At 46.4% G+C, this 115,343-nt stretch carries 102 protein-coding genes and 1 pseudogene; 62 read left to right on the forward strand and 41 right to left on the reverse strand.

The features are described from left to right. A partial coding sequence (locus BLV62_RS28945; protein WP_139169944.1) for a DUF4372 domain-containing protein occupies positions 1-150 on the reverse strand: 150 nt, incomplete at its 3' end. Between the two features lie 123 nt (positions 151-273). Next, a complete protein-coding gene (locus tag BLV62_RS05235; RefSeq protein ID WP_089759429.1) occupies positions 274-1,542 on the reverse strand; it encodes an aspartate kinase in 1,269 nt (422 codons plus the stop codon). Between the two features lie 139 nt (positions 1,543-1,681). On the opposite strand from BLV62_RS05235, the gene fbp reads away from it, so the two are divergent. The 5 genes from fbp to BLV62_RS05260 all read left to right on the forward strand — a co-directional run bounded on the left by fbp (position 1,682) and on the right by BLV62_RS05260 (position 5,358). Continuing rightward, complete coding sequence (fbp, locus tag BLV62_RS05240; protein WP_089759431.1) at positions 1,682-2,692, forward strand: class 1 fructose-bisphosphatase; 1,011 nt, start codon at positions 1,682-1,684, stop codon at positions 2,690-2,692. Between the two features lie 194 nt (positions 2,693-2,886). Further along, on the forward strand, positions 2,887-3,339 hold the full coding sequence (locus tag BLV62_RS05245; protein ID WP_089759875.1) for a CAP domain-containing protein: 453 nt from the start codon (positions 2,887-2,889) through the stop codon (positions 3,337-3,339). Positions 3,340-3,477: 138 nt separating this feature from the next. Continuing rightward, positions 3,478-4,242 carry an ABC transporter ATP-binding protein gene (locus BLV62_RS05250; protein WP_089759433.1) on the forward strand — a complete coding sequence of 255 codons (765 nt, stop codon included), beginning with the start codon at positions 3,478-3,480 and terminating at the stop codon, positions 4,240-4,242. An 11-nt stretch (positions 4,243-4,253) separates the two neighbouring features. Beyond that, complete coding sequence (locus BLV62_RS05255; RefSeq protein ID WP_089759434.1) at positions 4,254-4,781, forward strand: YfiT family bacillithiol transferase; 528 nt, start codon at positions 4,254-4,256, stop codon at positions 4,779-4,781. A gap of 25 nt (positions 4,782-4,806) precedes the next feature. Further along, positions 4,807-5,358, forward strand: coding sequence for an NUDIX hydrolase (locus tag BLV62_RS05260; RefSeq protein WP_225889512.1), 552 nt, complete (start codon positions 4,807-4,809; stop codon positions 5,356-5,358). A 2-nt stretch (positions 5,359-5,360) separates the two neighbouring features. On the opposite strand, the gene BLV62_RS05265 is transcribed toward BLV62_RS05260, so the two are convergent. From BLV62_RS05265 to BLV62_RS05275, 3 genes are all read right to left on the reverse strand, one after another. Continuing rightward, positions 5,361-6,650 carry a bifunctional folylpolyglutamate synthase/dihydrofolate synthase gene (locus BLV62_RS05265; RefSeq protein WP_225889513.1) on the reverse strand — a complete coding sequence of 430 codons (1,290 nt, stop codon included), beginning with the start codon at positions 6,648-6,650 and terminating at the stop codon, positions 5,361-5,363. A 21-nt stretch (positions 6,651-6,671) separates the two neighbouring features. Then, entirely contained in the window at positions 6,672-8,144 is a 1,473-nt protein-coding gene (locus BLV62_RS05270) for a DUF5723 family protein (RefSeq protein WP_089759438.1), read from the reverse strand. Positions 8,145-8,314: 170 nt separating this feature from the next. Beyond that, entirely contained in the window at positions 8,315-9,220 is a 906-nt protein-coding gene (locus tag BLV62_RS05275) for a hypothetical protein (protein WP_139169946.1), read from the reverse strand. Between the two features lie 126 nt (positions 9,221-9,346). Between BLV62_RS05275 and BLV62_RS05280 the strand changes: the two genes are divergently transcribed. Together BLV62_RS05280 and BLV62_RS05285 are read left to right on the forward strand one after the other, a co-directional pair. After that, complete coding sequence (locus BLV62_RS05280) at positions 9,347-10,582, forward strand: MFS transporter (RefSeq protein ID WP_089759442.1); 1,236 nt, start codon at positions 9,347-9,349, stop codon at positions 10,580-10,582. A 57-nt stretch (positions 10,583-10,639) separates the two neighbouring features. Continuing rightward, positions 10,640-11,539, forward strand: a complete 900-nt coding sequence (locus tag BLV62_RS05285) for an AraC family transcriptional regulator (protein ID WP_089759444.1) — start codon at positions 10,640-10,642, stop codon at positions 11,537-11,539. 65 nt (positions 11,540-11,604) lie between these two features. On the opposite strand, the gene BLV62_RS05290 is transcribed toward BLV62_RS05285, so the two are convergent. From BLV62_RS05290 to BLV62_RS05300, 3 genes are read right to left on the reverse strand one after another with little or no spacing between them, the layout of a single operon-like run. Then, positions 11,605-12,900, reverse strand: a complete 1,296-nt coding sequence (locus BLV62_RS05290) for a radical SAM protein (protein ID WP_089759446.1) — start codon at positions 12,898-12,900, stop codon at positions 11,605-11,607. A gap of 14 nt (positions 12,901-12,914) precedes the next feature. Further along, the gene (locus tag BLV62_RS05295; RefSeq protein WP_089759448.1) at positions 12,915-13,505 is read right to left on the reverse strand and encodes a hypothetical protein; all 591 of its coding nucleotides are present in this window, start codon (positions 13,503-13,505) and stop codon (positions 12,915-12,917) included. Continuing rightward, positions 13,498-14,553, reverse strand: coding sequence for an agmatinase family protein (locus BLV62_RS05300; protein ID WP_089759449.1), 1,056 nt, complete (start codon positions 14,551-14,553; stop codon positions 13,498-13,500). Before BLV62_RS05300 ends, BLV62_RS05295 begins: the two co-directional genes overlap by 8 nt. A gap of 239 nt (positions 14,554-14,792) precedes the next feature. Here BLV62_RS05300 and BLV62_RS05305 point away from each other — a divergent pair, with 239 nt between their 5' ends. From BLV62_RS05305 to BLV62_RS05390, 18 genes are all read left to right on the forward strand, one after another. Further along, positions 14,793-15,191: a cytochrome c maturation protein CcmE domain-containing protein gene (locus BLV62_RS05305; RefSeq protein WP_089759451.1), complete on the forward strand. Its 399-nt coding sequence runs from the start codon at positions 14,793-14,795 to the stop codon at positions 15,189-15,191. Between the two features lie 81 nt (positions 15,192-15,272). After that, complete coding sequence (gene ccsA, locus BLV62_RS05310; RefSeq protein ID WP_089759453.1) at positions 15,273-17,756, forward strand: cytochrome c biogenesis protein CcsA; 2,484 nt, start codon at positions 15,273-15,275, stop codon at positions 17,754-17,756. 176 nt (positions 17,757-17,932) lie between these two features. Then, positions 17,933-18,934, forward strand: a complete 1,002-nt coding sequence (locus tag BLV62_RS05315; protein WP_089759455.1) for an alpha/beta hydrolase — start codon at positions 17,933-17,935, stop codon at positions 18,932-18,934. 79 nt (positions 18,935-19,013) lie between these two features. Next, a complete protein-coding gene (locus tag BLV62_RS05320; protein ID WP_089759457.1) occupies positions 19,014-19,637 on the forward strand; it encodes a DUF4294 domain-containing protein in 624 nt (207 codons plus the stop codon). Positions 19,638-19,659: 22 nt separating this feature from the next. Next, positions 19,660-20,163: a hypothetical protein gene (locus BLV62_RS05325; protein WP_139169948.1), complete on the forward strand. Its 504-nt coding sequence runs from the start codon at positions 19,660-19,662 to the stop codon at positions 20,161-20,163. Between the two features lie 40 nt (positions 20,164-20,203). Continuing rightward, positions 20,204-20,932: a bacillithiol biosynthesis deacetylase BshB1 gene (bshB1, locus tag BLV62_RS05330; protein ID WP_089759461.1), complete on the forward strand. Its 729-nt coding sequence runs from the start codon at positions 20,204-20,206 to the stop codon at positions 20,930-20,932. 532 nt (positions 20,933-21,464) lie between these two features. Beyond that, positions 21,465-22,019, forward strand: coding sequence for a peroxiredoxin (locus BLV62_RS05335; RefSeq protein ID WP_089759879.1), 555 nt, complete (start codon positions 21,465-21,467; stop codon positions 22,017-22,019). Positions 22,020-22,101: 82 nt separating this feature from the next. Beyond that, a complete protein-coding gene (locus BLV62_RS05340) occupies positions 22,102-22,689 on the forward strand; it encodes a carboxymuconolactone decarboxylase family protein (protein ID WP_089759463.1) in 588 nt (195 codons plus the stop codon). Between the two features lie 177 nt (positions 22,690-22,866). Then, positions 22,867-23,103 (forward strand): 50S ribosomal protein L28, encoded by a 237-nt coding sequence (rpmB, locus tag BLV62_RS05345; RefSeq protein ID WP_089759466.1) that lies wholly within the window; start codon positions 22,867-22,869, stop codon positions 23,101-23,103. Positions 23,104-23,132: 29 nt separating this feature from the next. Continuing rightward, complete coding sequence (rpmG, locus tag BLV62_RS05350; RefSeq protein ID WP_089759467.1) at positions 23,133-23,315, forward strand: 50S ribosomal protein L33; 183 nt, start codon at positions 23,133-23,135, stop codon at positions 23,313-23,315. Positions 23,316-23,388: 73 nt separating this feature from the next. Next, positions 23,389-23,562 carry a DUF4295 family protein gene (locus BLV62_RS05355; protein WP_089759469.1) on the forward strand — a complete coding sequence of 58 codons (174 nt, stop codon included), beginning with the start codon at positions 23,389-23,391 and terminating at the stop codon, positions 23,560-23,562. 325 nt (positions 23,563-23,887) lie between these two features. Then, positions 23,888-24,850, forward strand: coding sequence for a signal recognition particle-docking protein FtsY (gene ftsY / locus BLV62_RS05360; protein ID WP_089759471.1), 963 nt, complete (start codon positions 23,888-23,890; stop codon positions 24,848-24,850). Between the two features lie 225 nt (positions 24,851-25,075). Beyond that, positions 25,076-25,957 (forward strand): cupin-like domain-containing protein, encoded by an 882-nt coding sequence (locus tag BLV62_RS05365; RefSeq protein ID WP_089759473.1) that lies wholly within the window; start codon positions 25,076-25,078, stop codon positions 25,955-25,957. Between the two features lie 209 nt (positions 25,958-26,166). Then, a complete protein-coding gene (gene rimO, locus BLV62_RS05370; protein ID WP_089759881.1) occupies positions 26,167-27,474 on the forward strand; it encodes a 30S ribosomal protein S12 methylthiotransferase RimO in 1,308 nt (435 codons plus the stop codon). Positions 27,475-27,611: 137 nt separating this feature from the next. Then, on the forward strand, positions 27,612-29,381 hold the full coding sequence (locus BLV62_RS05375; RefSeq protein ID WP_089759475.1) for a DEAD/DEAH box helicase: 1,770 nt from the start codon (positions 27,612-27,614) through the stop codon (positions 29,379-29,381). A 200-nt stretch (positions 29,382-29,581) separates the two neighbouring features. Further along, on the forward strand, positions 29,582-31,519 hold the full coding sequence (gene glgB, locus BLV62_RS05380; protein WP_089759477.1) for a 1,4-alpha-glucan branching protein GlgB: 1,938 nt from the start codon (positions 29,582-29,584) through the stop codon (positions 31,517-31,519). A 159-nt stretch (positions 31,520-31,678) separates the two neighbouring features. After that, positions 31,679-32,578: a DUF4382 domain-containing protein gene (locus tag BLV62_RS05385; RefSeq protein ID WP_089759479.1), complete on the forward strand. Its 900-nt coding sequence runs from the start codon at positions 31,679-31,681 to the stop codon at positions 32,576-32,578. A gap of 80 nt (positions 32,579-32,658) precedes the next feature. After that, positions 32,659-33,279 (forward strand): toxin-antitoxin system YwqK family antitoxin, encoded by a 621-nt coding sequence (locus tag BLV62_RS05390; RefSeq protein ID WP_139169950.1) that lies wholly within the window; start codon positions 32,659-32,661, stop codon positions 33,277-33,279. Between the two features lie 1,531 nt (positions 33,280-34,810). Here BLV62_RS05390 and BLV62_RS05395 read toward each other — a convergent pair. Then, on the reverse strand, positions 34,811-37,207 hold the full coding sequence (locus BLV62_RS05395) for a glycoside hydrolase family 31 protein (protein WP_089759483.1): 2,397 nt from the start codon (positions 37,205-37,207) through the stop codon (positions 34,811-34,813). 232 nt (positions 37,208-37,439) lie between these two features. Next, entirely contained in the window at positions 37,440-38,525 is a 1,086-nt protein-coding gene (locus BLV62_RS05400) for a WD40/YVTN/BNR-like repeat-containing protein (protein ID WP_089759485.1), read from the reverse strand. A 109-nt stretch (positions 38,526-38,634) separates the two neighbouring features. On the opposite strand from BLV62_RS05400, the gene BLV62_RS05405 reads away from it, so the two are divergent. Then, positions 38,635-41,760: a ligand-binding sensor domain-containing protein gene (locus BLV62_RS05405; RefSeq protein ID WP_258522410.1), complete on the forward strand. Its 3,126-nt coding sequence runs from the start codon at positions 38,635-38,637 to the stop codon at positions 41,758-41,760. 85 nt (positions 41,761-41,845) lie between these two features. Then, positions 41,846-42,478 (forward strand): response regulator transcription factor, encoded by a 633-nt coding sequence (locus tag BLV62_RS05410; RefSeq protein WP_225889514.1) that lies wholly within the window; start codon positions 41,846-41,848, stop codon positions 42,476-42,478. 279 nt (positions 42,479-42,757) lie between these two features. On the opposite strand, the gene BLV62_RS28265 is transcribed toward BLV62_RS05410, so the two are convergent. From BLV62_RS28265 to BLV62_RS28950, 7 genes are all read right to left on the reverse strand, one after another. Then, complete coding sequence (locus BLV62_RS28265) at positions 42,758-42,907, reverse strand: hypothetical protein (RefSeq protein WP_168927742.1); 150 nt, start codon at positions 42,905-42,907, stop codon at positions 42,758-42,760. 194 nt (positions 42,908-43,101) lie between these two features. Continuing rightward, a complete protein-coding gene (locus BLV62_RS05420; RefSeq protein WP_089759492.1) occupies positions 43,102-43,965 on the reverse strand; it encodes a hypothetical protein in 864 nt (287 codons plus the stop codon). 11 nt (positions 43,966-43,976) lie between these two features. Beyond that, positions 43,977-44,885, reverse strand: a complete 909-nt coding sequence (locus tag BLV62_RS05425; protein WP_139169951.1) for a DUF5777 family beta-barrel protein — start codon at positions 44,883-44,885, stop codon at positions 43,977-43,979. Between the two features lie 8 nt (positions 44,886-44,893). Beyond that, a complete protein-coding gene (locus BLV62_RS05430; RefSeq protein ID WP_089759495.1) occupies positions 44,894-45,439 on the reverse strand; it encodes a YceI family protein in 546 nt (181 codons plus the stop codon). Between the two features lie 27 nt (positions 45,440-45,466). Next, entirely contained in the window at positions 45,467-45,880 is a 414-nt protein-coding gene (locus BLV62_RS05435) for a hypothetical protein (protein ID WP_139169953.1), read from the reverse strand. 5 nt (positions 45,881-45,885) lie between these two features. Next, the gene (locus tag BLV62_RS05440) at positions 45,886-46,320 is read right to left on the reverse strand and encodes an OB-fold protein (RefSeq protein ID WP_089759498.1); all 435 of its coding nucleotides are present in this window, start codon (positions 46,318-46,320) and stop codon (positions 45,886-45,888) included. Positions 46,321-46,401: 81 nt separating this feature from the next. Continuing rightward, on the reverse strand, positions 46,402-47,172 hold the full coding sequence (locus tag BLV62_RS28950) for an outer membrane beta-barrel protein (RefSeq protein ID WP_225889522.1): 771 nt from the start codon (positions 47,170-47,172) through the stop codon (positions 46,402-46,404). Positions 47,173-47,664: 492 nt separating this feature from the next. Between BLV62_RS28950 and BLV62_RS28955 the strand changes: the two are divergent. After that, positions 47,665-47,838: pseudogene (locus BLV62_RS28955) on the forward strand (hypothetical protein); the annotation flags it as partial. Here BLV62_RS28955 and BLV62_RS05450 read toward each other — a convergent pair. Continuing rightward, positions 47,765-48,346 (reverse strand): RNA polymerase sigma factor, encoded by a 582-nt coding sequence (locus BLV62_RS05450; protein WP_089759503.1) that lies wholly within the window; start codon positions 48,344-48,346, stop codon positions 47,765-47,767. The pseudogene BLV62_RS28955 and the gene BLV62_RS05450 overlap by 74 nt on opposite strands. A gap of 348 nt (positions 48,347-48,694) precedes the next feature. On the opposite strand from BLV62_RS05450, the gene BLV62_RS05455 reads away from it, so the two are divergent. The 4 genes from BLV62_RS05455 to BLV62_RS05470 are packed head-to-tail and all read left to right on the forward strand — an operon-like array spanning position 48,695 to position 54,497. After that, positions 48,695-50,605: a DNA topoisomerase IV subunit B gene (locus BLV62_RS05455; protein WP_089759505.1), complete on the forward strand. Its 1,911-nt coding sequence runs from the start codon at positions 48,695-48,697 to the stop codon at positions 50,603-50,605. 16 nt (positions 50,606-50,621) lie between these two features. Next, positions 50,622-51,503 carry a DUF1835 domain-containing protein gene (locus BLV62_RS05460; protein WP_089759507.1) on the forward strand — a complete coding sequence of 294 codons (882 nt, stop codon included), beginning with the start codon at positions 50,622-50,624 and terminating at the stop codon, positions 51,501-51,503. A gap of 30 nt (positions 51,504-51,533) precedes the next feature. After that, on the forward strand, positions 51,534-51,938 hold the full coding sequence (locus BLV62_RS05465; protein ID WP_089759509.1) for a hypothetical protein: 405 nt from the start codon (positions 51,534-51,536) through the stop codon (positions 51,936-51,938). A gap of 18 nt (positions 51,939-51,956) precedes the next feature. Then, the gene (locus BLV62_RS05470) at positions 51,957-54,497 is read left to right on the forward strand and encodes a DNA gyrase/topoisomerase IV subunit A (protein WP_225889515.1); all 2,541 of its coding nucleotides are present in this window, start codon (positions 51,957-51,959) and stop codon (positions 54,495-54,497) included. A 68-nt stretch (positions 54,498-54,565) separates the two neighbouring features. On the opposite strand, the gene BLV62_RS05475 is transcribed toward BLV62_RS05470, so the two are convergent. The 11 genes from BLV62_RS05475 to BLV62_RS05525 all read right to left on the reverse strand — a co-directional run bounded on the left by BLV62_RS05475 (position 54,566) and on the right by BLV62_RS05525 (position 64,216). After that, the gene (locus tag BLV62_RS05475; protein ID WP_089759512.1) at positions 54,566-54,991 is read right to left on the reverse strand and encodes a hypothetical protein; all 426 of its coding nucleotides are present in this window, start codon (positions 54,989-54,991) and stop codon (positions 54,566-54,568) included. A gap of 245 nt (positions 54,992-55,236) precedes the next feature. After that, positions 55,237-56,301: an ankyrin repeat domain-containing protein gene (locus tag BLV62_RS05480; protein WP_089759514.1), complete on the reverse strand. Its 1,065-nt coding sequence runs from the start codon at positions 56,299-56,301 to the stop codon at positions 55,237-55,239. Between the two features lie 91 nt (positions 56,302-56,392). Next, positions 56,393-57,376, reverse strand: a complete 984-nt coding sequence (locus tag BLV62_RS05485; protein ID WP_089759517.1) for a hypothetical protein — start codon at positions 57,374-57,376, stop codon at positions 56,393-56,395. A 26-nt stretch (positions 57,377-57,402) separates the two neighbouring features. Next, the gene (locus tag BLV62_RS05490) at positions 57,403-57,924 is read right to left on the reverse strand and encodes a D-glycero-alpha-D-manno-heptose-1,7-bisphosphate 7-phosphatase (RefSeq protein ID WP_089759519.1); all 522 of its coding nucleotides are present in this window, start codon (positions 57,922-57,924) and stop codon (positions 57,403-57,405) included. Next, positions 57,921-58,616 (reverse strand): nucleotidyltransferase family protein, encoded by a 696-nt coding sequence (locus BLV62_RS05495; protein WP_089759521.1) that lies wholly within the window; start codon positions 58,614-58,616, stop codon positions 57,921-57,923. The genes BLV62_RS05490 and BLV62_RS05495 overlap by 4 nt, the downstream gene beginning before the upstream one ends. After that, positions 58,613-59,191, reverse strand: a complete 579-nt coding sequence (locus BLV62_RS05500; RefSeq protein ID WP_089759523.1) for a D-sedoheptulose-7-phosphate isomerase — start codon at positions 59,189-59,191, stop codon at positions 58,613-58,615. The genes BLV62_RS05495 and BLV62_RS05500 overlap by 4 nt, the downstream gene beginning before the upstream one ends. A 28-nt stretch (positions 59,192-59,219) precedes the next feature. After that, positions 59,220-60,245 (reverse strand): GHMP family kinase ATP-binding protein, encoded by a 1,026-nt coding sequence (locus BLV62_RS05505; RefSeq protein ID WP_089759524.1) that lies wholly within the window; start codon positions 60,243-60,245, stop codon positions 59,220-59,222. A gap of 1 nt (position 60,246) precedes the next feature. Then, a complete protein-coding gene (locus tag BLV62_RS05510; RefSeq protein ID WP_089759882.1) occupies positions 60,247-61,389 on the reverse strand; it encodes a glycosyltransferase in 1,143 nt (380 codons plus the stop codon). Positions 61,390-61,418: 29 nt separating this feature from the next. Next, positions 61,419-62,396 carry a glycosyltransferase family 2 protein gene (locus tag BLV62_RS05515; RefSeq protein ID WP_089759526.1) on the reverse strand — a complete coding sequence of 326 codons (978 nt, stop codon included), beginning with the start codon at positions 62,394-62,396 and terminating at the stop codon, positions 61,419-61,421. A gap of 21 nt (positions 62,397-62,417) precedes the next feature. Next, on the reverse strand, positions 62,418-62,948 hold the full coding sequence (locus BLV62_RS05520) for a DUF4199 domain-containing protein (RefSeq protein WP_089759528.1): 531 nt from the start codon (positions 62,946-62,948) through the stop codon (positions 62,418-62,420). Between the two features lie 2 nt (positions 62,949-62,950). Then, positions 62,951-64,216, reverse strand: a complete 1,266-nt coding sequence (locus BLV62_RS05525) for a dihydroorotase (protein ID WP_089759530.1) — start codon at positions 64,214-64,216, stop codon at positions 62,951-62,953. A gap of 145 nt (positions 64,217-64,361) precedes the next feature. On the opposite strand from BLV62_RS05525, the gene BLV62_RS05530 reads away from it, so the two are divergent. Both BLV62_RS05530 and BLV62_RS05535 read left to right on the forward strand, forming a co-directional pair. After that, positions 64,362-65,312, forward strand: coding sequence for a hypothetical protein (locus BLV62_RS05530; protein ID WP_089759532.1), 951 nt, complete (start codon positions 64,362-64,364; stop codon positions 65,310-65,312). A 22-nt stretch (positions 65,313-65,334) separates the two neighbouring features. Continuing rightward, a complete protein-coding gene (locus BLV62_RS05535; protein ID WP_089759534.1) occupies positions 65,335-67,503 on the forward strand; it encodes a S9 family peptidase in 2,169 nt (722 codons plus the stop codon). 243 nt (positions 67,504-67,746) lie between these two features. On the opposite strand, the gene BLV62_RS05540 is transcribed toward BLV62_RS05535, so the two are convergent. Further along, positions 67,747-68,778 (reverse strand): LacI family DNA-binding transcriptional regulator, encoded by a 1,032-nt coding sequence (locus BLV62_RS05540; protein WP_089759536.1) that lies wholly within the window; start codon positions 68,776-68,778, stop codon positions 67,747-67,749. A 267-nt stretch (positions 68,779-69,045) separates the two neighbouring features. Here BLV62_RS05540 and BLV62_RS05545 point away from each other — a divergent pair, with 267 nt between their 5' ends. After that, positions 69,046-69,912, forward strand: a complete 867-nt coding sequence (locus tag BLV62_RS05545; protein ID WP_089759538.1) for an OmpA/MotB family protein — start codon at positions 69,046-69,048, stop codon at positions 69,910-69,912. Positions 69,913-69,969: 57 nt separating this feature from the next. Here BLV62_RS05545 and BLV62_RS05550 read toward each other — a convergent pair whose 3' ends face one another. After that, complete coding sequence (locus BLV62_RS05550) at positions 69,970-72,648, reverse strand: TonB-dependent receptor (RefSeq protein ID WP_168927743.1); 2,679 nt, start codon at positions 72,646-72,648, stop codon at positions 69,970-69,972. Between the two features lie 227 nt (positions 72,649-72,875). Between BLV62_RS05550 and BLV62_RS05555 the strand changes: the two genes are divergently transcribed. Next, positions 72,876-73,352, forward strand: a complete 477-nt coding sequence (locus tag BLV62_RS05555; protein ID WP_089759541.1) for a DinB family protein — start codon at positions 72,876-72,878, stop codon at positions 73,350-73,352. Here the strand turns inward: BLV62_RS05555 and BLV62_RS05560 are convergent. Genes BLV62_RS05560 through BLV62_RS05580 form a run of 5 tightly spaced genes read right to left on the reverse strand, consistent with a single transcriptional unit; the run spans position 73,349 to position 79,508 of the window. Continuing rightward, a complete protein-coding gene (locus tag BLV62_RS05560) occupies positions 73,349-74,338 on the reverse strand; it encodes an L-histidine N(alpha)-methyltransferase (RefSeq protein ID WP_089759542.1) in 990 nt (329 codons plus the stop codon). The genes BLV62_RS05555 and BLV62_RS05560 overlap by 4 nt on opposite strands. A 33-nt stretch (positions 74,339-74,371) precedes the next feature. Beyond that, entirely contained in the window at positions 74,372-75,523 is a 1,152-nt protein-coding gene (gene egtB / locus BLV62_RS05565) for an ergothioneine biosynthesis protein EgtB (protein WP_089759544.1), read from the reverse strand. Between the two features lie 37 nt (positions 75,524-75,560). After that, positions 75,561-77,129 carry an ABC transporter permease/substrate-binding protein gene (locus BLV62_RS05570; protein WP_089759546.1) on the reverse strand — a complete coding sequence of 523 codons (1,569 nt, stop codon included), beginning with the start codon at positions 77,127-77,129 and terminating at the stop codon, positions 75,561-75,563. A 3-nt stretch (positions 77,130-77,132) separates the two neighbouring features. Then, positions 77,133-78,077, reverse strand: coding sequence for an ATP-binding cassette domain-containing protein (locus tag BLV62_RS05575; protein WP_089759547.1), 945 nt, complete (start codon positions 78,075-78,077; stop codon positions 77,133-77,135). Between the two features lie 45 nt (positions 78,078-78,122). Next, entirely contained in the window at positions 78,123-79,508 is a 1,386-nt protein-coding gene (locus BLV62_RS05580; protein ID WP_089759549.1) for a mercuric reductase, read from the reverse strand. Between the two features lie 133 nt (positions 79,509-79,641). Here BLV62_RS05580 and dusB point away from each other — a divergent pair, with 133 nt between their 5' ends. From dusB to BLV62_RS05595, 3 genes are all read left to right on the forward strand, one after another. Beyond that, positions 79,642-80,679, forward strand: a complete 1,038-nt coding sequence (gene dusB / locus BLV62_RS05585) for a tRNA dihydrouridine synthase DusB (protein ID WP_089759550.1) — start codon at positions 79,642-79,644, stop codon at positions 80,677-80,679. Between the two features lie 70 nt (positions 80,680-80,749). After that, on the forward strand, positions 80,750-81,331 hold the full coding sequence (locus BLV62_RS05590; RefSeq protein WP_089759552.1) for a nuclear transport factor 2 family protein: 582 nt from the start codon (positions 80,750-80,752) through the stop codon (positions 81,329-81,331). 103 nt (positions 81,332-81,434) lie between these two features. After that, complete coding sequence (locus BLV62_RS05595) at positions 81,435-82,268, forward strand: aldo/keto reductase (RefSeq protein ID WP_089759554.1); 834 nt, start codon at positions 81,435-81,437, stop codon at positions 82,266-82,268. Between the two features lie 96 nt (positions 82,269-82,364). Here BLV62_RS05595 and BLV62_RS05600 read toward each other — a convergent pair whose 3' ends face one another. Continuing rightward, positions 82,365-83,597, reverse strand: a complete 1,233-nt coding sequence (locus BLV62_RS05600) for a cation:proton antiporter (RefSeq protein ID WP_089759556.1) — start codon at positions 83,595-83,597, stop codon at positions 82,365-82,367. A gap of 337 nt (positions 83,598-83,934) precedes the next feature. Between BLV62_RS05600 and BLV62_RS05605 the strand changes: the two genes are divergently transcribed. Then, positions 83,935-85,668 carry a cellulase family glycosylhydrolase gene (locus tag BLV62_RS05605; RefSeq protein ID WP_089759558.1) on the forward strand — a complete coding sequence of 578 codons (1,734 nt, stop codon included), beginning with the start codon at positions 83,935-83,937 and terminating at the stop codon, positions 85,666-85,668. A gap of 37 nt (positions 85,669-85,705) precedes the next feature. Then, positions 85,706-86,611, forward strand: coding sequence for an alpha/beta hydrolase family protein (locus tag BLV62_RS05610; protein WP_089759560.1), 906 nt, complete (start codon positions 85,706-85,708; stop codon positions 86,609-86,611). A gap of 54 nt (positions 86,612-86,665) precedes the next feature. Here the strand turns inward: BLV62_RS05610 and BLV62_RS05615 are convergent, their stop codons facing one another. Further along, positions 86,666-87,463, reverse strand: coding sequence for an SDR family oxidoreductase (locus BLV62_RS05615; RefSeq protein ID WP_089759562.1), 798 nt, complete (start codon positions 87,461-87,463; stop codon positions 86,666-86,668). A 210-nt stretch (positions 87,464-87,673) separates the two neighbouring features. Here BLV62_RS05615 and BLV62_RS05620 point away from each other — a divergent pair, with 210 nt between their 5' ends. The 3 genes from BLV62_RS05620 to BLV62_RS05630 all read left to right on the forward strand — a co-directional run bounded on the left by BLV62_RS05620 (position 87,674) and on the right by BLV62_RS05630 (position 91,253). Beyond that, positions 87,674-87,988 (forward strand): winged helix-turn-helix transcriptional regulator, encoded by a 315-nt coding sequence (locus BLV62_RS05620; protein ID WP_225889517.1) that lies wholly within the window; start codon positions 87,674-87,676, stop codon positions 87,986-87,988. A gap of 543 nt (positions 87,989-88,531) precedes the next feature. Next, positions 88,532-90,037 carry a DNA/RNA non-specific endonuclease gene (locus BLV62_RS05625; protein WP_089759566.1) on the forward strand — a complete coding sequence of 502 codons (1,506 nt, stop codon included), beginning with the start codon at positions 88,532-88,534 and terminating at the stop codon, positions 90,035-90,037. A gap of 412 nt (positions 90,038-90,449) precedes the next feature. Beyond that, on the forward strand, positions 90,450-91,253 hold the full coding sequence (locus BLV62_RS05630; RefSeq protein WP_089759568.1) for a glycosyltransferase family 2 protein: 804 nt from the start codon (positions 90,450-90,452) through the stop codon (positions 91,251-91,253). A 207-nt stretch (positions 91,254-91,460) separates the two neighbouring features. Here BLV62_RS05630 and BLV62_RS05635 read toward each other — a convergent pair whose 3' ends face one another. Next, positions 91,461-93,281: an ABC transporter ATP-binding protein gene (locus BLV62_RS05635; RefSeq protein WP_089759570.1), complete on the reverse strand. Its 1,821-nt coding sequence runs from the start codon at positions 93,279-93,281 to the stop codon at positions 91,461-91,463. Between the two features lie 295 nt (positions 93,282-93,576). Then, positions 93,577-95,112: a sulfatase family protein gene (locus tag BLV62_RS05640; protein ID WP_089759572.1), complete on the reverse strand. Its 1,536-nt coding sequence runs from the start codon at positions 95,110-95,112 to the stop codon at positions 93,577-93,579. Positions 95,113-95,382: 270 nt separating this feature from the next. Between BLV62_RS05640 and BLV62_RS05645 the strand changes: the two genes are divergently transcribed. The 6 genes from BLV62_RS05645 (at position 95,383) to BLV62_RS05670 (ending at position 100,487) form a co-directional block, all read left to right on the forward strand. Further along, a complete protein-coding gene (locus BLV62_RS05645; RefSeq protein WP_089759575.1) occupies positions 95,383-96,039 on the forward strand; it encodes a PIG-L family deacetylase in 657 nt (218 codons plus the stop codon). Further along, on the forward strand, positions 96,036-97,178 hold the full coding sequence (locus tag BLV62_RS05650; protein WP_089759577.1) for a glycosyltransferase family 4 protein: 1,143 nt from the start codon (positions 96,036-96,038) through the stop codon (positions 97,176-97,178). The genes BLV62_RS05645 and BLV62_RS05650 overlap by 4 nt, the downstream gene beginning before the upstream one ends. A 1-nt stretch (position 97,179) precedes the next feature. Further along, on the forward strand, positions 97,180-98,355 hold the full coding sequence (locus tag BLV62_RS05655; RefSeq protein ID WP_089759579.1) for a glycoside hydrolase 100 family protein: 1,176 nt from the start codon (positions 97,180-97,182) through the stop codon (positions 98,353-98,355). 93 nt (positions 98,356-98,448) lie between these two features. Continuing rightward, on the forward strand, positions 98,449-99,261 hold the full coding sequence (locus BLV62_RS05660) for a helix-turn-helix transcriptional regulator (RefSeq protein WP_089759581.1): 813 nt from the start codon (positions 98,449-98,451) through the stop codon (positions 99,259-99,261). An 81-nt stretch (positions 99,262-99,342) separates the two neighbouring features. Continuing rightward, the gene (locus BLV62_RS05665) at positions 99,343-99,984 is read left to right on the forward strand and encodes an NAD(P)-dependent oxidoreductase (protein ID WP_089759583.1); all 642 of its coding nucleotides are present in this window, start codon (positions 99,343-99,345) and stop codon (positions 99,982-99,984) included. Positions 99,985-99,995: 11 nt separating this feature from the next. After that, a complete protein-coding gene (locus BLV62_RS05670) occupies positions 99,996-100,487 on the forward strand; it encodes an anthrone oxygenase family protein (RefSeq protein WP_089759584.1) in 492 nt (163 codons plus the stop codon). A gap of 21 nt (positions 100,488-100,508) precedes the next feature. Here BLV62_RS05670 and BLV62_RS05675 read toward each other — a convergent pair whose 3' ends face one another. Beyond that, positions 100,509-101,762: a hypothetical protein gene (locus BLV62_RS05675; RefSeq protein ID WP_211117670.1), complete on the reverse strand. Its 1,254-nt coding sequence runs from the start codon at positions 101,760-101,762 to the stop codon at positions 100,509-100,511. Between the two features lie 130 nt (positions 101,763-101,892). On the opposite strand from BLV62_RS05675, the gene BLV62_RS05680 reads away from it, so the two are divergent. From BLV62_RS05680 to BLV62_RS05735, 12 genes are all read left to right on the forward strand, one after another. Next, the gene (locus tag BLV62_RS05680; protein ID WP_089759586.1) at positions 101,893-103,020 is read left to right on the forward strand and encodes an NAD(P)/FAD-dependent oxidoreductase; all 1,128 of its coding nucleotides are present in this window, start codon (positions 101,893-101,895) and stop codon (positions 103,018-103,020) included. After that, positions 103,011-103,724: a methyltransferase domain-containing protein gene (locus BLV62_RS05685; protein ID WP_089759588.1), complete on the forward strand. Its 714-nt coding sequence runs from the start codon at positions 103,011-103,013 to the stop codon at positions 103,722-103,724. The genes BLV62_RS05680 and BLV62_RS05685 overlap by 10 nt, the downstream gene beginning before the upstream one ends. After that, the gene (locus BLV62_RS05690; RefSeq protein ID WP_089759886.1) at positions 103,721-104,773 is read left to right on the forward strand and encodes a type III polyketide synthase; all 1,053 of its coding nucleotides are present in this window, start codon (positions 103,721-103,723) and stop codon (positions 104,771-104,773) included. The genes BLV62_RS05685 and BLV62_RS05690 overlap by 4 nt, the downstream gene beginning before the upstream one ends. Continuing rightward, positions 104,767-105,540, forward strand: coding sequence for an SDR family oxidoreductase (locus BLV62_RS05695; RefSeq protein WP_089759590.1), 774 nt, complete (start codon positions 104,767-104,769; stop codon positions 105,538-105,540). The genes BLV62_RS05690 and BLV62_RS05695 overlap by 7 nt, the downstream gene beginning before the upstream one ends. A 6-nt stretch (positions 105,541-105,546) precedes the next feature. Continuing rightward, positions 105,547-105,987, forward strand: a complete 441-nt coding sequence (locus BLV62_RS05700) for a 3-hydroxyacyl-ACP dehydratase FabZ family protein (protein WP_089759592.1) — start codon at positions 105,547-105,549, stop codon at positions 105,985-105,987. Next, positions 105,984-107,264 (forward strand): beta-ketoacyl-[acyl-carrier-protein] synthase family protein, encoded by a 1,281-nt coding sequence (locus BLV62_RS05705; RefSeq protein ID WP_089759594.1) that lies wholly within the window; start codon positions 105,984-105,986, stop codon positions 107,262-107,264. The genes BLV62_RS05700 and BLV62_RS05705 overlap by 4 nt, the downstream gene beginning before the upstream one ends. 11 nt (positions 107,265-107,275) lie before the next feature. Next, positions 107,276-107,530 carry an acyl carrier protein gene (locus BLV62_RS05710; RefSeq protein WP_089759596.1) on the forward strand — a complete coding sequence of 85 codons (255 nt, stop codon included), beginning with the start codon at positions 107,276-107,278 and terminating at the stop codon, positions 107,528-107,530. Beyond that, positions 107,527-108,093 (forward strand): 4'-phosphopantetheinyl transferase family protein, encoded by a 567-nt coding sequence (locus BLV62_RS05715; protein ID WP_089759598.1) that lies wholly within the window; start codon positions 107,527-107,529, stop codon positions 108,091-108,093. The genes BLV62_RS05710 and BLV62_RS05715 overlap by 4 nt, the downstream gene beginning before the upstream one ends. 169 nt (positions 108,094-108,262) lie before the next feature. Beyond that, positions 108,263-110,584: a PSD1 and planctomycete cytochrome C domain-containing protein gene (locus BLV62_RS05720; RefSeq protein ID WP_089759600.1), complete on the forward strand. Its 2,322-nt coding sequence runs from the start codon at positions 108,263-108,265 to the stop codon at positions 110,582-110,584. 2 nt (positions 110,585-110,586) lie between these two features. Continuing rightward, a complete protein-coding gene (locus BLV62_RS05725; RefSeq protein ID WP_089759601.1) occupies positions 110,587-112,038 on the forward strand; it encodes a DUF1501 domain-containing protein in 1,452 nt (483 codons plus the stop codon). 18 nt (positions 112,039-112,056) lie between these two features. Then, positions 112,057-113,082 carry an NHL repeat-containing protein gene (locus BLV62_RS05730; protein WP_089759603.1) on the forward strand — a complete coding sequence of 342 codons (1,026 nt, stop codon included), beginning with the start codon at positions 112,057-112,059 and terminating at the stop codon, positions 113,080-113,082. Beyond that, on the forward strand, positions 113,082-115,244 hold the full coding sequence (locus BLV62_RS05735; protein ID WP_089759605.1) for a c-type cytochrome domain-containing protein: 2,163 nt from the start codon (positions 113,082-113,084) through the stop codon (positions 115,242-115,244). The genes BLV62_RS05730 and BLV62_RS05735 overlap by 1 nt, the downstream gene beginning before the upstream one ends. Positions 115,245-115,343 lie beyond the last annotated feature (99 nt).

Consider the following 115,343-nt stretch of genomic DNA (forward strand, 5'->3'; position numbering starts at 1 on the left):
AAGGCTTACCAAATGAACCCGCAAGGGTAAGCGCTTATAATAACGGTTTGATTGATGCTTTCTGTTTGCCGCATTGATTATAGCACTGGGTATTACATCTAATATTTGAGATAATACCGGCTGTCCGGAAAAACTTTTATTTTCGCCCATGGTAATTTTAAGTGTGGTAACTCAAACTTACCAAATTGGGCGGTTCTTCGGAACTGCCTTTTTTCATCCTAAAACATTATTTTAGTCGGACAATAGTGAAAAAAAATATGAAACTGGATAAATTTATTTTTTCCAGAGGCGTTGGATCGTGGATCCGGAACGTTGTTCGAGCATCACCTGGTGGCCGTTACTGAGTTCTTCCAGCATAGCCGGCTGGTAATAACGTACAGTGAGCAGTTCCAGCCCTTCATTATAAGAGATCTTGAATTGCTGGTGCAACGTCTTAATAAGGAGTTCGATCTTTTCGGGGTTATTGTCTATACAGCAGGAAAAGTTAATGGCTCCGTTCTGCATAAGGTTGATCTTGATCTTCAGGCCATGGAAGATCTCGTATATGTCACTGATCTTATCTTCCGTGATAAACGAATAATCTTTAGAGGTAATGGTCAATAATACCTGGTTCTTTTTCAGTACAATGATAGGAGGCAGTTTCCGGGTATCGGCTTCTTCCCTGATCACGGTGCCTGGAAGGTTTTTGTCGAGAAAACATTTGACCAGCAGAGGGATCTGCTTGTTCTGTAAAGGTTTGATGGTTTTAGGGTGGATCACCTGCGCGCCATAGTAAGCCATTTCTATCACTTCAGCATAACTGATCTCGGGGATATTGACCGTGTTAGGAAACAACTTCGGATCAGCATTTTTTAATCCTTCTACATCTTTCCAGATGGTCTGGCTTTCGGCATCCAGCATATTGGCAAAAACTGCAGCTGAGTAGTCGCTGCCTTCACGACCCAATGTCACGCTCTCGTTCTGGTCAGTACTGCCTATAAAGCCCTGTGTAATAACGATATTGGTTTTATTAAACAGCGGAACAACTTTCTCCGTTACCTGTTTCTGGGTATATACCCAGTCGATGTTTGCATCACGGAAGTTGTCGTCGGTTCTGAAAACATCTCTTACATCCAGCCATTCGTTGTTCAGTCCTATCGTGTTGAAATAGGCGCTCACGATGGCGGTACTTAAAAGCTCGCCTAAACTTACCAGCTGATCGTAGTAATAGTCGTAGGTCCGCATCGGCTTTTCGCCAAGGGTCCATTCAGCTTCTGTAAAGAACTGCTGCAGTTGCTGGAATACAGGATGTTCGGTTGTACCTAACAAGCCTTCCGCTACACGGAGATGACCCTGTTCAATATTAAATAACAACTGTGCGGCGATTTCCTTTTTCCTTAAATAAAAATTCTCGGCTACCTTTTCCAACTCATTGGTTGTTTTAGCCATGGCTGATATAACGATCAGCAGTTTTTCATCGGGAAACGACTGTACGATCTGACCTACCTGCCGGATACGTTCAATGCTTTCTAAACTTGCACCACCAAACTTGAAAACCTTCATATGATAGTTTGTCTTCTATAAAAAAATATTCGGCAAAGTACGGCAAGTTTAGAATTGTTTTAAAATCTGTTTACGGATAAATGACAGTTTTATTAAAGTAAGCCCTTTTGGCTTAATTTCGTCCGCACAAGCTAACGTTATGAATCTTAAGCAAAAAGTAATGACCCTGGACGAGTTCACCATCCAGGAGCTACGCAATTATCCCGGCGCTACCGGTCAATTGTCAGGTCTGCTGCGCGACATAGGTCTTGCTGCCAAACGTGTGAATGTAGAAGTAAATAAAGCAGGTATTGCCGATATTCTCGGTGAAGCAGGAAAAACCAACGTACAGGGCGAATCTGTAAAGAAATTAGATGAATTTGCCAACCAGCAATTTATTAACTCACTGGAAACCAGTATTTACTGTTGCGGCGTTGCCTCCGAAGAAGAAGAAAACTTCATCGCTTTCACTGATGAGCATTCCATGAAATCAAAATACGTAGTGTTGATGGACCCACTGGATGGTTCCAGCAATATCGACGTAAACGTATCCATAGGTACTATTTTCTCTGTATATCGCCGCCTTTCACCGGAAGGCTCACCATGCGAACTGGAAGATTTCCTCCAGCCAGGCACCCAGCAGATCGCTGCAGGCTATATCATCTATGGTTCTTCAACCATGATGGTATATGCCACCAGGAGAAGCGTTCAGGGCTTCACCCTCGACCCGTCGATCGGTGAGTTCTGCCTCTCGCACCCTAACCTGAAATGCCCGGTGGAAAGCGATATCTTCTCCGTCAACGTAGGGTATTACCATCTTTACGATGCCAAAACCCGTAAATCAATAGATCATTTCATGGCCAGGAACGAGAACGACAGGGTATACCGCCATCGCTTCGTCGGCTGCATGGTAGCCGAAATACACCGTACCCTTATCCAGGGCGGTATATTCATGTACCCTGCCTTCGGCAAATATGTAGCCGGCCGGTTAAGGCTTTGCTACGAATGCAACCCTATGTCGTTCATTATGGAAAAGGCAGGGGGAGTAGCCATGGCTAACGGTAAACAAAGATTACTGGAATTAAAGCCAGCCCAGTTGCATCAGCGTGTACCTATTTTTATAGGCTCCCGCAAAATGATGGAAACGTGGCAGCATATAGTGAATGAATAATGTTCTCTTTCAGGGATAAAAAAAGACGCAGGAAAAGATTTTTTCCGCGTCTTTTTCGTTTATAGTAAAAGTGGTACAACACTTGATAAACCTGGCCCGATTTTATACGTCTCTATACTAAACGCTTTTTATTTCAATTATTAACCAGTTATTCTATGTTCATTTTGAGGAACCGCAGGATTTTAGTTTTGTTTATGGCAATTTTTACAGTATTCCAGGCCAGCGCCTGCTCCCGTGCCACAACGCCCCGCGACAGCAGCAATTCAGCCCGGGGAAGCCTGGAAGAACAGATCCTTTATTATACCAACAAGTTCCGTCAGTCGAAAGGCCTGAAGCCCCTGCAACTGGATGCTGCCATCAGCGCCCAGGCCCGCAATCATAGTAAAGACATGGCCAGCGGCCGCACAGGATTCGGTCACGAAGGGTTCGAGGAAAGAGTGGCTACCATCTCCAAAACCAAAGGACGCGTAGCCGGTGCAGCGGAAAATGTGGCCTATGGCACCTTAGACGCCGAAGCAGTGGTAAACGGATGGATCAAAAGCCCGGGACACCGCAAAAACATGCTGGGAGATTATAACCTGATCGGCATCGGGGCGGCAGATAAAGGGAGGATCACCTTTTTTACACAGGTATTTATCAAGCAATAACTGTTATCGTAAATATTGAGAAGAGGGATGTTTCAGGAACTTTGAAGCATCCCTTTTTCGTGCCCCGCCAGGCAACAGTCGCAGATTTTCTGTATCTGCCCGCTATTTACTAACCGCATAATTATGTAACTTGGCCCCATGGAAAAGAAAAAGATCATAGAGGTAGAGAATCTGGTTAAAAAGTATGGCGATTTCACCGCTGTAAAAGGAATCAGCTTTGACGTGTTCGAAGGCGAAATATTCGGGCTTCTCGGGCCTAACGGAGCCGGAAAATCAACAACCCTGGAGATTATAGAAACCCTTAGGGAAAAAACCTCGGGAAAAGTAGTGGTAGGAGGTTATGATCTGGATAAATCACCGAACGATATCAAAAAGATCATTGGCGTACAGTTGCAAAGTTCAGGCTATTACCCGGGCCTCAACCTGATAGAACTCATCGAAATGTTCGGAGGCCTGTACAACCAACCCGTAAAGCCATTGCAGCTGCTGGGGATGTTCAACCTGGAAGATAAGGCCAAAGCCCAGTATAAAGAACTTTCGGGAGGTCAGAAACAGCGGTTTTCCATCGCTACCACCCTGATCAACAAACCTCAGATCATATTCTTGGATGAACCAACCACAGGTCTGGACCCCCAGGCCCGCCGCAATCTGTGGGACCTGATACAGGAAGTCCGTAACCAGGGAACTACTGTGGTGATCACCACGCACTATATGGACGAAGCAGAATTCCTGTGCAACCGTTGCGCCATCGTCGATAGCGGCCGTATCATCGCCATCGATTCTCCCGACGCCCTGATAGACAAACTGGTTTCTTCAGGTTTTGAAAGAAAGAAAGAAGTGAAGAAGGCAAACCTGGAAGATGTATTCATTCACCTCACCGGTAAAGAGCTGCGGGAAGAATAAACTCCGCTTTTATGGAAGAATTGCAATACCCGATAGGCAGGTTCAATCCTCCCGCTACGATCACAGACGCCCAGTTAAGAAAGTATATTGATGACATCCGTTACCTTCCTCAACTGGTTGAATTAGCCGTGCAGAACATGGACGAATACCAGCTGCAAACCCCTTACAGGCCGGGTGGCTGGACAGTAGCGCAGGTAATACATCATTTAGCCGATAGTCATATGAATGCGGTAGTGAGGATGAAACTGGCCTTAACAGAAAACAATCCTGTTATCAAACCGTACGACGAACAGGCCTGGGCTACATTGCCTGATGTCGCCAACACGCCCGTCAATGTTTCCATTACACTGCTTTATGCTTTGCATAACCGCTGGGTGAAATTACTGGAACACCTGGAGGCCGACGACTGGAATAAAACCTTCTATCATCCCGGCAGCGGCATCACCTACGATATGCGGCTGCTTGCCGCTACCTATTCCTGGCACGGGCTTCATCACCTGGAACATATTTTACGTTTAAAAGAAAGAATGGGGTGGTAACACTCCGGGAACTATTATGAGCAATATGGATTGGAAGACGCTCTCGTCAGAGTATCTGTTTAAAGACGATTGGTTAACTGCCAGGGTCGATACCTGCGAAACGCCGGCAGGAAAAATTGTATCTCCCTATTATGTCCTGGAATATCGTAACTGGGTAAACGGAGTCGCTATCCGTGAAGATGGGATGGTGATCATGATCAGGCAGTTCCGCCAGGGAATCGGCAAAACGTTATTAGAGATCCCCGGCGGTACCATGGATGAATCAGATCCTTCTCCTTTGTTTGCGATGCAACGCGAAATGCTGGAAGAAACCGGGTACGAGTTCAGGAACTGGATATCTTTAGGGAAGATAGCTCCTAATCCCGCATCCAGCAATAATTACACGCACATGTTCCTTGCAACGGGCGGCGTAAAGGTGAGGGAACAGCAGTTAGATCATAATGAAGATATCGAAGTTGTATTGATGTCGATAGACGAATTGCAACAACTGGTACTCGAAAATAAGCTGGAGCAAAGCCTGCATGTTACCTGCATATTTTATGCGCTGATGCATTTAGGCAGGCTGAAGATGCAATAATCTTACATCACTTCCGCTACCACGAAAAAGCTGCCGCATACCAGTATCATATCATCTTTTTGTGCATGTTGCCTGGCGCTGTGCAGGGCCGCCTGTACGGAAGGATAGGCATGACCGTTCAAGCCTTGTGCTGCACCCATTTCGGCCAGCGCCACTTCATCCAGCGCCCTTGGGATCTGCGCTTTGCAAAAGTAATAATGCGCTGTTTTAGGGAACAACGGCAATACCTGTTCTACCTCCTTATCTTTCACAAACCCTACTACAATATGCAACTGCTGGAAGTTCTGATGCCTCAGCTGTTCCATAATTTCACGGATGCCTGCTTCGTTATGCCCCACATCCAGTACGGTTAAAGGATGTTGGTCTATGATTTCCCAACGGCCCCTGAGCCCGGTAAGTTTCCTGACGTGCGAAAGCGCTGCAGCCACATCTTCCCAACTTAATTTCCAGCCTTTGCGTTGCATTACTTTTACCGCTGCCAGTACTCCCATCAGGTTCTTTTCCTGGTATTGCCCGCTGAGGTCAAGTTTAAAGGTACGCATCTGCTGTTCCGCCCGGTCGAGTATCTGAACATCGAGATGGGTATTATGAATGGCGCTTTGCGCCTCCATCCATTCCTGGTCTGCAAACTGTATATCAGCCTGCATTTCAGAAGCCTTCTGTATAAATACATCGGCAACTTCCGACTGCGTTTCACTGATCACAACAGGAACGCCTGGTTTGATGATGCCTGCTTTTTCCGCAGCGATCAAAGGCAGGGTATCGCCCAGGATATGTTTATGATCATAACTGATATTCGTGATGAGAGAGAGTTCAGGGGTGATCACGTTGGTGCTGTCGAGCCGTCCTCCAAGCCCCACCTCAACGATAGCAATATCTACCTGCTCCTGCTGGAAATAGGTGAAAGCCATTGCCACGGTCAGTTCAAAGAAAGAAGGTTTTATCTCTTCAATCGCTCCCTTCATTTCTTCTGTAAACCGGATCACAAAATCTTCAGGTACCATTTCACCATTTACCCTGATCCTTTCCCGGAAATCGAGCAGGTGAGGGGAAGTATATAAACCGGTTTTATAGCCTGCCTGCTGGAAAATAGCTGCCAGCATGTTGCTGGAAGAGCCTTTGCCATTGGTGCCTGCTATATGGATTGATTTAAAGCTTTTATGCGGTTGGTTTAACCGATCCAGCAGGTTGAGGGTATTGTGAAGATCGGTTTTATAGGCGCTGGCGCCTACTTTGGTGAACATTGGTAACTGAGCGAACAGGTAGTCGATCGTTTCTTTGTAAGAAGCCATATAGGAAAATTACAACTGTACTTAGTAATTGTTCACAGGGCAGCCGACTTGTCGTTTTCGCATTCTGAAAATACCACCTCCGTTAGCATCGCCCCGGTCGAACATATTTGAATTCAATCGCAAAGCTACGAAAGCCGCACCATGATCGATATGTTTTTCAAATAAGTTGGTAAAAAGAGAAGAAGCACCGAAAACAACCGGCCCTATACGAACGGCGGCGCCCACATCTGCCTGCCCGTTGCGGTTGATGGTGAACGGAAGGTAAGCGCCTATAAGACTGGTTTCATAACGGGGAGTAATGTTGAACTGGGTAAGGGCATGCGATTTGGTGATGTCGCGCTGGCCCCCGGTTAATGCTATAACGGCATTTACGCCAACAAAGAAGGTGTTGTTAATATTGTAATCGCCCATCAGGTTCATGGCTGCCGGCAACGTCATATCAAAAGTTTTTTCGCTGGCCATGGGAGTGAAATAACTATTCAGGCGGGTAGAGTATTGTTTCAGGCTTTCGTTTTTCTTATAGGTAAGTTCTTTCGGGTCTATGTCGGCCCTTTGCAGGTTCAGGTCTGCATTGAATTCTCCCTTTGTATAACGTATCCTGCCCAGGTCAGTAAACGAAACGCCTAAACGAAATTGATAATCGTCGGCGTCTGAGCTTTCATATGCGCCGAAACCGCCGTTATCAGGCCTGTATTCATATACCAGGCCTATATCTGCACCCAGCCCGTTGTTTTGGAACAGGCGTATGTTGCTGAGGGTATTGTTCTGCCAGTGGTCAAGTTCTTCGCTGTAACCGTAATAAAGCGTTCCGCTGGTGATGGAAGCGTTCCTTGAGTTGGTGGCTTCAAAGTTGGCGTTTTTTACGGTAGCATATCCTGCTGCCACGCCGCTCAGCAACTTGAGAGTGATACCGGCTTTCCAGCGGCTGTTATATCCCTGTTTGATCACCCGTGCATAGCTGAGGCCCATTTCATGCCAGACATGCGCACCTACGCCAACCTGGGGGATAGAGAGGCTGGTGCCATTGAAACTTGGATTAGGAAAATTAACTCCAAAGAAATTGGCCAGCTGGGTAGAGAGGTTGCCTCCGCTGCTGCTGCTTCTCATCCGCCACACAAAAGAAACGGATTGTTTATCATCGATGGCATATAAAAAAGAAGGCAATACTATTTCAGCCATTTCCCATGCGTTTTGCCTCCTGTTGGCGCCCTGGTCAAGGAAGTAATCCCTGTTCAGCCGCATGGTGTCGGGCGGGTTAAACAATACAGATTTAGGAACGCTGACGTAGGTATTGCCCGCGTTAACATCCACTCCAATAATATTCAGATCCCATTTATAGCGATAACCTGCTGCGGTTGCCGGGTTGGAAAAGACGCCATAGATACCTGCATAATTGCTGGTGTTATAGCCGGTGAAGCTTTGAGCCAGTGAAACATTGGCCAACAGTAGCAGCACTGCTGCGTAGGAAAAGATACGGTTAAGTTTTACAGTCATCGTTGGCGATAAAAAACAGGTTTCTCGTAAATGCACGCGAAGTTGATACCCGATCATGCTCGAACTCATAGGTATGTAGGATCTAGGATAAAAAAAGTATTGGCATTAGCTCAGGTAGCACAATGTTCGACACTCTCCATTCCCGGAATACCCGGATGCTGCTGCTAGTTTTATTCTGCTTTAAAGTAAAAACGAATGGTACCAAACTGCTCTTCCGGAGCATCTGGGTTGGCATTGTATTTCAGCTGACCGCTTCTTGCTGCTCTCCTTGCGATTTCGATCAGTTGCGGGTTGCTGATGGTAGAACCTTTCATGCTGAAGGTGGCGGATGTGACGTTACCTTGCCGGTCTACTTTGATGTTGATGGCTACATACCCGGTTTCTGTTCCGTCGTAGGTAACCTGTGGTCTGCCTATGAGGCTGCGGCCATTTAAGTGGAAATCGGAGCGTCCGCCGCCCAGGCCGCCGCCGGTATAACCGCCGCCGTTAGGGTTGCCGCCCAGTTGCCCGCGATCGCCGGGTTTGCCAGTATTACCTTCGCCGGTTGCATTGTTGGAGCCATTGGCGTTGTTGCCGCTGTGCGCATTATTGCTGGTACCGCCTGCAAATACGGCCTTAGGCTTTGGAGCAGGAGCGGGAGCGGGAGGCGTTGGTTTGGGAGGATCTTCTACCGGTTTTTTCCTGGTTTCTTTTACCGGTTTCGGTTCAACTATTTTCTTTGGAATTTCTTTTGGCTTAACAACAGGTTTTTCAGGCTTCTTGATTTCCGGCGCATCTTCTTCGTCCTGGGTCGCTACATCCTGCGGTTGTTCTTCGGCGGCTTTCGGAGCTTCGGGAACATTTTCTGCAGGCGCCGGTTCAGAAGCAGCGGCGCTTGGCGGGTTAGGGTTCAACGGTTGTTCGTCTCCCATTCCATCGTCGGTTGTTCCTAAATTAACTTCCATACCCAGGTCCTGGTTGGGAAGAGGCGGAGGGGCCGAAAAGCCGGTAAAGGCAAGGGCCAGTAACAGCAACGCATGCACGGCGATGGTAACGCCTGCAGCCTGAAAATTCTTTTTACCGTTGTTTTCCTCCATATTTAATTTAGCTTGATGAGCGCCTGGTAAGGCCAAAGTTAATTTTTTTGACTATAAAAATTACTACTTTCAAAGTTGGATGGCAAAACTTTACAAAAACTATGCTACTTTCGGCCATCCTCTTTTATGAAGTTTTTACAACTACCCATTCGTTTATACAAAGACGCATATACGGGCCTAACCCCCGCCATCTGGTGGCTTTCCCTGGTTTTACTGATCAATCGCGCCGGTACTATGGTGATCCCGTTCATGACGGTTTATCTCACCCAGCAATTGCACTTTCCTATAGCCCAGGCAGGTATTGTAATGGCCTGTTTTGGTTCCGGCGCTATTGCCGGCGCCTTGCTGGGCGGATGGCTTTCGGATAAGATCGGGTTTTACCAGGTTCAGTTCTGGAGCCTATTCTTAAACGGTTTGTTCTTCTTTTTATTGGGGCAGTTACAAACATTCCCGCAGTTTTGTGCAGTTGCTTTTATACAGGGTACGGTGGCAGACGCTTTCAGGCCTGCCAACAGTATTGCCATCACTGCTTACAGCACAGGACAGAACCGAACGCGTTCCTACGCCCTGAACAGGTTGGCGGTAAACCTGGGTTGGTCTGTAGGACCGGCGTTAGGAGGGATGCTGGCCAGCATCAGTTATCATTTTTTGTTTTGGGTAGATGGATTTACCTGCATAACTGCTGCAATATTGATGAGAATGTTGTTGCCGCCGGTTCCCGCTCCTCCAAAGGCAAAACATAATGAAGCCGCCAGGAAAACGGATGGCGTCATAAAAGACCGTTTATTCCTCTGGTTTATTCTCTTTGCAACGATCACGGCTATATGTCTTTTCCAGTTCTCCAATATGATCCCGCTCTATTTCAAGCAGGAACTGAAAATGAAAGAATGGCTGATAGGATTGAATATGTCGCTCAATGGTATCCTGATCGTTTTTGTTGAAATGGTGCTGGTACATCGCCTGAACGGGAAGAAACCTGATCTGCTGTACGTGGTTTTCGGCATCCTGCTGATTGCAGTGGCCTATTTGCTGATCAATCTTTCCATGTGGTATCATATCTTCTCCGTATTATTTATCATGGTGCTTACATTCGGGGAGATCTTCTGCCTGCCGTTTATGAACAACTTCTGGTTCAGCAGGAGCAAGGAGCATAACAGGGGGCAGTATGCAGCGCTGTATACCATCTCTTATTCATTTGCCAATATTGCCACGCCAACGGCAGGTACTTTTATTGTACAGCAACTGGGATTTTCGGCCTGGTGGCTGATCACCATCGGTTTATGCCTGTTGGCGGCCGGGGGAACTTACTGGGTGCATAAAAAGGCAGCAGGCGCGGCATTTTTTACAAAAATTGTTAACTGATTATCAATTATTGCTTTTGAATTATAGAAATTATAAAAAATGCAGTAATATTGGTAAATGAAAGTAGTACAATTTACTGTTCCTGTTGCAGCAGACGGTGCGGTAGTAGTGCAGGAAGACATTTTGCCTTATTTCTATAATTACCTGCATAGACATAAGGAGGCACAGGTTACATTGATCATTAAGGGAGAGGGAACTCTCATTGCAGGCAACTATACCCAACCTTTCAAAGCGGGTGATATTTATGTGATTGGCGCCAACCAACCGCATATGTTTAAAGGGGATGCCAAATACTTTGAAAATCTCCAGGAAAAGAACATCCATGCCATTCACATTTTCTTTGATCATGAACAGGCGTTAAAAGGGTTATTCAATCTTCCCGAAATGGAAGTAGTGAGGAAGTTTTTATTGCTGACCACTAACAGTTTGCAATTACCTGCCGCTCATACAGAGAAAATAGGAGAGGAAGTGCAGAAGATCGCCGGACTTACAGGGGCTGAACGATTGCTGGCATTCATTAACATGCTGTTGTATTTCTCCAAACAGGTGAAGGACTGGAAGTCATTGTCTACCGGCTTTTCAAAGCATACCTACAGCGAGTCTGAAGGTTTGCGCATGAACGACATCTATCAATATACCTTAGAACATTACAGCGAAAATATTACGCTGGGAAAGATAGCTTCCGTAGCCCATCTTACCACTTATGCTTTCTGCAAGTATTTCAAAAAGCATACGCGCAAAACCTATCTCGAATTCCTGAACGAAGTACGCATCAACGCCGCCTGTAAGAAGATCATTGCCGGCAATTTTGATAGCATTGCCGCCGTAGCTTATGCTACAGGGTATAATAACCCGATCACGTTTAACCGTGTATTCAGGAAAGTAACGGGAATGTCGCCAACGAATTATGCACGGCAGTACAGGTACGAGGAAGAGAGTTTAATGCAGAAAAATTAGGAAGGATATTATTGGAGAATATTGAAAAAGGGGTGCACAACACCCCTTTTTTTGTATGATTATTTTTAATGCGCAAAGTCCTTCATATAATCCCCTTTGATACGTTCCATCGGCGGATTGAAATACCCGAATTTAACGTTAGGGAATTCGTCATGGATCAATTCCATCATTTGCTTGATTCCTAAACATGGACCTACTTCTGTAATTCCCATGCGGCCCAGGTACCAGTCAGGATCAATGTTGAAATTACGCCATTGGATCATGCTCAGGTCAGTGTCTTTGATCAGCTTTCTCAACGCTTCATATTCCTCTTCGCTGTCTGTCATTCCAGGGAATACGAAATAGTTGATAGACGCCCATCCGCCAAATGATCTTACTACTTTCAGGCTCTCTACAATATCCTCGAACTTATAGTTATTAGGACGGTAATAAGGCGTGTAATACTTCTCCAGTGCAGAGTTCATACTTACCCTGATACTGTCTAACCCCGCTTCGCAGAGCGCTCTCACAGCGTCCGGTTTGCTGCCGTTGGTATTGATATTAATACTTCCCTTAGGCGTATGCTTGCGGATCTCGATAATGGATTCGCGAATGGTTTCCCACATCAGCAACGGTTCGCCTTCGCAACCCTGCCCAAAGCTCACGATTGGAAAAGGAGCGGTTTCCAGATGCGGTACTGTGTATTCAACGATCTCTTCTGCTGTTGGTTTGAAACGCAGACGGTCCTGTGTAGAAACGATCGATTCTTCTTCCGGCTGGAAGGAGATGCAACCTACGCAATTGGCGTTACATGCAGGAGAAGAAGGAATAGGACATTCCCATCTGCCCATGAAGTAGTTTCTTGCGGCCGGGCACTCATACGTCAGCGCACAGTTTTCTGCCAGGTGCTGAACCAACCTGTTATGCGGGTAGGCCTCCAGGAGGGTTTTAACTCCCTGCTTTACTTTCTTTGCATCAAATCCTGCACATTCCTGCCTGATATCTGCTTCGATCCTGGTAGCCGGAACATAGAATTTCCCATCCAGCCAACCTACTGCAGTGTAACAGAAAAGCGGGAGGGTAGGAGCGTCTGGCATGGTTTCATAAGCAGCCAGGTAAAACCCTGTATGCGCCGGCGGGATAAAGGCAGCTACTGCCCAGCCCTTGTCGCATAACTCCATATCTCCTGTTTCAGCGTTGATACCAATGCCGCGTCTGCCAGGCAACTCATACAAATTACCTCCTTCAGGCAATTCGATCCATTCATCCGGTTCTATAGGCAACGCGTCCCAGCCGCTACGGCCGGTCACTAACATGCTGGTATCTTCAAAGATATTCCCGTTACCGTCGGAATATAATATGTAAGGTGTCTGTTTTAACATTGGTAATAATTAAATCAATCTTTAACGCGCTTCTGGAAGAAAGCGTTCAATTCTTCCCGCTGGGCCGGCGTTGGTTCGTCCAGTACTTCGAGCTGTAATATCCTGTTATTCCTGTAATCTATTGTCAGCAGGTCGTTGCGCAAAATTACGTTATTCAACTCGTTCCAGCCAACCAGTTTGGTACTGAAGGTGGTTGGAAGAGTGATCCCCGTGATATCGAACCGCACAAACGAGGGTTGAAATATCTTATATTCCATCCAGCCCACGTAGGCAAGCCCTATACCTACCAACAGCAGCAACAGGCCGGTTAACGGCAGTTTATGCGATAAAAAATACAGGCAGCTGGTGAAGCAGATGAATGCTTCTATCACCCTGGCTATGCTGTTAACCTCGTTGAACTTTTTAAACCGTTTCATGATAAACGGAAAAATGATGCAGGCAAGCCCCATCACAAAAAACAACGCTGCCAGGAACCAGTTAGGTTGCCCGCTCCTGTAAACGCCAATGGTGTTGAACAGGAATAAGATCCCTGTTAACCCGTGCATCACAGGCAATAAGCGTATCCTGCTGCTGGTATTCGGATGCAGAATTCTCAGTTTATCCATTGTCAGCAGGATTAGAAGACACCAACAGGTTGCATAATTTGAACAGCACGCGGGCGCCTACATTGGCGTCCCATTCATCGTGCGAGGTGCTTACTTCATTCAGGTCAAATCCTATCAGTTTACGACCGCTGGCCAATACCTGCCTGAACAGGTAATTCACCTGTTCTACTTCAAAACCGCCGGCAACCGGGGTGCCGGTATGCGGACATAATTTCGGGTCCAGCCCATCAATATCAAAACTGATATATACCTGTTCAGGCAATGTGGCTACGATACTGTCGCAGATCGATTTCCAGGTTTCCCCTTCAAACTGTCTTTCCTTGATCTGTTTGTCAAAGAACGTTACCACTTTGCCTTCACTGTTATTGATATAGTCTACTTCTTCTTCGCAATAATCCCTGATACCTACCTGCACCAGTTTGGTCAGCTGCGGTACTTCCGCCAGGGCGTTGTACATGATGGAGGCATGCGAATACTGGAAACCTTCATAGGCGTCTCTAAGGTCGCAATGCGCATCGATCTGGAGGATGCCGAATTCGCCTTTATGCTCGCCGATCGCCTTAAAGAAACCTAAAGGAGTACTGTGATCGCCTCCTACCAGTCCTACCAGTTTACCTTTTTCCAGCAAACCTTTAGTCTGGTTGTATACCCACTCATTCATGGCTTTGGTACCATTGCTCACATCTACCAGGGTCTTTGTAAGGAACTCGTTTTCAGATATATCTCCGCCCTCAGTCAGGAATTTCAGGTATAATTCTGCCTCTTTACGCAGGTAATCGCTGCGTAACAGTAAATGCCTGTCGGGCTCCCTCATGTAAAAGCCCTGTTTCCAACCATCTTTTACATCAGCATCGTACAGGTCTACCTGGAAAGAGGCCTTAAAGATATGTTCCGGACCACGGGCCGTACCATTATTATAAGAAACGGTCACTTCCCAGGGAACAGGTAACAATACCAGTCTGGCTTCCTCTTCTGTAAATGGTAAGCCAAAAACGTTGTTGGATAACAGACCAACTGCATTAGGGTCAAATTGAGATAAATCTGCCATGATTGAGTCGTACTTTTCAAAAATTTCGCCCGCAAAGATACTATTATGTTTACTAACGCCCGTCTTCTTCCAAAAAGAATTGCCTTTTATATAAAATTTGTCCGAACAACGTCATTTTGACTTAATTTTGCCGATTAATCGGAAAGAAATAAATAACGGCAAAAGACCGGAAAAGTTAAAGTCGCACTGGTAGGGGTTTTTGCAGTCAGAAGGTAAATCAATAGGAAGATAATTTTCATATGAAAAAAACAAATATAATTCTGCTGGTAGTTATTGCGATAGCAATCGGAGTAATCGTTACAATGGTAGGAGATTTCAGCACCTATGAAACTTTCGCCACCGCACGCGAAAAAGAAGGCAAGGAGTTTCATGTGATCGGCACGCTCGATACCTTGCAAACTATGCACTATGATCCGGTGAAAGATGCCAACCTGTTCAGCTTTTATGTACATGATAAAACCGGGGAAACCAGGAAAGTGGTTTTTTACGGGGCCAAACCTACCGACTTTGAAAAAGCAGAATCTTTAGTACTTACAGGCAAAATGGAAGGCGATGAATTCCACTGTAACAAGATTTTGATGAAATGTCCTTCCAAATACAAGGACGACCAGGTTGCAATGGGCAACAAACAACTTTAAGATGTTTTGGGATGGCCTGTTGCAGAACAGTCCAGTTTACATGAGTATCCCGGATTAATTTTTATCTCTCAGAGGAATTTTATGAAGTTTGTAGGGGAACATTTACTGCCTGGTCAACTTGGCCATTTCTTTGCCATATTGGCTTTCGTGGCTTCTATGGTTGCTACTGTAGCTTATTATAATGCCGTTAAGATCAAGGAACCACTGATCAAAGAGTCCTGGAAACGACTGGCCCGCTGGTCGTTCATCCTTCAATCCGTGGCTATACTTGCTACTTTCGGTTGCCTGTATTATATCTTACATAACCATTATTTTGAATATAAATACGCCTGGAGAAATACCTCCAGGGATCTGCCTGCTCAGTACATATTGTCCAGCCTCTGGTCAGACCAGGAAGGAAGCTTCATGCTATGGAGCATCTGGAACAGTATTCTGGGCCTGGTATTAATGCGTACTTCCGGCAATCTCGAATCGCCGGTTATGACCGTTTTCTCTTTATCACAGTTGATTATGGCCAGCATGCTGCTGGGCATCTATGTGCTGGATTATAAAGTAGGAAGTAATCCTTTCCTGTTGCTGAGAGAAGCGCCTGAAAACATGGCTGCTCCGATTTTCAGGGAAACCAATTATATGGAGCATATCCACGATGGTAACGGGCTCAATGTAACCCTCCAGAACTACTGGATGGTGATACACCCGCCTATCCTGTTCCTGGGCTTTGCTTCCATGATCATCCCGTTTGCATTCGCTTTCGCCGGTTTATGGACCCGCGATTATACCGGGTGGGTAAAGCCTGTATTGCCATGGTCCCTTTTTGCAGTGATGCTGCTGGGTACCGGTATTATGATGGGCGCCGCCTGGGCGTATGAATCGCTGAACTTCGGCGGTTACTGGGCCTGGGACCCTGTAGAAAATGCTTCCCTCGTGCCATGGCTAACCATGGTGGCCGGTGTGCATACGCTTCTTGCCTATAAGGCAACAGGCCACTCCCTGAAGATCACCGTTTTCTTCTTCTTTATTTCTTATATCCTCATCCTGTATTCTTCTTTCTTAACAAAAAGCGGAATACTGGGAGATACTTCCGTTCACTCATTCACTGATATGGGGATGACGGCCCAGTTGCTCTTCTCAATGCTGGTATTTACCATACCTTCCATCGTATTGCTGATCAACCGCCGCAAAGATATTCCCGGCATCAGGAACGAAGAAAGCAGCTACTCCCGCGAATTCTGGTTATTCGTTGGCTCCCTCATCCTGTTGATCGCAGCCATCCAGGTGACTTTCACCACTTCCATCCCTGTATGGAATAAATTGTTGAGCCTCACCGGCCTGAAAACCTTGTTCAAGATGGACGATATTGCACCTCCATCCGATGTGATCTTCCACTACAACAAGATCCAGATCTGGATTGCTGTGGTAGTAGGCGTATTGACAGCTGTGGTGCAGTTCATGAAATATAAAGACACGCCAAAGGGCCAACTGACCCGCAAACTGGCCGTGCCTACCCTGATTGCGTTACTGCTTACAGGTTTGATCGCCTGGAAAGGAAATATTACCTACGATACATATGGCGCCGGTTTCCTTGTCGCTATCTACCTGATGCTGTTTGCCAGCATTTACGCGATAGTAGGCAACTTCGTGTATATCTTCGTTGGCCTGAAAGGCAAGCTGAATAGCGCAGGCGCTTCCGTGGCGCATATCGGTTTCGGGATGGTATTGCTGGGAGTGCTGATCTCTTCCGCCAAAAAAGAAGTGATCTCTATCGACCGCATGAAGATGCTGAACGACGGCTTCTTCAGCAAAGAAAGCAAGCAAAACCCCCGCGAGAACATTATGCTGCCTAAGAATGTTCCGGTATCCATGGGCGATTACCATGTGACCTATACAGGAGATTCTATCGCGGCAGGAGATCCTAAAACCTACTATGTAGTTAATTACGAGAAAAAAGACCGCGAAACAGGAAAGGTGCTGGAGAAATTCACCCTTTACCCGGATGCCTTCGTCAATAAAAAGGAGAATGCCATTTCCTCTAATCCTGCATCCAGGCACTATTGGACTAAAGACGTATTTACCTATGTTTCTGCAGCTCCCAACAGGGAAGAACAGGCAAAGGCGGATACAACTCCATATACCACTCACGTGATCCAACAGGGCGATTCAGTATTCTTCTCCAAAGGCTTTATGGTATTGAAAGGACTGAACACCGCTCCCAAGAGCAAAAACTACCTGTCGGAACCCGGCGACCTGGCTGTTGGCGCAGAACTGGAAGTTTACACCCAGACAGACGATCATTTCAAACTGCAGCCGATCTACTTCATCCGCGACAGCAGCTACCAATACAGCGTGGAAGATACGCTGGCGCCTTTGGGGCTGAATGTTCGCTTCTCGAAGATCTTACCGGCTGAAAACAAAATTGAGCTGAAAGTAAAAGAATCCGCAGAGGCCAGCGATTTCATCGTAATGAAAGCGTTGATATTCCCTTATATCAATGTGCTTTGGATAGGCATCATAGTGATGGTGATAGGTACTGGTATGAGTATTTATCAACGTGTAAAAAGAAGATAGGAAATAAGAATTGCTGTATAAAAAGATCCTCCAGGGGCGGCCCGCCACTGGAGGATCTTTATTTTATCCCTGGATGATTCAACGGAGCACAACGGGAATATTTATTAAATTCATCATAAAAATATAAAATATAAACTCGGTAATCTTCTCTACATTCACAGTAATATTATAGTACAATGCCCCGTTGGTTACGTATATTCCTGATAGTTATAGCCACTTTATCGGTGGTTTACTTTGTAGGGCCCAAGCCCCCTGTACCTGTCTATGATCACCAGTTGCCCGCCGTACCACCCGCCGGCCCGGGTTTAGACAGCTTTGTACACCGCCGCGAAGCGATGCATAAACTGAAACCTGATAACCAGGCAAGGATCGTATGGTATGACACCGCATTTCGTAAAACGCCTTATTCGGTAGTTTACCTGCATGGTTTTTCTGCCAGCCAGGAAGAAGGGAACCCGGTGCATCGCAACTTCGCCAAACGATACGGGTGCAATTTGTACCTCTCCCGCCTGGATGGCCATGGCATTGATACCAGCGCCCCCTTGCTGACCATGACGGCCGAACAGCTTTGGAAAGACGCGGAAGAAGCCCTGAGCATAGGATTGGCGATAGGAGAAAAGGTAATTATAATCGGTACTTCTACGGGCGGTACGCTGGCCTTGCGACTGGCAGCCAAATATCCTGACAAGGTGTTTGCGCTGATCAATATGTCGCCCAACATCGAGATCAACGACGACCTGGCCTTCCTGGCCAACAATCCCTGGGGGCTGCAACTGGCCAGGCTGGTGAGCGGAGGGGATTTCAGGCAGGGAAAGGATGCCAACCCGGAGGAAGCAAAATACTGGTATAACAGTTATCGCCTGGAAGCAGTGGTTCAGCTGCAAAACCTGCTGGAAACTACCATGACGCCTGAAACGTTTGCAGCAGTGCGGCAACCTGTTCTGACCCTTTACTACTACAAAGATGAAGAACACCAGGACCAAACGGTGAGGGTATCGGCCATCCTGCGGATGAATAGCGGGTTAGGCACGCCGCCCGGCCTGAAAGACGCCCTGCCGATGCCGGAAGTAGGAGCGCATGTGATGGGCTGCTCGCTGACCTCTCACGACCTGCCGTCGGTAGAAAAGGCTATCTACGCTTTTGCGCAGGATAAGTTGCACCTGACGCCTGTTCAATAGCACGATTTAGTTAAGCAAGAAATCTGAAATCTTTTATAACTTGTGGTAACATTGTTTTATTCGCAACGTTAAATAATATATGCGCTTCTCTTCACACATCATTTCAGGGCTTACCTTGCTGGCCGGGGTACTCTTTTGCCAGTTGGCCGCCAAGGCCCAGCAGGCGCAGGGAGGGAGCCAGGTGGCATTGCATGCCATCGTTACGGGAAGCGATACCATTCCTACCATCACCTTGCCGATGGTGGAAGTGATAGAAAAGTTGCCTAAAGCATTGAGGAAAGAAAGGGAAAGATGGACCCGGCTACGGAACGCAGTTTATGTAACCTATCCTTACGCCCGCTCAGCGGCGAGGATACTGAAGGATGTTAACGGGAAGCTGGCGTCCATGAATAATAAAAGAGATAGGAAAGCCTACCTGGCAGGCAAGGAGAAAGAGCTGAAAGCGCAATTCGGCGACAAGCTGGAGAACCTTTCCGTTTACCAGGGAAAAGTGCTGATGAAGTTGATAGACAGGGAAACAGGACAGAATTGTTACGAGATAATAAAAGAACTTAAAGGCGGTTTTAATGCCAGGGTATGGCAAACTGTAGCCTTCTTTTTCGGGGGCAACCTTAAGAGTGATTATGACAAACAGGAAGACAGGGATATTGAGGCCATTGTACAAGAAATAGAATTGTATAATTACTACCGCGCATATAATTGACCTGCTTCAAAACACCCATACAATGATGAGAGCAGGCAGCATATTGATTTTCAGCTTATTTTTTTGTGTTAACCAGGTCGTTGCCCAGCAGGAGGAAGACGATGAACCGGTGTATGTGATCGACAGCGTACTTTCCAGTCAAGGCGCCATGTCGAAGATCTCGCCTGACCAGATTGGCATGATGACCATAGCAAAAGGCAGCAAGGCGGTGGAAAAATACGGCCCGCAGGCCGCCAATGGCGTGATTTATATAGAAACAAAGCCATTTGCCAGGAAAAGGGTGAGTACCCTCCTGAGAAGCGCTTCTAAAGAATACGACAGCGTTTACAGGAAATACGGTTCAGACAGTACTTTTTTCTTCCTCGTCAATACCCAGCCGGTGAACCGCAACAACGAAGGAATTTTGCTGGCCCTGGACGCCAGGAACTTCGTTTCCCTGAAAGTGATCTACGCCCGGGAGCTGGAAGATAAATACAAGGTGGATGGCCATCCTGTAGGGGTAGTGATCACCAGTTCAGGTGATTAAATATTTTCTTCCCATCTTTGCATCTCAATTTACAGGCTTTATGAAATTAGATATTCTGGCAATAGCCGTGCACCCGGACGATGTTGAGTTGGGGTGTTCGGGCACATTGATGGTACATGCACAACAGGGATTAAAAGTAGGAATTGTAGATTTAACAAGAGGAGAGCTGGGAACGAGAGGAACGCCGGAGTTGCGGCTGCAGGAAGCCCAGCAGGCCGCCAGGATCATGGGCGTAGAAGTACGGGAAAACCTCGGGCTGGCGGATGGTTTCTTCAGGAACGACACAAAAGAGCAGATGGCTATCATCACCGCTGTCAGGAAGTATCGCCCGGAAATAGTTTTAGCCAATGCCATGGACGACCGGCATCCGGATCACGGACGGGCTGGAAAACTGATAGAAGACAGCTGTTTTTTGGCGGGATTGAGAAAGATCGCAACCAGCGTAGACGGAGTAGAGCAGGAGGCCTGGAGGCCAAAGCAGGTCTACCATTTCCTGCAGGACAGGTATCACGAACCTGATTTTGTTATAGATATAACGCCGGTAATGGAAAAGAAGCTGGAAGCCATTAAGGCATTCAGTTCCCAATTCCTGGCCGCCAAGGATAATGAGCCGCAGACCTATATTTCAGGCAGCAATTTCTTTGAAAGTGTGATCTACAGGGCAAAAATGCTGGGTAAGATGGTGGGAGTGGAGTATGCAGAAGGATATACTTCAGCGAAGATGATCGGAGTTAGAAGTATGATGGATCTGATCAATGTAACAACCTGATTTATCTGGCAACAAATCATAAAAAAAGTGGCTGCAATAATCAGCCACTTTTTTAATATCTGCTAAGCATGCAAACATCCTGCCCCATTGGGGTAATTCCCGAAACGGTTTGCAGGACCCGCTAAACACTAAATGAATAGATCTTTTGTAGCGTCGAATTCATCGTGTTTGATGATGCTGTTTTTAATAAACGGAATCAAAGCAAGTCCAATCGTGATAACAACAAGAAATAAGTACTTTTTTTTCATAGCCATGCGATTTTAAGTTAAATACCACTCCTATATAACTAAATAGTGTGCCAAAATGTTACGGAAATGGCATAAAAATGTTAAGCAGGGATTATATTTTTTTTCTTGCTATCCCAGCACTGCGGGGTTTCCGCGGTTTCCTGTCCGAAGCCAGGCAGATATATAGACAATCTCAATGCCGTATTTTTAAAATCTATTTGATTACTAATGAATGTAATGTGATCTTTGCGCCGTCAAAAGCAACAAATAGATTGTCTGTAAATCAAAAAAGAGAAATATTTATTATGAAAAATGTTATTTTATCCGTAGGATCTGAGTTTCCTGAGTTTAAGAAAACTGCTGTAGTATCAATCGAAAAAGGTAAAGAATTTTATGAACTGTCTTCAGAAGAACTGAAAGCTTCAGGAAAATGGATGGTAATGTTCTGGTGGCCTAAAGATTTTACTTTTGTTTGCCCTACTGAGATCGCTGAGTTCAACAAGCATGCACAGGATTTTGCTGACCGCGATGCGATATTGATCGGTGCATCAACTGACAGCGAATTCGTTCATGCTGCATGGAGAAGAGATCACGAAGATCTGCGCAACCTGCAGTTCCCTATGCTGGCTGATACTTCCAAATCATTAGCTACTGAATTAGGTATCCTGGAAGCTAACGAAAAAGTGGCTTACCGTGCTACTTACATCGTAGATCCACAAGGTATCGTTCGTTGGGTGTCATTGTATGACCTGTCTGTAGGTCGTAGCGTGAAAGAAGTACTGCGCGTACTGGATGCGTTGCAGACAGATGAACTGTGTCCTTGCAACTGGAACAAAGGTGAAGCTACTTTATCAGCTTAATTGATTAATTCATTATTGGTACAGGGGTGCTGCTGAATTTAATTCCGGCATCCCTGTATTTTAAATACAATTTTAGTTTTATATGTTTGCAACAACAAATCAGGATACGGCGGTACAATTGCTGGAAGCAGTGGGACTGACGGCTGCCGAAATTTCCGGGAAGCTGCAGGCGTTGGTAAACGTGGATGCCCGTTATCTGAAAGATCTGAAGATCAACGTTACCAATTCGCTGGCTGCAGCAACATTGACAAAGAAAGAGGCTTATTTGATAGGGCTGTCTGTTGCCGTAAATGAAAAGAATGTTACTTTGCAGCAGTCATTTGAGAAACTGGCTTTGCAGGAAGGAGCGAATGAGAAGGAAGTAGCGGAAGTTATCAGCTGTACTTCTTTGATGAATGCCAACAACGTTTATTACCGTTTCCGTCACTTCGTTAATAAAGAGTTCTATACCAGTACGCCGGCAGGTATCCGTATGAGTATTATGGCGAACCCGGTGGTAGGCAAGGAATTCTTTGAGCTGTTGAGTTTGGTGGTTTCTGCGCTGAATGGCTGTGAAATGTGCGTGACTTCGCATGAAGATGCTTTATTAAAGCATGGAACGGAGCAACAAAGGGTATTGGATGCGGTGAGATTAGGTGCGGTGTTGCGTAGCCTGGTAGTTTTATTATAAAAATAGAGAGAGTGGACAGATGCAAAATTTGTCCGATAATCATTTGATTATCAATAATTTGCCTTGTTCACTTGCCTGGTAGGGTCTGTATTTCTCCTACTTGTGGATAAATTCATTTAATAATATTTGCAAATTCAACAAAAAAGTTGGACTTTTGCATTCCTAAATTTTTAGATCATGGCAAGAGTATGTCAGGTGACAGGAAAGAAGCCGATTACAGGTCACCATGTTTCCTTCTCCAACATTAAGACTAACAGAAGGTTTCTTCCTAATCTGCAAAAGAAACGTTTTTTCCTGGCAGAAGAAGACAAATGGATTTCATTGAAAGTATCTGCTGATGGATTAAGAACTATCAACAAGAGAGGTTTGTACGCAGTTGTGAAGGAATTGCGTGCTGCTGGTCAGGAAATTTAATTCACAGACTCACTTAATTTGTATACACAATGGCAAAAAAAGGTAATAGAGTACAGGTGATTCTGGAATGCACAGAGCACAAAGGCACTGGCCTTGCTGGTACTTCCCGCTACATCACAACTAAGAACAAAAAGAACACTCCTGAGCGTCTGGAGCTGAAAAAGTACAATCCTATCATGAGGAAAGTAACTGTTCATAAAGAAATTAAATAATAATTGTTGATGGTTAATGGCTGTTTTGCATACCAGCCATATAGCCATTTGACCATAAAGACAATATACTACAATGGCAAAAGCAACTTCAAAGAACGCGAAAGTAAAAGATGCTAAAGCAGCAGCTGAATCTAAAGTATGGACCAAAGTTATCAGAGCCGTACGCTCTCCTAAAACTGGCGCCTACACTTTTAAAGAAGCTATCGTGCACAAAGACAAAGTTCTGGAGCACGTAAACCAGAAGTAATTCGGCTTTACTAAATTATACATGAAAGCTGTCCCTTACCGGACAGCTTTTTTTTTCACGCAGAGCTTTTCACGCAGAGAGGCATAAGAAGCAAAGAAGCATAAGATATTTTTTTAAGAAAATAAGAAAGCAAAGAAGTAAGATTACAACACAATCTTCTTTCTTTGCTTTCTTAATATTCCCTCTGGTCAAAAATTCTTATGCTTCTTTGCTTCTTATGCCTCTCTGCGTGAAAAGCTCTGCGTGAAAAACAGCCCCCTGCGTGAAATTGCTACTTTGCGTGAAAGGACGTATTTTAGCGGCTTATTAAGTGCAAAATTCAATTATGAGCTTTTTCAACAAACTATTTTCCAGGGAAAAGAAAGAAAATCTGGACCAGGGCTTACAAAAGACAAAAGAAAGTTTCCTGAGCAAAATAGGCCGAGCTATCGCCGGTAAGTCGACCGTCGATACAGAAGTGCTCGATAACCTCGAAGAAGCTTTGATTTCGGCAGATGTAGGAGTAGATACTACCGTAAAGATCATAGACCGTATCGAGAAACGAGTTGCTAAGGATAAATATTTGGGGACCAGCGAGTTAAACAAGTTGTTGCAAGAAGAAATTGCCGCCTTGCTGGTGGAAGCCCCCGATAGCGGATACCGCGATTTTGATGTACCCGCAGGTAAAAAACCTTACGTCATCATGGTAGTAGGCGTTAACGGCGTAGGTAAAACCACCACCATCGGGAAACTGGCCTATAACTTTAAAAAAGCAGGAAAATCGGTTATGCTGGGCGCTGCCGATACTTTCCGCGCCGCCGCAGTAGACCAGCTGACCATCTGGAGCGAAAGAGCAGGAGTGCCCATCGTTAAACAACAAATGGGCTCCGATCCCGGCGCCGTAGCTTTCGATACCGTTCAAAGCGGAGCAGCCAAAGATGTGGATGTAATTATTATTGATACCGCCGGACGTTTGCATAACAAACTGCACCTGATGGACGAATTGGGCAAGATCAAAAGAGTAATGAAAAAGGTGATCCCCGACGCTCCGCATGAAGTATTGCTGGTGCTGGACGGATCAACCGGTCAGAACGCCGTGGAACAGGCTAAACAGTTTACTGCTACTACCGAGGTGACCGCTCTTGCCATCACCAAATTAGACGGTACCGCCAAAGGCGGGGTAGTGCTGGCCATCGCCAACCAGTTCCAGATCCCTGTAAAATATATCGGGATAGGAGAGAAAATGGAAGATTTACAAGTGTTTAATAAAGAAGCTTTCGTAGAATCTTTGTTTAGTGTAAATTCCTGATTATTATTTATTTACAGTAGTCCGTTTGAAATTTAAATTGAAGTGTATTTAAAGTTTTACTTTAAATAATATACTGGATACCGGGTTCCTCCATTGGAACCCGGATCTTTCTGTCAACATTCACCACGTTTCTTTGTTCCTTATAAATTATTATAATCACTGCATTATTTTTTACATTTGAATAATTGTACCCTTTTTGTATCCTTTTAACCAATTCGTTAATTTATGATAGTACAGCATATAGACCGAGTTGAAGAGATTACACCAGAAGAGTTTAAAAAGAAGTATTACATCCCCAGAAAACCGGTAATTATTTCAGCAAAAGGCCTCAGCAAAAATTGGCCGGCTTACGAAAAGTGGACATGGGACTATTTCAAATCAATTGTAGGTGATAAAACCGTAGGGGTTTACAACAACGAACGGGCCGGCGCTAAAACGCTGGTGAACGGGGCAGATGATTATATTACATTTGGAGAGTACCTGGATATGGTACAGGCCGGACCTGTAGCCCTCCGTATCTTCCTGTTTAACATCTTCCAGCATGCTCCTCAACTGGTCAATGATTTTACCTGGCCGGACGCCTATGCAAAAGGATTACTGAAAAAGTATCCGATGCTGTTTGTGGGAGGCGCAGGATCGGTAGCGCATATGCACTACGACATTGATATGAGCCACATCTTTCACACCCAGTTCATAGGCCGAAAACGGGTGTTGCTGTTAGAAAACAACCAGTCGCCCTACATCTACCGCATGCCATTTACAGTAGAGAGCGCTGCTAACTTCGTAAACTGGAGCGAGCACCTGGATACCCAGCAATTTCCCGCCCTGGAACATGCAAAAGCCTATACTGCCATCCTCGAACACGGCGATACCATGTTTATGCCCGGCGGTTACTGGCATCATATGGAATACATGGACGGAGGTTTCGCTATGAGCCTGAGAGCCCTGGACCCTTCCCTGGCAGGAAAACTGAACGGATTGTACCATATTGTAGGTCTTCGGGGTATGAATAACCTGATGATCAAAATGGCGCCTGAATGGTGGTATCACTATAAGAGAAAAGTGGCCCGGCAAAGAGCAGAGAAAGCGCTGGCCCGCCTTAAATAAATTTTATGCTAAGTGGCTGCAACTTAGTCACTTAGCATAAATTTCTAATTATCAATTCTTTTCGCTACCTTTGCACCTTCCTTATTTCAACCCCCACTAAGACTCAAGTCACATACAGTAAGTCTGCTGTAAAAATTTACAATCAGTGTCTGGGTGTCTTCGTGGCGGTAGCAGTTCAGGAGGTTGAACTGCCGTTAAAAACATTACGCTTGAAGACAAAAACTTTAAAGAAAGACAAGGTTAATATTATTACGCTTGGTTGTTCCAAAAACATGGTAGATTCAGAAGTATTAAGCGGCCAGCTTAAAGCTAATGAAATCGACGTCGTACACGAAAGTACCAAACGCGACCATAACATCGTGGTAGTGAACACCTGCGGATTTATTGACAAGGCCAAAGAAGAATCGATCAACACAATTTTAGAACAGGTAGAATTAAAGCAACGCGGCAAACTGGATAAAGTTTATGTAACAGGGTGTTTGAGCGAAAGGTACCGGGGAGACCTGGAATCTGAGATAGCAGGAGTGGACGCATGGTTTGGAACCATGGAGTTACCCCTGATATTAAAGAAATTCGACGCTGATTATAAAGCAGAACTGGTAGGTGAAAGACTTTTGAGCACTCCTTCCCATTATGCTTATTTAAAGATCGCTGAAGGTTGTAACAGGACCTGTTCTTTCTGCGCTATCCCCCTGATGAGGGGTGGCCACGTTTCCAAACCAATAGAAGAACTGGTGAAGGAAGCAGAAAAACTGGTAAAATTCGGTGTGAAAGAGATTATGCTCATCGCACAGGAACTAACCTATTACGGCCTGGATCTCTATAAAAAACGCCGCCTGGGCGACCTGATGAGCGCACTCGCCAAAGTTGAAGGATTAGAATGGATTCGTTTACATTACGCTTACCCAACCAAGTTCCCTATGGAAATCCTGGATGTAATGAACGAACACCAGAACATCTGCAAATACATCGATATGCCTTTACAACATGCCTCCAATGCCATGTTGAAAGCTATGAAACGTCAGATCACCCGCGAAGAGATCGAAGATCTCGTACATGCTATCCGCGAAAAAGTTCCGGGTATCTGCTTGCGTACTACCCTTATTGCCGGCTTCCCTGGCGAAACAGAAGACGATGTAGAAGAGTTGAAAGGCTTCCTCGAAAGAATGCGTTTCGATCGTGTTGGCGTATTTACCTACAGCCATGAAGAAGGAACCAGCGCCTACGAACTGGAAGATAACATCCCTGCAGAAGAGAAGGAAAGAAGAGCCCAGGAAATAATGGAAGTACAGCAGGAAATATCCCTGGAAAAAAACCAGGAAAAAGTAGGTAAGATCTTTAAAGTAATTGTCGATAAAAAAGAAGCAGGACGATACCTTGCCCGCACAGAATTCGATTCCGTGGAGGTAGACAATGAAGTGATCATCAATACCAGCAAACGCCTTAAACCCGGCGATTTCGTACAGGTAAAGATCACCAAAGCATTCGACTACGACCTCGAAGGCGAATTGGTATAATCATAATCGCAAACAACGATTATCGGCCAGGGTATATGTATGCCGGCCTCTTGTCAAACAAACAAATTTCTAACAGCCGATAGCAAAATGCTAAAAGCTTTTTACGGCTCCCGACGGAGCCTGATCAATGCAAATCAATGACAACATTTGAATCTTTAGGCTTACAAGAGCCTATTTTGAAGGGGATCACAGACCTTGGCTTCGTTTCCCCAACTCCCATCCAGGAGCAAGCTATACCGGTATTATTAGGTGGAGACCGCGACTTCGTTGGTCTGGCCCAGACGGGCACCGGTAAAACTGCTGCATTTGGCCTGCCTTTATTGCAACAACTTGACCTGAAACTGAACAAAGTACAGGGATTGGTGCTTTGCCCAACCCGCGAACTGTGCTTACAGATCACGAACGATCTTAAAAACTTCAGCAAACACCTTGGCGACGTTGGAATCGTAGCCGTTTACGGCGGATCCAGCATCGTTCAACAGCTCAGAGAGTTGAAAAGAGGTACTCATATCGTAGTAGCTACCCCTGGTCGATTACTCGATATCATCGACCGCGGTGCTATCAATTTTGAAAACGTACGTTACGTAGTGCTGGATGAAGCAGACGAAATGCTGAACATGGGATTCCAGGAAGATATCAACAATATCCTCTCCAACACCCCCGACACTAAAACTACCTGGTTGTTCTCCGCTACCATGCCGCAGGAAGTTCGCCGGATCGCCAAAAAATACATGGAAGATCCGTTTGAACTAACCGTTGGTACTAAAAACAGCGGAAACGTTAATATAGAACACGAATACTATGTAGTGCGCCCGCGCGATAAATACGCCGCACTTAAAAGGATCGTGGATTATAACCCGGAAATATTCGGTATCATCTTTACCCGTACCAAGATCGAATCCCAGGAAATCGCTGAATCCCTGATCAAAGACGGTTATAATGCCGATGCATTACACGGCGACCTTACCCAGCAACAACGCGATAAAGTAATGAAACGCTTCCGCGAAAGAGCGTTGCAGGTACTCGTGGCTACAGACGTTGCCGCAAGAGGTATCGACGTAGACAACGTTACGCACGTTATCAACTACGACTTGCCCGATGACGTAGAAAACTACACTCACCGTAGCGGCCGTACCGGTAGGGCCGGTAAATCCGGTATCTCCATCGCTATCATCAGCAGCAGGGATATAGGAAAGATCCGCCAGATCGAAAGAGTGATACAGAAGAAATTCGTAAAGGCAGAAGTGCCGGACGGATTCGCAGTATGCGAAAAACAACTTTTCGGACTCGTACACAAAGTGCATAACGTAGCCGTAAACGAAGAACAGATCGCCCCATACATGGAACGTATCAACGAAGAATTTGCAGAAATGTCAAAAGAAGAGTTGATCAAACGTTTCGCTTCCCTGGAATTCAACCAGTTCCTGGAATACTACCAGGATGCGCCGGATCTGAATATGAAGGAAGACAGGAAGTTCGGTGAAGACCGTGGCCTCCGCCGGAACGATGGCAGGTTTACCCGCCTCTTCATCAACCTGGGTTCTGTAGATGATTTCAACCGTGGCGATATGCTTCGCTACCTGTGCGACAACACCGGCATCCGCGGCAATAAGATCGGACGTATAGACCTGAAAGGCGTATACTCTTTCTTCGAAGTAGAGAACGACGAAGTATCGAAAGTGACAGAAGCGTTCAAGAAAGTGGAATACAACGGCCGCAGCGTAAGGATAGAAATGTCCCAGGACAGCGACAGAAGACCACGTACCGGTGGCGACAGAGGTCCACGTTCCGGTGATGGCGGTCCTCGTAAAAGAAGCTGGAGCAGCGAAGGTGGCAGCCGTCCGGGCGCCAGCCGCGAAAGATCCTTTGGTGGCGGAAGCAAACCTCCATACAAGAAGAAATACTAATAACGCCCCTGGAAGCCAGGGCTTTCCCAAGGGACATAAATAACCTGAAAGCGAAGATTATTCATTTAATCTTCGCTTTTTTATTACTACTCTATCTCTGGCACCGTTAATGCTACTGGTATCTCTAAAAAAACTTGTGATTTTGCAAGAAATTTAAACTATATTGTTTTATCCGACACCCTAATTCACACACGTTATTTATGACAGCAGCTACCAATAATGCCTCACAGTATGTAGAGTCCTATACGCTATTCTCGCCTACTGATATTACCCTGTTCCAGGCCGGTTCACATTATCGCCTGTACGAAAAGTTCGGGGCCCATCCGCTGGAGGTAGAAGGGGCAAAAGGAACCTATTTCGCAGTATGGGCGCCTGATGCAGCTTTCGTATCGGTGATCGGGGATTTTAACGGTTGGGACCATTACAGTCATACCCTGTACCCGCGCTGGGACCACTCAGGTATTTGGGAAGGATTTGTACCCGGCGTACATGCAGGACAGTTATACAAATATTTTATACGCTCCAACAGCGGGGAAGAACTGATCAAAGGAGATCCTTACGCCAATTACTGGGAAGTAAGGCCCAAGACGGCTTCCATCGTCAGCTCCCTGGATTACGAATGGGACGATGAAAAATGGATGCAGGGCCGCAAAGAACATAACGGCCTTGATCGCCCGTTCAGCGTCTATGAAGTACACCTGGGTTCCTGGCGCAAGCCGAACCCGGAGAACCCGGAGAGCGTTTACACCTACCAGGAGATGGCGGAAATGCTGGTGCCTTACGTAAAAGAAATGGGCTTCACCCACGTAGAGCTGATGCCGGTGATGGAGCATCCTTTCGATGGCTCCTGGGGATACCAGATCACGGGCTATTTTGCGCCCACTTCCAGGTACGGCACCCCGCAGGATTTCATGGAAATGGTGGAAGCATTCCATCTTGCAGGCATCGGCGTGATACTCGACTGGGTGCCTTCGCACTTCCCGTACGACGGGCATGGGCTTTATCGTTTCGATGGGTCGCATGTTTATGAATATGCGGATATGCGCAAAGGATTTCATCCCGACTGGAACAGCTATATTTTCAACTATGCGCGGAATGAGGTTCGCTCGTTCCTGCTCAGCAACGCCGTTTTCTGGCTGGATAAATTTCATGCGGATGGATTGAGGGTAGATGCCATCGCCTCTATGATCCACCTGAACTACTCCCGGCAGAAAGGCGCCTGGGAGCCCAATGAACACGGGGGAATCGAAAACCTGGAAGCCATCAGTTTCCTGAAGAAGCTGAATGAAACGGTGTATGCCCTTTACCCGGATGTTCAGACAATCGCCGAAGATTCGACCAGTCATTACGGTGTTTCCCGTCCCACTTTCCTGGGAGGATTAGGGTTTGGGATGAAGTGGATGATGGGATGGATGAATGACACGCTGGATTATTTCAAAAAAGATCCCATCCACAGGAAATGGTACCAGAACGATATTACTTTCAGCCTGGTGTATGCGTTCAGCGAAAACTATATGCTGCCGTTGAGCCATGATGAGGTAGTGCACGGGAAATCGCCGCTGCTCTATAAAATGCCGGGCGACGACTGGCAGAAGTTTGCCAACCTGCGGTTGTTATATGCCTATATGTTCACCCATCCGGGAACGAAGTTGTTGTTTATGGGAGATGAATTCGGGCAGACTTCCGAATGGAATTTCAGATCGCAGCTCGACTGGCATTTGCTGCAGCACAGCACCCATAAGGGTTTGAAGCTGCTGGTACAGGACCTGAACGCCATGTACCGCAATAATACTGCGTTGTACGACCTGCAGTTTGACCCTGCGGGTTTTGAGTGGATAACCGTCAACGATTACGACAATTGCGTATTAGCCTATACCCGTAAAGGGAAGCAACCCAACGATACATTATTGGTAGTATTGAATATGACGCCTGTTGCCAGGGAAAATTACCTGATAGGATTGCCTATAGCGGGTACCTGGGAAGAAGTTTTAAATACCGACGCCCCTCAGTATTACGGCAGCGGGGTCATAAATACCGGGCCGCAGAAAACCTACCCTCAAACCTATAACGGCCGGGAAAATACATTGGCACTGCGTTTGCCGCCTTTAGGAGCAACAATTCTGAGATGGATTGAATAATGGGATTTTTCAGACACATCAATTAAACTATTTTGACATCAGCCAGTCTATGAACAGACGCTAGCGCGATTGCAATATTCGACAGGAGAACAGCGTTTTTTACCAATAATCTATTTTTCAACCAGACCAGATATCATAAAATTTTAAAACCATTTTTTTATGAAAAACGTTCTCCGTAAATCGGCGACTGTTATTGCTATGTCAGTAGTCGCCGTGCTGTTGATGATGGAGGCCTGTAAGAAAGACGGTTCTGCATCTCCGGAACCCCTCCCCGCAAACAAACAAAAAGTAAACATCTACCTTTCTGACGATCCTGGCTATTTCGACAAAGTACTTCTTGACATCCGCAAAGTGGAGGTACTGGTGGATACCTGCGGAGGAAAAGATGATGAAAACTGGCAGGACAGGGATCGTTGCTGGTGGGACGAAGACCATGCCCGCGAGCAAAAAGACACCTGCGAGCTTTGGGATTCGCTTGGCATTAAAGCCGGGGTGTACGACCTGCTGACATTGAGGAATGGCGCAGATACCCTGCTGGCTGGCGGCACGGTTGCCAAAGGTACAATGAAGCGTATCCGCATTACGATTGGTACGCAAAACTCCCTTGTAAAAGATGGCGTTACCTATCCGTTGAAATCGATAGCCGGTCAATCCAGGATCGTGATACGGGTACGCCATACAGAATGGGACCAGCTGGATGCTGATAACCTGCAACTGTGGCTGGATTTTGATGTACAACGGTCTATCATCCGTGTTTGGAACAACCAGTTTATCCTGAAACCATATATCAATGTGTTCACTATCCTGAAGATGGGTAGCATTTCAGGAAAGGTGACCCCTGCAGAAGCATTCCCTATTCTTTCCGTTTACAATAACAGTAATGATACAGCTTATGCAATGCCATGGAGAAGTGGCGAGTATAAGGTACGTGGCCTGAAAGTGGGCGACTGGAGCGTGTTTGTGAACGCGTCTAACGGGTATAAGGATACGACCATTAATGGCATTAAAGTTGAAAGAGGAAAAGATACCAAGATACCAGATATCAGACTCCATAAGTAGTTAACCTTGGCATAAATAATAACAGCCTCCTGGGAAACCGGAGGCTGTTGTTATTTAAATATAATTAAAACGTTTAAATTGTGATCAAAGTAATAAAGATGAAAGCATTATTATTGGCAGGAGGATTTTCCCTGATGTTGATCGGTTCTGTGGCAGCCCAGCAGTTAAAGGTGAACCAGCGGGATGCGCAGCAGCGCAAACAGGGGCCGTGGATAGAAGAAGTAGGGGAGATAAGGGGTGAACCGGGTTTTACCTGGGAGGGCACATATAAGAACGGGAGGAAGGAAGGGATATGGAGAAAGACTTCCCTGGCAGGCAACCTGATCGCAGAAGAAACCTATCATAACAATGTGCTGGACGGCTATTGCCGGTATTTTTTCCCTAACGGAAAGCTTGCCGAGGAAGGGGCATATATCGCAACGGAAATTGAAGGACAACGGGATACGATCATGGTAATAGATCCGGTCACTAACGTGGAAACGCCTACGGAGATCATCAGGAAAGGAAACTCTGTAAGAAATGGCGTATGGAAGATATTTGACGAGGAAACAGGCAAGATGGTGAAGCAGTATTTCAAACGTGGAGAAATTGTTACGCCGGAAGAGCTGGGCGATAGTACTGCGCCTGCTGAAGTGCCTGTGAAAAAAGCCCCTTTGCAGTTACCCCACGAAAATCAAGGCAAGTCAAAGAAAAGAGGTTAACCCCCGCACCCAAAAATGAACAGGATTTAGGCAAAATGAACAAATAATATTTATCCATTTCCGCTTATTTTTATGTAAATTCATTGTGTAAACTTTTGACCCCGCGTTCCTATAGTTAACCGATTGAGTATTAATTCTCTAATTATCTTTAATTTGTTTTATCATGAAAGGCCTGATTATCGACCAAGTTGAAAAATCACAAGAGTTGCACGGTATGGATTATACAACGGACAAAATGGAAATCCTGTTCAGGGCAGTCTTCATTTTTTTAGTGTTTTGTGCATTGACCTCTATCTTTTTTCTTTCGATTTTTTATTAATGCCATAAGTGTTTTTTGCACTGAAAAGTGTGAACGCTGTTGTTGCGCCAGGTAGCAGGATTGCAGCGTTTTTGTTTGGTAAAACCCAGGGAGCGGGAGATAACAGGAGGGCTTGAAGACTTGCCATTGCTTTTCACCTTTTAAAACATGGATAATAAAAATGCGATTCCGCTGTTTAGCGGGGATGTAGCGTTTTGTTTAATAAAACCCAGGAGAGCGAGGGATACAGGAGGGATCGGCAAACGCTTTCCATTGCTTTTCACCTTTAAAACATGGAGAATAGAAATGCGATTCCGCTGTTAGCGGGGTTGCAGCGCTTTGTTTAATAAAATCCAGGAGAGCGATGGACACAGGAGGGATCGCAGAAGCTTTCCATTGCTTTTCACCTTTTTAAAACATGGATAATAAAAATGCGATTCCGGGAAAGCGATGGACACAGGAGGAATCGCAAAAGCTTGCCATTGCTTTCAGCTTTCTAAAAAACATTGAAAGGAAGAATGCCGTTCCGCTATTGTAGCGGGAGAGGGGATTTTGTTTTGATAAAATCCTGGAGAGGGCAATACAGGAGCATACGAAAACTCGCTACGCTTTTCACCTTTCAAAAGGTAAAAAGTATGAAGGCCGTTCTGCTTGATTAATAAAATCCTGGAGCGGGCGATACAGGTACATGCGAAAACTTGTCCCGCTTTTTACCTTTTAAACGATAGTAAATATAAATGCCGTTCCGCTATTTTAGCGGGAATGCCGGGATTTTGTTTGATGTGATCCCCGCAGCCTATCTTTAATGAACAATAACGGGCAGCTGCAATACGAGGCTTGCCGCTGTTTTCTTTTTAGTAAGCGTTAAGTGCGGATGTTGCTTCGTTGTTTAGCAAGGTTGCGGCTACTATCTTACCTTACAGAATTTTTTTAAAAACTACTATATTGACTATTTGCTTAAACAATTTAGCCTCTACTCAGTAGAGGCTAAATTGTTTTTGTAAGCTGAAGTGCTTTATGGCCAAGGTTTTCAGCCGATCAGTTATTTATCTCTAAGAAAAAAACTCTTAATTCAATGTTAAGGGTTTGTTCATTTTGTTCATTCTGCAAAAACAAGCCCAGCGCATTTTGTACAGTCCATTTCTCCTGCTATTTTTGAATTCTAAAGTTGGCATAGGTTATGAAACCGGCGCGAGATATCTATCTGTAGTGCCTTTTCTTTTTCTCCTACAACTAACTCTTTACTATCTGGATCAATTCAAAATTTCTTGGAACAACAAAACTGATAGTCCCGTCTGCAGCCGGTTTACCCAATGGCGTGGATTTTCCATCTATTAACAGGGTAGTGGCAGCAAACGGCAAACCATGCAACACGATCCTGTAATTGCTGTAAGCAGTTTCATAATTAATAAAACATTGCTTCTTCAAATAGAACTGTTGTTTATCTGACCGTTGTTTGAACCGGATAATATTGTACTGACCATTTTTGTAGCCGTAATGATCGCCGGCATCTTCATAGAGGATGCTCCGCACCACATCTTCTCCATAATACACATGCAACAGCATTTCTGTGATCGCCACCTGCTGCGTATACTGCATTTCCGGGTACTGTGGCAATACCGCTCCCGCCTTAACGAACAACGGCATTTCATCCAGCGGCGTTTTAACGGTTACTTCCTGCTTACCCGTTACCAGGTTGTCGCCCCAGAAGTAATACCATTTACCGGCAGGCAGGTAAACCTTTTTCTCGGTCATCCCTTTTTCACTGACATGGCTGATCAGCAAATTATCTCCAAACATAAACTCATGAGTAAGATTATGAGTGGCTTCATCGTCTTGCGCCACAAAAGCCAACGGACGCAACATAGGCGTACCATAGGTAGCATATTGCCAGAAAGTACTGTATGAATACGGGATCAGCTGGTAACGCAGGTTAATGAACTTGGTCACCACTTTTTCGTACTCCGGCCCGAAACTCCATGGTTCCTGGTTAAAGCCTGTTTCGTTGCTGGCGCTGTGCGTACGCATTAAAGGATGGAACACAGCCAGTTGTATCCAACGGGTGAACAGTTCTCCGTCCGGTTCTCCTATAAAGCCGCCAATATCGCTGCCCGTGAAAGAGATGCCCGATACTGATAAACGCTGACATTGTACACTGGCTAACCATAAATGTTCCCAGCTGGAAACGTTATCGCCTGTCCAGACAGATGACCAGCGTTGAGCCCCTGAATAGCAGGAACGGGTGATGAGGAACGAACGGTGCGGCATCAGGTATTTTTTCATACCTGCGGCTGTCGCCTTACTCATCAGGTGCCCGTAAATATTATGCGCTTTTCGATGGCTTACTTCTTCTCCATCGTAATCATGTCTTACATCTTCAGGGAAAGTACCCATCTCAAAAACCGCCGGTTCGTTCATATCGTTCCACACGCCGCGTACCCCGATCTCAGCGAGGCTTTTGAACAAACTGCTCCACCAGTCCCTTACTACCGGGTTGGTGAAATCAGGGAATACGCATTTGCCCGGCCAGACATCTCCCTCCATTAACGCACCATCGGCGCGTTTACAGAAATAGTTGTTTTTCAGTCCTTCCTGGTAAACGGCATATTCAGGATCCACTTTAATACCCGGGTCAATGATCACCACTACTTTGAAGCCATCGGCTGCCAGGTCGCGGATCAATCCTGCCGGATCAGGGAACCATTCCTTGTTCCAGGTAAAGCACCTGAAACCATCCATATAGTCAATGTCGAGATAGATCACATCGCAAGGGATCTTGCGCTTCCTGAATTCTTTCGCAATTTCCCTTACCCTCGAATCAGGGTAATAGCTCCACCGGCATTGGTGATAACCCAGCGCCCACAATGGGGGCAGTTCCGGGGTACCGGTGATGGTTGTATAGGCGCGGGCTACATCCAGTAACTCCGGTCCGTAAATAAAATAGTAATTCATTTCTCCGCCCCGGGCCCAGAAGCTGCAAACATCTGCCCTCTCTTTCCCAAAATCGAAAATGGTGCGGAAAGTATTGTCGAAGAAGATCCCGTAGCCTTTGCCGTGATGTAACCCGTAATAAAACGGGATGTTCCTGTACAAAGGATCTGTATCTTTCTGAAAACCATAGGCGTCTGTTCCATAGTTTTCCAGGCGTTTGCCTCTCAGGTTTAATTCCGTAGGCTTGTCGCCCAACCCGTAGAAGCGTTCCCCTTCCTGGATCAACTTACTGCAATACTGTATTTTGCCGCCCTTCAGTAAATAATGCTGCCAGTGATAACCCATTTCATCCTGGTTGATCACATGTCCTTCTGTATCAGTGATGGTCAACCGGAGATTATCCCGGGCAATAAAAACTTTCAGTGCATCTGTATAGATCTCAAATGTTTCTTCCCATTCCTTGATTCCGAATGAGATAGGCGATTCTTCCAGGGTGTCGCTGGTGGCATAAGAAAAATCACGTTGAAAGGTGCCTTCTGCGGCATATCTGAACCGGATAATTTTGTCAGCTATAACCCTTACTTCCAGCGTCGTTTCAGAGGTATAAAAACTAAAATAATTGCCTTCCTTCTTCCATTCCCGGATCCCGTCCGGGTAATGTTTGACTCCATATTTACTTGACGAGGTTTCAACTTGCATAATCTCTATTTCTAAACCAGGTAATTAACAACCATGGTCTTAAATTACATAAAAAATTACAGTAGTGCGTTCATTTCGTTTGGCGCAGTTATTCCTGCGTTCACGATCTAAATCGTTTTACTCGCAAAAAATAATACCATTTGAATGATTAACTTATTAACTTCATAGTAATAAATTATACTTTTTGCTTTAACCTATTTACATGGTGCGCCTTTCCAGGAGCACCTTTTTTTTAATAGGTTGATTGCGTGAGCCTTGCAATCTTCGTACCGATCAGGTAAACCGCTTTCCCTGTTGGATCTGCAGCTACAGCATTGAATCCTTCCCCGATCCGTTTCCAGTTCTTTCCTCCATCTTCCGATATATCGGTTCCCGTTGTTCCGGTCGCAATCACCAAACTATCCGTTATAAATGCAACACAGGACCTGTAACCTCCCGGCGAAGTTACCGGTTGTTGCCAGCTTTTACCTCCATCGTAGGTTAAAAAACAGTTACCCTGCTGCTGCATAGGTTGCTGGTAATCCCCGCCTACGACAATTCCCCTGCCGGCTGTCCGGAACGCTACAGAAAAAGCGCCGGTAGTATTTTGGCCCTGGATCACAGGTAACGTATAGGCTTTCCAGTTATCTTCCTTCTTCCAGAAACGAGCCACAGTACCACCTGTTACGAAAGCCGGCTGCCTGCCGGGCAATACAACCAGGCTGGTTCCGCTCGCTGCAAATATAGCCTCTCCGTTTGCCGCCACAGGCAGCTCAGTACTTTTTACTTTGCTCCAAGTTACGCCTTTATTTTGTGTCGTGATGACACTAAACTTATTTTCTATCGGATCGCCGATCGCTATTCCTTTGTTCGCATCCAAAAACTGAAGCCCATCAAAGAAAATAGCGGCGCTGGTATCTTCATATACTTTTTTCCATTCCTTTCCTCCGTTGACTGTCCTGTACACATAAGCCGGAGATCCGGCGTTGATCACAATGGCCTCCTCGCTGCTGAAAGCATACAACGACCGCCAGTCGCAGTTCTTACAGTCTCCCACCTGGCTCCATTCCCAGGTTTTTCCTCCATCCAGGCTCCTGCCTGCCTGTCCCTCAGTTCCACTTGCCCATAATACTTTTGCACTCACCACCGAAATTCCTCTCAGGCTTTTTGATGGCGGCTGGTGTATGACCTCTATATGATGATCCTGTGCAGTACCGGGAAGATGCATAAGCAACTGGAAGATCAGCAAGAGAGCGGCGGCGCCCCGGTTTCCCGTCAAAGCAGGCCATGGTAGCAGGGTTGAAAGGTTTAGTTGGCAATACTTCTTCCAATATATCATTTATATTCAATTTGTTGAAAGCAAGAAAATTACAAAATTGCTACAAAGTGTGAGCTAGATTTATATATTTGCAAGATTACCAAGACCTGCGTTTAATTACTAAATCATAGTGTGTCAACTGTCTAAATTTGTTCTGTTTTTCCTGTGCTGCTATTGGAGTTTGATCTCCGGACCTGCATCCGCCCAGGAAAAACCTTATATTTTTGATAGCTACAGCGTAAACGAAGGGCTTTCCCAAAGTACGGTGTTTGACATCATGCGTGATGATCAGGGGTTTATGTGGATCGCCACCCGCGATGGCGTGAACCGTTTCGATGGTTATACTTTTAACGAATACCGGTACAAACCCAGCTCTCTTTTTAAAGCCGGTGAAGGAATGGGAGAACTGGTTCCCAGGGGCAGCACCGGCGACCGTGCCGTTATCAACCGTTTTGATCTCAAAGGCTATAAAGGTTTTCTCTTTTACAAAGATGCCAGGCATCAATTATTACTGACCCACAACAACGGCATCAGCCTGTATAATAAATACCGCAACAGTTTCCAGACCCTGTTGGAAGATACTTCCAACGTAGACGCCCTGGAAAGGGATAATAATGTAAAATATTCGATCCTGGGAGAAGACGCTGCTGCCGGCGCCCTCTGGGTCTGGCGGCCAGCCAAAGGTTTATATGTGCTGGACGACAGCACTTACGCCATCAGGCGCATCATTCTCTACCCCCAGCAATTCTATAAGTCCAGGTCTCTTCCTACACAGGTGGTAAAAGATGCCGGTAACATCTGGATGAACGGGGGAGACGGAGAACTTTTCTCTTTGAATACCAGGAGTTTAAAACTATCCACCTATTGCATCCCGGGTATCAACTCAAAATCCCTGCTTCGCAACCTGAACAAAGATTCCCTGATCATTATCAGTACAGGGCACATTATCATCTTCAACAAACAACGGAACAGGTATACGGATCTTGCAGTGACAGCCGTCAACGAACGGGGAGAGCCCTTTGAACCTGCAGCAACAGAGCTGGACCAATACGGCAATGTATGGATAGGCGGGTCAGACGGTATTTTGATCTACAGCATCGCCAGGAATGAAGTGATCCGCCATATCACCAGTTTTAATACGTTCGAAACCAGGTCGTCCAACAACGTCATCTGCCTGTACCGCGATAGTTCCGACAACATGTGGGTAGGCACCGATGGCGACGGATTGAAAAAATATAGTCCGCATAAAAAAGTATTCAACCTGTACCGCTCTCCGTATATCACCCATAACATGGTGCAGGCGGTATACAAGCACGACGATGGCAAATTATATGTAGGCCTGATGCGTGACGGGTTGAATATCTATGAAGAAGGAGGAAGATTTTTGGAGCGGATATCCAATGAGTTATATCCAGGTAAATTTCCCGGCAACGACCTGGGAGCAATTTGCAGGGAAAGTGCTGATTACCTCTGGCTGCATTTCACCGGAATGCATATCGGCTTATTCAACGTGCAAACAAAAGCCTTCCAGGACCTGACAGGCAAGGTAACAGCATTGGGATTGCCTTACCAGCGGGCTCCTTTTCCTTTCCTGTTCAAGCGTACGAACGGGGAATTATATTTCAACTACGGTGGTTATTTGTTACGGTTTGAAGGAACGGAGAACGGGTATGATGTAAAGATCGTACACAACTTCGGGGAGGAGTTGCTGACCTGTTATTTCGAAGATTTCCTGGGTAACCAGTACGTGGGTACGAAATCGGCCCTCTATGTAAAGAATTCCTATGATCCGCGCTGGAAACTGATCACCCTGCCGCCAGGCACTTCTGTAAAATCTATCAACAAAAATGCGCATAAGGATCTGCTGGTAGCTACAAATAAAGGCCTGTTCGTTATAGACGGGGCCAATCATATCAAGCAGCATTATAACAGTTACGACTATCCCAAGCTGATCAATGACTATATGTATGGGGTGTTGCTGGATGATAAAGATAAAATTTGGGTCAGCCACAATAAGGGGATATCACAGATCAACCCGTTAACAGGAGAGATCACTACCTATAACTATGAAGACGGGCTACAATCGAACGAATTTAACACGGGGGCATATCACAAATCCATTGACGGTGAATTGTTTTTCGGCGGGATCAGGGGAGTGAATGGTTTTTATCCGAAAAATTTCAAAGAGAATTTATCCAATTCGAAAGTGGTGATCAGGCGGATGGAAGTATTGGATAAACCTTATGAGTCGGATACTGCAATTTCGTTGCTGAAGAAAATAGAATTGCCTTATAATCAGAACACTATAGCGATCGAATTTGTGCCGCTGGAATATACTAATCCTTTGAAGAACAAGGTGCAGTACAAACTGGAAGGAGCGGACGAGGATTGGGTGCAGGCGGGCGCTTTCAGGATGGCGAGGTACACTAACCTGCATCCGGGAAGTTATACTTTTAAGGTGAGAGGTTCCAACAACGATAATATCTGGAGCGCCGAAGCCACCACGTTAGAGATCGTGATAAAGATCCCTTTCTGGCAATCGTTGTGGTTCAGGTTTTTGCTTTTATTATTGCTGCTGGGCATAGCATATTATTTTTCAACATTGTATCTTGATTATAAGATCCGGCACGAAAAACTGAAGCTGGAAAAAGAGCAGGCTGTGGACCAGGAGAGAGCAAGGATCTCCAGCGATATGCACGATGATCTCGGATCAGGATTATCGACCATCCGGTTGTTGAGCGAGGTAGCGAAGAGAAAGATCAAAGATCCTTCACAGATCCGTGAAATTGAACGTATTTCAGAAACGGCAGGGGAGATGGTAGACAAAATGAGTGAGATCATCTGGGCGATGAGTTCGGCGAACGACAGTTTAGCCAACCTGATCGCCTATATGAGAAGTTTTGCAGCCGAATTCCTGGAACATGCGCATATCTCGCACCAGTTCTACATCCCGGAAACAATTCCGAATATTAAACTGAGCGGAGGAACAAGGAGAAATATTTACCTGGCTGTGAAGGAATCGCTTCACAATGTGGTTAAACATGCCAAAGCCACAGAGGTGATCGTGGAAGTGAAAGTGCATAAAAATATGACAATCATGATCAAAGACAATGGTAAGGGATTTGATCAGGAGAAGGTGAGGTTATTTGGTAACGGTTTGAAAAATATACAGAAACGAATGATGTCGGTGGGCGGAAATGCTGATATAACGTCTAACAACGGTACAATAGTTTTTCTCGATATCCCATTAAATTGACATACATTTGTCTGATGTAACATCTAAGTGTTATAATTCCTTTAAAGACATGACGGTATACTCTAAGAAAAAGTCCCAGGATCACATGGATACAATCACAATAGCGATTGTGGAAGACAATCATGACATCCGTACAGCAATGGAATTGCTGATCAATGGTTCGGATGGTTATGCTTGCGTTGGGACTTTTAACAATGCGGAAACCGCCGTGGAGCAAATCCCTCAATTGATGCCTAACGTGGTGCTGATGGATTTTAATTTGCCAGGCGGGATGAATGGGATTGAATGTATAGCCCAACTGAAAAGAGAACATCCGGATATGCAGTTTATGATGCTGACGGTGTATGAAGATGACGACAAAATCTTCATGGCATTGGAAGCAGGAGCAAGCGGGTATATCTTAAAGAAAACATCACCGGGTGAATTGCTGGAAGCGATCCGCGACCTCTACGACGGAGGTTCGCCGATGAGCTCCCAGATTGCCAGGAGAGTAGTGGCGTTCTTCCAGAAACAGGCAAAACCCAATCCTGCTTTAGAAGCATTGACAGCCAGGGAAAAAGAAATATTAGATCAATTGTCTAAAGGCTATCTCTATAAAGAAATTGCAAGCAACCTCTTTATCAGTATAGAAACAGTGAGGCGGCACGTTCATAACATCTACGAAAAACTGCACGTACGCAGCAGAACAGACGCTGTTAATAAATACTACAACCGATAAAAATAAATAATGATAAGGGATTCCGGGATTCCAGGAATTTTCAATTTGCTTGAAAATTCCTGGCCATAGGGATCCCTAAGCTTTTTTAGGCTTCACTATCAAGTGCACAGTTAATACAATAGCGGCGATCAATAGGCATGTAAGCCTGAACAATATACCGGTTTTCATAAGGATTGGTGTTTTCGGTTAATAGCTAAAATAATTCACTATCGAACATACCACAGCCCTGATGGTTAATTACCAGTCTATAGATCTTGATATTAAATAAAAAGAAAGCGATTACCTGAGCATCTGCCAGGAATCAAATTTCCTGATCAGGCGGAGGAATTTGTTGCCAATGTTATTTTCCTGTTCTTTCTTGATAAAGTAAGAAGCAACGAAAGCGCCGAGAACTACGGCAGTAATGATAGATAGAAATAGTATTTTCATAAGGACATAGGTTAGGATATCAGTAAAAGTTGACGTATGTAAATATAATAATTTTTTTGATATAATTGTTTTTCCAGATAATTTTTTGAAAAAACTTCCCGGGGTTCTGAAATTCACTTCATCTTCTTCTACTACTAATAAAAAAACCGGGAATGTAATATCACATTCCCGGCATCTTACCTGTTGATGGTCATTTATTGGGCAGGAGCCACGCTTGTTTGTGCATTATTGATAGGCCATACGCCAGGGGTAGGAACACTCACTCCTTTGGTGTTGCCTCTTGTATTGTTGTCTGGTCCGAAGTAATACAGCGGCCATCCTTTGTAGGTCAGCTGAGGCTTGCCATATACATGGATGGTATCAAAATCCGCTTTCTTCAGGATCGCAGGAATGCTTCCAATAGTAGCCAGGGAATCAATAGGCCAGAGCCCGTTGTTTGAAAAGTCTGGTTTCGTATAGGTATTGAGTTTATTTTTATCTGGTTTGAAAGAATAGAGCGTTACCCCATTCTGATCTGTAATATACTTAGTCAGGCCATCGCCAACCTGGTAGTTGCCGAGGTAGTTCTTTCCATCATTGCCTGTTAACTGGTATTGAGCGATCATAACAGCATAATCGTTCCTGGCAACAAACCAGATGCTGTCTGCTGCATCGCCCTTAACATCGCCCGCTTTTGAATCTACGGCATAGTAGTACAGGGGCCAGCCTTTGAAAGTAGTTTGTTTGCTGCCATCTGCGCGGGTAATAGTACCAAAATCGCTGCTGTTCAAACCGGTTCCCACGCTGAGGGAAGCCGAGTAATAAACAGGCCATGCCGACAGGCAGCCTCCTGTACAGGCGGAACTGCCGTTTGCATCCTTGGCAAAGAAATAAAGTGTTTTACCATTGCCATCGGTGAGGATGTTGCCGAACGTGGCATTAGCGGTGATCTGGATCTTGCCGCTGTTATCTGTATTGCCTCCTCCGCCGCCATAAGGGTCGTTATCGCTGCTTTTTGAACAGGCAATTATTTGTGTGATAGCTATCACCAGGCCTAAAATGATTGCATTTTTTTTCATGATCGTGAGTTTTAATTCGTTTTGTGTTTATGTTTATTCCAACCAAAAGCACGTGTTATATTGAATCCGAAATAGATATCCCCGTTATTCCAGGTACCGTTCGTCTGTGTCAGGTAAGCTGGTCCAACCATGCCCTGCGAATTGCTGAACACCAGCTGGAATACGTGGCCGCCTGTTTCAATATCTACTCCCATGCTCAGGGATGAATGCAGATCCTGCGACGGCAGCGGGTTACCGGTGATGTAGTTGTATTCTGCGTTGACGCTTACCCGTTTGGTTATTTTCATTCTGCCGCCGGCGCTCAGGAGGAAAATATCATTTTTGTCGGCCAGGGTAGGTACCAGGTTGTAATGCACCCAGGAAGGCACCAGTTCCAGCGACAATCGTTCAGAGAATTTTCGTGCAATAAGCAACTGTGTAGTGTAGGCTGTCCGGTACGAGAAATCGAGATACGGTTTGTCGGTGTATTTAAGCGTTTGTGTTGTTGCCACTCCATAAATGCTGATGGCCACCGGCATGCTCTCCTTATTTTGATAGGCGATAATATATTTCAGGGAGCCATCAAATGTTTTGTTCAGTGAACTGCGGCCAACGCCTACAGATAACCTGTTGGTGATCCCGTAATCAAGCCCGAAACGGATGGTGGCGTTATCGAGGCCGAACAGTTCGTAAGCGCCTCCGTTGACCTTTCCGAACCGGTGCATGATCATGAACTGGAGGTTTTTTTTGCCGGGTTGTTCCACCGTTGGCAGGTTTACGATCTGGGTAGCCTTGAATATGGACCGCACCCTGGTATCAGCTTTTTCCTGGCCGGCGATCGAATCATTGAGGATGTTCAGCAGGTTGCTGTCTTTATCTTGCGCCCGCAACCCGGAAATAGCCAGTGCAAAACATGCGCTTAGTATTATTTTTTTTAGCATGATGGATCTTATTTATTCATTGCATTACAAGAGATAGTTATTACAACCTGTATGGTTTTGGCAACGCTGTTCTGAAGCAGCGATGGCAGCTTTATGTTGTAGTCGTCGTATGCCACGTTGAAAGTAGACTTGCCTTTCAGCGTACCATTTGCTACCTCGATATCTGCCAGGGCCGTAACAGGTTTGGATACGCCATGCATGGCAAGCTGCCCGGAAACATGCACCTGGTACTTACCGTCTTTTGCAAGATTTACAGGGTCTGTGATCTTGCCTGTAAAACTGGCTTTAGGGTATTTATCGCTCTCCATCACTTCTTCGTTGAAATGGTCCTGCATCAGTTGTTTCTCAAACAGGAAACCTTTTACCAGCAGGTTGAATGCTACCTGGTTGTTGGAGGCGTCTATTACGGCCAGCACCTGTTTGTTGGCTGCCTCGATATTTTCTGCTGCTGTTTTGGAGAAAAAACGGGCCTCCCCGTTGCGGGTAAAATATTTCTGGGCGTCGGCATTGCGGAATAATCCCAGCAGCAGGCCGCATATCAGTAATTTTCTCATATAGCTACATTTGAGATGATCTGATCATTAATTATTTAAAGCTCCTCTCTTGATCCAACTGTCAATTTTGTTGATATCGCATTCAGATAGTTGCGGGGCTCCCATAGGCATGGGCGAAACAGTGCCGGTATGCTTGATGGAACTTAAAAGCGCTCCATTTGCAGCTTCGGCTTTCAGGGTATTGAAGTCTTCCAGGTTCAATCCCGAATTGGTCCGGTATGTATTGGCGCTATGGCATTTATAGCAATTGGCGGTTAGTATCGGGAGTACATTCGCCTGGTATTTCATACCAACGGTATCACAGGCGGTTGGCGGAGGTTCGCCGTTCGGGTTGTTGCGTAATGATTCTTCATTATCCTTTTTACAACTGTTCATCGACAAGCACCCGAGAATGAAAAGAGTTCCGGCGATAGCGGTTAATGTTTCTTTCTTGATCATCATATGGTTTATTTATGGTTTTGAGATGGTATGATGGCCGCGTCTACAATGTTGACGTCCATCAGGAATCCGAGGCAACGCCCTTTGACGGTAACCTGATCGCCTTTCTGTATTGGTGCAGCCGGGTTGGCCATGGTGCAGTTAACAGCGCCTGCGGCGTCTGTTCCTGCATCCAGCAGGATAGCTACAGCCCCGTTGGATGACTGCACATCGGCCACTGTTCCGGAAACCGCAACAACCTGGTTCGTGTATTTTTGATTGGCTTTCTCTTCGTCTGTGTTGAAATCGTGATAGAGTTGAGCAGACGATACATCGATAGCGTTGGCAGAAAGATCAACCGGCTGCCTGGTACGGTGATAGGCTTTCCAGCCCCATGTGCCGCCTACGATGCCGCATAGCAAAAGGATCCCTATAACGGAAAAAATCACTTTTTTTCGTTTCATTTTTTTGGAAATTATTGTTGATTGGAAATATGAATTCTACTGCGTACGCATTACCTGGCGATAGCGTCGTTTTCCATTTCTCTAAAGGTTTTTCTTAATCGATATTTGCGCTCCCACGCTGCCGAGCGATATGTTGCCATATCCTACGTTGCTCATGGGAATTTTTACATAAGGAGCAATTTGAAGTGATAAATTTTTAAACTGTTGTTCGTACCCCGCCGATATGTTTGCAGATGGCAGTATACTTTTTCCTTTTCCTGTGACGTCCTGGTTAACAGGCGGATTGTTGTAGTACTGGTAGGAATAGGATTGTTTTACCATCCACATTGTTGAAACGCCTGTACTTACGAAAACATCTCCTTTCCCGGAACGCACTACGTCGTACCGCACATTCAGAGGGATATCCAGCATCGTACATTTTCCGCCCATATTGGAAACGCTGGGGGGAATTGTTACGCCATCGGGGTGGAAAGTGTTTCTTGTAACATTGTAGGTCATTGATTCCCTGACGATCCCTAATTCTACAGAAAACCTGGATGTAGCGGAGAACCTTCTCTGTACCATCAGCCCTGTATTCAGGCCCAGGCCATGCGACAGGGTTCCTTTAATAACACTGGCATTTGCGCCCACAGCCAGGCCAATGTTCCATTTGGATCGTGAATAGACCTCTCGTTTCCGTTTCTTTTTCTCCTGGCTGGAAGCGCTATCTCCGTTGGCATTGTTTTTCTGCGTTAAGCCTGCAAGCCCGGCTTTCTGAGGGGTGGCGGTCTGTTCGGAAGCCTGTCCGGTTACGTTATTGACAGGCGACTCCGTTTTCGCCAGGTTGTTTTTTTCTTTATCCGCTGCAATCATTGCAGGCGCCCCGGTCAAAGGTTCCTGGCTGGCGGTTTCGCCGGCAGGTATGCCTGCTTTCTCCTGTTTATTACTTTCTTTACCCGTTCCATCCTTTGCCGGCAAGCCGCTTAAAGGATTATTACCGGCAGCTGCATCCCGCTGTGCTGTGCCTGCGTAACCTGCCTGCGTATCTTGCCTGTTAACCTGTCCCGGATCTTTGTCGGCGCCCGTGCCGGTTGATGGACGGGGATTTGTTGAATTGACATATTGACTATCGGCGGTGATTTTCCCTGCGCCCGGCGATACCGGCGCCGTTGTTTTCACCTTGTCCGACTGCCTTGGAACCAGGAAGTTATCAGGTTTCTTGTTGTATTCAGTCCAAAGAACTATCAATAAAGCCAGACCCAATACCGGGATCGCCCTCCATGAAAAGATCAGATGCGAGTATTGGCCCCAAAACGCGATGAGTGGAGTATACCAGAAAATCGGCTTTTTCCTGTCCTTATCTGAATGCAGGTAATTGTTGTAAAAATCATCCCACGCACCTTCCGGTGCAGCAGGTGGTTCAAATTGATCTGCCGCATCCTTAAAAAGCTTATCCAGCTCTTTATCACTCATATCTTTGAAAATCTTTGGCATAATACTTTTCTAGCATTTTTCGCAGGGTTTTCCTCGCTTTCAACAAGTTGGATTTTGACGTACCAACCGAAATTCCCAACATCCCGGCAACCTCTTCGTGCGATAATCCCTCTATTACATAGAGGTTAAATGTATTTCTATAGGCAGGGCTTAATTGCTGTATCAGCGTAAGCAGTTCCTTATACGAAATGTCTGTGATGGAATTATCATTAGCCCCATATTCGTTTTCCAACTGCTTGTCCATTTGGCCCCACGACACTTTACGCTTCCTGGACTTCATATTATTAAGGCATGTATTGATCATAATCCTTTTCAACCAACCCATGAATGCCTTTTCACCTTCGGCTTCCAATCCCGGCAACTCAAATGACGAAATATTCCTGAATATCTTCACAAAACCATCGTTCAGGCATTCCAAAGCATCTCCTTCGTTTTCGGTAAAACGATAACACACCGAGTAGGCATACCCGTAGTAACTTTCGTATAACAGTCGCTGGTCAATTGTTTTTTCTTGTTTACAACCTTCCAGGATTTCCGGTAATTTATATTTCATTCACAGTTGAGCGCCTTACTTAATTGTTTATGTACTCGATCAGATGTATTGTAAGTATAAACATCTATTTTTTTAAGGAGGTTGCCTCCGGCTAAAAAAAACTGCTGAGTTCCCGGGAGCAGACGCAGGCATGGTGCTTGCAGATGCGGGGCCAAGGTTATATTTTTAAAAATAACATCCCTTAAAAAGCTGACTTACAATTTTTTAAGTATATTGGCTAACTAATACTTGGGATGATTGGCTGAATCCTTTATTTTTGCCAGCATTCTGGTTTTGCTAAAAGATTTAGTATCGGAGCAAATCAAAGATAAAACCCTTGAATTTATAGTATTTAGGAAATTTTAATATATGGCAAACACGGACAAAACGGATAATAAAGATCTATTTGCTTCCTATACAGAAGACTCCATACGGTCGCTCGACTGGCGGGAGCATATCCGCCTCCGGCCTGGGATGTATATCGGTAAGTTAGGTGACGGTTCCAGCATGGACGACGGTATTTACATACTGTTAAAAGAGGTGACAGACAACTGTATCGATGAACATACCATGGGGTTTGGAAAACAAATCGATATTAAAGTGACTGAGCACCATGTAACAGTTCGCGACTATGGCCGGGGTATCCCGCTGGGTAAAGTCGTGGATGTGGTGAGCAAGATCAACACCGGTGCGAAATACGACAGCAAGGCCTTCCAGAAATCTGTGGGTCTGAACGGTGTGGGTACCAAAGCAGTGAACGCGTTATCCAGTTATTTTAAAGTACAATCTGTCAGGGATGGCCGCATGAAAACTGCGGAATTCGAAAGAGGAGTACTGATCAAAGAACATAAGGAAACAGCTACCACGGAGCCTAACGGTACTTTCGTGACTTTTACCCCCGACGATACTGTTTTCAAAAATTACCGGTTTATCCCTGAATTCCTTGAAAACCAGATATGGAACTATTGCTTCCTGAACGCGGGCCTTACCATCAACTTCAATGGTAAAAAATATATTTCCAAGAACGGGTTGCTGGACCTGCTGCAACGCAAAACGAATGAAGAAGACCTGCGCTATCCTATTATCCATTTAAAAGGAGAGGATATTGAAGTGGCCATCACCCACGAAAATCAATACGGTGAAGAGTATTATTCTTTCGTTAACGGCCAGCACACCACCCAGGGCGGTACGCATCTCAGCGCATTCAGGGAAGCGTTCGTGAAAACCGTTCGCGATTTCTATAAGAAAGATTATGACGCAACAGATATACGCAGCTCTATCTGCGCCGCTATTGCAGTGAGGGTACAGGAGCCGGTATTCGAATCGCAAACAAAAACCAAACTGGGTTCCCAGGTAGTTTATGAAGGCGGTCCTTCTGTGAAGGCTTTTGTATTGGAATTCCTCTCCAAGCACCTGGATGACTACCTGCATAAAAACCCTGCTGTTGCGGAAGCAATGAAGAAGCGCATTGAGCAGAGCGAACGTGAAAGAAAGGAATTGGCGGGTATCAAGAAGCTGGCGAACGAAAGAGCTAAAAAAGCGAACCTGCATAACCGCAAACTGCGCGATTGCCGCCTGCACCTGAACGATGAGATCAATGGTAAAGATAAAGCGGAGCAGGAAGCAAAAAGGCTGAACTCCACTATCTTCATCACAGAGGGTGATTCTGCCAGCGGCTCCATTACCAAATCACGTAACGTGGAAACACAGGCTGTATTCAGCCTGCGTGGTAAACCGCTGAACAGCTTTGGTTTAACGAAGAAGATCGTATACGAAAACGAAGAGTTTAACCTGCTTCAACATGCATTAAATATTGAAGAAGGGCTGGAAGGGCTCCGTTACAACAATATCGTGATCGCAACCGATGCCGATGTGGATGGTATGCACATCAGGTTATTGTTATTGACCTTCTTCCTGCAGTTTTTCCCTGACCTGGTGAAGAACGGGCATGTGTATATCCTTGAAACGCCTTTGTTCAGGGTACGCAATAAACAACAAACCATTTATTGCTATTCTGAAGAAGAAAAACAAAGGGCGACAAAGAAACTGGGCAATAAGCCGGAAATAACCAGGTTTAAAGGGTTGGGAGAGATCTCGCCTGAAGAATTTGGAAAGTTTATAGGGGAAGATATGCGTATAGAACCGATTATCTTATCCAAAGACATTCATATCCAGAAGTTGCTCGAATACTATATGGGTAAGAATACACAGACCCGCCAGGAATTTATCATCAATAACCTGCGCCAGGAGAAAGATCTGTTGGTAGAAGAATTGGCTTAATACCGAATAATATTATATGGGCTTAATACACCTGGTTTTTGGTCAGTCTTCCGTTCCGGTGCTTACAGAAGCTGTGACATTGGACGAAAAGATGGAGGGTGAAATAATCTGTTTTGAAGATGATCTCTCTGTAGGACCATTGTTTATACTGGATACCCCTGAAGGCAGGGCAAACAGGAAACTGTTCTGGCAGCAGCTGGCCGGTATCGAAACGGTAGTGGCGGAAGAAGCTGCAGGCAATACTCCTGCTCCTGCGCCGGTTGCAGAAGAGCAGCAGGAAGACATTGATCGCTTCCGCGCCCTGAAAGCAAGGCTGAAGGAAGACCCTGAACTGGAAGTATGGATCTGGGCCGGGCAAAATGCAAGAGATGTAAGCGGCTATTACTGGTTAGTTAGCCAGTTATACGATTTTGCCGGGCGAATACATATCATATACCTGAATAACCTGCCTTTCCTGAATGAAAAAATGCAGGTTTTCTATCCTACTCACCTGCATCAGATCCTGCCTAAAGAGTTTTTAAAAGCGAGGAAACTGGCACGACCTATTTCCCTGGCAGAGTATGAACTGGATGGAGATGAATGGAGGCGTTTAATGAACGAGAATGCCGGGATCAGGTTGCTGGAAGGCGGTAAAAAGCTGAAAGGAGAACCTACTTTATTTTACGATAAAGAATTGCTGGCGCAAAGCGGGAAAGAATTTGTGAAAGCATGGAAGATAGTGCAGCAGGTAACCGGTAAACTGAAATACCCGGTCATGGATCAATTCCTGGGATGGCGGCTGAAAGAACTGATCAAAGAAGGAAAGCTGGAAAGCAAGGGAGAATTGAAAACGATCAGGGACTTCGAAGTAAAATTACCAGGCGAAACAGCACCGGCAGAAAGTACCCCGGCCAGTTAGCGATAATTGCTTATAACCATATTAAAAGGCATGATCAAAGTAACAGCTTTAGAACAATTTGGCGCAGATGACAGGGGAAGCGGCTATTTCTGGGATAACTGCAGAACAGGTAACTTCCTGCTTTGCTACAGGAACGCCGGAAGCAGCAGCGGGCAGCATTACCACGAAGGTAAAAGCGCCAACAAAGACCCCGAAATACTTTTCCTTTTCACCGGGAAAGCAGAAGTACACTGGTGCCCGTTAGACGGTAAGGAAATTATAGTCACTCCCGTTACCGCACCTGCAAGGGTAGAGATACCTGTCAATATCTGGCATCAACTGATCGCTGTTACTGATTGCTGCTTTATAGAATTAAATTCCCTGGAAGATGTTCAGAAAGATAGTGTGAGGATCTGGAGGGAAGATTTTGAAAAAATGATCAACGTAAAACCGTAAGAATATCGATACATGGATATGGAAAATAAAACACCAGACGAATCTCTGCACAATGTCACCCACGTAGGCGGCATGTACGAGAACTGGTTCCTGGATTACGCTTCGTATGTGATCCTGGAACGTGCGGTACCCAGCCTGGAAGATGGGCTAAAACCGGTACAACGTCGTATCCTGCATGCTATGAAAGAAATGGACGATGGCCGTTTCAATAAAGTGGCTAACGTCATCGGACAAACGATGCAGTATCACCCGCATGGAGACGCTTCCATCAGTGATGCCATCGTAAACCTCGGACAAAAAGACCTTTTGATAGAAACCCAGGGTAACTGGGGGGATGTGAGAACAGGCGACGATGCAGCGGCAGCAAGGTATATTGAAGCCCGCCTTTCCAAATTTGCATTGGAAGTTGGCTTCAACAATAAAACAACCTCCTGGCAACTGAGCTACGACGGCCGTAAACAAGAGCCGCTCGTTCTGCCAATGAAATTCCCGCTGCTGCTGGCACAGGGAGCAGAGGGAATCGCGGTAGGTCTTTCTACCAAAATATTACCTCATAACTTCAATGAATTGATAGACGCTTCTATCAAGTACCTGAAAGGAAGGAAGTTTGAATTGTATCCCGACTTCATTACAGGCGGAATGATAGACGTTGCCAACTACAACGATGGCAAAAGAGGCGGAAAAGTAAGGGTAAGGGCGCATATCGAAGAACGAGACAAGAAAACGCTTGTCATCAAAGACGTACCTTTCGGCATTACTACCACCCAGCTGATGGAGTCGATCGTTAAAGCCAACGATAACGGCAAGATCAAGATCAAAAAGGTAGTGGATAACACAGCAGCGGAAGTAGAGATCGAAGTGCAACTGGCCCCGGGCATTTCCCCTGATATTACCATTGACGCCTTATACGCATTTACAGATTGCGAAATCTCCATTTCTCCGAATGCCTGCGTGATCGTAGACGATAAACCAAGGTTTATCACGGTTTCTGATCTCCTGAGATCATCTGTCGATTTCACGAAAGAGCTGCTGAAGAAAGAACTGGAGATCAAACTGGCCGAACTCCAGGAGAAACTCCACTATACCTCCCTCGAAAAGATCTTCTTCGAGAAAGGCATATACAAGGAGCTGGAACAAAAGCATAAAGACTGGGAAGCAGTGCTGGTGGCTATCGACAAAGGATTCACCCCTTATAAGAAAAGCCTGAAACGCGAGATCACCAGGGAAGATATCATCAAGCTGACAGAAAAGCCGGTACGTCGTATCTACCGTTTGGATATCAACGAACTGAACGAACAGATCAAAGGCCTGGAAGCAGATATTAAAGAAGTGAAGAACAACCTCGCTAACCTGGTTGATTTCACCATCGCTTACTTTGAAGGGCTGCAGAAGAAATACGGCAAAGGCCGCGAGCGCAGAACAGTGCTGAAAACCTTTGACACCATCCAGGTAGCACAGGTAGCCATCGCCAACACCAAACTGTATGTAAACAGGGCGGATGGTTTCATCGGTACTTCGCTGAAGAAAGACGAGTTCGTAGCCGACTGTTCAGACCTTGACAATATCATTGTTTTCCGCCGCGACGGTAAAATGCTGGTTACCAAGGTAGCAGATAAAACTTTCGTAGGTAAAGACATCATCCATGTGGATGTGTTCAGGAAGAACGATGAGCGTACTACCTATAACATGATCTATGTGGAAGGTAAAACCGGCGTAAGCTATGCGAAAAGGTTCAATGTTACAGGGGTAACCAGGGATAAGGAATACGATCTTGCACATAAAGGCGAAAAGAATTCCAAAGTGCATTACTTCAGCGCCAACCCTAACGGGGAAGCGGAAGTGGTAACCATTAAACTCAGCCCTAACTGCAATGCCCGTAACAAAGAGTTCGATATGTTCTTCGAAACTATCGCCATTAAGGGCCGTAACTCTATGGGTAACGTGGTAACCAAATACCCTATCAGGAGCGTTAAGTTCAAAGAGAAAGGAGTGTCTACACTGGCAGGGCAAAAGATCTGGTACGATCCTGAAACGGGTCGTCTGAACACCGAAGAAAGAGGCGTATACATCGGTGCATTTGAAGGCGATGACAAGATCTTTGTTGCTTTCAAGAATGGTACCTACGAGCTTACGAACTACGATCTCACTAACCGCTACGAGTCTAACGACGTAGTATATATCGAGAAATTCAATCCTGAAAAAATAGTAACAGCCATCTACTTTGATGCGGATAAAAAGCAATACAATGTAAAACGCTTCCGTATCGAAACCCAGACGCTGAATAACAAATTCCTCTTCATTAAGGAAGGCGCTAACAATCACCTGGAAATGGTGACCACTCACAGCCAGCCTGTAGTGCTGTTGAAGACAGGTAAAAAACGCAGTCCTGAAGAGCAGGAGATAGACCTCTCAGAATTTGTGGAAGTAACCGGCTGGAAAGCAGTAGGTACGCGGATCGCAGGCGAAGACCTGATCAGTGCAGAGCTGCTGTCGGAAGATGAGGACCCGGATCCGAATGAAGACGGCGTGCAACCCGGCGCACAGGGAGAATTATTCTGATGATTTCCTTGAATAGGTATAAATGAAAGGTGTCCGTTACGGGCACCTTTCTGCTTTAAATAATATCACTACACATTTCCACCCAGGTTCACTATCAGCTTCTCAAGGAACCGGATAGTGTTCAGGTATTCCTCTTCCGTCGTGCCTTTGGTAATGGCGTCGCGGTTGGCTTCCTGCAGGGTGGATATCTGCGCGAAAGCGTCCTTTCCTTCGGGTGTAAACCAGTATTTCCCTTCTTTTAATACGATCCAGTTCCTGGAAACAAGCTCCTGGAACAGCGATTCGTATTCGCTTTCATTGACAAAACGATGAACCTGGTGATAAAAGAGATCTTTGCAGATCTTCTCGTGGGTATCAATGTTCTTCATGATCTGCCAGTGATACCTGTTAATGCCAAACGATTCAAAGGCCTGGTTTACGAATTTGGTTAAGAGGCTGTCCACTTCTCGCAGGTACCAGCCGATGGGCATTTTATCTTTTATAGCGGATGACATATACGTTAACTTAATTGGGAGTAGTTGACCTGTGTTAAGAAAATAAATGAATGTTCGTTCGTTTAACGATGCAAAGTTAACAGAACAATCGTTCTTTCAACAAAAAAATCTTTCTAAACCTAAAAAATAATTTTGACCAGGAAGGTGGTAAACTATGCTGTTTATCAATACCTCTTATTCATCCATTTTATCGAAAAAGGGACCATTCGCCGCTCCTTAACCTTGGGTCAGCAAACTCCTGTAAACTAATAATGCTCAAATATCTTGTCTATCTGTACAGATGGATCAGAAAAGAACTCCTTCAGGCTGCACAGTTCCCTGAATTCTCCATGCTCATAGTCAGCAAAGGCCAGGCATTTTTTCCGGGGATACCAAACCAGGAAACCATCGCTTCCATAGTTATCAACTTCCTTCAACAGGTCTAAAAACTTGTGTTTATTCCAGTTAACTTCTTTTACATCCAGCAGGGAATTGAATTCAATGAATTGCACATATTTGTTGCCTGGCAGTTCAATCCTGCGTTGATCGCTGCGCAGTATTTTCAGCAGGTCTTCAGGTATCTTGTAGCTTTTCAGGTCCAGGATCCGTTGTTCTTCATTATGCCACCGTTCAGGTTCCAGGGATCTTATAAAAGCCTTCATCTCCTCATTTTTGTGTTCTACTGCACAGTTATATGGCCGCTCCCCGTACTTATCTTTGATGGTTACATCTGCTCCATGCTCTACCAGCCATTTCACTGTGGCCAGGTCGTTGTTTGCGGCGGCAACATGCACCGGGGTAGAGTTATAGGGATATACCATATCCGGTTTGCAAAAATTCACATCAATACCATAGTCTAAAAATATCTCGATAGCATGGCGTTGCCGGTTCGACACTGCCTGCCTTAACGCTGATCCATCGTTCTTCAGGTCGTAGCCGTTTTCGAGCAACAGCATGATCACCTCGTACTGGTTACCATACAGGGCGTTGTTCATCGCGGTTTTCCCGATCTTGTGCCGGGCGTTGACATTCGCACCTTTTTCGATCAGCAGCTTTACTGTTTTTGCATCGCAGTTGGAGCTGGCCATTAAAATTGCCGGGTTATCTTCCTGGTTCAGTTCTACGTTTTTGGAGAGAAGCCAGTCGATCACTTTCTTCTTGTTCTCTGAGAGCGCCAGTATAATAGGCGTTTCTGCAACCCGTTCTGTAACCTGGATAGGGGCATTGATATCAAGTCCTTTTGCCACTTCCTTTTCCAGCGCTTCTATGTCTTCGTTCATAACAAGCGTAGCGATTTCCGTTAATGTTGCAGTGGGGCCAAATAGTTTCATGGCGAAATCTTTTTGAATTATTTTGATAGCATTCTATCACCCGAAGATAAGTTTCTCCGGGCATATCTGTATTTAGTATTGATGCGGCTGACTATCGTTGTTTTTTCGCCGGCTTTTTACCTGGGTTACTGCCTTCTTCGGCCTGGTAGTCGTCCACCGATTTAGGATTGGTCATGCTTTTCTTTTTCTGGATCAGCGGTTGGGGAACCGGTGCGCCTTTGCCCAAAGGAATGGCGTCGTTAAAGATCTTGTTCACATGCACCCATTTGCCAGCCTGCCATTTATAGCCTTCGTAGTCCATGTCGGATACGTAGGTGAACTTCTTCATGGGTTCATTGGTTTCTGAAATAAGATGATCGTAAACGATCATATTCAGTTCCTTGTTGTAGTTCAGCGTTGCGGTACTCTCTTTTTTGTATTCGATGATAAAGCGGTTCTGAGTGGGTTTGCGTACGCTGTCTTCCACGAAACTGAAGAATGGTCCGCCAAATACCGGCGCGCCGTTCTTGAAGGTCAGCATTTCCGCTATTTTCTTCTGGCTCCTGGGGTTGTTGGCGTCCCAGCCAAAAAGGGTATAATAGTCCTGGTTGAAATACCGCTTGTGTATAATATTATAATACAAACAGCCGTACCAGCTCTTGTTATCGGTAACGGTATCGGTGTTGGTCATAAAATCGGAAGCATCGAAGAGGGGAAACAGTTTCAGCTGGCCGTCGGGCGTTTTCATCTGGATAGCGCCATAGTGCCTGTAAAAACCATTTTCCTTTTCCAGCGCCCAGGTAAATATCCTGAATGCGCTGTCCTGCGGGTAGAGGATAGAAACCGTTTTCAGGGAATCGAACGGGAAACGGAATGAGTGCTTAACCTTCAACGCCCTTACCAGCAATGGAATAAAATCGTCTGTCGCCTGTAAACGTCCATCATTGCCTTTACCGCTGAAGATCTCCTGGCTGAGGTATTGCAGGGAGTCCTGCATTTTTCTCAATTGCTTTAAACCAGCAGCATCCGGCAACTGGGCGAAAGTATAAAGTGAATTAACCAGCAGGAAAAGTGACAGCAATATTCTTTTTACCATAACTATTATACGGTTGCAAAGGTGAATTATTGTATAGAGCGGGCAAACGCCAAAAGATTATCACATCGCTGATCGATTAAAGGATGCGGAAACGGTGTTTCCGGTCTGGTAGATGGAATGAAAACCGTGTGCATGCCCAGGGACTTCCCAAACTGCATATCGCTTATCGTATTGCCAACCATAACCCCCTGGCTGAAATCCAGGTCGGGGAATTCATTTTTTGCCTGCATAGCCATACCGGTGGCAGGCTTGCGGCAAGGACTGGTATTGTCGACATCCGGGCAGAAATAAATAGCGTCGATCCGGCCCCCGTGGTGCCTGATCTGTTCCAGCATCTGTTGATGTATTTCGTGCAGGCCTGCTTCAGTGAGCATCCCTTTACCTATACAGCGTTGGTTGGTAACTATAAAGATCTTTTCGAAGCGCTGCGCCAGTATTGGCATGGCAGAAAGTACTCCCTCGCTGAATCTGAACATATCGGGCCGGAGCACATACCCGTCTTTTATCTCGTCGTTGATCACTCCATCCCGGTCAAGGAATAAAATCATGATGCCAGTACATTTTTAGCTGCTTCGTAATCGGCCGGGATACCTATATCAATGAAATAGGTATCGCTTACATGGCCATACAGGTCTCCTTTCTCTACTCCCGGTTCCAGCACTTCTTTCTCAAAAGAGAATGCCGGCGGCAGTGGCAGGCTTCTGAGGAAACTTACGCTGGTGATGTAAATACCTCCATTGATCAATCCTTCTGAGCAGAATTGTTTTTCCCTGAAAGCGGTGATCTGCTGCCGTTCATTGATCGTGATGCTGCCGTACCTGTCAAAATTCTGCATAGGTTTTAAAGCCAGCGAGATGACTGCGGGATTATTGCGGTGGAAAGCCCGGAAGAGATCGAATGATACGTCGAAATAGGTATCGCCGTTCACGATGAACACCTCGTCCTGCTCCAGTAAGGGCAATGCATTGATAATTCCGCCCCCCGTACCCAATGGCGTAGTTTCAACGCTGAAGGATACACGTAATGGGAGAGAAGTGCTGTTGCACCAGTCGATCACCTGTTCGGATAAATAGCCGAGCGACAGTACCGCATGGCTTACGCCCTGGCGGTGCAGGTATTGCAACAGGTAATATAAAAAAGGTTGATCCCCGATAGGGGCCATGCATTTAGGTTTGTCGGCCACCACGCTCCTGAGGCGCGTGCCCAGGCCACCTGCCAGTACTATACATTCCCTGCTCATGCTCCGAATAAATTATTCTCTACTATCTCGCAAATGATGTGGCCCACAGTGATATGTGATTCCTGTATCCTGGGCGTATCGTCAGATGGCATATTCAGCAGGTAATCGCACAGGTCTTTCATCTTGCCGCCGGAATGCCCTGTCATGCCTACTACTATCATCCCTTTTTCCTTCGCTGTTTTAATGGCTTCCAGGATATTGCCTGAATTGCCGCTGGTAGAAATAGCTACCAGCACATCGCCTGCCTGGCCAATGCCCCTGAGGATGCGGGAATATACCTGGTCGTAACCATAGTCGTTTCCTACGGCGGTCATATAGGATGTGTTGCAATGCAAGGCTTCCGCATAAAGAGGAAGGCGGTCTTTATAAAACCTGCCGGAGAATTCGGCGGCCAGGTGCTGAGCATCGGCAGCGCTGCCGCCATTGCCGCAGAACAGGATCTTATGGCCTGCCTGCAGGCTGCTGGTAATAGCTGCCGCAGTATGTTGAATATTGTTCAGTAATTGTTCGTCTTGGGCGATTGCATTCTTAACTGCAATACTTTCCTGGATTTTCTTAGCGATAAACTGGTTCATTACACTATGATTTTGTTGAAGACTGGGCTTAAATACTCCACGTTTGAATGCCGTTATTGGTAAAACTATAGCGTTTTACGTCACCGCCAAAATTTTTAAGTACATCTACTACGGCAAAGCGGGTGTTTTTAGGACAATAGAATATCATAAAGCCTCCGCCGCCGGCGCCTGAGATCTTTCCGCCTGAGGCCCCTGCTTTCCGGGCCGCTTCATAGATCTCGTCCAGTTGCGGGTTAGTGATACCTTTGGCCATCTTCTTTTTATATTCAAAACCATAATCAAGGATCTCGCCGATTTTATCGATTGATCCGCGAAGCAATGCTTCTTTCATCATGACCGCCTGGTCTTTCAGGTGATGCATGGCTTCAATGGAATCGTCTTTTTTATCAGTTACATTCTTTTGTTGTTCGGAAATAATGCTGGACGACAGGCGGCTGGTAGATGTATAGAATAATACCAGGTTGTTTTCCAGTTCATGCAGGTACACATCTTTGATCCTGAGCGGGTTTACGATCACTTTATCGTTCTTGTAGAACTCCATGAAGTTTACCCCGCCAAATGTAGCAGCATACTGATCCTGCTTTCCGCCGGCCTGTTGCAGGTCTTCACGTTCGATGGAATAAGCCAGGTGCGCCAGGTCATATTCTCCCAGCGGCAATTTCAGCCACTCTGCAAATGCGCCGAGCACAGCCACCACGAGGGTAGAGGAGGTGCCCAATCCTGATCCCGCCGGTGCATCCACGAACGTGGTCAGTTTGAAACCATTTGACGGAAACTTGCCATAGTCTTTATATACACGGTTGATCACGCCTTTGAGCAGATCCAGGTTGCCATCTATCGGTAACGGGTATACGGCATCGTATGTAGCAAACTCCCTGCGGTCTGCACATTCAAATATCACCTGCCCGTTGTCGAGAGGTTCGATGGCTGCACGCGCATACAAAGAGACAGTGGCATTGAGTATAGCCCCACCATACAAATCAGAATAAGGACTTACATCCGTTCCTCCTCCTGCTAATCCAATACGCAATGGTGCTTTACTTCTATAGATCATTTTAATGGTTTTTTGTTTCTGCTAATTTATAAATTTCGTTGGCCAGCCGGGACCAGGAGTATTGTTTTTTCTCTTCCTGCACGGCGGCTACCATATCAGCTTCCCTGTTTTCTTTATAATATTTTTCGATGGCGGAAGCGATAGATCCTGGATCGGGTTCTGCCTGGAAGCCTACTATGCCATCAGGCACCATTTCAACAAGTCCGCCCACTTTTGTCACTACCATAGGTTTCTCGAAATGATAGGCGATCTGGGAGATGCCGCTCTGGGTAGCGCTTTTATAAGGTTGTACAACCAGGTCGGCTGCACAGAAATAATTTTTTACCGCTTCATTCGGGATGAAATCTGTATGCATCAACACCCGGTCGCCCAGTTGCAACCGGGCCAGGAGTTCCTGGTAAGGCGCTGCATCTTCATAGTATTCTCCCGCAACAATGGCATGTACATCCAGTTGTTTCATCCTTTCGTCGGCCATGGCTTTCAGTAGCAGGTCAAGGCCCTTGTACTGGCGTATAAAACCAAAGAAGAGGATATATTTTTTGGCCGGATCCAGCTTCAGCTGCTGGCGGGCGGCTGTTTTGGAGATGATCGGGCCGTAATTATCGTAGATGGGATGTGGAATGAGCGAAGCGGGTTTATGTTTTTCGAACATCCGCAGGTCATTCAGCACAGATTGGCTCATGGCGATAAATGCGTCGACCGGCTTCAGGAAATACCTGGTGAACGGTACATCGCCGGGGCGTTTTTCGTGTGGCACCACGTTATCGAGAATCGCGATCACGCGGGTGTCTTTACGTTTGCCCAACCGGAGCAGGGAGCCGAGAGAAGGCCCCATGATAGGGAGCCAGTATTTGGTGATGATGATATCCGGTTTCCATTGCCTGATCTTCCGGCCTGTAATGAGCCAGTTAAGCGGGTTGACAGAGTTGATCATTCGTTTGATCCGCAGGTGTTTGGGCGGCGGATCGTCGGAGAACTGGCTTTTGCCGGGAAAGAAGAGTTTAGGATATTGTATGGTGAATGTCCAGATCTCTACTTCATCTGTTTGTTGCAATTCTTCGGCCAGGCGCTCGTTATAAGCAGCCAGCCCACCCCGGAAAGGGTAGGCTGTGCCCAGTATGAGTATTTTCTTTTTGTTAGCCATAAAGGAAGGAGAAGGCATACAGCGGAGCGCTAGTGCACCTTGCTTTTATAATTAACAGTTTCGTTGGTCAGGTCCATTCTTTCTTCTACCAGGTAGGCATTCCTTTCGGGCGCATTGCGGGTAACCAGTTCGCCGATAAAACCGGTGAGGAATAACTGGGAACCGATGATCATGCAAAGCAGGCCAAGATAGAAGAGAGGGCGATCTGTCATGTTCACTTTATCGAACAGGATCTTGGCGATGGCCAGGTAGGCGGCAATAACAAACCCCACGAAGAAGGACAGCACGCCCAGGGCGCCAAAGAGATGCATAGGACGTTTACCGAACTTGCCGATAAACATGATGGTTGCCAGGTCGAGGAAGCCGTTGATAAAACGTTCCAGCCCAAATTTGCTGACGCCATATTTGCGTGGGCGGTGTTCCACTACTTTTTCCCCTATTTTCCTGAAGCCATTCCATTTGGCAATTACAGGGATATAGCGGTGCATCTCACCGTATACCTCTATGGATTTGATTACCTTTTTCCTGTAAGCTTTCAGGCCGCAGTTCATATCGTGCAGTTTCACGCCACTCATGCGGGTAGTGGTATAATTATATAGTTTGGAAGGAAGGTTTTTGGTAAGGGCATTGTCGTAGCGTTTCTTTTTCCAGCCGCTTACCAGGTCATACCCGTCTTCCACGATCATGCGATACAGTTCAGGAATTTCATCAGGACTATCCTGCAGGTCGGCGTCCATAGTGATCACCACATCGCCCTGAGCGGCATTGAAGCCTTCGTTAAGGGCGGCAGATTTACCATAGTTCCGCTGGAATTTAATGCCTTTAATGTTAGGGTTTTGTGCAGCCAGTTGCAGGATTACGTTCCAGGAATCGTCCGTACTCCCATCATCTACCATCCATACCTCATAGGTAAAGCGGTGCGTATCCATCACCCTTTCAATCCATGCGGCTAATTCTGGTAATGATTCTTCTTCGTTTTTTAAAGGAACGATTACGGATATGTTCATCTTTTAATGATAGATTGGTATTTACCTGGGCTGAGGGGCTTTTCTTCGAACGATCAAAGCCAGCACCACGGTCCAGACAAAAAATTTGATTAAGTTTTTCAGATAATCCAGGATGGTCGAAGTTACAGTAATACTGTTATCTCCCGTTTTAATATCTTTTAATTGTTTGTCAATTTCTTCCTGCGGCGCTTTCATCGCTTTCAACAACCATTCTGTGTCCTTCATCAGGTAAGTACGGGACGTTTCCACCAACGACGGATCTATCACTGTATACAACAGATAGGTGAAAATGGCTACGATCAGCGTACTGATGACATAAGTCGTGAATATAGGTTTGATTGCGGCTTTGAAACCGATATATCCATGCTGTTGTTTCCTCGCTTCCAGTCCGGCCATTAAAGCCATTACGGCCCAGACAACAAGAGATACCAGCCTCAGTTTATAGGAAAAGAAATAATCCGTTCCCATTTTCCATTCTGCCAGGTACCACAGTACCATTACTATGCCGGCAATAATACCCCATTTAACCCCGGGATTCGCATTCTCCTTCATCTTTATTTATTAATATGAAAAACAGCGCCATTCACAGTGGCATGAACCTTTCCTTTCAGCTGTTTTCCAAGATACGCTGAATTTTTTGACCGCGAGGCGATATGAGCGGTGGTGAACTCCCATGTGGCGCCTGGGTCGAAGATCGTCAGGTTGGCGGCGGCGCCTTCTTTGATCTCCGGTAACGTAATGTTGAAGATCTGGCGCGGATGCACTGTCAACATAGTGATCAACCGGTCGAGCGGGAGGTCCGGCAGGTATTGGCCTATCGCTCCAAAAGCGCTTTCCAGCCCGATCATCCCGTTTTTCGCATATTCGAATTCCAGCACTTTTGCATCCCAGTCCTGCGGTAAATGGTGCGTTGCGAAGCAATCTACCACGCCGCTGACAACGGCTGCCTGTATGGCTTTTACATCTTCTTCGGTGCGGAGAGGCGGGTTTACTTTCAGGTTGGTATCGTAATTTACCAGCGCCCCATCGCTGAGGGAGAGGTGATACGGCGTAACAGAGCAAGTCACTTTTACTCCTTCCGCTTTAGCGGCGGCGATCAGTTCTATAGACTTGCGGGTGCTTACGCCTGTAAAGTGGATGCGTGAATCGGTATACCGGGCGATCTCAAGATCGCGTTGTATGATCAGTTCTTCTGCCAGCGCAGGTTTGCCGGGCATCCCCAGGCGGGTGGAATGAATGCCTTCGTTCATAAGGCCGTGCGCTGAAATACTCTGATCGTCAGGCAATTGAATAATGGTGCCGTCAAATGCTTTGATGTATTGCAATGCTTTGAGCAACAAACCGGGAGATTGCACAGGTTTAATACCGTCAGAGAAAGCAACAGCGCCTGCTTCGCGCATTTCGTACATTTCCGCCAATCCTGTTCCTTCAAGGTTTTTCGTAACTGCGCCAATTGGCAGTAAGGTAGCCGCCGAATGACGTGATTTACTTACCACGTATTCAACCTGCGGTTTGGTATGCAAGGCTGGTTGCGTGTTTGGAATAACCATAACCGTAGTGAAACCGCCGGTTGCAGCAGCTTGTATACCGCTATTGATATCCTCCTTATGTTCCTGTCCCGGATCGCAGAAATGTGAGAATATATCCATCCATCCGGCGGAAACATGGAGGTTGTCGCCGGCTATAACAGTTGCCCGGGCATCTTCCAATCCATCACCTATCTGTTGGATCACACCGTTCTGAATGGAAATATCTTTTTTTTGCCCGTGAAAAGGGGAGGAAGGAGCAGTTATCTGTACGTTCTTGAGTAATATGTGCATGCTTTTCTTTCTATTCAGTATCAAAACCTGTCTGAAAATACAGGGGCAAATGTAACATAAAACTGTTAATTGAGGAAAGGCGTAAACCGGCTTCTTGAGGTTGGTATGATAATTGAAAATAGGGGGTAGCAGAAAATTATAAGCCATGATTGACTATCTAAATAACCTAATAGCACGGATATGCGATCGATCGGAGCAACTGCATAATGGTCAGACAACTGGCTGGCAAGCCCTCAGAGAAGCCGAACAACTAGCCAATCACGCCTATATTCCGTTACTCTACCAATATATCGAACAGGAAAGCGACAAGGAAAAAAGACGTGCTGCAGGCTACATCATCACCCAATTATCGCGTAATACCAACGACACTGAAGTGATCCGGTTCCTCCTGGACCGCCTGAGAACTGAGCAGGATGCAGATATGCAAACCGCGATACAGCAAGACCTGGAAAGAGGTTTACCGATCCCGGGGTACATGAACCTGGACCCCTTATTTAACAATACTTTATCAAATAATAACAACGTTCGCAGGTCGGCATTGCTGGCATTACGGCAAACTTCCAACCCGGCTGTTGAAGATTGGGCGCTGTCTTTACTTAAAAGAACAGTGAACGAATACGACGTATATTACCTGGCGTTACTACTTAATAAAGTAAGTACCCGGAAAAGTTTGCCGGCATTAAGAAGGCTGCTGGAATATCACCGGCAGGATGTAAAAAGCCTGGCTTTTGCCACGATTGCCGATATAGAGAAAGAAAAAGAATCTTTGTTCTATACCCGTTGCCTGTTGCGGGGTCAATTGAAGTTCGAAGCCATGGAGGCTATCTATAAATATGCCGACGAAAACGCTATCCAGGCCGTAACTACCCGGATCATGGAGCTGCTCTCGAAGCGCCGTTCAGATACCCGGATGACCATCGAAACCGTGAAAAACGGTTTTACAGATCTGATGCTGGGAATGGAATTCCTTTTCAGGTTCCGCACCGCCAAAGCAGACATCAAGAAAACATTTTCCTGGATCAAGGAAAAGAAAGCAGATTACCTGTTGCCGGAAGAGCAGGAGTGGGTGAGAAGGCATATGGTGGAGTTTCCATAACTTCGCTGCCAAAAATAGCGACATGAAGAAAGCTTTCCTGGTGCTTTTGACGGGATGGATGATAAGCGGCTGGCAAATTGCCGGCGCCCAGCAACGACAGTTTACAATGGCCGAAGCAACGAACGGATTACGTATGCAGCTGGCCCCAGAAAGACTCAGACAATTTGAATGGATCCCGGGCGAAAATGCCTACACGCTCTTAACTACCGGGAACGGGACTACTTCCTGGGTGAAGTTCACTCCTTCTTCCAAAAACGGCCAGCAGACCGACACCCTGCTGACTACCGCCGCACTTAACCAGCAACTATTTGCCGATAAACCACTGAGAGGACTGCCGCCTTTAAAATGGTTAACTAACCAGGAGGCATGGTTCGCCCTTGGCAACAAACTTTACAAAGGAACGATACAGAACAGCCGCCTGCAATGTAGCCCCTGGTGCGAACTGCCACAGGATGCCGAAAACATCACCGTAAGCAAAAGCGGATTGATCGCATTCACGGTTAAGAATAACCTGTTTGTAAGAAATACTGACGGGCAGATACAACCCGTAACCAACGACACCGACGAAAATATCGTTAACGGTAAATCTGTACACCGCGAAGAATTTGGCATCGACAAAGGCATATTCATTTCCCCGAAAGGCGACCTGGTAGCATTTTACCGCATGGACCAGCGGATGGTGAACGATTATCCCATCATCGACTGGTCGGTGACCCCGGCAAAAAATAAAAATATCAAGTATCCAATGGCCGGCGGCACTTCCCACGAAGTGACCTTGGGCGTTTACCAGCCTTCTACGCAAAAAACAGTTTTCCTTAAAACAGAAGGACCTAAAGACCAATACCTCACCTGTGTAACCTGGGCGCCTGACCAGCAATCGGTATACGTGGCTCTGCTGAACAGGGATCAGAATCATTTACGGCTGAACCAGTACAACGCAGGTACCGGTGAGTTGATCAAAACTCTTTTCGAAGAGCAGGACCCTAAGTATGTACATCCCACTCACCCGCTTACGTTTGTTCCCGGGAAAGACGACCAGTTTATCTGGTGGAGCGATCGTTCGGGCTATAACCAGCTTTATCTCTACAACACAGAGGGCAAATTGCTGAAAGCCATTAATGACGGGCCATACGTGGTAAATGAAATACTTGGTTTCAATACTGAAAAGAACGAGATCTTCTTCACAGCGGCCAAAGACGGCGCAATGGAGAAGCACCTGTATAAATCGAGCTATGTGCGCCCGGCGGTTAAACGTTTAGACAATGCAGCCGGATGGCATGATGCGCAACTGAACAGCAATGGCCGTTATATTTTTGATGTTTACAGCTCAGAAACTGTTCCTTATGCCGCCAGGATTGCCGCTACTGACGGCAGTTCCGAGAGAACGCTGTTGACAGCAGCAGATCCGCTGAAAGACTTTCAACGCCCCCAGATCAGGCAGGTAACACTGAAAGCCGACGACGGCACCCCGCTGTATGGCAAGCTGATGTTGCCGGCAGATTTTGATTCTACCAAAAAATACCCGGTTGTTGTTTACCTCTATAACGGGCCTAATGTTCAGCTGGTGAAAAACAGTTTCCCATACAGCGGAAACCTCTGGTTCGAATACATGACCCAACATGGTTATATCATGTTCGTTATGGATGGGAGAGGAAGCGATAACCGCGGTAAAGCCTTTGAACAAGCTACTTTCCGCCAGTTAGGCACTGTGGAAATGGAAGACCAGTTAAAAGGCGTGGCTTACCTGCAATCGCTGCCTTATGTAAACAAAGACAAAATGGGTGTACATGGCTGGAGCTTCGGCGGTTTTATGACCACTTCACTGATGCTGCGCCATCCGGGCGTTTTTCAGGTAGCAGTGGCCGGTGGCCCGGTTATGGACTGGAGTATGTATGAAGTAATGTATACAGAAAGATATATGGATACTCCTGCAGCTAATCCTGAAGGATATACCGCTTCCAACCTGTTAACGAAAACAAAGAACCTGCAGGGCAAGCTGTTGTTGATCCACGGAACGAACGACGATGTTGTGGTATGGCAGCATTCCATCAACTTCCTCAGGGCCTGTGTTGATAATGAAGTCCAGGTAGATTATTTCGTGTACCCGGGGCACCTGCACAATGTGTTAGGAAAAGACAGGGTACACCTGATGCAGAAGATCACAGATTATTTTGACCAGTATCTGAAATAACAGGCTGCGAAAATTACAGAAGGAAGAAGGGCATAGGATCTCGGATCTTATGCCTTTTTGCTTACGCAAACGCTTGCGCATCTAACGCAAGCGTTTGCGTGAACGAAATGTTAAAATAAAGCCTTAGAATTGTTGAAGCAATTAATCAGATAATAGTTCTGCAGAAAAGCAGCGATAGACAGCGAACAATGAAGTCGTAACCTCTGCCACGGCCTCTCCAGCTGTGGCAAGGTTTGCGATAATTTATTTTTTCTCCTCGTGTATGACCAACCGGGAAGCCATCACTTTACTCTGATAATCATTTAATGCATGTTCTCCCCGCAGCAATGACAGCAACATATTTGTAGCTGTTTGTCCCTGTTCATACGGGAACTGTTCTACCGATGCAGCGGGAGGGAATGCTGTATACCCGCTAACCGGGGTATTGGCGTAAGATACGAAAGTAATGTCTTTATTTATAACCAGTTGTTTTTTCAGGGCGTATTGTACAGCGTCCATTGCTACGTAGTCGTTGAACGTAACAATAGCGGTGACTTTCCGTTTCAGCGACAGGAGGTAGTCCATAGCCTGCCCGGTGCCGGTGGCTGTCAGGTCTGAATTCACAATAAGGTTTGGGTCATATTTCAGCCGGTGTTGCTGTAGTGCTTTAATATAGCCGGCAGCTCTTTCTTTGCTGGCAACCATGGTTTCGGGTCCGTTGATCATCCCGATAACACGGTGGCCTTTTTTCAGCAGGAAATCGACCGCCTGGATAGTGCCTGATTCCAGGTTGCAGGAAACAGCGTGAATATTTGGCAGGTCGGGGATCCGGTCGAAGAAAACGACAGGAATGCGGGCCTGGCGCAGCATTTCAAAATGGTCATAATTGCTGGTGTTTTTGCCGATAGATACGATACAACCGTCGACCCGGTGTTGTTTCATACTTTGTATGATCTGTTTTTCCCGGGCTTCATCATCGTGCGACTGGCCCAGCAAAACCGTGTAATTGTTGCTGTAGGCGGTATCTTCGATACCACTGATAGCACTGGCAAAAAATGCTTCTGATAATTCAGGCAGCAGGATGCCTATGGTAAATGTTTTTCCTTGTTGGAAATAGATCGCAGTCTGGTTGCGCTCATAGTTGAGCTCAGCTGCTAATGCTTTTACTCTGGCTTTGGTTCTGAGACCGATGCTATGGTGATCATGCAGGGCCCTTGAAACGGTAGATACAGAGATATTCAACCTTTTGGCAATTTCCTTGATTGTAGGTTGACCCGAAGAAACCACCTTTTTCATACTTTTCAGCAATTAATAGAAACAGATTCAACAACGCTCTGCCAGCCAAGTTACTTAGATATTATAAAATTGCAGTTTTTTTTTATTGATGCTAACGGTCTATGGCATACGTCAAAAATTCTTTCCCCTGACCAGGTATAGGTTTTAATCAGTTTTTAACGGGCTCAGAAGTGTTTCGGCCTGCTATTTGCGGTAACCGGCTATCACCATTGTTACGATTCCATTAAAAAGGCACAATTATTTATATAACATAAAATATATATTTTTATGAAACTAGCACAATTCGCCTTGCCTGTAGCTTTAGTGACTATTTTTGCTTCCTGTTCGGCGCCGCGCAAACTGAGAGAAACGCAAGCGAGAAATGCACAACTGGATAGTTTATACAGAGCCACTTACAGTAAATTAAGGACCTGTGAAGAAGATGCCGCCCGTGCTGCTGCGTCCTATAAGGAAAAGGTGACCAATTTAACTGAACAGCAAGAGCAATTAAAGAGCAATAATTCACAGATGCTGGAACACCTGAAAGAGTTGTCGGTTATTTCCAGTTCCCAGGCAGAAAGCATCAAGAAATCATTGGATAACATCGGTGCAAAGGATGCGTATATCAAGGACCTGCAATCTGCTATCGCACGTAAGGACTCTTTGAATATGCAGCTGGTGATGAACCTGAAAGGCGCTATTGGTAACCTGGATGATAAAGACATCAATATTAAAGTAGATAAAGGTGTGGTATACATCGATATTTCAGATAAACTGTTGTTCAAGAGCGGCAGCTACGAGATCACTGAAAGAGCGAAAGAAGTATTGGGTAAAGTAGCGAAAGTATTGCTTGCACAGCCGGATATTGAATTTATGGTAGAAGGCCATACTGATAATGTTCCTTATCGTCCGAATGTGTTGCTGGATAACTGGGATCTGAGTGTGAAGAGAGCCACTTCTGTGGTACGCGTACTGCAAAACCAATATGGTATTCCTCCTGCGCGTATGACTGCTGCCGGTAGAAGTGAATACGTACCTGTAGCTTCTAACGATACGCCGGAAGGAAAGGCTGCTAACCGCAGAACAAGGATTGTGATCTTGCCGCAACTGGATCAGTTCTTCAAGCTGCTGGAAAAACCAGCCGGTCAGCAATAATAATGTGAGAATTTCTTTAAATAACAGATCCCCTCTACACTGATAGAGGGGATTTTTTTATTGTGCTGTTTTCTTCTTTCCAAAAAACCAGGTAACGCTTCCCAGGAAGTATTGGGTAATATTGTTATTGCTAGTTTGCTCAATATAAGTAGCTGTTTGTTGGGTAGAAAAGGACTTATATTGCCTTAGCAGGTCGAAACAATAAAATTTCGTTTGTATGCTTTTATCAGCCAGCCAGGTTTTGGCAATCCATATGTTAAGGAGCGAATTGGATTGTTGTTGGGCGGTATTATGAGAAAACATATAAGCGGATCCGATATTGATCTGTAAAGGAAGGAATGCAGCTACGCTGAGGTTGCAACCATAAGTTAAGTAATCAAAGTAATTATCCTGGATGGAATATCGGCTTCCATTGTAACTCCAATCGATCATAAAATTGCTTTCCAGCACTTTCCTGAAATTCCAATTTAAAAATATGCCCTGGCTTGCACCGTAGGTAGATGTCATATTCTTCGCGGAATTGATAAAATTGGTATTCCTGCTTATCATTGGCTCCAGGCCGTAGTTGATAGTTAAAGATAATTTATCGAACCGTTTACCTATGCCGATTGTCATCTTAGACTCCCAGTTGCCATTTACGTTCACTGGCTTGCTGATTTGCCTGCCAATACTATCGGAATATACGTTGGTGCTGATTCCGTTTCTGTCAAAGCTGGTATTGGATCTGAAATTAAAACTGACTCCCTGCAGGCCGACGGAAGTATATTCTACGTTAATCATGTTCTTTATGATTGGCTTCAGGTCAGGGTTTCCGAGCTGGATATATAGAGGGTTGGTTGTAGAAACGATGGGGATCAGAGATTCCATGCGTGGAAGATCAACTGCCCGGTTGAAGTTCAGGTTAAATGTTTTAAAATTGTCTATACGATAGGTAAGGGCAAGGCCGGGGGACCAGTAGTTTATATTTTGCTCCACATGCTGATCATCCACATAGTTCCGGCTTGACGATTTATTCATCGCATAAGCCACGGAAAGGTTGGCCGACAGTTTATCCCTGCTGTAAAGGAAACCGGTGGTGAAACTATGAGTAACCTGGTTATTCCTGAAGATATAGGAAAGGTTTTTATTCTCTTTGGAATAAGACATGGTATTTATGTCGTAGTCCGATGCATATTGCTCGTTCCTGGTTAATGAATTGCTGAGCGAATATCTCAGGTCTAGTGTAAGGGTTTTGGAAATCGGTTCCCTGAAAGCAGGACCCAAATTCAATGTATGGTTGCTGGTTTTAAGATGAATTTTCTGGTTGATGGTATCCCGGGCGTTTGACAGGAATAATTCATTTAATGTAACATTCTGCTGGTCTTCAACATTCCCATTGTGCAATAGACCAACATTAAAGAGAAGCATTCTTCCCGGTTTTTTAAACGACTGGTTAAAAAAGGCGGACAACATGTAATTTGTTTTATCAGCCACGCTACTGTTACGGGTATTACCTGTATTGATTTTGTTGGCGGTTGTTTTACCGGTAGTAGAGAAGCCGGTATTCGTTTCTTTATCGAACCGCCCTATACCTCCCGTAAAACTTAGGTTGAGGCTTGCGAGGGAATTCAGTTTCTGTTCGATTATAGCACCAATTCCGCCGATTTTACCTTTTGAAGAATTGCTGGAATTGCTTTGGTATTGAAAAATGCTGTCGGGTAATATATTGGTGCGATCGGTGACCGTTTGAACGTCGGTAGCGTTTTGGCCAAGTCTTGCGTTCAGGGAGATCTTGCCGCCGGAAGCTGCATCAAAGGAGGTGGATCCGGACATTGATTGGATGTCGTAATTACCTGCTTGTATAGGAGCATAGGCAAGTTCTTCATAGGCCCCTACCGGGGCAATTAAGCCAGTGTTATTAGCTCCGCCGGAGACGATAGTCATCTTTTTTTCCCTAAAGGCGTTGAGGTTTCCGCTCGCTGTATATCTTCCCTCTGTTCCATAACCGCCGCCGAGCTTTCCATTCACCCCTTTCTTCATTTCTTTCTTTATGGTGATGTTTATGACCTTATCGGAGCTGCCCGGTGGGGTAGTGCCATCCAGGCCTCTTTTGTCGGCAAACTGTATCTTATCAACCAGGTTCGATTGCAGGAGCATGGAAAGTTCTTTTGGATCCCCGGAGCTGTTTGCACCTGTGGAAAACGCCGGCCGCCCATCGATATACAGGTCATTTATTTTCTTTCCCTGGAAATAGAAAGCGCCGTCTTTGCCTACCGTTAATCCGGGTATTTTCTGCAGAAGATTTTTTAAGCTGGCATTTTCCGCTGTATAGAAATCGCCGGCCGAAAATTCGATGGTATCTTTGCGGACAGTGATCAGTGGCTTATTGCCCCTGACGTTAACCGTATTGAGTTTGATACTGTTGGGTACAAGCCCCGTTTGCTTCATATCAAGTTTATATGTTTTGGCGGCATTGCTAACGGTAATGGGTATACGGTGCGCCTGGTAGCCCAGGTAACTGATGATAAGATTATAATTTCCAGCAGGCGGATTGGCAATGGTGAACTGACCATCGTGATCCGTAACGGCCTGCCCCTTTATGACAGATCTTTCAGCAGTGTAGATCGTAACGCTTGCGCCGGAAAGAGGCGAGCGGGTATTATTGTCGTAAACCGTACCTTTGATTACCTGCTGGGCTGAAGAGCTAACATAAATAAACTGCAGTACTAGCGTAAAAATTGTAAAAAATCTGACCATCAATCCAGGAATAATCGTGAGAGACTTGAGTTTGTTGGTTACTTTGTGTAATACAAGTTTACGCCCCGTCATGGCAGAAAGGGTGAGACAGTTGTGAAAAAAGGCGGATTGACAAATTGTTAACAAATCGCCTGATCATAAATAGATCAAAAAATCGTATCGGAAATTAAATGGTCTGGATGTTGATCAGATTGATAGAAATTGAATAAAATAAATTTTAATGATCCATGAAAAACCAGTCAGAAATTGTCAGCACACTCAAACAAATGCTTTCACAGGCCAACGCCCATGTCACCTTCAGCGATGCAGTAAAAGGCCTGTCATTAGACCAATGCACGAAAACGCCTTCCAACATGCCGTATAACATCTGGCAGCTGGTAGAACATATTCGCATAACCCAGTGGGATATCCTGGAATTTTGCAGGAATAAAGATTACAAAGAAATGAACTGGCCGGATGATTACTGGCCCGCAAATAAGCAGCCTGAGAGCGAAGCCCAGTGGAAGCACAGCATAGCGGAAGTGAAAAAAGACCTGAAAGAATTCATTGAATTGCTGGAAGCTCCCTCAGCGGACCTGTTCGCACCTATTCCTCATGGTAACGGTCAGCACCTGCTGAGAGAAGCCATCCTCATAATTGATCATACCAGCTATCATACCGGCGAAATTATTGCTATCCGCCGGCTGATAGGCGCCTGGCATTAATAACATTCCCATAAACAGTCGGTGAACCAACGTTTGCTGTCGAAGAAATACGTTACCGGTTCAAAGCCTGAAGTTGCCGCTAATTGCGCAATTTCAGGCAGACTGTATTTCTGGGAGATCTCCATATAAATAGTTTCGTGCTCTGCAAAAGTTATTACAACATCGTCGCCTATACGTACTTTCTGGTTGGCTAAGCTGACCAGGTAACTTTTACAGGCGCCGGTACCCGGGTCGTAAGTAGGGAAATGATCAAACCTGGAAATATCAAAATCTGCATCCAATTCCCTGTTGATCCTTTCCAGCAAATTGAAGTTGAACGCCCGGGTGATTCCCGCTCCATCGTTGTAGGCGCTCAATATCATTTGCGGATGTTTTTTAAGATCGAAACCTGTTAACAGCCGGTCGCCGGGCGAAAGCATGCTTCGCAATTCCCGGCAGAAACTCCTGGCCGCTGCCACGTTGAAGTTGCCGATATTGGCTCCCATGAACAACAACACCTTTTTCCGGGTGCTGAGATTGCCGACCCGTTTCAACATGTCAAAATATTCCCCGTTGAGTCCATGCAGCTTTAACCCCGGCACGTTTGCCGGTAAGGTCTTTTCCAGCAGTGAGATCACGTTTTTGGAAATATCGATAGGGTAGTAGGTGTAATCCACACCTTTTTCTGCCAGGTATTTCAACAGATGGATAGATTTAGTGGCATCACCAGCGCCCAGCTCAATAATATCGAATGCCTCGCCTGAAGAGCAGAGTTCTGCTGCAATAGCGGCAGCCTGCGAGCTTAGAATTTCCATCTCGCAACCTGTCAGGTAATATTCATGGCATTGCATGATCTCCTGGAACAAGGCGTCTCCCTTTGCATCGTAAAAATATTTGGAATCAAGGTACTTCTGTGGAGCTGTAAGTCCACGTACCACATCCTGGTAGAAGTTTTCAATAGCTGCTCTACGCTTTCCCGGGGCAAGGGTAATTGGAATTACAGTCATAACTTTAATTTGAGGGTCAAAATATGGTTGCCACTACCTGGCTAACCTTATGCCAGTAAACTGCCATCTTAATGGCGGATGAAAGAAGTTTCTGTAAGTTATCCTGCTGTGACCAGGCGGGGTAACTTCCGAAGCTCCTCTTAAAACCATTTGATTAACCATGAACTTGCCATTATATTCTCCTATAGCTCCCGGCGCTTTTGTGAACCCCGGGTAAGGCAAATAAGCGCTTTCCGTCCATTCCCATCTCTGCCCCCACGCCAGTTGCGGCGCCGCTATTTCCCATTCTGCTTCCGTTGGCAACCGGTATCCCTTCCACGCTGCAAATGCCGCCGCTTCATAAAAGCTCACATGGGTAACCGGTGCATCCGGCATTAATGGCTGCAATCCCTGCCAGGTATAGTGCATCCATTTGCCGTCAATATTATACCAATACATGGGCGTGGTTACCTGGTTATTCTTCACCCAATCCCATCCTTCGGCATGCCAGAAACGGAAATCGCTGTACCCGCCGGCCAGGATGAAATCAAGATATTCGGCGTTCGTTACCAACTGCTCACATATAGCATAATCGTTCACGTATACTTTGTGCCTGTTCAACTCATTGTCGAAACAGAAACCTTCTCCTTCAAACCCTATTTCATATACTCCCGCGCGTATATTTAACCACGATTCTCCCTGATTGTTCGGCATACGGATATCCGGTCGCGAAACATCATATGGCGGGAATAAAGGGTTATGCCCGAGGATGTATTTGATATCTGTATACAGCAGTTCCTGGTGCTGCTCTTCATGGTTCAGGCCAAGCACAAGCAATGCCTGCAACTCGGGCGAAAGCTCCCGGTCCAGGAACGATTCCATTGCTTCGTCTACATACCTGCGGTAGCGCATCACCTCTTCCACCGCCGGCCTGCTCAGGTTACCCCTGTTGGTCCTGATCACCCTGGCGCCAACAGATTCGTAATAACTGTTGAATACATAGTTGTATTGCGGATCAAATTCCGTGTAATCTTTCGCGTTGGGAAGCAGGATAAATGTTTCGAAAAACCAGGTAGTATGCCCCAGATGCCACTTAGGCGGACTTACATCAACTACCGGCTGTACTACATAGTCTTCCGTTTTTAATGGTGCGCAGATCATCTCTGACCGTCTTCTGACTTCCTGGTAAGCTTTGCGTAATGACATATCTTATGGATGGGTTTATTACGGATAACAACCGATCTTAACGGTGGTTTACATAATTTGTCAATGCACTGATATCCTGAATATTCAATTTCTTCATATCTTCTTTTCTCATCATTAATGCATACGTATTATTAAATCCTATCGGTTTGAGCCATTTAATTTTAAATCGGGTACGAAATTCTCCGCTTACATAGTCGTAAACCTGCTGACTGTTGGCAATCAGGCTGTCGACCAGTTGTTTGGGAGGCGTTAACAGCACAAGCAAACCGGTTCCGGTATACTCCGGGTACATATCAAGCTGGTTGTTCACCAGCGCATCAAACACTATTTTGGTGCCGCCTAAGCCGGTTTTGGTGACAACAGACAGATCGGTATTTCCTTCTATCAGCATCTTATAAATATTTGCCAGTATATACCCGTCCCCAAAGATCTTGGAACCTATCCTGATAGTTCCTTTATTGCCGCCCCGTGGCGCTTTCCATAAATTGTTCGCGACCAGGAAATCTTTTGCCACTCGCGCCGGGTCCTGTTTCAGGTAATCAACTCTATAGTTGAGCTCCGTCATCACACTATCATTAATTGTACCAGACAAACTGTTCAGCACTGCCTCTATTTCCGGGTATTGTTCCAATGTGGCCTCTCTTACAATGGGGGCGGCATAATAGGGCGGAAATATATGTTTGTCGTCTTTCAATACCGCCAGATCAAATGCCTTTACCCGCCCATCGGTGCTGCTGCCGCTGATCACATCCAGCTTCTTTTCGTAGATGGCTTTATACATGATCATATCATTGATCACAACGGTGCGGATATTGAGGCCGTACACCGATTTCAGACCCAGGTAGCCATCCTGCCGGCCCATGAACTCGGGTGTAAATCCTGCTTTTACCTTGCTTTCGTATGCTTCCGGAAGCAGGTAGAAGGAAGAAAGCAGAACCAGTATCAGGGGCAGGATATACAGCCGCCTGCGAAGTTTGCTGAAGTTCAGGTGTTGCAGGCGGGACAACAGCCAGTCGAACAGTATGGCCAGCAAAGCCGCAGGTATGGCGCCTGCCAGCATCATGGTAGTGTTGTTCAGCGCAATTCCCCCGAAAATAAATTCTCCCAGTCCCCCCGCAGCGATGTACGCCGCCAGTGTAGCTACGCCTACGTTAATAACAGTGGCAGTTCTGATGCCTGCCAGTATCACCGGCATGGCTAATGGAAGCTGCACTTTGTAAAGCAGTTGCCTGTTGCTCATTCCCATACCTGTGGCAGCTTCTGTAACGGTTGGATCTACGCCGATTATCCCCGTATAGGTGTTCCGGATTATAGGCAGCAAGGCATAAAGAAAAAGCGCCACTATAGCAGGTTTGGCGCCGATGCCCAGCAAAGGGATCATAAATCCCAGCAAGGCAATACTAGGTATGGTTTGCATAACGCCGGCAAATCCCAGCACTATGGAAGAGAGCTTTTTTTTGCGTGTGATCAGGATGCCCAACGGAACGCCGATCGCCACGGCGATAAGCACGGAAATGAATGTCAGGCCGGTATGGGTAATGGTTTGTTCTACCAGTTTGCCGGACTGCTGTTGTATGAAATCCAATAAGGTTTCTTTTTCTTCCATCTGCTATAATGCTTTTTTGTAACGTGCGATCGCTTCCAGTATGGTGTTGCCATTTACCAGCTTCTGTTGGCCGTTGTATTGAACAACCGATTCATTTATGCCCGCCGCCAGCGCTTCCCAGCAACTGTTGCCTGGTTCCAGGGTCAGGTCCGGGCTGCCGTTGGTCGTATCCGGGAGCCAGTTGATAATATCTTCCACCAGTAATGTTTTCAGTTCAAGCTCAAATTGTTTGGGTTGCAGGAATTGTTGCACAAAGGCATTGGCTGGCCTGAACAAAAGGTCTTTGGGCGTGCCCAACTGCTGCATGCTTCCCTGGTTCATCAGTCCTATCCGGGTACCCAGTTCAAATGCTTCTTCTACATCATGCGTAACGAGAATTACGATCTTGTTATGCAGCTCATCCAGTTTCCTGAATTCCTGGCGCACGTTGATACGGGTGAGCGGGTCCAGTGCGCCGAAAGGCTCATCCATCAGCAGGATAGGAGGGTCTGCGGCCAGGGCCCTTGCCAGGCCTACCCGTTGTTGCTGCCCGCCGCTTAACTGGTGGGGGTATACATGCGCATACTCAGCCGGCGAAAGTCTCAGCTTCTCCATGAGAGACCTGGAACGCTTTTCAATGGCGGTTTTTTCCCATTTCAGCAGTTGCGGCACTACGCCGATATTTTCCAGGACGGTATAATGAGGGAACAAGCCTGTGTTCTGCAGCACATAACCAATTTTCCTTCTCAGGTAAGTGGGCTGCAGTTGTCTGATATCCTTACCATCGATGGAAATACTGCCTTCATCAGGTTCTATCAGGCGGTTGATCATCCTCAATGTAGTGGTTTTGCCTCCGCCGCTGGTGCCCAGCAACACCAGCGTTTCTCCTTCTTTCACTTCAAAGGATACATCTTTCACTGCAGTTGCTCCGGAATCAAAAAATTTTGTGACATGCGATACTTGGATCATGACAGATAAAACAGGGATGAGGAAAAATATGCGCATATTGACGCGCTATTGGTCCAGCGACATAAATAAATTATTCAGGGATTCTGCATACAAAGGATGCGCGAATATCATATCTCGTACTTGCGTTGCCGTTATACCTCCGAGCATTGCCATTTGCAGAACAGACACCAGTTCTCCGCCTTCTTTCCCGATAATGGCGGCGCCCAGTATGGTGTTATCGTACTCATGGACCAATGCCTTGATAAATCCTGTTATATGGCCGGTTTCAACAGCCCTCGCTACTTTATTCATCGGCAGTTTGGCGACTTTGAACGGCAATCCTTTTTTCAGGGCGGCCTGTTCAGATAAGCCTATTCTTCCCAGTTGCGGATCGGTGAACATGCAGTAGGGGAGCTGCCTGTCTTTGGTTGAAAGATTGGCGCTCTCGAACAGGTTCTTGTAAACAAGAAGGTGATCGTTATAGGAGATATGTGTGAATGCAGGTCCCCCGTTCACGTCGCCCAGCGCATATATGCCAGGTGCGCTGGTTTCCAGCTTTTCATTCACTTGTATAAAGCCTTTGTCGTTTGTGAGCACATTGGTTTTATGCAGTTCCAGCGCCGCTGTTTGCGGTTTGCGCCCGGTAGCTACCAATAAATGAGTGCCTTGCAGGGTTTGCGGTTTGCCTTCTATGGTGGCCGTTACAGCGATAGAATTATCTGTTTTACTTACCTCGGTTGCACTGGCATTGGTATGGATCTGCATACCTTCCTGTTCCAGCATATTCCGGATAACGACTGAAACATCGGGGTCTTCTTTGGAGAGCAGTTGGGAAGCGGCTTCCAGTATTATCACGCTGCTGCCCAGGCGGAGGTATAATTGTCCTAATTCCAGCGCCACATAGCTGCCCCCGAGAATGATCAGTTCTTTAGGAACCACCACCTGGTCAAGAATTGTAGTAGAGGTAAGATAAGGCACCTTATCGATTCCCTTGATGGGCGGGATATACGGGGTTGTGCCTGTATTGATAAATATATATTCTGCTGCCAGTTTATGTTCTTCTCCCAATTCTTCCCCCATCACCTTTATGCTTTTAGGGCCTGTAAACACCGCCGTACCCATAAAGAGCGTGAGGTTGGGAGTTTCATCCAGCCGGGTATTTATCCCATTCCGGAACTCTTCAACAATGTTGTTTTTTCTTCCGACAACAAACGGCATATCAACATTGAAACCTACGCAGTGAACTCCCCACCTGTTGCTGTGCAGCACTGTATTCGCTACTTCTGCGCATGCGATCATTGCTTTGGTAGGCGTACATCCATCATTGATGCAGGTACCGCCAACATAACGCTGTTCTATTATTGCGGTTTTCCAGCCTTTGGCGGCCAGCTTTCCGGCGAGCGGAGTGCCTCCCTGGCCGGAACCAATGATAATGGCGTCAAATTTTTGCATGGTTACGGGGTTTTGAGTGCCAATGCCAAAGATTATACCAACGGAATGTAACTAAAAATTGTGAATCAGCAGGTTATTTTAATATAAATCCCCGCAGGTTCTGTATCTTTGCGCTTCTTAAAACTGATCGAAATTGGTAAAAATCGATAATATACAACTGCCTGATTTTCCATTGCTGCTTGCGCCAATGGAAGACGTCAGTGATCCTCCTTTCCGCGCCGTCTGCAAGGAAGCGGGAGCAGATCTCATGTATACAGAATTTATCTCAAGTGAAGGGTTGATCAGGGATGCGATCAAATGCAAAAAGAAACTTGACATTTTTGACTATGAGCGCCCGGTAGGCATCCAGATCTTCGGAGGAGACGAGGATAGCCTGGCTATGGCAGCTAAAATAGTGGATGTTACACAACCAGACCTGCTGGATATTAATTTCGGTTGTCCTGTAAAAAAGGTAGCCGGAAGAGGCGCCGGGGCCGGCGTTTTAAAAGACCTGGACCTGATGGTAAGGTTAACCGCTGCCTGTGTGAAGGCTACCAGTTTGCCCGTTACGGTTAAAACCCGCCTGGGATGGGATGAGAATTCGAAGAATATTGAAGAAGTAGCGGAACGCCTGCAGGATGTGGGCATAAAAGCGCTTTCTATCCACGGCCGGACACGCAGCCAGATGTACAAGGGCCAGGCCGACTGGGAGCTGATAGGAAAAGTGAAGAACAACCCCCGTATCAAGATCCCCATTTTCGGAAACGGGGATATCAATAGCCCGCAGAAAGCGGTCGAATACAAGAACAGGTACGGTGTGGATGGTATCATGATAGGACGCGCGGTCATCGGCTATCCATGGCTGTTCCGGGAAATAAAACACTATGTGAAAACAGGCGAGTTAATGGCTGGTCCAACCCTGGAAGAAAGGATCGCTGTCAGCAAACGGCACCTGCGCCTCTCTGTTGAATGGAAAGGGCCCGTGCAGGGGATCAACGAAATGCGCGGCTGTTATGCCAACTACCTGAAAGGATTACCGGATATCAAGCAATTCAGAAGCCGCCTGGTTACCCTGAAAACCGTTCCGGAAGTAGAAGAGGTATTGGACGAGATAGAAGCCCATTATAAGGGAATCCAGATCGAAAATACCTCTATTGAAATCATCGATTATCACCAGAAATGCCCCTTGTAAATAATCAGGAATTTTATGATATAACAAAACTTATTATTCGATCGTTTTGTTATATCATAAAATTCAACTGATGCAGAAATTAGTATTGTTCCTTACCGCTATTGCCCTCTTCTCATGTAATGCTGGCAACCAGCATCCTAAAAATACAGCGGCTCCCGATACCATCTCCTCCGCTTCCGCCTATACGAATTACGTCAGGTTTAAAGACAAGCAGTTAATTGAACACGTGATATACAGCTTTTGCGAGCATTTCGATAACGGGAAGCTCGATAAATGCCTGGAGTTTATGGACGACAGCATCGAAGGAAATATCGATAACATCAGGCTAAAGGGAAAAGAAAACTGGAAAGCCAAGATCAACACCTTATTGGAAAGTACAAAGAACTCGCATTACCAGCCAAGGCATATGCTCACCAACCTGCAGGTTAAGCCGGGCAATAACGATACTATCAACGTAAGCATGTACGGCTCCTGTTTATGGACCGACCTGGAAACCGGGCAGATACAACTCATGTCTGTAGGTTCCTACAAAGGCAGCCTGGTATACAAAGAAGGGCAGTGGCTGATCACCAGGTTGTATACATTGCCTGACAGCAGGCTGGTTAAGTATTTTTATAAAGATGCAGCGATGGACAGCACCATCTCCCTCTAAAAAAATTCTTGGCATCAGTGATCATGGTTACTAGCTTTGTACCGAATATCTGATCTTTTAAAACAAATTTGGAAACCTGTTGTTTCCGGAAAAAAAGAGAGTTATGCAAATAACAGACATTAACGGTACAGTTACCCTCGCTAACGGAGTAAAAATGCCCTACTTCGGATTAGGTGTATTCAAGACAAAAGAAGGCAAGGAAGTGATCGATTCTGTAACCTACGCACTGGATGCAGGATACAGGCATATCGACACAGCGGCCATCTACCAGAATGAAGAGGGGGTTGGATTGGCAATTGAACAGAATAAAACCAACAGGAAAGATATTTTCCTTACCAGCAAAGTATGGAACGCAGATCAGGGGTACGACAGCACATTAAAAGCCTTTGATACTTCCCTGCAGAAGCTGAAAACGACTTACCTGGACCTTTACCTGATCCACTGGCCTGTAAAAGGCAAATACAAAGATACCTGGAAAGCCCTGGAGAAATTATATGCAGACGGACGCGTGAAAGCGATTGGCGTCAGCAATTTCCTGCAACCGCACCTGGAGGACCTGCTGCAATCGGCTGACGTGGTGCCCATGGTTAACCAGCTGGAATTCCATCCTTACCTGGTGCAGCAGCCATTGCTGGATTTCTGCAACCAGCATAAAATCCAGTACGAGGCCTGGAGCCCGCTGATGCAGGGCAAGATATTCGAGATCCCCTTGCTGAAGGAACTGGCGGAAAAATATAAAGTAACCATTCCTCAACTGGTTTTAAGATGGGATCTACAGAAGGGAGTAGTCACCATTCCTAAGAGCATCAGGCAGGACAGGATCATTTCCAATGCCGGGCTTTGGAATTTTGAGATCAGCGAAGAAGATGTAGACAAGATCTCAAGCCTGGACAGGGGCGAGCGCATAGGACCTGATCCTGCTAACTTTAATTTCTAATCAGGATATCATTTAGAAAGGCTGCATTAAAAGTATCTTAACGGCTATACGAAACGCCGCTGAATTGCTTTTAATGCAGCCTCTTTTTATGTTTTTTTACGCGAACCGGTCAACTACCTTCTTTAGGGTGAGCCCCTGTACTATGATGGAGAACAACACAACGAAGTAGCTGGCGGAGAGAATAGTTTCTTTGTAGGGAGAGTCGGGCAGCGACAATGCCAGCGCTACGCTGATACCCCCGCGAAGCCCGGCCCATACCAGGATGGCGATGCTGTTGTAATTCATGTCGAGCGTGCGTTTCAATACCGCTGCCGGCACAGTGATGCTCAGCGCCCTTGCGATCAGTACAAACAAGGTAGCCAGCAGGCCGATGAGCCAATAGTGGCTGAAGTAAGGCATTATCACTATCTGCAACCCTATCATCACGAAAAGTATGGTGTTCAGTAATTCATCTATCAGGCTCCAGACGTTATGGAAATAATGCTGCATTTCTTCCGATTGCCTGGCGCCCAGGGAAGTGTTGCCCAGGATCAGGCCTGCTGAAACCGCCGCCAGGGGGATAGATACATGCAACATGGCTCCCAGTACCGAGATCACCATCACCATAGACAATGACACCATTACAATGATCTGGAAATCATCTACCCGTTTCATCGTCTGGTAGGCGACAATAGCAGAAACAACTCCCAGCAGGATGCCTCCAAATACTTCCTGGGCAAAAACTTCCGCCGTGTGCGCCAGGGTAACATGAGCATGCGACTGTTCCGCCACTTCTTTCAGGATCACGAAAAGGAGAATGCCTGTACCATCGTTCAGCAGCGATTCTCCGCCGATAATGGTTTCCAGGGAGGAAGGAACTTTCGACTTTTTCAGGATCGACAATACCGCTACAGGATCGGTTGGCGAGATCAGTGCGCCGAACAGGAGGCAATAGATCAGCGGCAGATCAATATGCAGCATTTCAGCGGCATAATGCAAAAGAAAACCAAAAACAAAAGTGCTGCCCACTACCCCGATAGTACTCAATACCAAGACGGGATACCGTTGTTCCCTTAGTTTATTTACATCGAAATGCAGGGCGCTGGCAAACAGCAGGAAGCCAAGCATGACATCCAGCAATACTCCTGTAAAATCAATTCCATTTGTCAGGTCTTTGATAAAAGTAAATGCGTCAGGAAATATCTTACCTGTTAGCAGGATCAGTACAGACAACAACAAAGAAACTACGATCACCCCAATGGTTCCGGGTAGTTTGATAAATCGGTTATTGATGTAGGAAATCAATGCGCTAATAGTAACTAAAGCCGTTATTAACGTAAAAGTGTTCATAAGCAATCGAATAATGCCGGTTAAATAATCAGGTTCCTAAAATATAAATGCTACAATACTTGCTGAGACGGTTAAAGATAATAAAAAAATGCCGGAGACCCTCCACAGATCAGCGTTACCCGCGGATCATCGTTAGAAAACCCAGCATTTTCGTTGAATTTTAAGAGCATTTTAATTTGGATGGGACAGGAAGATAACCGGGCGTTGATGTAGTGATGTAGTAGTAAAATGTATTAAAATTCAGCGGTTTAGAACCGCGTGTAGTGGAAATGAAGGGGTAGCAGGGCGCAGGATTTCAGATTTAATTACAGATCTTGTCAGCAAATCAAAAAAGAATATGCTAAGAAAATTCCACGCATTTGTATTGATAGCTGTTTTATTATTTAACGCGGTAAAAGGACAGGGATTCCTGAAAGCAAAAGATAAGATCATAGTAGACGAACAGGGAAAAGAAGTGATACTCCGGGGAATGGGCCTGGGAGGATGGATGCTGCAGGAAGGTTATATGTTCAGGCTGGGAAATATCGGGCAGCAGTACAGGATAAAAGAGAAGATCCGGGAACTGGTAGGACCTGAAAAAACGGAAGAGTTATACAATGACTGGCTGAATAACCATACAACCAGGAGAGATATTGACTCGCTGGCCGCCTGGGGATTTAATTCTGTTCGTTTACCCATGCACTTTAACCTGTACACGCTTCCGGTAGCCGATGAACCAACACCGGGACAAAATACCTGGTTGGAAAAAGGGTTTGCATTAACGGATTCTTTGCTCGGCTGGTGCAAGGCCAACAAGATCTATCTCATTTTAGATCTGCATGCGGCGCCGGGCGGACAAGGAAACGACCTGCCGATCTCCGACCGGCATCCCGACCAGCCCTCGTTGTGGGAAAGTGAGGCCAATAGGAGCAAGACCATCGCATTATGGAGGAAGCTGGCGGAAAGATATGCCAACGAACCCTGGATAGGAGGGTACGATATTATCAATGAACCCAACTGGGGATTTGAAGACAAGGAAGATACAAGAGGAACAAAGGAAACGCAGAATAAGCCGTTGAAGCAGCTGATGCAGGATATCACAGCCGCCATCAGGGAAGTGGACAAGAAGCATATCATTATCATTGAGGGTAATGGGTTCGGGAATAATTACAGGGGAATTATGCCGCCCTGGGATGATAACATGGTGTTGAGTTTTCATAAGTATGGAAATTTTACGACCATCCCTACCATCCGGCAATTCCTGGACCTGAGAGAAACTTACAATGTGCCCATCTGGCTGGGAGAATCAGGAGAGAACTCTAATACCTGGTTCACCAACACCATTAGTATGGCAGAGGAGCAGCATATTGGCTGGGCGTGGTGGCAATTGAAGAAAATGGGGATCAACAACCCGCTTGAAATAAAGAACGCGCCGGGATACCAGGCTATCCTGGATTACTGGAGCGGCAAAGCGCCGGCGCCTTCGGCAGAGGAAGCATACCGGTCGCTGAAAGAGTTTGTGAACAATACCAGGATAGAAAATAATATTTATCACCCTGATGTAACCGATGCCATGTTCAGGCAGGTCAGGTCTGCCGAGGCTATTCCTTTTAAAACGCATTGGATTGAAGACAGATCCCTGATCAAAGCGGTAGATTATGATCTTGGAAGGAATTTATCTGCCTATGCCGACGCCGATACAGCCAGCTATCATTATACCCCTGGCGTTAATACCCAGGGAAACAGGGGATATGCTTACAGGAATGATGGAGTGGATATCAGGAAGGAGGGAGAGGATTATTATGTTTTTCAGGTAGAAGATAATGAATGGCTGCAGTATACCTTAAACGCCGGGAAGGGCGGTACTTTTGATCTGCAATTCACGATGGCGGCGGATGGAGAGAACAGGTCGCCTAAGTTTGATGTACTCGACAATGATAAAGTGATAGCGGCGGGAGTAGCGGTGCCGGGTCAGGGCTGGCAAACCATACCGGTACGTAACCTGAAGTTCACAAAGGGATTGCATCGACTTAAAATTGTTTTTACAAGCGGCGGATGCCGGTTTAAAGATATTTTAGTTTCGAAACCATAATCTTTCAGGCTATATTAGCGCTAAAGTGAGCCTATCTATGTTTCAGATTTTTAAACCCATCCTGGCCGCAGGTTTTACGCTGGCAAGCATTGCCGCAACTGCGCAGGTAAAATTATCAGAATTAGCGCCTTCAGCAACACAGGCGGGAATCAAAGATGTACATTCTGGCCACCAGGTTGCCGAGCCTGTTGGAAAAAGTAAGAATTTGCTCATCCTCATGGTGCCGGGAACGGGAGGTACTGCCATTCATTTCAGATCGCTGGACAGCAGCTATGCCGCTATGGGCTATCATGTGCTGGCGCTTGATTATGTGAACCAGGTGGTTACTACTGTATGTTCTAAGAGTGAAGACAGTACTTGTTTTGATCATTTCAGGGAAGAGATCTTTTACGGACGCCCGGTGAGCGATAAAGTGGAAGTGGATTCAGTAAATAGTTTGCTGAACAGGATCACGGCGGCGCTGAACTACCTGGCGGCGCATGATGCAAAAGGAGGTTGGAAGAATTTTGTGAAGAATGGAAAACCAAGATGGGAACGGATCATCGCTTCCGGCCATTCCCAGGGCGCTGGCCACGCAGGCTTTATAGGGCTGCATTACCCGGTGAAGGGAGTAATGATGTTATCGGGCCCGCAGGATTACCTGCAGAACTTCCAGATGCCCGCGCCATGGCAACGGCAGAAAAGCGTAACACCTGCGGATAAATACTATGCCTTCCTGCATTTGCAGGACTCATATGTTTATGATTACCAGTTAAAGGATGTGCAGGCATTGCGCAAGACCAATATTCCCGATACGCTGATGGTAGAGCCAGGAGTGCCTGTTAAAAGCAACCGGCATGTGATGGTAACAAATATTCCAACCAATAATGCCCATGGATCTACGCTGGGCGAGCAGTTTAATAATGTAAGAGCTTACATACTGGATGCTATCAGCAAAAAGTAAACAGGCGTCTCAAATACTTTTGAGACACCTGTTTCGCCTTTCGTTCTTAAATATTTAATTAACTACCGGGAAATTGCCTCCGTCGATAACCAGGTTTGCGCCGGTGATATAGGAGGCGGCTGGTGTAACCAGGAAGTAGATCAGTTCGGCCGTTTCTTCGGGAACGGCCATTCTTCCCAACGGAACGCCGCCAACTCTCTGGAAAAGTTTTCCGGTCATTTCCTCTACTGTAATGCCTGCCTGTTTTGCGTAATCTTCCAGGAAGGCAGTCATCGCCTCTGTTTTATTTAAACCGGGAGACACGGTGATCACTCTCACACCTTTTCCGGCTACTTCGGTAGCCAATGCTTTGCTATAAGTGTTCAGTGCAGATTTTGCGGCGCTATAGGCCATAGTAGACTCCCATATCGGGAACTGGCTGCTGGTGGACGATACGTGGATGATCACACCGCTTTCCTGCTCGAGCATTTTGGGCAGCAAAGCCCTGTCGAGGCGCACCGAAGAAAGCAGGTTGACCTGCAGGGCCTGAGTCCAGTCTTCGTCGGTCAGCGTGCTGAATCCTCCTCCCGGAAATGTGTTGGCTCCCATATTGTTGATGAGTATATCTATGCGCCCGAATTGCTCATTGATGATATTGGCTACTTTAGTCACCTCTTCAGCCCGTGATAAGTCGGCAGCAATGAAGGTATAAGCAGCATGCTGTTCTGCCGGTTGATTTCGGGCGGTGACAACAACCGTTGCACCTGCGTCTGCCAGCTTACTGACAATCGCTTTGCCGATTCCTTTGGTTCCCCCTGTTACCAGGGCAATTTTACCTGTTAATACCCTATTTGTTGTTGGTTTGTTTTCCATGCCTTATGTTTTTAATTACATGATTTTCGTTAACCGAAAAATTAGATTTACTTTAGTTTCATAAAGTAACTAAAACTGTTGCTTGTGATTATTCTCACAGCCCTAATTGGCGGTAACGTTTATGTAACTAAAAGCCGAAAAGTGGTAACATTCATGTAACTAATGAAGAAATTCGAAACACATACCTCCACCTGCCCTATCGTTCATACGATGAGCTACATCGGCGGGAAGTGGAAGCCCATAATCCTCGGGCGGCTGTTAAACGGAGCGGTTCGGTTTGGAAAGCTGGCAGTGCAGATACCGGATATCTCCCGTAAAATATTAACAGAGCAACTGAAGGAATTAGAGGAAGATGGGTTGATCATCCGGCACAGCTACAGTGAGAAGCCGCCGCGTGTTGAGTACGAACTGAGCGAGATCGGTCAGACAGTTATTCCTGTTTTGATGGCGATGACCGAACTGGGAAGCAAAATGCATGAAGCTATAACCCAACATAAGCGCAGTGCTGCACGGGCTCACCGATAAATATACTTGAAACAACAACGCTCCAGAGAGCACAAAGTAAAAAGGGGCGCCGTTTTGAGGCACCCCTTTTTCTTTTTCTCGTCACCCTACACACTATTTACGATCGGGCACTGTTCTAAGCATGGTTCCGTTGTTTCTTCAGCCTTACATGCCAGCTGGTGTCTTCCTGCATTGCAGGCATTGATCTTAGTACCCGTTCAATTCATCTTGTCAGCTGGAATGTATGACCGCAAAACTAGCACAGATGTAGCTGGCTGAGATGCGGGTTTGGGTCAATTATTTGCTAAAACCGGTCAGGGGAGTTTCACGCAAAGATGCAAAGTAGCAAAGCACGCAAAGAAATTTTTGACAGAAGCGAATTTTAAGAAGCAAAGAGAAGAGTGGGTTTATTAAACAACACAATCACTTATTCTCTTTGCCTTCTTATTTCCTTAAAAAATTTCTTTGCGTGCTTTGCTACTTTGCATCTTTGCGTGAAACTCCCTCCTCATAGCTTTGCGTGAAACAACTAAATCGTATATTCGCGCCCGTTCGATTCGTAATATGCCACAGAGGAAAAAGAAAGGGATACAGAAGGGAAAAGGAAAAGGGAAAGGGAAACAAAATGAGGTTGGTTATAACAGTTTAGCCGTTATCGTTATACTCGCCATTGCCGCTTTTGTAGTAAGCACCTGTAACAGGCAGATCGTTACAGGCAAACGGGAGCCAGGTACTGAGCAACCATCCTCCCCTAAAGGAAAACCCAATAAGAAAACTCACAAGAAGGAAAACAATAATAGAGCTGGTACGCAAACCAGTGCTGTTCCGCTATTGCTGAAAGAAGACTTTGAATGGGGACATAAAACCAATTACAACTCCGAAAATGTTGAGTTGAAAACGGGGCAGTGGTCTTTGAAAAATGCGGTGCTGGGTAATGGAAATGAAGATAAAAAAATAGGCAAACAATCGTTGCGGTTGCGTGATAACGGAACAGCAACCATGAACTTTGATATTAATTATTCAGGCGCTGTTACGGTTACCGTGAAGTATGCCATGTATGGAAGCGATGAAGCAGGAGAGTGGGAGTTGTTATCTTCATCCAACAGGGGGCAGCGGTTCATAAAAGTGGGAGAAACGGTAAAGGTTGAAGCAGGGAGCCTGCGTACCGCTACATTCGTGGTGAATGCGGATGGCAACATCCGTTTCCAGGTCAGGAAAACATCCAGGGAGGGCGGCAGGATCAACCTGGATATGCTCACCGTGGAAGCAGGAGGCAAGGTAGCGGAGCCGAAACCGGGCGATAAGAAGGTAGCGGGAGATGATGATAATTTACTGTTGGGGAATCCCAGCGGGGCAGCCAGCGACCTGGTAATGGCGAATAATTATCTCATGGATAAGGAATACTACCAGTTGTCGTATAACCGGGAGAAAGCCACGCCTAACTGGGTAAGCTGGCATGTCGACAGGCGGGACATCGGGAAAATGGGCAGGGCGAACAATTTCAGGCCGGACTTCGATCTGCCTGCCAATTGGTACCAGGTATCAGAGAACAGCTATAAAGGCAGCGGGTTTGACCGCGGGCATAATTGTCCGTCGGGCGACCGCACATTCAACAGGGCCGGCAACGAGGCCACGTTTTTGATGAGCAACATGATCCCGCAGGCGCCGAATCATAACCAGCATTTATGGAAAAACCTGGAAGAATATACCCGGGAACTTGTAATGAAGGGCAACGAGGTATATATCGTCATGGGCAGCTATGGAAGCGGCGGCACAGGAGCCAATGGCAGCAGCAAAAAGATCGACAGGAACAGGATAAATGTTCCTTCGCATATCTGGAAAGTGATCCTGGTATTGCCGGATGGAGGAAATGACCTGAAAAGGATCAGCAAACATACCCGGATCATTGCGGTGAACACTCCTAACAGGAATGATGTGAATGCCAGGTGGTCTGCCTACCTGACTTCCATCTCCAATATTGAGCAGGCGACGGGCTATAAAATTTTTGACAAAATCCCCGACAGCGTACGCCAGGAGCTCGTTAAGAAGATCGATACAGGAGCAAATTGAGGTAGCGGGGCCGGAAAAGGTCTCCTAAAATTATTATGCAATTATGCTAATAATGTTATAAATTGCATAAATTTGTTATATTTTTATTTAAGTAAATTGACCATAAGATCTGACAAACTAATTCTAACTAGTCCAATTTTGGCACAATTTTATTGAAAGTACCGAAGTGCTTGTAACTTATTTTCATTATTATCCGTTTATCTAGTAAATGAGAGTAATTGCATGCACTTAATAAAGTAAGTATTTAGTAAAGGTAAACCTACAAAACGTTCGTTATTGCATGTGTAGTGCGAAGGAAGGCCGGAAGACTGGAACACGATTAAACTGAAATAATTTACTAACTATGACCGTTATTAAGCCTGCAATATTGATCGTGCAAAGCCTTAAACATTAATTATATATAACTATCTATATGGTTGAAAGAGTGTCGGTAGCTCTGCTTGTTACAACTTATAACTGGCCTGAAGCCCTGAAATTAGTGTTAGACAGTGTATTGGTTCAAACCGTTCTCCCGGACGAGGTGATCATCGCCGACGATGGTTCCGGAGAGGCGACCAGACAGGTGATTGAAGCATTCAGAAGAAAAACCAATATCCCGGTAAAGCACTTCTGGCATCCGGATGAAGGTTTCAGAAAAACGCAGATCATTAACCAGGCCATCACAGGAACAGAATCAGAATATATAATCGAAATAGACGGAGATATTGTGATGCATGAACTTTTTATCAGCGATCATCTGAAGGAAGCGGAAAGAGGGTATTATATCAGGGGAAGCCGGGTTTTGCTGATGGAAGAAATTACAAGGGATTATCTAAAGAACGGTTTCCGCCCGGTATCCAGCTTTAGAAGAGGTATCAGGAATCGTTTTAATTCGTTGCGCCTCCCTTTCTTTGCGCCGCTGGTAATAAGGAGAACCAAACGAAGCAGGAACTGGATCGGCTGCAACTGTGCCTTCTGGAAAGACGACTTCCTGCGCGTAAACGGCTATAACAACGAATTAAGAGGCTGGGGCCATGAAGATATTGAACTGGCAGCCAGGTTTATCAATTCCGGGTTATTGCAGAAAAAGATCAAACTGAAAGCAGTTTGTTATCACCTGCATCACCCGTATAACAGCCGCGCCCAGGAAAACATCAATTACCGTGTGTACCTCGATACCCTGAACCGTAAAATAGCCTACTGCCGTAATGGCTATTATTGCCACGAAGCGGTTTAGTTTCACGCAAAGGGGCTGAAAGCGGAGTTTCACGCAAAGAGGCAAAGACGCAAAGACGCAAAGAATTTATATTAAGAAAAGTAAGGAAGCAAAGAGAGCGAAGATTGTGTTAATCTTCGCTCTCTTTGCTTCCTAAAAAAAATTCTTTGCGTCTTTGCGTCTTTGCCTCTTTGCGTGAAACTCCGCTTTCAGCCCCTCTGCGTGAAATCAACTCGCGAAGGTTTGCATTTCGATCAATCGCTTATAAACGCCGTTGTTGTTCAGCAGTTCCTGGTGGGTGCCCTGTTCGATGATCCTGCCGTTGTCCAGCACTACGATGATATCGGCGTTTTGGATGGTGCTCAGGCGGTGCGCGATAACCAGGGAAGTACGGTTCTTCATCAGGTTGTTCAGGGCTTCCTGTACCATCTTTTCAGACTCTGTGTCCAGAGCGGAGGTAGCTTCATCCAGCAGCATCAGCGGCGGGTTGCTTAATACGGCGCGTGCAATACAGATACGTTGTCTTTGCCCCCCGGATAATTTTGAACCTTTATCGCCAATATTGGTTTCATATCCCTGCTCCGTATTCATAATAAAATCGTGGGCATTTGCGATCCTTGCCGCTGCTTCTACTTCTGCCTGGGTGGCATCCGGTTTGGCGAAAGCTATATTGTTGAATATTGAATCGTTGAAAAGGATGGATTCCTGGTTCACTATTCCCATCATCGAACGGAGCGACTCCATGGTCACATCTTTGATATTATGCCCGTCGAACAGGACAGCGCCTGAGTTGGGGTCCATGAACCGGGGGATGAGGTCCATCAGGGTGGATTTACCGCCGCCGGAAGGGCCTACCAGCGCTACAGAAGCGCCTTTGGGAATAGTCAGGTTAACATCTTTCAGGATAGCTTTTTCCGCGTAAGAGAAGTTGATATTCTCGAAACGGATCGCTTCCTTGAATTCCGTTAATGTTATTGCATTAGGAGCATTCACTACTTTCGATTTCTCATCTATCAGCTGTAAAACCCTTTCACCTGCTGCGATACCGGAGTGGATGTTGGTAAACGCGCCTGAAATAGCTTTTGCAGGGCGCATGATCTGGGAGAAGAGGGCAATGTAAACCACGAACGTGGAACCGCTCATATTCCCTTCATTGTTGATGATCAGGGAACCGCCGTAATAAACGATGCAGGCAACCATTAATACGCCAAGGGTTTCGGAAACCGGCGAGGCCAGTTGCTGGCGTTTAGCCATGGAACGGGTGATCTTGGAATACTTCTGGTTTTGTTTATCGAAACGATCTGTAATGAAGTTGACAGCGTTGAATGCTTTGATGATCCTGATGCCGTTCAGCGCTTCATCCAGGTAGCTGATCATCAGGCCGTAGGTTTCGTGCGAGGCAGTTGCTTCTTCTCTCAATCTTCTAACAATCCTTGAAATAAGCAGGCCGGCTACGGGGATCACCAACATAGCCATCAAAGTAAGTTTATAGGAGATCACGAACAGCATTACCAGGTAAGCCAGGAGGGTAGCAGGTTCTTTGATCAGGACCTGCAGTGTGGCGGTAACGGTATATTGAACGGTTTGTACATCGGAAGCGATCTTCGAAATAATGTCTCCTTTCCTTTCGTTGCTGAAATAACCAAGATGAAGGTTCATTACGTTGTTAAACACAGAACGGCGCAGGTTTAACAAGGTTTGGATACGAAGGCTCTCCATAGTCCGGTCGGCGAAATAACGGAACAGGTTTCCCAATAACACCGAAGTGGCAATACCCATACATACGAACGCAAGACTTTTCATCCTGCCGTATTTCACAGCGATCAGCGTAGAATAGTGTTTAAAAACATCGAAGATGGCGAAATAATTATCGGGCATCGCTGCTACCTTGCCTCCTCCGTTATTGGAAAATAAGGTATCAAGCAATGGGGCAAGTAATGCCAGGTTCAATGTACTGAAAAGAACGGCCAGCAGGGTACAAAAAAGGTATGGTAAGGCAAATTTGTTAATAGGTTTGGCGAAAGATAAAAGTCGGAAGTACGTCTTCATATTTGTTAAATGTCGTGCTATGATCAATCAGGTGTTACGTACATAAAAAAGAACCGCACCGATGCTGATGCGGTTCCTTAAGGCTTTAATTACTTATATTTCAATAACTTAAAAGCAATATTATTCGTCACACCTTCCAGTAGCCATCCAATGGCAATCGGGGGGCAAAAATAGCCACTTTTGCCGGAATTGACAAAAGATTTGCAGTACCAGCGGAACTTTTGACGTATCTGTGTATCTTTTTTCCGCCAGGTAATTGCTTCCCGGTAATTAAACGAATTGGAAAGCCTGGTTGTTACTCTGCTTCCAAAATTTTTAACGCCGCCGTATCCTTGTATTGGATCATCAGTTGTTTTAATTTCTCTTTCAGCGCCGCAGTCGTTTTTTCCATTCCTTTCTGCCCGTAAATATTATTCACCTGGTGCGGATCTTTTTTCAGGTCATACAGTTCCCAGCTTTTGCCGGGGTTGTAAAACCTGACAAGCGTATACCGGGCGGTGCGGATGCCAAAGTGAGGGTAAACATGATGAGGCTGGGGGAACTCATAGTAATGATAATACACTTCTTTCCTCCAGTTCTTCTTGTCGCCGCCCGGTTTTACCAGTGGCAGGAAAGACGTGCCCTGTATATCGGCCGGCGGTTTTACGCCTGCAAGATCGAGGATGGTTGGCGCCCAGTCGATGTTCGCCATTAATTCATTGACCTGCGTTCCTGGTTTGATCACTCCCGGATACCGGATAACGAAAGGCGTTTTCAGCGATTCTTCATATATGAACCTCTTATCGAACCAGCCATGTTCTCCCATATAAAAGCCCTGGTCGGAGGCATAGATCACGACAGTGTTCTCGGCCAGCCCGTTTTTGTCGAGGTAGGCAAGTATTTCGCCTATGTTGCGGTCGAGCGAGCGGGCGGTCGACAGGTAATCGCGGAGGTAGCGCTGGTATTTCCATTCTACCAATGCTTCTCCTGCCAGCTTTTTTTCGTCAAATTCTTTACTTACCTTATTCTCGTAGTAGTTTTCAAACACCCGGCGTTGTTCCGGCGTAAACCTGCCATAGATGCCTTTTTCGTAGTTGGCATGCACTTTCAGGTCTTCTTTCAGGCGCATGGTTTTATCGATGGTCATGTCCTGGTTCTGAGCGGCTTCCCTGTTCCGGTAGTTATCCCGGAACGTTGGAGGCAGTGGGAAGGTGATATGATCATAGGCGCCCAGGTCCTGCAGGTCGGGCAGCCATTCGCGGTGCGTAGCTTTTTCGCCTACTACCAGGAAAAACGGCTTCGAAGTATCGCGGTTTTTCAGCCAGTTCAGCGACATGCCGGTGATCAGGTTGGTAACATAGCCTTCCATTCTCACCGTATCTTTCGGGCCAATGAAATCGGGGTTGTAGTATTGTCCCTGCCCGTTCAGTATCCGCCAGAAATCAAATCCCTTGGGCAGGTTACCCAGGTGCCATTTGCCTATCCAGGCGGTCTGGTAGCCATGCTGCTGTAATAATGCAGGGAAGAGCTGCTGGTTTACATCAAACCGTTGCTCGTTCAGCGGGTAGCCGTTGATATGAGAGTATTTGCCGGTAAGCAATGTGGCGCGGCTGGGGCCACAGATGGAATTTGTTACCAGCGCATTGTTAAACCGGGCGCCCTGCTTCGCTATCCTGTCAATGTTGGGCGTTTGCACCTGTTTATTGCCATAAGCGCTGATGGCCTGGTAGGCATGATCGTCGGAAAAAATAAATATGATATTAGGTCGTTTTGGTTGTTGGGCGTAGCTTCCTGCTGCCAATAGCAACAGCAGTACCCAGGTTTTCTTCAGGCCGCCCGCAGAGATTTTCATGTTCAATGTTTTTAGGCAGAAAAATAATTGTTGATAGCTGATGTTTGTGTCAATGTTCCCGTTGCAGAACCAAGATAGAACATTCCGCTGTTATTTTATTATCTTTTACCGGCTGTTGCCGGCCGTTCGCTGAAACTCAGTATAGGCGTGGCAGTTAGGCAACGGGCTCGTGATACCGGCAAAAGAAATAGGGGGATAATTGTTGAGGAATTAAAAAATAATCTCAGTATCTTAGTAATACCTTGTTTGTTAATATTAGAACCACGTTTTATGAGTACTGGAAACCCGGAGAGTCATCAGAAACTGGCAGCCGTTATCGTGGCGCATCCTGACGATGAAACGTTATGGGCAGGAGGTACAATGCTCTATCACCAGAACTGGAACTGGGTAGTGGTGAGCTTGTGCAGGGCCGGGGATGCGGACAGAGCCCCCAAATTTTTCAAAGTATTAAACGCGTATAAAGCAAAAGGAGTCATAGGAGATATGAACGATGGCCCGGAACAGGCGCCATTGGACCCGGAAGCAGTAGAGCAGCAAATATTGGATCTTTTACCAGCTCAGCATTATGATCTGATCGTTACACATCACCCGCACGGGGAATATACCCGTCATTTACGGCATGAAGAAACCAGCCTGGCAGTTATTAATTTATGGAAGAAAGGAAAGATAGACGCCGATGAACTATGGGTGTTTGCATACGAAGACGGGATGAGGGCTTATTACCCGGAAGCAATACCGGAAGCAACAATTTACCACGTTTTAGATAAGGAGATCTGGCAGCATAAATATGCGTTGATGACCGAAACTTATGGCTTTAAGACGGATAGCTGGGAAGCTGCCACAACGCCAACCGCCGAATCGTTCTGGTGTTTTTCGCACCCCGATGAGGCTATGCAATGGCTTAACAGTTTATCACGAGAACCATGAAAGTATTATTGATGTACGACTATCCTCCGGGACCAGGAGGACTTTCCACGCAAGGCGACCTGTTGTTCCAGGGTCTGAAATCCATAGGGGTTGAAGTGCATGCAGCACACTACGACTCTCCACTTGAAAAGGAATGGTATTACCGGAATTTCCAGCCGGATGTAGCAGTAGGGGTAGGGTATTGGGGCTATACTCCCCAGCTCGTATTGCATCCCCAGAAATTTGGTATACTCCCCGTACCATGGCTGCTAGCAGATGGTTATGTCGCCAATTACCAGGATGTGCTGAATAAACTGCCGCTGATCCTGGTTACCTCGGCATGGGTGAAAGAAATGTACATAAGGGACGGTATCAATGGCGATAACATTGAAATATTACCTATAGGCTGCAACACCTGCAGCTTCGCCCCTGTATCGCGCGATCATCCAAAAGTACAGGAAATAAGGGCCTCCCTGGGTATTGAGCCAGATGAACTGATGCTCCTGACCATTGGAGGCGACGCCTGCTCCAAGGGCGCCAGGGAAGTAATGCAGGCCCTGGCCGAACTGAAAGACAAAGTGCCTAAATACAAATATGTTTGCAAGGTATGGCCGCAGCAACGTACAGCCGTTCAGAATGAGCTGGATAAAGCCCTGGCCGAAGACCTGGGATTGCAGGACAAAGTACGTTATGTTACCAGCGTTATTTCGCGAAGTGAAATGCCTTACCTCATCAATGCCTGTGATATTTATGTAGGCCCATCCCGCCTGGAAGGATTCGGGATGACGCAGGTGGAAGCCAGCGCCTGCGAGAAACCGGTGATAGGAATAAAGGCTATGGGCATGCTGGATACGCTGGTGCATGAAGAAACCGCTTTACTGGCCGATGTAGAAGAACATATCATTGTAAAAGAAGTGACGCTGGGCGCTGAGGCAGGTTATAAAGATGGTCGCAAAATTGTATTCGATACTCCAAGAACGGTCGACTACCGGGCGAAAGTAAGCGATATACAAACGCATTTGTACAAACTGATGAATGATATCGCTTATGCCAATAGGCTGGGAAAAGCCGGCAGGCAAAGGGTTTTGGAGAAGTTTGATTACAGGGAGGTAGCCAGGCAGTTTGTGAAACTGATCAATACGCGGTTAAATATTTACTGAGATGAATGCGGACCAATGGCTCGAAATCACTGCAGCGAGGGATGCTGCCATCCGGGTGTTGTTGCATAATGTGAAAGGACCGGTGGAAGGACTTCCCCGAACCGCAGGTTGGGGATACCCCGAGCCATATACCCGCGATCTTTTGATCTCATTTTTCGGCGTTGCCACATCCGGCAACGAAGTGCTGATGGCCAGCATACGACGGGTGCTGGAAACCCTCGCACAAAATCAAACTCCTCATGGCCACATCGCTTCCCTGGTGCACGATAAAGAAGACCTGGGAGCCAGCGACAGCACCCCGCTTTTTTTGCTGATAACCGGCATGTACCGGAACCTCACAAGCGAAAAGGATTTCCTGAATGAAGCAGTAGAAAGATCCTTACGCTGGATGGAGTACCAGAGCCCGTCTGACAGGGTGCTTGTAGCCCAGCAGCCAACCAGCGACTGGCGCGACGAGCAATGGGTACTAGGTTACGGCCTGTTTGTAAACACATTGGTATACGGTTACCTGAAAGCCCTGGGCAATCACTCCCGGGCCGCGCTGGTGAAAAAGGCCATGTCGCGTTTTACAATTACCGCCGGCGTACAGCACCGGTACGTACATGAAGGCCTGGTGGTAAAGAAAAAACCTTATTACGCTTTATGGTCTTATAAAGTTTTAAGCAGCGAACGTTTCGATCTGCTGGGCAACAGCCTGGCCATCCTTACGGGGCTGGCTTCGCCTTCCCGGGCAGAAGAGATGATCAACTGGATAGAGGAAGAATGCAAGGCCTTGAAAGAAAACGATCTGCTTGCGGTAAACCTGCCTCCTAACTTTTTCCCATATACGAAGCCGGGCGATTTCGACTGGCACGAACGGTATAAATCGTTCAACCTGCCGGGCGACTACCATAACGGGGGGATCTGGCCCTTTATCTGCGGTTTTTATGTAGCGGCCCTGGTAGCTGCCAGGAAATATAAACTGGCGGAAGAAAAGTTAAGAGAGTTGACGGCTCTAAATAAACTGGTTAACTGCCGGGAGGTAGACTACGGGTTTAACGAGTGGATCAAAGCGCAGGATGGCAAAGCAAAAGGCCAGGATTGGCAGACCTGGAGCGCGGCGATGTATATCTATGCGGTGAAATGCGTAGAAGAGAGAAGAACCCCGTTCTTTGAAGAATTGAGGGTGAGCGTTTGATCTTTATTTCTGCCTATCTTTATAGCTAAATAGAGATTTCCTGCAAAGGTGCATAAAAAGTTTTGACCGAAGCGAATTTAATAAAGCAAACGCATGCAGTATCTACAAATTCCGCCACCCGCTGAGCTTCAGCCATACATTAGGCACTTCTGGGTGTTGGAAGGAGATACGACCAGCCAGGTGCGGTCTTTCAGGACCCTGGCGGATGGCACGCCCGGTTTTATTTTTCAGAACAAAGAAAAAGGTATCCTCTACCAATTCGATAAACAACTCCCTGCCTCCTTCCTGTACGGCCAGGCTACGAAAGCCGCCGCTATTCACATCGATGGGGAGTTTGATACCATAGGAATATTTTTCCAGCCATATGGCCTGAAAGCCATTTTCGGGATCGATGCCCAGGAACTGACAGACGACTGCATGGAACTGAACCCGTATTTTTCAGCAGTAGGAGATATGTTGTCGGCCGTTCTGCAACGCGAGCCTACAACGGAGATGCGTATACGTAAACTGGTTGCTTTTATCAGCGAACAGGCAAACCGTCAAGCCAGGAACCAGGACAGCGCTATCATTTACGCAGCCCAACAGATCTGGAAACATAGCGGGAACCTGGGGCTGGCAGACCTCCGCTCAGAATTGTTCCTTACAGAACGCAGTTTTGAAAGGAAGTTTAAACAATACGTAGGGCTCTCGCCAAAACTGTTTTCCAGGATCGTGAAATTTCAATCCAGCCTTCAGAGCCTCCGCACCGCCAGTTTCGAAAAACTTTCCGATATCGCGTATCGGCACCAATACGCAGACCAATCCCATTTCATCAGGAATTTCAGGGAGTTTGCAGGTTGTTCTCCTCTCCAGTTGCAACAGCTCCGGGAGAAGGTAATGGACAGCAGTGTTACCGTCATCCTTTAGGACCTTTTTCTCTTATTTTGTCGATTTTGTTCAATTTTTAGCTTCCGGGCCGTGATAATTTTGTTTCAAAATAATTTAACTATGAAACGGATTATCATATTCGGCGCTACCGGCGGAACCGGTTTGGAACTCCTGAAACAGGCATTGCAACAGGGCTTCGAGGTTACTGCATATGTGCGGGACCCTTCCAAACTGCCTGTAACCAATCCGCATTTAACTGTAGTAAAAGGAGATATACTGGATGCGGGGGCAGTGCAGAACGCCCTCAAAGGCCAGGACGCTGTTTTCTGTACATTAGGCGCGCCTGCGAATAAAACGGGCGTCATCCGTTCACAGGGCAGCCTCAATATCATTAAAGGGATGCAGGCAAACGGGATTAAACGGCTTATCTGTCAAACTTCTTTAGGCTACGGCGATGGTAAAGCGGCGCTGAAACAAACGTCTTTCATCTTCAAAAACATTATCGTTCCATTCCTTCTGAAAAAAGCATTTGAAGATCATGCTATCCAGGAAGAGCACATTAAACACAGCGGGTTGGAATGGACCATTATCAGGCCGGGAAACCTTACAGACGGGGCGCTTACAGGCAGTTACCAGCATGGAGAGGAACTGCATAAGAAAAAAATAGCGGTGAAAGTAAGCAGGGCGGATGTTGCACATTTTATGTTGCAGGAACTGCATAATCCGGGATATTTATACAGGACACCGGGTATTTCCTATTAAATTCTCACATCATGACATCATTTAGTTCAATAGTCGCTATCGTTACGGCGGGGCTGATAGCCGGGCTGTTCTTCGGGTTCAGCACCGCCATAAATCCTGCGTTCCTGAAATTAGACAACCTGGCTTATATCAAAGCCATGCAGGGTATCAACGAACGTATCCTGAACCCCGTGTTCCTGTCTTGCTTCGTATTGCCATGTATCTTATTGCCGCTCTCGGCCTGGCTGCATTTCAAAGCGGGAGCCGGTTTGGGAGGAATATTGTTCGCAGTTGCTGCGTTGATCTACATTATCGGGGTATTTGGATTGACGGCAGTAGTAAATGTGCCATTAAATAACCAGCTGGCTGCGTATAATACGGGGGCGATGACAGGAGAACAACTTGCTGTTGCCAGGGATCATTTTGCCATTCCCTGGAACCAGACGCATACCTGGAGAACTGTTTTATCGGTGATCTGCTTTGCAATAAGCGTGGTAGCCCTTTACATCGGCAAATCCAGGTAAAACAGTTCTCAATAAGAAAGATTACCGCGATTGCCTGTTTTCCCAGATCTCTTTAATAACAGTCTCGTCATTCATCCCATCCGGGCAATTGGCAGAACGGGTATTGGCCCTATACTTCACCCGCGGTTTTTTATAACCCAATGTCACTATCCTTGTAACGGGCATCTGCAAATGCCCGTTAGGATCATGTTCGGTCACCCATTTGTCGGCATACCGGAGCCAGTTGTGCCGGTATTCTTCAGGTTGCTGGTAGAACCAACTGATCTCGTCAAAGCCCCATGGGTAAATAGTTGTTGTATCCGGTACGCCCGGGTGATTGCTGACACCGAAATTGTCTAACTCTACGAGATAGGGCAATGATGCCGCTTTCCAACCACTGGGGGAAATGCAGCCTTTGCTGCGTCCGAAGAGCGCATCTGTAAAACCCATTTCCAGTATGCCTTCCTGGGGTTTCCCCGGAACAGATTTAATGCGAAGAGGGAAGGAATTAAAATCCAGCAGGCTTTTGCCTTTGTACAACATGCCGCCCGACGGCGTATGCGCATCCAGCAGCACCCAGTGGCTCCTGGTATGCGCGCCTGCGTATTTACGCAACCGGGCAATGAATGCCGCCCAATGGTCGAGGTTTGGGTCTTCCATCCCAATGAGCGCGATCTGGCCCAGGTGCAGCGCTTCACAGCCAACATTCATATAAGTGCCTGCCAGGAACATGAACCACAGCTGCGTTTCGGGCCTGGTAATATCCGGCACACTGTTTCCCTTGCTCCAATGGTCGACCAGTTTTCCTTTCAGGTTCAACATGCTGTCGTAGTTGAAATTCCGTTGTTCAACGGGCATGTCCAGCGCTTGAAAGGCCCAACCGGGGATGGGTACCTGGTTTACCTGGTGGCTGATCTGTTCAAACAAAGCGGCCTGAAAGATAACTTCCGGGTCGTTTTTCCGTACTTCATCCGCCAGCGCTTTTGCTTTCTGCAGGAAATCGGGATTAGCCAGTACGGCTTCGCCGCCCCACCTGTAAATAGCGCGGCCAATGAATTTAGCGCCTATGTTTTTAATTAACCGGATATCGTCTTCCTTATTAGGATAAGGCGCATCGCTGGCATACGGGTCAACAGACAGGAACTCTGTCATGGTAACCGCATGATCCAGGTAGTATTCCAGGTTTTTACGTGAGATCCCTTTTTTACCGGGCAAATGTTGGGCGTTCGCTAACATGACGCCAAAGAGGAAGAAAGCCAGCACGAAGATTGCCGGACGCTGAGTGATAATTCGCATTTCGTGGAAAATATTTTTTCGAAAGATAGATTTTTTGACCGGCTATCGATAAAATTTGGGATAAAGGTCGATGGACGCGTGATGAAAGGAAACAGAGAAATTCTTTATCTTCACAAATCGGCTTACAGTTATGAGCACAACAGATGTAATCATTATCGGCGGGGGGCTTGCGGGCCTGACAAGTGCTATCCATTTAACGAAAGCGGGGTTGAAGGTCATTGTAATTGAAAAGAGCCGTTATCCTTCTCATAAAGTATGCGGGGAATATATTTCCAACGAGGTGTTACCCTATTTACAGTGGCTGAACATAGATCCAGCTCCTTTACAACCGGCCAGTATCTCCAGGTTATTGCTTTCAGATCACCAGGGAAAAACGCTGACAGCCCAATTGCCGCTCGGCGGTTTCGGGATCAGCAGGTATGCATTCGATCATTTCCTGATGGAGCGGTTTTTGGCGCAGGGAGGTGAATTGATCAATGATGCGGTGACCGATGTGCGGATGGAGAACGACAGGATGTATGTGCAAACCAGGGAACGGGGCGTGTTTGTTGCGCCGCTGGCAGTAGGAGCTTATGGTAAACGCGCATCGCTGGATGTAAAGCTCTCGCGGGGTTTTGTTCAGCAAAGATCGCCCTGGCTGGCCGTTAAGGCGCATTATAAGGGAGATTTCCCGGCAGATACCGTGAGCCTGCATAATTTCAGGGGAGGGTATTGCGGGGTGTCGACTGTTGAAGGAGGGATCATCAATATTTGTTACCTCGTGCATTACGATAGTTTTAAAAAATACCAGGATATCGAAACGCATCAGCAGGAAGTGGTATACGGAAATCCTTTCCTGAAAGAGGTTTTGACCAACAGTACTTTAATATTCGAAAAGCGCCTGGCTATCAGCCAGATCTCTTTTGCCAGGAAAGAAAAAGTATTTGATCATATACTGATGGCAGGCGATACCGCGGGGTTGATCCACCCGCTTTGCGGAAATGGCATGGCAATGGCTATTCATAGCGGGCAAATAGTTTCCAGGAACATCCTGGATTATTTTTTTACTTATAAAAAAGATCGCAGGCGACTGGAAACTACGTATATACATGACTGGGAGAAAGCGTTCAGCCGCAGGCTGAGGATGGGAAGGGTTTTATCTGCCTGCTTTCAGCACGAGCAGCTGGCCGTATCCATGATGAAGGGGCTTACCTGCTTTCCCCGGTTGCTTCCAAAGATCATTAAAATGACGCACGGAAAACCATTAACATGTGGATAGACACGACGTACAGAAGTAGGGAAACGGAGATCATGGACGATTTTAATATGGAAGGACCCATGTTAAAAGAGACCCTGGTAAAGATAGACCAGATCAACCGCCGGTTAGGCGGCAATGACGTGACAATAAACGGGGTGTTGCAGCTGCTCAGGGAGCTGCCGGCAGATCAGATGGTGACAATTATGGACGCGGGATGTGGAAGCGGGGAAATGCTGAGACAGTTGGCAGATACGGCAAAAAAGATCAACCGCCGGTTCAGGTTAATAGGGGTTGACGCTAATGCTACGACCATCGGGTTTGCAAAAGAGTTATCGGTATCCTATCCTGATATTGAGTATTATTGTGAAGATATTATGTCGGAGTGGTTTGAAAAACAGGAGTCCGACATAATACTGGGGACACTTACCCTGCATCATTTCCCGGAAGAGGAAGTAAAGACCTTACTGCGTCTTTTTCTCCGGCAGGCCAGGGTAGGGATTGTGATCAACGATCTGCAAAGAAGTGCGCTGGCTTACCGTTTATTCAGCCTGTTGTGCATTGTTTTCAACTGGAACCGGATGGTAAGAACAGATGGTAAGATTTCAATATTGAGAGGATTTAAGAAAAAAGAATTAGAACAACTGGCTGCCTCATTGCAGATTAATCATTACTCTGTTAAATGGAAATGGGCGTTCCGGTATCAATGGATAATAAAGAACTTATGAGCGTAAAAATTCAAGCTGTCGCAAAAGCCTTACCGCCCTATACCAGAACTACGCAAGAGATACTTCCTTTTTTGGATCTTTGGTTATCCGGCCAGGAAGACCGTTTTGTAAGGAAGGTAAAGAAGATATTTGAAAATGCGGGAGTAGACAGACGTTATTCGATCATGGGACCGGAGGAGGTTTTTACCAAAACATCGTTTGAAGAGAAGAATAATATTTATATAAAAGAGGGTACCAGGTTAGGACGTCAATGCCTGGAAGCAGCGCTGGAAAAAGCATCGCTGCGCCCTACAGATATTGATTTTATTATTACCGTTAGTTGTACCGGTATCATGATCCCTTCGATGGATGCTTACCTGATCAATGAGTTGCAGATGAAACAGGATATAGTGCGTTTACCCGTTACCGAGATGGGTTGCGCAGCTGGCGTATCAGGTATGCTCTATGCAAAAAAAATGCTGGCGGCCAATCCCAATAAACGGGCGGCGGTAATAGCGGTGGAATCGCCTACCGCAACCTTCCAGCTGGACGACTATTCGATGCCGAATATTGTGAGCGCAGCGATCTTCGGAGACGGAGCCGCCTGCGCTATCCTGAGTTCTTATGATACAGATAAAGGGCCGGAAATACTGGAAGAGGAAATGTATCACTTCTATGATGCGGATCACCTGATGGGTTTCCAGCTCACGAACGGCGGTTTAAAAATGGTGCTGGACGTGGAAGTGCCGGAGAAGATAGAAGCGCATTTCGGGGATATCGTACATCCTTTCCTTGCCAAACACCAACTTTCGATCGAAGATATAGATCACCTGATCTTTCACCCGGGAGGAAGGAAGATCATCAACCTGGTAGAATCGTTGTTTGTGTCTATGGGCAAACAGCTGGACGATACGAAGGAGGTGCTACGGCAATATGGAAATATGTCGAGTGCTACTGTGTTGTATGTACTGGAAAGATTTTTGGACCAGGAGATACCTGCGGGGAAAAAAGGACTGATGCTGAGCTTTGGACCTGGATTTTCAGCACAAAGAATTTTGTTACAATGGTAAAAATATTCGAAGGCTCCTGGGCCGTGGTGTTGGGAGGCAGCAGCGGGTTGGGTTTGGCGGCGATACAAAAGCTGGCAAGGCATGGCATGAATATCTGTGTTGTTCATCGTAATACACGGGTAGAGTTGCCGGCCATACAAGCGGCGTTTGAAGCGGTCAGGCAGGAGGGTGTGGAGCTGATCTCCTTTAACGTGGATGTTTTGAATGCGGCGCAGCGGGATGAAGTATTGCAGGCGCTTCAAACAGCCATCGGTACAGGAAAGGTAAGGTGCCTGCTGCATAGCATTGCCAGGGGAAACCTGAAGGAGATCCCCCAGCTGCAGCGGGAGGATATTGATATTACGTTGCAATATATGGCTACCAGTTTATACGACTGGGCGGCAGCATTGCTGAAATCAGGATTATTTGCAGCGGATGCGAGGATCATTGCATTTACAAGTGATGGCAGTTATAAAGCTATCCCGAACTATGCGGCGGTATCGGCGGCCAAAGCTGCGCTGGAAGCGATTGTCAGGAGCCTGGCCCTGGAAATGGCGCCCTATGGGATAAGAGCCAATTGCATAAGGGCGGGTGTTACAGATACGGCGGCGTTGCGGCGGATCCCCGGCAGCGATACGTTGCTGGAGTATAGCAAAGAGAGGAATCCTTTTGGCAGGACCACTACGCCCGAAGATGTAGCCAATGTTGTGTACCTATTATGTTGCGATGAAGCGGCCTGGATCAATGGAACCATTATACCGGTAGACGGAGGAACACATTTACAGTAAAGGATTATGACTAAAGAAGAAGTACTGACATACCTGCCTTACAGCCATCCTTTTCTATTCGTGGAGCGGCTGGAGTATATAGATGAAGAGAAAGTGACAGGTTATTATACTTTGCATGCCGACCATTATTTTTACCAGGGCCATTTTGTTAACAACCCGGTGACGCCGGGTGTTATATTAACGGAGATAATGGCGCAGATAGGCCTGGCCTGCCTGGGTATTTACCTGGTAAGAGATACTATTGCAACAATGCAGCCGGCAATTGCGATGACTTCTTCAGAAGTGAATTTTTACCATCCGGTTTTACCGGGAGAAACGGTGAAAGTAACAGCGGAAAAAGTTTATTTCCGCTTTGGTAAATTAAAATGCAAAACTTCCCTTTGGAGTAATGAACGGTTGATTTGTGACGGGGTATTATCGGGGATGATCAGACAAAAGACAGTATGAGTAACAGAGTAGTGATAACAGGACTGGGCGTGGTATCGCCCAACGGCGTTGGGATACCTGCGTTCAGAACGGCTATTCAGCAAGGAGTTTCAGGGATCAGGTTTGAAGAGCAGCTGGCGGCGCTGAATTTTTCGTGCCAGATTGCAGGTAAGCCGGAGGTAAGCCAGGAAATATTAACAGCTTATTTCAATGAACTGGAATTAAAGCAACTGACCAGTTCAGGAATTATATACGGCATTATCGCCGGGCTGGAAGCCTGGCAGGATGCGGGTTTAAGCATTGGCGATGAAAACGGCGATCCCGATTGGGATAGTGGAACGATATTCGGAACAGGGACATCAGGAGTTGAAAAATTCAGGGAATCTGTTTATAAAGTAGATGAAGGGCAGGTGCGTCGTTTAGGCAGCAGCGTTGTACCGCAGACAATGGCCAGTGGGGTGAGCGCTTACCTGGCGGGAAAACTGGGGTTGGGCAACCAGGTGACTACCAATTCCTCTGCCTGTACCACCGGCGCCGAAAGCCTGTTGCTGGCCTACGAACGTATTAAGAACGGCCAGGCTGTTCGCATGCTGGCGGGAGCCACGAGCGACAGCAGTCCTTATATCTGGGGAGGTTTCGACGCCCTGAAAGTATGTACCTATAAATTCAACGCAACGCCTGAAAAAGGTTCCAGGCCCCTCAGCGCATCTGCCAGCGGTATAGTGCCGGGAAGCGGGGCGGGGGCGTTGTTGCTGGAATCGCTGGAGGCGGCGCTGGAACGCGGCGCCAATATCTACGCAGAGGTTTTGGGTGGTAACATTAATGCAGGCGGGCAGCGGAACGGGGGAACCATGACGGCGCCAAACAGCAAAGCAGTGCAGCATTGCATAACCGCGGCTCTTGCAAATGCCGGCGTAAACGGCGCAGATATCGACCTTGTTAATGGCCATCTTACAGCTACGGGAAAGGATGCGGAAGAAGTGATGAACTGGAGCAAAGCATTGGGAGTGGAAGGAGAACGCTTCCCTTATCTTAATGCGCTGAAATCGATGACCGGCCACTGTTTGAGCGCTTCCGGCAGCATTGAGCTGGTGGCATCGGCGTTGCAGATCAAAGAAGGGTTTATTTTCCCTAATATCAATTGCGAAGACCTGCATCCGGAAGTAACGGCGTTGGTTGATCCGCAAAGAATTCCCCGGACCCTATTACATAAAAGCATAAATTTATTGGCAAAAGCGAGTTTTGGTTTCGGCGATGTGAACGCCTGTGTTATTTTGAAAAAATACCTGCAATCTTAAAGTTACCAGCAATGGAAACATCCGTGTTTATCGAACAAATCAGAGAAATAGTAAAGCCTTACGCAAAGAATACAGAAGCACTGGCTAACTTAAATACATCTACAGACTTTATTAATGATCTCAAGATCAATTCTGCCAACCTGGTAGATGTAGTATTGGATGTTGAAGAGAAGTATGATATTGTTATCCAGAATGAAGAAATGGAGAAGATGTTGAATGTACAGGCTGCACTGGATATTGTAACTGCCAAGTTAAAAGAAAAATGATAGGCAACGACATCGTTGACCTCCAGGCGGCAGCTGCAGAAAGCCGCATTACCAGGAAAGGGTTCCTGGACAAACTTTTCCTGCCTGCCGAAAAAAAACTGGTACAGGATGCCGGCAACCCGGTATTGATAACCTGGCTTCTGTGGAGCTGCAAAGAAGCTGTTTATAAGATCGTTAACCGGCAAACGGGCGACAGGCGTTATACGCCGCATCATTATACCGTGCAGGTAGAGGGGATGAATGACGAGGACGCCTGGGGATCTGTCGTACATGCTAACATGGCTTACCCTTTCCGTACTTGTTTTACCAGCCAGGCTGTTCATACCTATGCGGCCAGCTCTATCGCCCTGCTTAAGCAGCTAACACCTCTCGCCGGCTGCTTTCAAACCCCTTCCTTCACCGCGTTGTTGCAGCAAAACGGCAGGTTGCCTTTACTCGAAAAACTATACAAAGACCCGTCCGGCATTCCATGGATCCGCGATCCTCATACCGGTGAAATGAGCCCCATATCTCTTAGCCATCATGGTAATTACACAGGCATCCTATTGCCTCCCGGTTTTTGATTTGTATGTATGTTCATACAAATGAGAAAATAATACCAGTTTCAGGTAAAATAACATCTGAATGGTATAATTTATTCCCCGATCTTTATAACAGCTATAGTAACATCTGACAGGGGATTTCCCAGACGCGGGAGAAGTGAACACGCGAATTCTAATCTAAATCAAACCCATGTTCCATCGTTATGTAGGACCAGCAATCTGTGGTTTGTTTTTTATGCTGGCTTGTAACAACAATAACACAGCTTCAGAACAGTTAGCAGAAAAACTACCGGATTCAGTCGACTATAATTTTCATATCAGGCCGATACTTTCGGATAAATGCTTTGCCTGTCATGGCCCTGATGCCAACAAGCGGGAAGCGGGTTTGCGCCTGGATATAGGCGACAGCGCCTATAAAGCATTGAAGGAGTCGCCCGACGCACATGCCATTGTACCCGGCAATCCCAAGGCCTCTGTTCTATACCAGCGCATCACATCTACCGACAGTACGATGCGGATGCCGCCCGTGAGTTCCAACATTACTTTAACTGCCCACGAGATCAGCCTGATAGAGAAATGGATCAGGCAGGGCGCTAAATATAAGCCTCACTGGGCCTTTGTGCCGCCGGTAAAGCCTGCATTGCCGAAGGTTGCCGACCAGCAATGGGGGTATAATGAAATTGACAGGTTCGTGCTGGCGAAGATGGAAGAAAAAGGGCTGCAGCCTAACGGGCAGGCAGATCATGAACGCCTGCTGAAAAGATTATGTCTTGACCTGACAGGCCTGCCTCCGTCTATTGACCGGATGCAGCGGTTTGCCGCCGATACCAGCAACCAGGGTTATGAAAAGATGGTAGACGAGTTGTTGAAAGACAGCGCCTACGGAGAAAAGATGGCCATTCACTGGATGGACGTTGCCCGGTATGCCGACTCACATGGCTACCAGGACGACAACTATCGCAGCATGTGGCCCTGGAGGGATTGGGTAATCCACGCATTCAACGGGAATCTTTCCTATAAAGATTTTGTGACCTGGCAACTGGCGGGCGATATGATCCCCAACGGTACCAGGGAACAATTACTGGCATCAGGTTTCAACCGCAATCATAAGATCACGGAAGAAGGAGGAGTGATAGATGAAGAATACCGCGTAGAATATGTAACAGACCGCACAAATACCTTTGGCAAAAGCCTCCTGGGTATTACCATCGAGTGTGCGCATTGTCATGATCACAAATACGATCCATTTTCACAGAAAGAATATTACGAGCTGTTTGCCTTCTTCAATAATGTAAGGGAAGTAGGGCTTGAATCTACAGTAGGCGGCCCCAATACCTATGCAAAGACGCCGTTGATGGAGATCACGAAAGAAGACCTGCAAGGCGTGCTGCATTTCATCAACAAACAGGATTCAGCTAAGCTCATCGTGTCGGTAATGGGAGAGCGCGACAGTGTTAAAAAAACGTATGTGCTTGGCCGTGGGAACTACGATAATCCCACTGTTGAAGTGCATCCTGAAACGCCTAAAGCCATCTTATCATTTGATCCGGGCCGCTATCCGCCTAACAGGTTAGGACTGGCGAACTGGTTGTTTGATCCCCGTAACCCTTTAACTGCAAGGGTTTTTGTAAACCAGCAATGGCAGGAGATCTTCGGGCGGGGTATCGTTAAGAGCACGGGCGATTTCGGGATGCAGGGCGATCTGCCTTCCAACCCCGAATTGCTGGATTGGCTGGCCGTTGATTTCATGCAACACGGATGGGATATCAAACGCCTGGTTAAACAAATGGTAATGTCGGCCACTTACAGGCAATCGGCTGTGGCAACGCCTGAAAAACTGAAAGCAGATCCTGAGAATATTTATCTGTCCAGGGGCCCAAGATTCAGGCTGCCGGCCGAACTGGTGCGCGACCTGGTACTGGAAAGCAGCGGCCTGCTGGTACATACCATCGGCGGTCCCAGCGTGAAACCTTATCAACCCAAGGGGCTTTGGGAAATGGCTACATCAGGAAGAGGGATACTGGCCAGTTATAAGCAGGACCATGGCGAAAGCCTTTATAGACGAGGATTATACACTTTCATTAAAAGAACGGTGCCCCCTCCGTCGATGATGTTGTTCGACGCCAGTAACAGGGACCAGTGCGAGGTGAAAAGAGTGAACACCAATACCCCGTTACAGGCCTTGATCATGCTCAATGACCCGACAGTGCTGGAGGCGTCGAGGGTTTTGGCTGCGAAGCTCATTAAACAGAACAATAATGTTGCAGATAATATAAAGCAGGCTTTCAGGTTAATTGTTTGCAGGCAGCCGGCCGAAAAAGAGCTGGCTATCCTGCAGCAGTATTATGCAAAGCAACAGCAATTATACCAGCAGCAACCTACCGTAGCTGTGAAACTATTAAAACAGGGCGAATACCCGATGGCTACAGGGCTTGATAATGCGTCATGGGCCGCCATGATGCAGGTGATCACCACTATTTACAACCTGGAGGAAACCCTCTCAAAAACCTGACAATGAAAAATGAATTCTTAGAACATCATCTGAATATGAACCGCCGCAAGTTCCTGTCGAACCTCAGCATTGGGGTAGGCAGCCTGGCGTTGGGTTCCCTGCTCATTCCTGATATTTTCAGCAAGGGTACAGATGAATTGGCATTTACACCCGGCGTACCTCATTTTGCGCCTAAAGCCAAAAGGATCATTTACCTCTTTCAGAATGGCGCCCCTTCCCAGTTGGAGAGCTTCGACTATAAACCCAAGCTGAGAGAGATGATGGGACAGGAATTGCCCCCTTCTATCCGGAACGGACAGCGGCTGACGGGCATGACCTCCGGACAGTCGTCTTTCCCGCTGGTAGGTTCGTACTACGACTTTAAGCAATACGGCGCTTCCAGGGCCTGGATCAGCGACCTGTTCCCGCATACCGCCAGTATTGTAGACGACATCTGCATCGTAAGATCCATGTATACAGAAGCGATCAACCACGATCCGGCGCTTACCTTTTTCCAGACAGGAGCCCAGCAGGGAAACCGCGCCAGCTTCGGCTCGTGGATGAGCTACGGCTTAGGCAGCGAGAATAAGAACCTACCGGCTTTTTGCGTGTTGTTATCGCGGGGTAAAGGAAACGGCCAGGGGGTGTACAGCAAGTTATGGTCTAACGGCTTTTTAGACAGCATTCACCAGGGCGTACAGTTCAGCAGTGGGGAAAGCCCGGTGCTGTACCTCAATAATCCCGAAGGCATGGATATGGCTAACAGGCGGCAGATGCTGGACCAGCTGGCAGCCTTAAACGAACAATCGTATAAAGAGTTTGGCGATCCGGAGATCAGCACTAAGATACAGCAGTATGAGATGGCCTACAGGATGCAGACAGCCGTACCTGAACTAACCGATCTTTCGAAAGAACCGGACGATATTGTAAAACTCTACGGACCGGAATGCCTTGTTCCCGGTACATTTGCGGCCAATTGCCTGCTGGCCAGGAAGCTTTCTGAAAGCGGTGTGCGCTTTATCCAGTTATATCACCAGGGCTGGGATCAGCATGGCAACCTGCCGAACGAAATGGCGGGCCAGGCAAAAGATGTGGACAGGGCTTCCGCGGCACTGATCACCGATCTCAAACAACGGGGACTGCTCGATGAAACACTGGTGATCTGGGGAGGAGAATTCGGGCGTACCAATTACTGCCAGGGCAAGATACAGGCAGATAATTACGGGCGGGATCACCATCCCCGCTGCTTCTCCATCTGGATGGCGGGAGGCGGAGTGAAACCCGGGATCGTATATGGAGAAACAGACGAATTCGGGTATAACATTATCAAAGACCCGGTGCATGTGCATGACTTTCATGCCACCGTTCTGCACCTGATGGGGCTGGATCACGAGAAATTAACTTATAAACACCAGGGCCGCCGCTACAGGCTTACAGATGTAGCCGGAAAAGTGCTGCCCGGTTTAATGGCGTAATAATAAACTATTATCATAATGGAAAGAAGGAAATTCATACAGGCTTCAGCGTTAGTAACAGCATCATTTTATATTTCGCGCGATCTGTTCGCGAAGCCTAAAGGACCGGTATACGGGCATAATAATAAAAAGTATGTCCTGGATACAAAGTGGGGAACACTTGATAGTAGCAGGTACCCGGTAAAAGACTGCCATGAAATGGTGCAGGACAAAAAGGGCAGGATCATTTTGCTGACAAATGAAACAAAGAACAACATCCTTATCTACAATACCTCCGGTAAATTATTGGAAAACTGGGGACATGAATTTCCCGGCGCCCACGGCCTGACCCTCTGGAACGAGAACGGCACGGAGTATTTATTTATCACAGATACGGAAAAGCACCAGGTATACAAGACCACCATGGATGGCAAGGTGTTGCTGACAATAGACTATCCTGCAGAATCGGGAGTTTATAAAAAGAAAGAAGAGTTTGTACCAACAGAAACAACGATAGCGCCGAACGGCGATATTTTCGTTGCCGATGGCTACGGCGCACAGTATGTACTGCATTACGACAGCAAAGGGAAACTGCTCAATTTCTTCGGAGGCCGGGGAGAAGGCACGGAACACCTGGATAATGCACATGGTATTTGCGTAGATTACCGCAAAGCAGATCCGACCCTCATTGTGACGGATAGAACAAGGAATTGTTTTAAACGGTTTTCTATGGACGGAAAACTGATGGAAGTGATTTCGACGCCCGGGGCTTGTGTTTGCCGGCCTGTGATAAAAGGACAATACCTGTATGCCGCCGTATTGCGTTCGCCGAATATGGATGCCAACGCCAGTGGGTTTGTAACGATCCTGGATAAGGATAATAAAGTAGTATCCAACATTGGCGGTACCGCGCCTACCTATGTGAACGGTGCATTGCAGCCAATGCAGCAGGCGGAGAAAATATTTGTACATCCTCACGACGTATGTGTAGACAGCGATGAAAACCTGTACGTTGCCCAGTGGGCTTCAGGTAAAGTTTACCCATATAAATTGAAGAGAGTCTAATGAACGAACCGACAGGTAAATGGTACCGTGTTGGCGGCAGTATCCTGCTTGCCGCCAATACCTTCGTACTTTTTTTGGTATGTTTCAGCAATAGCATCGTATTGCCGCCCTGGTTGCAGGTAGTTGGCCGGATGCATCCTTTACTGTTACACTTTCCTATAGTTATTTTATTGCTGGCGGCGTTGATAGCGTTTATACGGCCGCGTGATCCCGCCTTGCAGAAATGGAAACATGTGGCAATCCGCGTATTGCTGCTTACAGGCGCGTTGCTGACCGCCTTTACCGTAATTATGGGGATTTTCCTTTCTAAAGAAGCGGGCTACGATGAAGCCGGTTTGCAATGGCATAAATGGGGAGGAGTGATATTGCTTTGGCTGGTATCGGCGCTCTATGTACTAACCCGCAGGCAGTTGGAAGATCAGTGGTGGATGAAAGGCGGTATGTTGCTGGTAACGTTGCTGTTATTAGTTACCGGGCATTTAGGAGCGGATATCACCCATGGGGCTAACTTTGTTTTAGCGCCGGTAACGCCGCAACAGCCTAAACTGGTGCCATTGGAAAAGGCGGAAGTCTATACCGACCTGGTGCAACCTATACTGGAAGAGAAGTGTATGGGTTGCCATAACGCAGGTAAAGCAAAAGGCGGGCTGGTACTGGAACATCCTGCACAACTGTTGAAAGGAGGGAAGAACGGCAAAGCAATAGTGGCCGGGCATCCCGATCAAAGCCTGATCTATGCGCGGTTGCTGCTGCCGCCCGACGATAAGAAGCATATGCCGCCTGCCGGCAAACCGCAACTCAACGAAAAGGAAACTGCATTACTTTATCATTGGATCAAATCAGGAGCATCCTTTAACCTTAAAGCAATCGCCCTGCCGATGGATGATAGCTTGCGGATGGCGGCAGCCAGCCTGTTGCAGGCGCCGGCAAGCGAACCGGTATATGATTTTGCGCCGGCAGACGAAAAGCTCGTACAGCAACTCAATAACAACTACCGGGTAATTTACCCTATTGCCCAGCATGCAGCGCCTTTGGTGGTAAACTGTTATAACAAAGACCAGTTCAATTCCAAAACGATCGAAGAGCTGTTGCCTTTAAAAAAGCAGATCATTGAAATGCACCTGCAAAAGATGCCGGTTGAAGACAAGGATCTGAAGTTACTGGCATCGTTTAAAGAGTTAAGGGTATTGAATCTGAATTTCACGAATATCAAGGGGCAAACATTGGCCGAACTGGCTTCCCTGCCTAAATTGGAACGTTTGTCGTTGTCCGGAACGCCTGTGACCCTTGCTGCTTTGCAGGCATTGAAAAGCGCTAAAGCGTTAAAGGAACTTTATCTCTGGAACAGTGGCTTAGCAGCCGGTGATTTTGAGAAATTGCAGAAGCAGTTGCCTCAAACCGCCATCGTAAAAGGGTTTATCGAAGACGGGTCACATCCCCTGAAATTAAACCAGCCTATACTGGCATCTACCGACCTGGTGTTCAAAGATAAAATGCAGGTCTGCCTCCGGCACCCGGTAAAAGGAGTGGCTATTCATTATACCCTGGATGGCACAGCCCCGGATACTGTTAATTCGCCGGTCTTGAAAGATAGTGTAGAGATCAGCCGGAATACTGTAGTAAGGGCTGTTGCTACCAAGAATGGCTGGTATGCCAGCGACCCTGTGCAATTTGCTTTCTCCAGAACAACCTATATCCCCGACAGCGTGGTTTTGATCACCACGCCCGATGGCAGCTATGCCGGTAGCGGAGCGCTCACCCTGAACGATAAACAGCGCGGAGGCGCAGAACAGGGGAACGGCAAATGGCTGGGCTATTACAAAGATCCTTTGGCAGCCTTGCTGATATACAAAACTCCCGTTCCTGTATCGCAGGTCTGCGTAGGCATACTGAGTAACGTAAACGGATATATTTTCCCGCCATCAAAAATTGAAATTTACGGAGGCCAGGACCCCAAACACCTGAAACTGCTGAAAAAAGTAATACCCGCACCGGGAAAGAAAGATGATCCTTCTATGTCGATGGATGTAAAATGCGATTTCCCTGCTACCAATGTAAGTTGCCTGAAGGTAGTGCTCACAGGGTTGGAAAAGATCCCTGACTGGCATCCGGGCAAAGGAGGCCGGGGTTGGGTGTTTGCAGATGAACTGATGATCAATTGACCTGAAATTGCCGGGGAGAAGATGTTTTTTACCCGGGAAAATATAATTTCAGATAAGAAGAAGGTAATACGGTAGCGGCAGATACCGTAATTTTGGCCT

The sequence above is a fragment of the Chitinophaga terrae (ex Kim and Jung 2007) genome, from assembly GCF_900107795.1.
Lineage (GTDB): Bacteria > Bacteroidota > Bacteroidia > Chitinophagales > Chitinophagaceae > Chitinophaga > Chitinophaga terrae.

What these genes read in the sequence shown, in the direction of transcription:
- BLV62_RS05335 (WP_089759879.1), top strand. Translation starts at nt 21,465, where the DNA reads ATGAAAAATGTTATTTTATCCGTAGGATCTGAGTTTCCTGAGTTTAAG.
- BLV62_RS05290 (WP_089759446.1), bottom strand. Translation starts at nt 12,900, where the DNA reads ATGTTAAAACAGACACCTTACATATTATATTCCGACGGTAACGGGAAT.
- BLV62_RS05655 (WP_089759579.1), top strand. Translation starts at nt 97,180, where the DNA reads ATGAATGCGGACCAATGGCTCGAAATCACTGCAGCGAGGGATGCTGCC.
- glgB (WP_089759477.1), top strand. Translation starts at nt 29,582, where the DNA reads ATGACAGCAGCTACCAATAATGCCTCACAGTATGTAGAGTCCTATACG.
- BLV62_RS05355 (WP_089759469.1), top strand. Translation starts at nt 23,389, where the DNA reads ATGGCAAAAGCAACTTCAAAGAACGCGAAAGTAAAAGATGCTAAAGCA.
- BLV62_RS05540 (WP_089759536.1), bottom strand. Translation starts at nt 68,778, where the DNA reads ATGAAAAAGGTGGTTTCTTCGGGTCAACCTACAATCAAGGAAATTGCC.
- BLV62_RS05320 (WP_089759457.1), top strand. Translation starts at nt 19,014, where the DNA reads ATGCGCTTCTCTTCACACATCATTTCAGGGCTTACCTTGCTGGCCGGG.
- BLV62_RS05620 (WP_225889517.1), top strand. Translation starts at nt 87,674, where the DNA reads ATGAGCTACATCGGCGGGAAGTGGAAGCCCATAATCCTCGGGCGGCTG.
- BLV62_RS05285 (WP_089759444.1), top strand. Translation starts at nt 10,640, where the DNA reads ATGAAAGTAGTACAATTTACTGTTCCTGTTGCAGCAGACGGTGCGGTA.
- BLV62_RS28950 (WP_225889522.1), bottom strand. Translation starts at nt 47,172, where the DNA reads ATGATTGCAGCGGATAAAGAAAAAAACAACCTGGCGAAAACGGAGTCG.
- BLV62_RS05460 (WP_089759507.1), top strand. Translation starts at nt 50,622, where the DNA reads ATGGGCTTAATACACCTGGTTTTTGGTCAGTCTTCCGTTCCGGTGCTT.
- bshB1 (WP_089759461.1), top strand. Translation starts at nt 20,204, where the DNA reads ATGAAATTAGATATTCTGGCAATAGCCGTGCACCCGGACGATGTTGAG.
- BLV62_RS05435 (WP_139169953.1), bottom strand. Translation starts at nt 45,880, where the DNA reads ATGATGATCAAGAAAGAAACATTAACCGCTATCGCCGGAACTCTTTTC.
- BLV62_RS05680 (WP_089759586.1), top strand. Translation starts at nt 101,893, where the DNA reads ATGAGCACAACAGATGTAATCATTATCGGCGGGGGGCTTGCGGGCCTG.
- BLV62_RS05480 (WP_089759514.1), bottom strand. Translation starts at nt 56,301, where the DNA reads ATGAAACTATTTGGCCCCACTGCAACATTAACGGAAATCGCTACGCTT.
- BLV62_RS05375 (WP_089759475.1), top strand. Translation starts at nt 27,612, where the DNA reads ATGACAACATTTGAATCTTTAGGCTTACAAGAGCCTATTTTGAAGGGG.
- BLV62_RS05665 (WP_089759583.1), top strand. Translation starts at nt 99,343, where the DNA reads ATGAAACGGATTATCATATTCGGCGCTACCGGCGGAACCGGTTTGGAA.
- BLV62_RS05280 (WP_089759442.1), top strand. Translation starts at nt 9,347, where the DNA reads ATGAAGTTTTTACAACTACCCATTCGTTTATACAAAGACGCATATACG.
- BLV62_RS05660 (WP_089759581.1), top strand. Translation starts at nt 98,449, where the DNA reads ATGCAGTATCTACAAATTCCGCCACCCGCTGAGCTTCAGCCATACATT.
- BLV62_RS05580 (WP_089759549.1), bottom strand. Translation starts at nt 79,508, where the DNA reads ATGCAAAAATTTGACGCCATTATCATTGGTTCCGGCCAGGGAGGCACT.
- BLV62_RS05260 (WP_225889512.1), top strand. Translation starts at nt 4,807, where the DNA reads ATGGATTGGAAGACGCTCTCGTCAGAGTATCTGTTTAAAGACGATTGG.
- egtB (WP_089759544.1), bottom strand. Translation starts at nt 75,523, where the DNA reads ATGTCATTACGCAAAGCTTACCAGGAAGTCAGAAGACGGTCAGAGATG.
- BLV62_RS05630 (WP_089759568.1), top strand. Translation starts at nt 90,450, where the DNA reads ATGGTTGAAAGAGTGTCGGTAGCTCTGCTTGTTACAACTTATAACTGG.
- BLV62_RS05450 (WP_089759503.1), bottom strand. Translation starts at nt 48,346, where the DNA reads ATGAAATATAAATTACCGGAAATCCTGGAAGGTTGTAAACAAGAAAAA.
- BLV62_RS05685 (WP_089759588.1), top strand. Translation starts at nt 103,011, where the DNA reads ATGTGGATAGACACGACGTACAGAAGTAGGGAAACGGAGATCATGGAC.
- BLV62_RS05530 (WP_089759532.1), top strand. Translation starts at nt 64,362, where the DNA reads ATGATTGACTATCTAAATAACCTAATAGCACGGATATGCGATCGATCG.
- BLV62_RS05590 (WP_089759552.1), top strand. Translation starts at nt 80,750, where the DNA reads ATGCAGAAATTAGTATTGTTCCTTACCGCTATTGCCCTCTTCTCATGT.
- BLV62_RS05645 (WP_089759575.1), top strand. Translation starts at nt 95,383, where the DNA reads ATGAGTACTGGAAACCCGGAGAGTCATCAGAAACTGGCAGCCGTTATC.
- BLV62_RS05425 (WP_139169951.1), bottom strand. Translation starts at nt 44,885, where the DNA reads ATGCTAAAAAAAATAATACTAAGCGCATGTTTTGCACTGGCTATTTCC.
- BLV62_RS28265 (WP_168927742.1), bottom strand. Translation starts at nt 42,907, where the DNA reads ATGAAAATACTATTTCTATCTATCATTACTGCCGTAGTTCTCGGCGCT.
- BLV62_RS05570 (WP_089759546.1), bottom strand. Translation starts at nt 77,129, where the DNA reads ATGGAAGAAAAAGAAACCTTATTGGATTTCATACAACAGCAGTCCGGC.
- BLV62_RS05400 (WP_089759485.1), bottom strand. Translation starts at nt 38,525, where the DNA reads ATGATATATTGGAAGAAGTATTGCCAACTAAACCTTTCAACCCTGCTA.
- BLV62_RS05735 (WP_089759605.1), top strand. Translation starts at nt 113,082, where the DNA reads ATGAACGAACCGACAGGTAAATGGTACCGTGTTGGCGGCAGTATCCTG.
- BLV62_RS05725 (WP_089759601.1), top strand. Translation starts at nt 110,587, where the DNA reads ATGAAAAATGAATTCTTAGAACATCATCTGAATATGAACCGCCGCAAG.
- BLV62_RS05535 (WP_089759534.1), top strand. Translation starts at nt 65,335, where the DNA reads ATGAAGAAAGCTTTCCTGGTGCTTTTGACGGGATGGATGATAAGCGGC.
- BLV62_RS05340 (WP_089759463.1), top strand. Translation starts at nt 22,102, where the DNA reads ATGTTTGCAACAACAAATCAGGATACGGCGGTACAATTGCTGGAAGCA.
- BLV62_RS05410 (WP_225889514.1), top strand. Translation starts at nt 41,846, where the DNA reads ATGGATACAATCACAATAGCGATTGTGGAAGACAATCATGACATCCGT.
- BLV62_RS05365 (WP_089759473.1), top strand. Translation starts at nt 25,076, where the DNA reads ATGATAGTACAGCATATAGACCGAGTTGAAGAGATTACACCAGAAGAG.
- BLV62_RS05485 (WP_089759517.1), bottom strand. Translation starts at nt 57,376, where the DNA reads ATGGTAAAAAGAATATTGCTGTCACTTTTCCTGCTGGTTAATTCACTT.
- BLV62_RS05670 (WP_089759584.1), top strand. Translation starts at nt 99,996, where the DNA reads ATGACATCATTTAGTTCAATAGTCGCTATCGTTACGGCGGGGCTGATA.
- BLV62_RS05575 (WP_089759547.1), bottom strand. Translation starts at nt 78,077, where the DNA reads ATGATCCAAGTATCGCATGTCACAAAATTTTTTGATTCCGGAGCAACT.
- BLV62_RS05550 (WP_168927743.1), bottom strand. Translation starts at nt 72,648, where the DNA reads ATGGTCAGATTTTTTACAATTTTTACGCTAGTACTGCAGTTTATTTAT.
- BLV62_RS05515 (WP_089759526.1), bottom strand. Translation starts at nt 62,396, where the DNA reads ATGAACATATCCGTAATCGTTCCTTTAAAAAACGAAGAAGAATCATTA.
- BLV62_RS05500 (WP_089759523.1), bottom strand. Translation starts at nt 59,191, where the DNA reads ATGAACCAGTTTATCGCTAAGAAAATCCAGGAAAGTATTGCAGTTAAG.
- BLV62_RS05640 (WP_089759572.1), bottom strand. Translation starts at nt 95,112, where the DNA reads ATGAAAATCTCTGCGGGCGGCCTGAAGAAAACCTGGGTACTGCTGTTG.
- rpmB (WP_089759466.1), top strand. Translation starts at nt 22,867, where the DNA reads ATGGCAAGAGTATGTCAGGTGACAGGAAAGAAGCCGATTACAGGTCAC.
- BLV62_RS05690 (WP_089759886.1), top strand. Translation starts at nt 103,721, where the DNA reads ATGAGCGTAAAAATTCAAGCTGTCGCAAAAGCCTTACCGCCCTATACC.
- rpmG (WP_089759467.1), top strand. Translation starts at nt 23,133, where the DNA reads ATGGCAAAAAAAGGTAATAGAGTACAGGTGATTCTGGAATGCACAGAG.
- BLV62_RS05270 (WP_089759438.1), bottom strand. Translation starts at nt 8,144, where the DNA reads ATGACTGTAAAACTTAACCGTATCTTTTCCTACGCAGCAGTGCTGCTA.
- BLV62_RS05275 (WP_139169946.1), bottom strand. Translation starts at nt 9,220, where the DNA reads ATGGAGGAAAACAACGGTAAAAAGAATTTTCAGGCTGCAGGCGTTACC.
- BLV62_RS05455 (WP_089759505.1), top strand. Translation starts at nt 48,695, where the DNA reads ATGGCAAACACGGACAAAACGGATAATAAAGATCTATTTGCTTCCTAT.
- BLV62_RS05635 (WP_089759570.1), bottom strand. Translation starts at nt 93,281, where the DNA reads ATGAAGACGTACTTCCGACTTTTATCTTTCGCCAAACCTATTAACAAA.
- BLV62_RS05695 (WP_089759590.1), top strand. Translation starts at nt 104,767, where the DNA reads ATGGTAAAAATATTCGAAGGCTCCTGGGCCGTGGTGTTGGGAGGCAGC.
- BLV62_RS05255 (WP_089759434.1), top strand. Translation starts at nt 4,254, where the DNA reads ATGGAAGAATTGCAATACCCGATAGGCAGGTTCAATCCTCCCGCTACG.
- BLV62_RS05595 (WP_089759554.1), top strand. Translation starts at nt 81,435, where the DNA reads ATGCAAATAACAGACATTAACGGTACAGTTACCCTCGCTAACGGAGTA.
- fbp (WP_089759431.1), top strand. Translation starts at nt 1,682, where the DNA reads ATGAATCTTAAGCAAAAAGTAATGACCCTGGACGAGTTCACCATCCAG.
- BLV62_RS05505 (WP_089759524.1), bottom strand. Translation starts at nt 60,245, where the DNA reads ATGATCTATAGAAGTAAAGCACCATTGCGTATTGGATTAGCAGGAGGA.
- BLV62_RS05650 (WP_089759577.1), top strand. Translation starts at nt 96,036, where the DNA reads ATGAAAGTATTATTGATGTACGACTATCCTCCGGGACCAGGAGGACTT.
- BLV62_RS05730 (WP_089759603.1), top strand. Translation starts at nt 112,057, where the DNA reads ATGGAAAGAAGGAAATTCATACAGGCTTCAGCGTTAGTAACAGCATCA.
- BLV62_RS05300 (WP_089759449.1), bottom strand. Translation starts at nt 14,553, where the DNA reads ATGGCAGATTTATCTCAATTTGACCCTAATGCAGTTGGTCTGTTATCC.
- BLV62_RS05325 (WP_139169948.1), top strand. Translation starts at nt 19,660, where the DNA reads ATGATGAGAGCAGGCAGCATATTGATTTTCAGCTTATTTTTTTGTGTT.
- BLV62_RS05545 (WP_089759538.1), top strand. Translation starts at nt 69,046, where the DNA reads ATGAAACTAGCACAATTCGCCTTGCCTGTAGCTTTAGTGACTATTTTT.
- BLV62_RS05475 (WP_089759512.1), bottom strand. Translation starts at nt 54,991, where the DNA reads ATGTCATCCGCTATAAAAGATAAAATGCCCATCGGCTGGTACCTGCGA.
- BLV62_RS05235 (WP_089759429.1), bottom strand. Translation starts at nt 1,542, where the DNA reads ATGAAGGTTTTCAAGTTTGGTGGTGCAAGTTTAGAAAGCATTGAACGT.
- BLV62_RS05470 (WP_225889515.1), top strand. Translation starts at nt 51,957, where the DNA reads ATGGAAAATAAAACACCAGACGAATCTCTGCACAATGTCACCCACGTA.
- BLV62_RS05605 (WP_089759558.1), top strand. Translation starts at nt 83,935, where the DNA reads ATGCTAAGAAAATTCCACGCATTTGTATTGATAGCTGTTTTATTATTT.
- BLV62_RS05610 (WP_089759560.1), top strand. Translation starts at nt 85,706, where the DNA reads ATGTTTCAGATTTTTAAACCCATCCTGGCCGCAGGTTTTACGCTGGCA.
- BLV62_RS05710 (WP_089759596.1), top strand. Translation starts at nt 107,276, where the DNA reads ATGGAAACATCCGTGTTTATCGAACAAATCAGAGAAATAGTAAAGCCT.
- BLV62_RS05700 (WP_089759592.1), top strand. Translation starts at nt 105,547, where the DNA reads ATGACTAAAGAAGAAGTACTGACATACCTGCCTTACAGCCATCCTTTT.
- ftsY (WP_089759471.1), top strand. Translation starts at nt 23,888, where the DNA reads ATGAGCTTTTTCAACAAACTATTTTCCAGGGAAAAGAAAGAAAATCTG.
- BLV62_RS05440 (WP_089759498.1), bottom strand. Translation starts at nt 46,320, where the DNA reads ATGAAACGAAAAAAAGTGATTTTTTCCGTTATAGGGATCCTTTTGCTA.
- BLV62_RS05555 (WP_089759541.1), top strand. Translation starts at nt 72,876, where the DNA reads ATGAAAAACCAGTCAGAAATTGTCAGCACACTCAAACAAATGCTTTCA.
- BLV62_RS05495 (WP_089759521.1), bottom strand. Translation starts at nt 58,616, where the DNA reads ATGAGCAGGGAATGTATAGTACTGGCAGGTGGCCTGGGCACGCGCCTC.
- BLV62_RS05560 (WP_089759542.1), bottom strand. Translation starts at nt 74,338, where the DNA reads ATGACTGTAATTCCAATTACCCTTGCCCCGGGAAAGCGTAGAGCAGCT.
- BLV62_RS05305 (WP_089759451.1), top strand. Translation starts at nt 14,793, where the DNA reads ATGAAAAAAACAAATATAATTCTGCTGGTAGTTATTGCGATAGCAATC.
- BLV62_RS05250 (WP_089759433.1), top strand. Translation starts at nt 3,478, where the DNA reads ATGGAAAAGAAAAAGATCATAGAGGTAGAGAATCTGGTTAAAAAGTAT.
- BLV62_RS05510 (WP_089759882.1), bottom strand. Translation starts at nt 61,389, where the DNA reads ATGGCTAACAAAAAGAAAATACTCATACTGGGCACAGCCTACCCTTTC.
- BLV62_RS05625 (WP_089759566.1), top strand. Translation starts at nt 88,532, where the DNA reads ATGCCACAGAGGAAAAAGAAAGGGATACAGAAGGGAAAAGGAAAAGGG.
- BLV62_RS05295 (WP_089759448.1), bottom strand. Translation starts at nt 13,505, where the DNA reads ATGGATAAACTGAGAATTCTGCATCCGAATACCAGCAGCAGGATACGC.
- BLV62_RS05600 (WP_089759556.1), bottom strand. Translation starts at nt 83,597, where the DNA reads ATGAACACTTTTACGTTAATAACGGCTTTAGTTACTATTAGCGCATTG.
- BLV62_RS05395 (WP_089759483.1), bottom strand. Translation starts at nt 37,207, where the DNA reads ATGCAAGTTGAAACCTCGTCAAGTAAATATGGAGTCAAACATTACCCG.
- BLV62_RS05525 (WP_089759530.1), bottom strand. Translation starts at nt 64,216, where the DNA reads ATGCACATATTACTCAAGAACGTACAGATAACTGCTCCTTCCTCCCCT.
- BLV62_RS05430 (WP_089759495.1), bottom strand. Translation starts at nt 45,439, where the DNA reads ATGAGAAAATTACTGATATGCGGCCTGCTGCTGGGATTATTCCGCAAT.
- BLV62_RS05315 (WP_089759455.1), top strand. Translation starts at nt 17,933, where the DNA reads ATGCCCCGTTGGTTACGTATATTCCTGATAGTTATAGCCACTTTATCG.
- BLV62_RS05705 (WP_089759594.1), top strand. Translation starts at nt 105,984, where the DNA reads ATGAGTAACAGAGTAGTGATAACAGGACTGGGCGTGGTATCGCCCAAC.
- BLV62_RS05720 (WP_089759600.1), top strand. Translation starts at nt 108,263, where the DNA reads ATGTTCCATCGTTATGTAGGACCAGCAATCTGTGGTTTGTTTTTTATG.
- BLV62_RS05615 (WP_089759562.1), bottom strand. Translation starts at nt 87,463, where the DNA reads ATGGAAAACAAACCAACAACAAATAGGGTATTAACAGGTAAAATTGCC.
- BLV62_RS05265 (WP_225889513.1), bottom strand. Translation starts at nt 6,650, where the DNA reads ATGGCTTCTTACAAAGAAACGATCGACTACCTGTTCGCTCAGTTACCA.
- BLV62_RS05385 (WP_089759479.1), top strand. Translation starts at nt 31,679, where the DNA reads ATGAAAAACGTTCTCCGTAAATCGGCGACTGTTATTGCTATGTCAGTA.
- BLV62_RS05420 (WP_089759492.1), bottom strand. Translation starts at nt 43,965, where the DNA reads ATGAAAAAAAATGCAATCATTTTAGGCCTGGTGATAGCTATCACACAA.
- BLV62_RS05490 (WP_089759519.1), bottom strand. Translation starts at nt 57,924, where the DNA reads ATGATTTTATTCCTTGACCGGGATGGAGTGATCAACGACGAGATAAAA.
- BLV62_RS05520 (WP_089759528.1), bottom strand. Translation starts at nt 62,948, where the DNA reads ATGAAGGAGAATGCGAATCCCGGGGTTAAATGGGGTATTATTGCCGGC.
- ccsA (WP_089759453.1), top strand. Translation starts at nt 15,273, where the DNA reads ATGAAGTTTGTAGGGGAACATTTACTGCCTGGTCAACTTGGCCATTTC.
- BLV62_RS05465 (WP_089759509.1), top strand. Translation starts at nt 51,534, where the DNA reads ATGATCAAAGTAACAGCTTTAGAACAATTTGGCGCAGATGACAGGGGA.
- BLV62_RS05245 (WP_089759875.1), top strand. Translation starts at nt 2,887, where the DNA reads ATGGCAATTTTTACAGTATTCCAGGCCAGCGCCTGCTCCCGTGCCACA.
- BLV62_RS05675 (WP_211117670.1), bottom strand. Translation starts at nt 101,762, where the DNA reads ATGCGAATTATCACTCAGCGTCCGGCAATCTTCGTGCTGGCTTTCTTC.
- BLV62_RS05715 (WP_089759598.1), top strand. Translation starts at nt 107,527, where the DNA reads ATGATAGGCAACGACATCGTTGACCTCCAGGCGGCAGCTGCAGAAAGC.